The 114625-nt window shown below is 56.5% G+C and carries 101 protein-coding genes, 1 tRNA gene and 1 riboswitch; of the genes, 63 read left to right on the plus strand and 39 right to left on the minus strand.

Annotation, left to right across the window (positions count from 1 at the left end; translation table 11 throughout):
- The first annotated feature begins 107 nt into the window (after nt 1–107).
- Nucleotides 108–183 (plus strand) — tRNA-Lys (locus QMZ65_RS21020).
- A gap of 448 nt (nt 184–631) precedes the next feature.
- On the opposite strand, the gene QMZ65_RS21025 is transcribed toward QMZ65_RS21020, so the two are convergent.
- Nucleotides 632–2113, minus strand: a complete 1482-nt coding sequence (locus tag QMZ65_RS21025; protein WP_283216653.1) for an AlkA N-terminal domain-containing protein — start codon at nt 2111–2113, stop codon at nt 632–634.
- A 344-nt stretch (nt 2114–2457) separates the two neighbouring features.
- Between QMZ65_RS21025 and QMZ65_RS21030 the strand changes: the two genes are divergently transcribed.
- The 3 genes from QMZ65_RS21030 to pnuC all read left to right on the plus strand — a co-directional run bounded on the left by QMZ65_RS21030 (nt 2458) and on the right by pnuC (nt 4900).
- Complete coding sequence (locus QMZ65_RS21030) at nt 2458–2955, plus strand: methylated-DNA--[protein]-cysteine S-methyltransferase (RefSeq protein ID WP_034829173.1); 498 nt, start codon at nt 2458–2460, stop codon at nt 2953–2955.
- 135 nt (nt 2956–3090) lie between these two features.
- Nucleotides 3091–4152, plus strand: coding sequence for a quinolinate synthase NadA (gene nadA, locus QMZ65_RS21035; protein WP_097117408.1), 1062 nt, complete (start codon nt 3091–3093; stop codon nt 4150–4152).
- A 25-nt stretch (nt 4153–4177) separates the two neighbouring features.
- A complete protein-coding gene (gene pnuC / locus QMZ65_RS21040; protein WP_283216623.1) occupies nt 4178–4900 on the plus strand; it encodes a nicotinamide riboside transporter PnuC in 723 nt (240 codons plus the stop codon).
- Here pnuC and zitB read toward each other — a convergent pair.
- The 4 genes from zitB to QMZ65_RS21060 form a co-directional block, all read right to left on the minus strand.
- A complete protein-coding gene (zitB, locus tag QMZ65_RS21045; RefSeq protein ID WP_283216624.1) occupies nt 4894–5859 on the minus strand; it encodes a CDF family zinc transporter ZitB in 966 nt (321 codons plus the stop codon). The genes pnuC and zitB overlap by 7 nt on opposite strands.
- Nucleotides 5828–8914: an ATP-binding protein gene (locus tag QMZ65_RS21050; protein WP_283216625.1), complete on the minus strand. Its 3087-nt coding sequence runs from the start codon at nt 8912–8914 to the stop codon at nt 5828–5830. Before QMZ65_RS21050 ends, zitB begins: the two co-directional genes overlap by 32 nt.
- The gene (locus QMZ65_RS21055) at nt 8896–9480 is read right to left on the minus strand and encodes a response regulator transcription factor (RefSeq protein ID WP_160832588.1); all 585 of its coding nucleotides are present in this window, start codon (nt 9478–9480) and stop codon (nt 8896–8898) included. Before QMZ65_RS21055 ends, QMZ65_RS21050 begins: the two co-directional genes overlap by 19 nt.
- Nucleotides 9481–9582: 102 nt before the next feature.
- Nucleotides 9583–9942 carry a YbgS-like family protein gene (locus QMZ65_RS21060; protein ID WP_160832587.1) on the minus strand — a complete coding sequence of 120 codons (360 nt, stop codon included), beginning with the start codon at nt 9940–9942 and terminating at the stop codon, nt 9583–9585.
- Between the two features lie 294 nt (nt 9943–10236).
- Here QMZ65_RS21060 and aroG point away from each other — a divergent pair, with 294 nt between their 5' ends.
- Nucleotides 10237–11289: a 3-deoxy-7-phosphoheptulonate synthase AroG gene (aroG, locus tag QMZ65_RS21065; protein WP_034821187.1), complete on the plus strand. Its 1053-nt coding sequence runs from the start codon at nt 10237–10239 to the stop codon at nt 11287–11289.
- Nucleotides 11290–11352: 63 nt separating this feature from the next.
- Here the strand turns inward: aroG and gpmA are convergent, their stop codons facing one another.
- The 6 genes from gpmA to modE all read right to left on the minus strand — a co-directional run bounded on the left by gpmA (nt 11353) and on the right by modE (nt 18114).
- The gene (gene gpmA / locus QMZ65_RS21070; protein ID WP_160832586.1) at nt 11353–12105 is read right to left on the minus strand and encodes a 2,3-diphosphoglycerate-dependent phosphoglycerate mutase; all 753 of its coding nucleotides are present in this window, start codon (nt 12103–12105) and stop codon (nt 11353–11355) included.
- Nucleotides 12106–12257: 152 nt separating this feature from the next.
- Complete coding sequence (gene galM / locus QMZ65_RS21075; protein ID WP_283216626.1) at nt 12258–13292, minus strand: galactose-1-epimerase; 1035 nt, start codon at nt 13290–13292, stop codon at nt 12258–12260.
- On the minus strand, nt 13286–14434 hold the full coding sequence (gene galK / locus QMZ65_RS21080) for a galactokinase (protein ID WP_160832584.1): 1149 nt from the start codon (nt 14432–14434) through the stop codon (nt 13286–13288). Before galK ends, galM begins: the two co-directional genes overlap by 7 nt.
- On the minus strand, nt 14435–15478 hold the full coding sequence (galT, locus tag QMZ65_RS21085; protein WP_283216627.1) for a galactose-1-phosphate uridylyltransferase: 1044 nt from the start codon (nt 15476–15478) through the stop codon (nt 14435–14437).
- A gap of 304 nt (nt 15479–15782) precedes the next feature.
- The gene (modF, locus tag QMZ65_RS21090; RefSeq protein WP_283003686.1) at nt 15783–17255 is read right to left on the minus strand and encodes a molybdate ABC transporter ATP-binding protein ModF; all 1473 of its coding nucleotides are present in this window, start codon (nt 17253–17255) and stop codon (nt 15783–15785) included.
- A gap of 76 nt (nt 17256–17331) precedes the next feature.
- A complete protein-coding gene (gene modE / locus QMZ65_RS21095; RefSeq protein WP_283216628.1) occupies nt 17332–18114 on the minus strand; it encodes a molybdenum-dependent transcriptional regulator in 783 nt (260 codons plus the stop codon).
- Nucleotides 18115–18231: 117 nt separating this feature from the next.
- Between modE and QMZ65_RS21100 the strand changes: the two genes are divergently transcribed.
- The 4 genes from QMZ65_RS21100 to modC all read left to right on the plus strand — a co-directional run bounded on the left by QMZ65_RS21100 (nt 18232) and on the right by modC (nt 21040).
- The gene (locus QMZ65_RS21100) at nt 18232–18390 is read left to right on the plus strand and encodes an AcrZ family multidrug efflux pump-associated protein (protein ID WP_013508338.1); all 159 of its coding nucleotides are present in this window, start codon (nt 18232–18234) and stop codon (nt 18388–18390) included.
- A 129-nt stretch (nt 18391–18519) separates the two neighbouring features.
- Nucleotides 18520–19293 (plus strand): molybdate ABC transporter substrate-binding protein, encoded by a 774-nt coding sequence (gene modA / locus QMZ65_RS21105; protein WP_211728112.1) that lies wholly within the window; start codon nt 18520–18522, stop codon nt 19291–19293.
- Complete coding sequence (gene modB, locus QMZ65_RS21110) at nt 19290–19982, plus strand: molybdate ABC transporter permease subunit (protein ID WP_097117397.1); 693 nt, start codon at nt 19290–19292, stop codon at nt 19980–19982. The genes modA and modB overlap by 4 nt, the downstream gene beginning before the upstream one ends.
- Nucleotides 19982–21040 carry a molybdenum ABC transporter ATP-binding protein ModC gene (gene modC / locus QMZ65_RS21115; protein WP_283216629.1) on the plus strand — a complete coding sequence of 353 codons (1059 nt, stop codon included), beginning with the start codon at nt 19982–19984 and terminating at the stop codon, nt 21038–21040. Before modB ends, modC begins: the two co-directional genes overlap by 1 nt.
- A gap of 154 nt (nt 21041–21194) precedes the next feature.
- Here modC and QMZ65_RS21120 read toward each other — a convergent pair whose 3' ends face one another.
- Nucleotides 21195–22013: a pyridoxal phosphatase gene (locus QMZ65_RS21120; RefSeq protein WP_160832577.1), complete on the minus strand. Its 819-nt coding sequence runs from the start codon at nt 22011–22013 to the stop codon at nt 21195–21197.
- Nucleotides 22014–22162: 149 nt separating this feature from the next.
- Between QMZ65_RS21120 and pgl the strand changes: the two genes are divergently transcribed.
- Nucleotides 22163–23158 carry a 6-phosphogluconolactonase gene (gene pgl, locus QMZ65_RS21125; protein WP_283216630.1) on the plus strand — a complete coding sequence of 332 codons (996 nt, stop codon included), beginning with the start codon at nt 22163–22165 and terminating at the stop codon, nt 23156–23158.
- A gap of 34 nt (nt 23159–23192) precedes the next feature.
- Here pgl and QMZ65_RS21130 read toward each other — a convergent pair whose 3' ends face one another.
- A complete protein-coding gene (locus tag QMZ65_RS21130) occupies nt 23193–23669 on the minus strand; it encodes a kinase inhibitor (protein WP_034821147.1) in 477 nt (158 codons plus the stop codon).
- A gap of 70 nt (nt 23670–23739) precedes the next feature.
- A complete protein-coding gene (gene bioA, locus QMZ65_RS21135; protein WP_097117394.1) occupies nt 23740–25032 on the minus strand; it encodes an adenosylmethionine--8-amino-7-oxononanoate transaminase in 1293 nt (430 codons plus the stop codon).
- An 88-nt stretch (nt 25033–25120) separates the two neighbouring features.
- On the opposite strand from bioA, the gene bioB reads away from it, so the two are divergent.
- From bioB to bioD, 4 genes are read left to right on the plus strand one after another with little or no spacing between them, the layout of a single operon-like run.
- A complete protein-coding gene (gene bioB / locus QMZ65_RS21140; RefSeq protein ID WP_034821141.1) occupies nt 25121–26152 on the plus strand; it encodes a biotin synthase BioB in 1032 nt (343 codons plus the stop codon).
- A complete protein-coding gene (gene bioF, locus QMZ65_RS21145) occupies nt 26152–27303 on the plus strand; it encodes an 8-amino-7-oxononanoate synthase (RefSeq protein WP_283216631.1) in 1152 nt (383 codons plus the stop codon). Before bioB ends, bioF begins: the two co-directional genes overlap by 1 nt.
- Nucleotides 27287–28042: a malonyl-ACP O-methyltransferase BioC gene (gene bioC / locus QMZ65_RS21150; RefSeq protein ID WP_283216632.1), complete on the plus strand. Its 756-nt coding sequence runs from the start codon at nt 27287–27289 to the stop codon at nt 28040–28042. Before bioF ends, bioC begins: the two co-directional genes overlap by 17 nt.
- Nucleotides 28039–28713, plus strand: coding sequence for a dethiobiotin synthase (gene bioD, locus QMZ65_RS21155; RefSeq protein ID WP_283216633.1), 675 nt, complete (start codon nt 28039–28041; stop codon nt 28711–28713). Before bioC ends, bioD begins: the two co-directional genes overlap by 4 nt.
- A gap of 197 nt (nt 28714–28910) precedes the next feature.
- On the opposite strand, the gene QMZ65_RS21160 is transcribed toward bioD, so the two are convergent.
- Complete coding sequence (locus QMZ65_RS21160) at nt 28911–29627, minus strand: ABC transporter ATP-binding protein (RefSeq protein WP_034821129.1); 717 nt, start codon at nt 29625–29627, stop codon at nt 28911–28913.
- A 908-nt stretch (nt 29628–30535) separates the two neighbouring features.
- Here QMZ65_RS21160 and uvrB point away from each other — a divergent pair.
- Nucleotides 30536–32557 carry an excinuclease ABC subunit UvrB gene (uvrB, locus tag QMZ65_RS21165; protein WP_034821123.1) on the plus strand — a complete coding sequence of 674 codons (2022 nt, stop codon included), beginning with the start codon at nt 30536–30538 and terminating at the stop codon, nt 32555–32557.
- Between the two features lie 169 nt (nt 32558–32726).
- Here uvrB and QMZ65_RS21170 read toward each other — a convergent pair whose 3' ends face one another.
- Entirely contained in the window at nt 32727–33626 is a 900-nt protein-coding gene (locus QMZ65_RS21170; protein WP_034821119.1) for a gluconeogenesis factor YvcK family protein, read from the minus strand.
- Nucleotides 33627–33821: 195 nt separating this feature from the next.
- A riboswitch (molybdenum cofactor riboswitch) is annotated at nt 33822–33956 on the plus strand.
- On the opposite strand from QMZ65_RS21170, the gene moaA reads away from it, so the two are divergent.
- From moaA to QMZ65_RS21205, 7 genes are all read left to right on the plus strand, one after another.
- Entirely contained in the window at nt 33945–34931 is a 987-nt protein-coding gene (moaA, locus tag QMZ65_RS21175; RefSeq protein WP_097117587.1) for a GTP 3',8-cyclase MoaA, read from the plus strand. Its footprint overlaps the riboswitch before it by 12 nt.
- A gap of 17 nt (nt 34932–34948) precedes the next feature.
- A complete protein-coding gene (gene moaB / locus QMZ65_RS21180) occupies nt 34949–35464 on the plus strand; it encodes a molybdenum cofactor biosynthesis protein B (RefSeq protein ID WP_283216634.1) in 516 nt (171 codons plus the stop codon).
- Between the two features lie 2 nt (nt 35465–35466).
- Nucleotides 35467–35952 (plus strand): cyclic pyranopterin monophosphate synthase MoaC, encoded by a 486-nt coding sequence (moaC, locus tag QMZ65_RS21185; protein WP_097117386.1) that lies wholly within the window; start codon nt 35467–35469, stop codon nt 35950–35952.
- Nucleotides 35945–36190, plus strand: a complete 246-nt coding sequence (moaD, locus tag QMZ65_RS21190) for a molybdopterin synthase sulfur carrier subunit (RefSeq protein WP_097117384.1) — start codon at nt 35945–35947, stop codon at nt 36188–36190. The genes moaC and moaD overlap by 8 nt, the downstream gene beginning before the upstream one ends.
- 2 nt (nt 36191–36192) lie before the next feature.
- Entirely contained in the window at nt 36193–36645 is a 453-nt protein-coding gene (gene moaE / locus QMZ65_RS21195; RefSeq protein WP_097117382.1) for a molybdopterin synthase catalytic subunit MoaE, read from the plus strand.
- A gap of 82 nt (nt 36646–36727) precedes the next feature.
- Nucleotides 36728–37822, plus strand: coding sequence for a DUF1615 domain-containing protein (locus tag QMZ65_RS21200; RefSeq protein WP_283216635.1), 1095 nt, complete (start codon nt 36728–36730; stop codon nt 37820–37822).
- Between the two features lie 57 nt (nt 37823–37879).
- On the plus strand, nt 37880–38587 hold the full coding sequence (locus QMZ65_RS21205; protein ID WP_034821101.1) for a Bax inhibitor-1/YccA family protein: 708 nt from the start codon (nt 37880–37882) through the stop codon (nt 38585–38587).
- A 171-nt stretch (nt 38588–38758) separates the two neighbouring features.
- Here QMZ65_RS21205 and QMZ65_RS21210 read toward each other — a convergent pair whose 3' ends face one another.
- Genes QMZ65_RS21210 through QMZ65_RS21220 form a run of 3 tightly spaced genes read right to left on the minus strand, consistent with a single transcriptional unit; the run spans nt 38759 to nt 41735 of the window.
- Nucleotides 38759–39733 carry a lysylphosphatidylglycerol synthase domain-containing protein gene (locus tag QMZ65_RS21210; protein WP_058961604.1) on the minus strand — a complete coding sequence of 325 codons (975 nt, stop codon included), beginning with the start codon at nt 39731–39733 and terminating at the stop codon, nt 38759–38761.
- Nucleotides 39733–40977: a cardiolipin synthase ClsB gene (gene clsB / locus QMZ65_RS21215; protein ID WP_160832569.1), complete on the minus strand. Its 1245-nt coding sequence runs from the start codon at nt 40975–40977 to the stop codon at nt 39733–39735. The genes QMZ65_RS21210 and clsB overlap by 1 nt, the downstream gene beginning before the upstream one ends.
- On the minus strand, nt 40974–41735 hold the full coding sequence (locus tag QMZ65_RS21220) for an endonuclease/exonuclease/phosphatase family protein (protein ID WP_058961602.1): 762 nt from the start codon (nt 41733–41735) through the stop codon (nt 40974–40976). Before QMZ65_RS21220 ends, clsB begins: the two co-directional genes overlap by 4 nt.
- A 176-nt stretch (nt 41736–41911) precedes the next feature.
- Between QMZ65_RS21220 and QMZ65_RS21225 the strand changes: the two genes are divergently transcribed.
- The 3 genes from QMZ65_RS21225 (at nt 41912) to dusC (ending at nt 44950) form a co-directional block, all read left to right on the plus strand.
- Nucleotides 41912–42304, plus strand: coding sequence for a YbhQ family protein (locus QMZ65_RS21225; RefSeq protein ID WP_034821088.1), 393 nt, complete (start codon nt 41912–41914; stop codon nt 42302–42304).
- Nucleotides 42305–42603: 299 nt separating this feature from the next.
- Nucleotides 42604–43989, plus strand: a complete 1386-nt coding sequence (gene rhlE / locus QMZ65_RS21230; protein ID WP_283216636.1) for an ATP-dependent RNA helicase RhlE — start codon at nt 42604–42606, stop codon at nt 43987–43989.
- Between the two features lie 4 nt (nt 43990–43993).
- Nucleotides 43994–44950 (plus strand): tRNA dihydrouridine(16) synthase DusC, encoded by a 957-nt coding sequence (gene dusC, locus QMZ65_RS21235; RefSeq protein ID WP_283216637.1) that lies wholly within the window; start codon nt 43994–43996, stop codon nt 44948–44950.
- Between the two features lie 7 nt (nt 44951–44957).
- On the opposite strand, the gene QMZ65_RS21240 is transcribed toward dusC, so the two are convergent.
- Nucleotides 44958–46136, minus strand: coding sequence for a glycosyltransferase family 4 protein (locus tag QMZ65_RS21240; RefSeq protein WP_097117372.1), 1179 nt, complete (start codon nt 46134–46136; stop codon nt 44958–44960).
- Between the two features lie 493 nt (nt 46137–46629).
- Between QMZ65_RS21240 and QMZ65_RS21245 the strand changes: the two genes are divergently transcribed.
- Complete coding sequence (locus tag QMZ65_RS21245) at nt 46630–47835, plus strand: MFS transporter (protein WP_211728118.1); 1206 nt, start codon at nt 46630–46632, stop codon at nt 47833–47835.
- On the opposite strand, the gene ppk2 is transcribed toward QMZ65_RS21245, so the two are convergent.
- Together ppk2 and QMZ65_RS21255 are read right to left on the minus strand one after the other, a co-directional pair.
- Nucleotides 47832–48752 (minus strand): polyphosphate kinase 2, encoded by a 921-nt coding sequence (ppk2, locus tag QMZ65_RS21250; RefSeq protein ID WP_045833553.1) that lies wholly within the window; start codon nt 48750–48752, stop codon nt 47832–47834. The two genes, QMZ65_RS21245 and ppk2, sit on opposite strands and share 4 nt — an antisense overlap.
- 12 nt (nt 48753–48764) lie before the next feature.
- Nucleotides 48765–50381 carry an inorganic phosphate transporter gene (locus QMZ65_RS21255; RefSeq protein ID WP_097117367.1) on the minus strand — a complete coding sequence of 539 codons (1617 nt, stop codon included), beginning with the start codon at nt 50379–50381 and terminating at the stop codon, nt 48765–48767.
- Nucleotides 50382–50546: 165 nt separating this feature from the next.
- Here QMZ65_RS21255 and QMZ65_RS21260 point away from each other — a divergent pair, with 165 nt between their 5' ends.
- On the plus strand, nt 50547–51572 hold the full coding sequence (locus QMZ65_RS21260) for a transporter (protein WP_283216638.1): 1026 nt from the start codon (nt 50547–50549) through the stop codon (nt 51570–51572).
- A 170-nt stretch (nt 51573–51742) separates the two neighbouring features.
- Here QMZ65_RS21260 and QMZ65_RS21265 read toward each other — a convergent pair whose 3' ends face one another.
- Together QMZ65_RS21265 and QMZ65_RS21270 are read right to left on the minus strand one after the other, a co-directional pair.
- Nucleotides 51743–52825: a L,D-transpeptidase family protein gene (locus tag QMZ65_RS21265; protein WP_058961597.1), complete on the minus strand. Its 1083-nt coding sequence runs from the start codon at nt 52823–52825 to the stop codon at nt 51743–51745.
- A 198-nt stretch (nt 52826–53023) separates the two neighbouring features.
- Nucleotides 53024–54838, minus strand: a complete 1815-nt coding sequence (locus QMZ65_RS21270; RefSeq protein ID WP_058961596.1) for a glycoside hydrolase family 15 protein — start codon at nt 54836–54838, stop codon at nt 53024–53026.
- A 119-nt stretch (nt 54839–54957) separates the two neighbouring features.
- Between QMZ65_RS21270 and QMZ65_RS21275 the strand changes: the two genes are divergently transcribed.
- Nucleotides 54958–55737 carry an SDR family oxidoreductase gene (locus tag QMZ65_RS21275; RefSeq protein ID WP_283216639.1) on the plus strand — a complete coding sequence of 260 codons (780 nt, stop codon included), beginning with the start codon at nt 54958–54960 and terminating at the stop codon, nt 55735–55737.
- Here the strand turns inward: QMZ65_RS21275 and QMZ65_RS21280 are convergent.
- The gene (locus QMZ65_RS21280) at nt 55734–56309 is read right to left on the minus strand and encodes a DedA family protein (protein WP_034821056.1); all 576 of its coding nucleotides are present in this window, start codon (nt 56307–56309) and stop codon (nt 55734–55736) included. The two genes, QMZ65_RS21275 and QMZ65_RS21280, sit on opposite strands and share 4 nt — an antisense overlap.
- Nucleotides 56310–56477: 168 nt before the next feature.
- On the opposite strand from QMZ65_RS21280, the gene QMZ65_RS21285 reads away from it, so the two are divergent.
- The 3 genes from QMZ65_RS21285 to QMZ65_RS21295 all read left to right on the plus strand — a co-directional run bounded on the left by QMZ65_RS21285 (nt 56478) and on the right by QMZ65_RS21295 (nt 60856).
- Nucleotides 56478–57065, plus strand: coding sequence for a Yip1 family protein (locus QMZ65_RS21285; RefSeq protein WP_038648059.1), 588 nt, complete (start codon nt 56478–56480; stop codon nt 57063–57065).
- A 190-nt stretch (nt 57066–57255) separates the two neighbouring features.
- The gene (pbpG, locus tag QMZ65_RS21290) at nt 57256–58185 is read left to right on the plus strand and encodes a D-alanyl-D-alanine endopeptidase (RefSeq protein ID WP_034821245.1); all 930 of its coding nucleotides are present in this window, start codon (nt 57256–57258) and stop codon (nt 58183–58185) included.
- A 226-nt stretch (nt 58186–58411) separates the two neighbouring features.
- On the plus strand, nt 58412–60856 hold the full coding sequence (locus tag QMZ65_RS21295) for a DUF3772 domain-containing protein (RefSeq protein WP_097117358.1): 2445 nt from the start codon (nt 58412–58414) through the stop codon (nt 60854–60856).
- 35 nt (nt 60857–60891) lie between these two features.
- Here the strand turns inward: QMZ65_RS21295 and dld are convergent, their stop codons facing one another.
- The gene (dld, locus tag QMZ65_RS21300; RefSeq protein WP_160832564.1) at nt 60892–62601 is read right to left on the minus strand and encodes a D-lactate dehydrogenase; all 1710 of its coding nucleotides are present in this window, start codon (nt 62599–62601) and stop codon (nt 60892–60894) included.
- A 155-nt stretch (nt 62602–62756) separates the two neighbouring features.
- Between dld and bglX the strand changes: the two genes are divergently transcribed.
- Nucleotides 62757–65054, plus strand: a complete 2298-nt coding sequence (gene bglX, locus QMZ65_RS21305; RefSeq protein ID WP_160832563.1) for a beta-glucosidase BglX — start codon at nt 62757–62759, stop codon at nt 65052–65054.
- A 122-nt stretch (nt 65055–65176) separates the two neighbouring features.
- Nucleotides 65177–66040: an oxygenase MpaB family protein gene (locus QMZ65_RS21310; RefSeq protein WP_160832562.1), complete on the plus strand. Its 864-nt coding sequence runs from the start codon at nt 65177–65179 to the stop codon at nt 66038–66040.
- Between the two features lie 2 nt (nt 66041–66042).
- Here QMZ65_RS21310 and QMZ65_RS21315 read toward each other — a convergent pair whose 3' ends face one another.
- Nucleotides 66043–66447 carry a hypothetical protein gene (locus QMZ65_RS21315; RefSeq protein WP_237448726.1) on the minus strand — a complete coding sequence of 135 codons (405 nt, stop codon included), beginning with the start codon at nt 66445–66447 and terminating at the stop codon, nt 66043–66045.
- Between the two features lie 114 nt (nt 66448–66561).
- On the opposite strand from QMZ65_RS21315, the gene QMZ65_RS21320 reads away from it, so the two are divergent.
- Together QMZ65_RS21320 and QMZ65_RS21325 are read left to right on the plus strand one after the other, a co-directional pair.
- Nucleotides 66562–67671, plus strand: coding sequence for a suppressor of fused domain protein (locus tag QMZ65_RS21320; RefSeq protein ID WP_160832561.1), 1110 nt, complete (start codon nt 66562–66564; stop codon nt 67669–67671).
- 175 nt (nt 67672–67846) lie between these two features.
- Nucleotides 67847–69742, plus strand: a complete 1896-nt coding sequence (locus QMZ65_RS21325) for a methyl-accepting chemotaxis protein (RefSeq protein WP_097117347.1) — start codon at nt 67847–67849, stop codon at nt 69740–69742.
- Between the two features lie 387 nt (nt 69743–70129).
- On the opposite strand, the gene QMZ65_RS21330 is transcribed toward QMZ65_RS21325, so the two are convergent.
- Nucleotides 70130–71197: a LacI family DNA-binding transcriptional regulator gene (locus tag QMZ65_RS21330; RefSeq protein ID WP_160832560.1), complete on the minus strand. Its 1068-nt coding sequence runs from the start codon at nt 71195–71197 to the stop codon at nt 70130–70132.
- A 196-nt stretch (nt 71198–71393) separates the two neighbouring features.
- On the opposite strand from QMZ65_RS21330, the gene QMZ65_RS21335 reads away from it, so the two are divergent.
- From QMZ65_RS21335 to idi, 4 genes are all read left to right on the plus strand, one after another.
- Entirely contained in the window at nt 71394–72563 is a 1170-nt protein-coding gene (locus tag QMZ65_RS21335) for a Gfo/Idh/MocA family protein (RefSeq protein WP_283216640.1), read from the plus strand.
- A 10-nt stretch (nt 72564–72573) separates the two neighbouring features.
- The gene (locus tag QMZ65_RS21340) at nt 72574–73638 is read left to right on the plus strand and encodes a Gfo/Idh/MocA family protein (protein ID WP_283216641.1); all 1065 of its coding nucleotides are present in this window, start codon (nt 72574–72576) and stop codon (nt 73636–73638) included.
- A gap of 104 nt (nt 73639–73742) precedes the next feature.
- On the plus strand, nt 73743–75305 hold the full coding sequence (locus QMZ65_RS21345) for an MFS transporter (RefSeq protein WP_166933113.1): 1563 nt from the start codon (nt 73743–73745) through the stop codon (nt 75303–75305).
- A gap of 344 nt (nt 75306–75649) precedes the next feature.
- Nucleotides 75650–76183 carry an isopentenyl-diphosphate Delta-isomerase gene (gene idi / locus QMZ65_RS21350; RefSeq protein ID WP_097117336.1) on the plus strand — a complete coding sequence of 178 codons (534 nt, stop codon included), beginning with the start codon at nt 75650–75652 and terminating at the stop codon, nt 76181–76183.
- 29 nt (nt 76184–76212) lie between these two features.
- Here the strand turns inward: idi and QMZ65_RS21355 are convergent, their stop codons facing one another.
- Complete coding sequence (locus QMZ65_RS21355) at nt 76213–77679, minus strand: MFS transporter (protein ID WP_283216642.1); 1467 nt, start codon at nt 77677–77679, stop codon at nt 76213–76215.
- Between the two features lie 218 nt (nt 77680–77897).
- Here QMZ65_RS21355 and osmF point away from each other — a divergent pair, with 218 nt between their 5' ends.
- Genes osmF through QMZ65_RS21375 form a run of 4 tightly spaced genes read left to right on the plus strand, consistent with a single transcriptional unit; the run spans nt 77898 to nt 81635 of the window.
- Complete coding sequence (osmF, locus tag QMZ65_RS21360; RefSeq protein ID WP_097117333.1) at nt 77898–78806, plus strand: glycine betaine ABC transporter substrate-binding protein OsmF; 909 nt, start codon at nt 77898–77900, stop codon at nt 78804–78806.
- 3 nt (nt 78807–78809) lie between these two features.
- Nucleotides 78810–79976: an ABC transporter permease gene (locus QMZ65_RS21365; RefSeq protein ID WP_160832556.1), complete on the plus strand. Its 1167-nt coding sequence runs from the start codon at nt 78810–78812 to the stop codon at nt 79974–79976.
- Nucleotides 79969–80904, plus strand: coding sequence for an ABC transporter ATP-binding protein (locus tag QMZ65_RS21370; protein ID WP_211728131.1), 936 nt, complete (start codon nt 79969–79971; stop codon nt 80902–80904). The genes QMZ65_RS21365 and QMZ65_RS21370 overlap by 8 nt, the downstream gene beginning before the upstream one ends.
- Nucleotides 80904–81635: an ABC transporter permease gene (locus QMZ65_RS21375; protein WP_283216643.1), complete on the plus strand. Its 732-nt coding sequence runs from the start codon at nt 80904–80906 to the stop codon at nt 81633–81635. The genes QMZ65_RS21370 and QMZ65_RS21375 overlap by 1 nt, the downstream gene beginning before the upstream one ends.
- Here QMZ65_RS21375 and QMZ65_RS21380 read toward each other — a convergent pair.
- A complete protein-coding gene (locus QMZ65_RS21380; RefSeq protein WP_230598998.1) occupies nt 81616–81723 on the minus strand; it encodes a YohO family small membrane protein in 108 nt (35 codons plus the stop codon). The genes QMZ65_RS21375 and QMZ65_RS21380 overlap by 20 nt on opposite strands.
- 83 nt (nt 81724–81806) lie before the next feature.
- The gene (locus QMZ65_RS21385; protein ID WP_058961622.1) at nt 81807–82541 is read right to left on the minus strand and encodes a MerR family transcriptional regulator; all 735 of its coding nucleotides are present in this window, start codon (nt 82539–82541) and stop codon (nt 81807–81809) included.
- A 151-nt stretch (nt 82542–82692) separates the two neighbouring features.
- Here QMZ65_RS21385 and QMZ65_RS21390 point away from each other — a divergent pair, with 151 nt between their 5' ends.
- On the plus strand, nt 82693–83256 hold the full coding sequence (locus QMZ65_RS21390) for a helix-turn-helix domain-containing protein (RefSeq protein WP_058961578.1): 564 nt from the start codon (nt 82693–82695) through the stop codon (nt 83254–83256).
- Nucleotides 83253–83771 carry a GNAT family N-acetyltransferase gene (locus QMZ65_RS21395; protein ID WP_283216644.1) on the plus strand — a complete coding sequence of 173 codons (519 nt, stop codon included), beginning with the start codon at nt 83253–83255 and terminating at the stop codon, nt 83769–83771. The genes QMZ65_RS21390 and QMZ65_RS21395 overlap by 4 nt, the downstream gene beginning before the upstream one ends.
- Nucleotides 83772–83781: 10 nt before the next feature.
- On the opposite strand, the gene QMZ65_RS21400 is transcribed toward QMZ65_RS21395, so the two are convergent.
- Complete coding sequence (locus tag QMZ65_RS21400) at nt 83782–84753, minus strand: LysR family transcriptional regulator (RefSeq protein ID WP_038648010.1); 972 nt, start codon at nt 84751–84753, stop codon at nt 83782–83784.
- A 157-nt stretch (nt 84754–84910) separates the two neighbouring features.
- Between QMZ65_RS21400 and argH the strand changes: the two genes are divergently transcribed.
- From argH to QMZ65_RS21435, 7 genes are read left to right on the plus strand one after another with little or no spacing between them, the layout of a single operon-like run.
- Nucleotides 84911–86338: an argininosuccinate lyase gene (argH, locus tag QMZ65_RS21405; protein WP_283216645.1), complete on the plus strand. Its 1428-nt coding sequence runs from the start codon at nt 84911–84913 to the stop codon at nt 86336–86338.
- Nucleotides 86339–86348: 10 nt separating this feature from the next.
- Nucleotides 86349–87227 (plus strand): amino acid ABC transporter permease, encoded by an 879-nt coding sequence (locus QMZ65_RS21410; protein ID WP_160832550.1) that lies wholly within the window; start codon nt 86349–86351, stop codon nt 87225–87227.
- Between the two features lie 13 nt (nt 87228–87240).
- The gene (locus QMZ65_RS21415) at nt 87241–88005 is read left to right on the plus strand and encodes an amino acid ABC transporter ATP-binding protein (protein WP_034820986.1); all 765 of its coding nucleotides are present in this window, start codon (nt 87241–87243) and stop codon (nt 88003–88005) included.
- Between the two features lie 19 nt (nt 88006–88024).
- Nucleotides 88025–88846, plus strand: coding sequence for an ABC transporter substrate-binding protein (locus QMZ65_RS21420; RefSeq protein WP_160832549.1), 822 nt, complete (start codon nt 88025–88027; stop codon nt 88844–88846).
- A 12-nt stretch (nt 88847–88858) separates the two neighbouring features.
- Entirely contained in the window at nt 88859–89704 is an 846-nt protein-coding gene (locus QMZ65_RS21425; RefSeq protein ID WP_283216646.1) for a polysaccharide deacetylase family protein, read from the plus strand.
- Nucleotides 89697–90584, plus strand: a complete 888-nt coding sequence (locus QMZ65_RS21430) for a polysaccharide deacetylase family protein (protein WP_283216647.1) — start codon at nt 89697–89699, stop codon at nt 90582–90584. Before QMZ65_RS21425 ends, QMZ65_RS21430 begins: the two co-directional genes overlap by 8 nt.
- Nucleotides 90568–91929, plus strand: coding sequence for an MmgE/PrpD family protein (locus QMZ65_RS21435; protein ID WP_097117316.1), 1362 nt, complete (start codon nt 90568–90570; stop codon nt 91927–91929). Before QMZ65_RS21430 ends, QMZ65_RS21435 begins: the two co-directional genes overlap by 17 nt.
- A gap of 753 nt (nt 91930–92682) precedes the next feature.
- Here QMZ65_RS21435 and QMZ65_RS21440 read toward each other — a convergent pair.
- Together QMZ65_RS21440 and speB are read right to left on the minus strand one after the other, a co-directional pair.
- Entirely contained in the window at nt 92683–93768 is a 1086-nt protein-coding gene (locus QMZ65_RS21440; protein WP_097117313.1) for an iron-containing alcohol dehydrogenase family protein, read from the minus strand.
- Nucleotides 93765–94724: an agmatinase gene (speB, locus tag QMZ65_RS21445; RefSeq protein ID WP_097117310.1), complete on the minus strand. Its 960-nt coding sequence runs from the start codon at nt 94722–94724 to the stop codon at nt 93765–93767. The genes QMZ65_RS21440 and speB overlap by 4 nt, the downstream gene beginning before the upstream one ends.
- A gap of 124 nt (nt 94725–94848) precedes the next feature.
- Here speB and QMZ65_RS21450 point away from each other — a divergent pair, with 124 nt between their 5' ends.
- The 3 genes from QMZ65_RS21450 (at nt 94849) to ybiB (ending at nt 99018) form a co-directional block, all read left to right on the plus strand.
- Nucleotides 94849–95745 (plus strand): LysR family transcriptional regulator, encoded by an 897-nt coding sequence (locus tag QMZ65_RS21450; protein WP_160834675.1) that lies wholly within the window; start codon nt 94849–94851, stop codon nt 95743–95745.
- Between the two features lie 54 nt (nt 95746–95799).
- On the plus strand, nt 95800–97977 hold the full coding sequence (gene dinG, locus QMZ65_RS21455) for an ATP-dependent DNA helicase DinG (RefSeq protein ID WP_097117306.1): 2178 nt from the start codon (nt 95800–95802) through the stop codon (nt 97975–97977).
- 72 nt (nt 97978–98049) lie between these two features.
- Nucleotides 98050–99018, plus strand: a complete 969-nt coding sequence (gene ybiB, locus QMZ65_RS21460; RefSeq protein WP_097117305.1) for a DNA-binding protein YbiB — start codon at nt 98050–98052, stop codon at nt 99016–99018.
- A gap of 321 nt (nt 99019–99339) precedes the next feature.
- Here ybiB and QMZ65_RS21465 read toward each other — a convergent pair whose 3' ends face one another.
- The 3 genes from QMZ65_RS21465 to hutH all read right to left on the minus strand — a co-directional run bounded on the left by QMZ65_RS21465 (nt 99340) and on the right by hutH (nt 104100).
- Entirely contained in the window at nt 99340–100497 is a 1158-nt protein-coding gene (locus QMZ65_RS21465; RefSeq protein ID WP_097117303.1) for a M20 aminoacylase family protein, read from the minus strand.
- Between the two features lie 353 nt (nt 100498–100850).
- On the minus strand, nt 100851–102536 hold the full coding sequence (gene hutU / locus QMZ65_RS21470; RefSeq protein WP_166933147.1) for a urocanate hydratase: 1686 nt from the start codon (nt 102534–102536) through the stop codon (nt 100851–100853).
- A 10-nt stretch (nt 102537–102546) separates the two neighbouring features.
- Entirely contained in the window at nt 102547–104100 is a 1554-nt protein-coding gene (hutH, locus tag QMZ65_RS21475; protein WP_283216648.1) for a histidine ammonia-lyase, read from the minus strand.
- Nucleotides 104101–104419: 319 nt separating this feature from the next.
- On the opposite strand from hutH, the gene hutC reads away from it, so the two are divergent.
- A complete protein-coding gene (gene hutC, locus QMZ65_RS21480) occupies nt 104420–105175 on the plus strand; it encodes a histidine utilization transcriptional repressor HutC (RefSeq protein ID WP_283216649.1) in 756 nt (251 codons plus the stop codon).
- Here the strand turns inward: hutC and QMZ65_RS21485 are convergent.
- Together QMZ65_RS21485 and QMZ65_RS21490 are read right to left on the minus strand one after the other, a co-directional pair.
- On the minus strand, nt 105159–105698 hold the full coding sequence (locus QMZ65_RS21485) for a HutD/Ves family protein (RefSeq protein WP_283216650.1): 540 nt from the start codon (nt 105696–105698) through the stop codon (nt 105159–105161). The two genes, hutC and QMZ65_RS21485, sit on opposite strands and share 17 nt — an antisense overlap.
- On the minus strand, nt 105695–107050 hold the full coding sequence (locus QMZ65_RS21490) for a formimidoylglutamate deiminase (protein ID WP_283216651.1): 1356 nt from the start codon (nt 107048–107050) through the stop codon (nt 105695–105697). The genes QMZ65_RS21485 and QMZ65_RS21490 overlap by 4 nt, the downstream gene beginning before the upstream one ends.
- Nucleotides 107051–107135: 85 nt before the next feature.
- Here QMZ65_RS21490 and hutI point away from each other — a divergent pair, with 85 nt between their 5' ends.
- From hutI to QMZ65_RS21525, 7 genes are all read left to right on the plus strand, one after another.
- A complete protein-coding gene (hutI, locus tag QMZ65_RS21495) occupies nt 107136–108353 on the plus strand; it encodes an imidazolonepropionase (RefSeq protein WP_211728141.1) in 1218 nt (405 codons plus the stop codon).
- Nucleotides 108350–109141 carry an N-formylglutamate deformylase gene (gene hutG / locus QMZ65_RS21500; RefSeq protein ID WP_097117296.1) on the plus strand — a complete coding sequence of 264 codons (792 nt, stop codon included), beginning with the start codon at nt 108350–108352 and terminating at the stop codon, nt 109139–109141. The genes hutI and hutG overlap by 4 nt, the downstream gene beginning before the upstream one ends.
- 422 nt (nt 109142–109563) lie before the next feature.
- Nucleotides 109564–110415 carry a transporter substrate-binding domain-containing protein gene (locus tag QMZ65_RS21505; RefSeq protein ID WP_034820928.1) on the plus strand — a complete coding sequence of 284 codons (852 nt, stop codon included), beginning with the start codon at nt 109564–109566 and terminating at the stop codon, nt 110413–110415.
- Between the two features lie 12 nt (nt 110416–110427).
- Nucleotides 110428–111147 carry an ABC transporter permease gene (locus QMZ65_RS21510; protein ID WP_034820926.1) on the plus strand — a complete coding sequence of 240 codons (720 nt, stop codon included), beginning with the start codon at nt 110428–110430 and terminating at the stop codon, nt 111145–111147.
- Between the two features lie 11 nt (nt 111148–111158).
- The gene (locus QMZ65_RS21515; protein WP_160834666.1) at nt 111159–111887 is read left to right on the plus strand and encodes an ABC transporter permease; all 729 of its coding nucleotides are present in this window, start codon (nt 111159–111161) and stop codon (nt 111885–111887) included.
- 1 nt (nt 111888) lies between these two features.
- Nucleotides 111889–112689 carry an ABC transporter ATP-binding protein gene (locus tag QMZ65_RS21520; RefSeq protein WP_034820922.1) on the plus strand — a complete coding sequence of 267 codons (801 nt, stop codon included), beginning with the start codon at nt 111889–111891 and terminating at the stop codon, nt 112687–112689.
- Nucleotides 112686–114170 (plus strand): HAL/PAL/TAL family ammonia-lyase, encoded by a 1485-nt coding sequence (locus QMZ65_RS21525; RefSeq protein ID WP_283216652.1) that lies wholly within the window; start codon nt 112686–112688, stop codon nt 114168–114170. Before QMZ65_RS21520 ends, QMZ65_RS21525 begins: the two co-directional genes overlap by 4 nt.
- Nucleotides 114171–114625: the final 455 nt, after the last annotated feature.

Genomic DNA, 114625 nt, shown 5'->3' on the forward strand with positions numbered 1-114625 from the left:
GGTCGTTAGCTCAGTTGGTAGAGCAGTTGACTTTTAATCAATTGGTCGCAGGTTCGAATCCTGCACGACCCACCATCAAGTTTAAAGTTGTAAGCCGCTCCTCGAGCGGGTCGTTAGCTCAGTTGGTAGAGCAGTTGACTTTTAATCAATTGGTCGCAGGTTCGAATCCTGCACGACCCACCACTATGTAGAAAGGCGCCCTAAAGGCGCCTTTTTGCTTTTCTGCGTTTCTCAAATCTTCAATTCTTCAATTCTCAAAGTTTTAGCTGAACTTGCTATGAGTCCGTGCGTCAGCCCGTCAAGGCGGGACGGATCGCGAAGGAGTCTCACATCCCTGTGGATCGGCCTCGCCATCCATGGCTCGGACGCTTTGCTCTTCCGTTCCCGCCTTGCCGGACTTATGTGGCTTTGGTTAATGCTTTTAAAAAACCGCAGAGATGTGCCATGAAGGCGGCAATAAGGGGCGGTGAAGTAAAGCTTGTGGCGCAGGGATGCGCCACCAGAGCCTACAGGGATTTATTCACGGCGTCTTTACGCAACCGCCCCTTATTGTCGACTGGAACGCTCTGTCGTTGTTTACTAGCAGCTAGAATGCACGACGGATGACCCCATTCCCAAAACGTACGCACAGTCATGCCTTTTTCTTTTTGTCAGCCGATTTATCAGGCGTCAAACTCTTCCAGATATGCAACACCGCATAGCTGCGCCACGGGCGCCAAACCTGCGATAACTGCTCTGCCACTTTGGCACTCACCCCACCAAGATTATTACGAATCGCAATATCCTCCTTAGGGAACGCATCCGGCCAGCGCAGGGCGCGCATGGCGATATAGCTCGCCGTCCACGGCCCTACGCCTTTTAATGCCAGCAGCTGCTGCTGAACTACGTCAGGATTCACCGCGCCATTAAAGCGCAGCGCACCGGAGGCACACGCCTGTGCCAGCGCCTGAATCGCCTGCGAGCGAGCGCTCACAATACCGAGGCTGGCAATATCATCAATGGTTGCGGTAGCGAGCGATTCCGCTGTCGGGGGCAGGCGAGAGAGTTCTGGCCAGGGCGTTGCTAAAGGCTCGCCGAAACGCTGCGCCACGCGACTGCTTAGCGTGGTGGCCGCTTTCACCGTTACCTGCTGACCAAGAATTGCGCGCACCCCCAACTCAAAGCCGTCAAACGCCCCAGGAACGCGTAACCCAGGATAACGTGCCAGACTCTCAGCTAACAACGGATCCTGGCTTAGCTGCTCGCTGATGCGCTGTGGTTGGGCATCGAGATCAAACAGGTCGCGCAGGCGACGCAGCAGGGCAGGCAAAACCGGGGTTAAGGTGGTAGTGAACTGCACCTTGAGTGCCTGCTTCTCCGGCAAATGGCTGACGCGTACCCAGCCCCGACAGTTTCCCAGCGCCACTGTACGGTGATAAGCACCTTCGCTAACCCACTCAACCTCTTTCATCACGCGCTGCTGAAGAAAATCCAGAATGGCATCCCAGTCGTAAGGGGGGCGATAACTCAGGCGCAGCTCTGCGCTCTCCTGCACCGTGGTCACGCTCTCTGGCTGACTCTGCTTGCGCAGACGCGAAGGCGTCATACGGTAGCGTGCCTGAAACACATCATTAAAGCGGCGCAAACTGCGAAAGCCGCTGGCGTAGGCGATTTCGGTGACGGGCAACGAAGTCTCAGTCAGAAGTTGCTTCGCCAGCAGCATGCGCCGCGTTTGGCGCAACTCCAGCGGTGACACGCCCAACTCCTGCTGGATCACGCGGCGAAGCTGGCGCTCACTCAGGTCAAACTCGCCGGCGATGTCGGCCAGGGTCTCTTGCTCTTCCAGCAGGCCCTCTTCGATGCGACGAATCAACCGGTCGGCGATGCGGTGATGACTATCGACCGGTGCGAAGCCCGGCGCTAACTCAGGACGGCAGCGCAGGCAGGGCCTGAAATGCGCTTTTTCGGCGGCTTCAGCGCTGCCAAAAAACAGGCAGTTCTTCTGCATCGGCGCTTTAACCGGACAAATGGGCCGACAGTAAATGCCGGTCGAGGTCACGCCAACAAAGAACACGCCGTCGAAACGACTGTCGCGCGAGGTCAGCGCCTGGTATGCAATCTCGGGATCAAACATCATCGTCTCCAGCTAATAAACCGGCTATACCTTTCCTAATTTAAAGCGCAGAAGCGCTGGCTGCTCTCGATCATCCGAATCACGTACTTGATAAAGTCATCGGGATGATGGACGTTCTAAAGGAGGTTCCCCAGCGGGCCAGCGCGGTTCAAATCGACTGTTCGATGAGTCTCTCGTTTGCCGCCTTCTTGCGCCTTGCACTATTTTGGGTATCGTCGCGCAAGTGGCTGAGCAAAACTCGCTGCTTTCGGACAGCTAACCAGTTTATGCTCATGACCGAAAACAGCCAGTTTATCGCGGCAGAAGTGCGATAATGACACACTGATTTATGCCGGAGTTGCCTTATGTATCATGCCAAAATCATTCCCACGCCAGTTGGTGAGCTGACGTTGATTGCGACCGATAACGGGTTATCAGCGATTCTGTGGGAAAACGAAGGCTCGCAACGCGTGCCGCTGAAACCCATCAGCCGTAACGATCAGCATCCGATCCTGTGTGAGGCCGAACGCCAGCTGCGCGAATATTTTGCCGGAGAGCGCCAGCAGTTCGACATGCCTTACGACACGGTCGGCACTGAATTCCAGAAAAAAGTCTGGCAAGCGCTGCTCACCATTCCGTTTGGTGAAACCCGTAGCTATCAGCAAATTGCGGAACAGATCGGCAACCCGAAAGCCATGCGCGCGGTGGGGGCGGCCAACGGTAAAAATCCTCTGTCGATCATGGCGCCCTGCCATCGGGTGATTGGCAGCAACGGTAAGCTCACTGGTTTCGCGGGCGGTCTGGCGGTCAAAGCGTTCTTGCTGGAACTGGAAAACCCGCAGAAATCGTTAGGTGGCTTGTAAACCGCATAAAAAAGAGACGACACTCTCGCGCAATTCCGCTATCGTGTTTAGCATATAAAACACGATAGCGGTTTTGATGCCGCATCATCGCTGTAACAGGCGATTTTGTTAAATTGAGAAAACGAGAGCCGTGTCATGAGTCTGATGTTCGATCCTGAAAGCGCGATTTATCCCTTTCCGCCGAAACCGGCGCGTCTCAGCCAGGATGAAAAATCCCACTACATCTCTGAAATCAAACGCTTATTAAAAGAGCGCGATGCGGTGCTGGTCGCGCATTACTACACCGATCCTGAAATTCAGGCGCTGGCGGAAGAGACCGGCGGCTGCGTCTCGGACTCACTGGAAATGGCGCGCTTCGGCAGCACCCATCCGGCAAAAACGCTGCTGGTGGCGGGCGTGCGTTTTATGGGCGAAACCGCCAAAATTCTCAGCCCGGAAAAAACCGTGTTGATGCCGACGCTGCATGCAGAGTGTTCACTCGATCTTGGCTGCCCCATTGAGGAGTTCAATCGCTTCTGTGATGAACATCCGGACCGCACGGTGGTGGTGTACGCCAACACCTCGGCCGCCGTCAAAGCGCGCGCGGATTGGGTTGTCACCTCCAGTATTGCGGTTGAGCTGATTGAACATCTCGACAGCCTTGGTGAGAAAATTATCTGGGCACCGGATCGCCATCTGGGCCGTTACGTCACCCAACAGACCAAAGCGGATGTGCTGTGCTGGCAGGGCGCGTGCATCGTGCATGACGAGTTCAAAACTCAGGCCCTGCAGCGCATGAAAACGCTCTATCCGGAGGCAGCGATCCTCGTGCATCCGGAATCCCCGCAGGCGATCGTCGATCTGGCGGATGCTGTGGGCTCCACCAGCCAGCTGATTCAGGCGGCGAAAAACCTGCCGCATCCGCAAATGATCGTCGCCACCGATCGCGGCATCTTCTATAAAATGCAACAGGCGGTGCCGGATAAAGAGCTGCTGGAAGCGCCGACGGCGGGTGAGGGCGCGACCTGTCGCAGCTGCGCGCACTGTCCGTGGATGGCGATGAATGGCCTGAAAGCCATTGCCGAAGGGCTGGAGCACGGCGGCAGCGAGCATGAAATCCATGTCGATGATGCGCTGCGCGAAGCCGCATTGATACCGCTTAACCGCATGCTAGACTTTGCAGCACAACTCAAACTCAAGGTGAAAGGGAACGCGTAAGGCGGCTTTCATACAGGTGCAGATCATGGACTTCTTCAGCACACAAAATATTTTGGTTCACATTCCTATTGGCGTGGGTGGCTACGACCTGTCATGGATCGAGGCGGTGGGCACCCTTGCGGGTCTGCTGTGTATCTGGCTCGCTAGCCAGGAGAAGATCATCAACTACTTCTTCGGGCTGATTAACGTCACCTTGTTTGCGGTGATCTTCTTCCAGATTCAGCTGTATGCCAGCTTACTGCTGCAACTGTTCTTCTTCGTCGCCAATGTTTACGGCTGGTACGCGTGGAGTCGTCAGAACACCGCCAATGAAGCCGCACTGAAGATTCGCTGGTTGCCGTTGCCGAAGGCGCTTGGCTGGGGCGCGGCGTGCGTCATCGCCATTGCGCTGATGACGCTGTATATCGATCCGGTGTTCGCGTTTCTGACCAAAATCGCCGTCGGTATCATGCAGAGTTTCGGCCTGAACGTGGTGATGCCGCAACTGCAGCCGGATGCCTTCCCGTTCTGGGATTCCTGCATGATGGTGCTGTCGATTGTGGCGATGATTCTGATGACGCGGAAATACGTCGAGAACTGGCTACTGTGGGTGGTGATCAACGTGATTAGTGTGATGATTTTTGCCCGTCAGGGCGTGTATGCGATGTCGCTGGAATACGCGATTCTGACGTTGATCGCGCTTAACGGTTCCCGCTTGTGGATGCAAAGTGCGCGCGAACACGGGTCGCGCGCGCTGTCGAATCAGTGATGGTGATGGGCGTGACCATCCAGCGTGAGATGTTCATGTGAGTGCTGATGCGAGCTCTGCTCCGCGCAGAGTTCGCAATCATGACCGGTACAAGGCTGGTACTCCATCTGCACAGTGGCATGCGCAATCTGATAGTGTTCATGCAAATATTGATGAATACGTATCAGCAGCCCGTCATGATCGTAAGGTGGGATCACCTGCACATGTAATGTCAGCACCGGCTTCTCTCCCACCTGCCACACATGCACATGATGCACATTGCGCACTTCCGCGATGTTGCGTGTCAGCTCGCGTGCCAGTTTATCCACGTTAATCCCGCTCGGCGCGCCCTCCAGCAGCTCATGCAGACTTTCCCGCAGCAACGACCACGCACTGCGTACCACCAATAGCGAAACCAGCAGTGAGAGAATCGGATCGATCGGTGTCCAGCCGGTCAGCATGATAATGATAGCGGCAACAATCGCGCCAACGGAGCCGAGCAGATCGCCCAGCACATGCAGCGCCGCCGCACGTACGTTGAGATTTTTTTCTTCACTGCCACGATGTAACAGCCAGAAAGAGAGCAGATTAGCCAGCAAACCGGCAATCGCAATCCCCAACATTAATCCGCCAGCAACCGGCTGAGGTTGATAGAAACGGCGCAGCGCTTCCCAGACAATCAGTGCCGTAATCACCAGCAGCGCGATGGCATTCACAAAGGCGGCAAGTGTGGTGAGGCGCAGTAAGCCAAAGGTGTGGCGGGCGCTGGGTTTGCGCTGAGCAAACTGCACGGCCAGCAGCGCCATCAACAGCGCGGCGGCGTCAGTGAGCATATGTCCGGCATCCGCCAGCAGCGCCAGCGAACCCGATACCACGCCACCAATCACTTCGGCAATCATAAACAGCGCGGTGACGCCAAACGCCGCCGCCAGACGCGTACGATTGCCGTTATGCGCGCCGTGAGAATGAGTGTGTGCCATAACTTTCCAGTTGTTCCAGTAACCTGTTCGTTAATGATATCAGTAAATTGAGCGCATCATCGTCCAGACGCTGCTGTTTTGCCTGATCGGTGAGCTGCTGACAACGTTCGGCCATCTCATCCATGCCGAGCAACAGCCAGCTGCCTTTCATGCGATGGGCGGCACGCTCGACAGCGGGCCAGTCATGCTCGACGCTGGCCGCCAGTAGCGCATCGCGATCCTGCTGCAGCGTGCGTTGCAGTGTCTGGCAAATGCGCGGGATAAAGGCCTCATTGTGCTGGGCCAGAATCAATAAACTGTCGGGCAGTTGTCGGAGAGGATCGCGCACCGTGCGTGTCAGCAGAGCCGCGAGATCATCCAGCTCAATCGGTTTCAACAACAGCGCTTCGTCTTCTTGCAACGCTACCTTGAGCAGTTGCACGTCGGCGGAGCAGAGTACGCGCAGTGCTGGTTTGCTGCGTCGCTGCTGGCGGCGGCGTAAGATGCGCAGCAGTGTTAATCCATCCGGGCGTGGCATCATCTGGTCAATCAACAGCACATCAAACGGCTGAAGCGCATCGGCGCGCAACAGGCTACGCCCCTCTTCGAACACCTGCGCCGTGATAGCGAATCGAGCCAGCTGCTGCTGCAAGACCAACAGATTGGTGGGATGGTCATCAACAATCGCCACCCGCAGATGCGGATAGCGCGGCCAGGCAGCATGGCGTTCGGTGGGCGCATCCTCACAGAGGTCGAGCGGCAATATCACCTTCACTGTGGTGCCTTGTTCCGGCGCAGAAGTCAGCGTTAACTGGCCGCCCATACGTTGCACGATCTCGCGGCAGATAAATAAACCCAGGCCGCTGCCCTGCACGGCGTGGCTTTTGCCCGACGGTGCCTGATACCAGGGTTCAAACAGCTGCGCTTGTTCGCTGAGTGGAATACCGCTGCCGCTGTCGGCGACCGTTAACTGAATCTGATCGGTGACGGCGAGCGACAGCCTGACTTCACCCTGGCGCGTGAACTTCAGCGCGTTGGCCACCAGATTGTTCACCACCTGCTGCAGGCGATCGCCATCCAGCATCACGCGCGTCGGCAAGGGCGTGAGCGCCTCAACCAACAATATCGGACCGGATTCGCGCATCAAAGGGTGATAGAACTGCAGCTGTTGCTGCAGCCAATCTGCCAGATGGAGCGGATGCGGTGCCAGGCGAAAACTCTGATTCTCAATGCGTGCATGGTCTTGCAGATCGTTCAGTAGCGCCATCAGCGAGCGCGCACTGCTGTGCATCAGTGTCAAACGCTCGCTAGGATGCTGCTGCTGTTCGAGTTCCAGCAGGCCGAGAATCGCCTGCATTGGCGTGCGCAATTCGTGGCTGGCGGTGGCCAGAAACTGACTTTTGGCGGCGTTAGCGCGCTCTGCTTGTTCACGCTGCAGGCGATCGCGCCGCTGTTGCAGGTAGCGGCGCAGCAGCAGCACTAACAGCAGCAAAATGATCATCCCGGCCGCCATCAAAATCATCAGCGGCACATTGCGCATCGCCATAGTGGTGCCTGGCTGGGGCGGCTGCGACCAGTTAATGCGCATCTGATTGAGCGTATCCGCTGGGATTTGCTGCAGTGCATGATCCAGCAACCCCTGGAGTTGCGGCTGATCCTGGCTTACCTGAGGTGCCAGCGGCCAGGCAACATCGCTGGCGGCAAAGGCTAAATGGACACGATTATCCGCGTGGCTGGCCATGCGCCAGCGTGCAGACAGGACATTATCTACCAGTGCATCAATCTGACCGCTGTTCAGGGCTTGCCAGAGCTGGGCACGGTCATCGAACAGTTGGGGCGTGATGTTCTCAGGCAGAAGCCGTTGCGCCAGGTCGGCGCGCAGTACGCCCACTCGCTGATGTTGCAGGGATTGCCAGCTCATCGGCTGCTGCGTATTAAGCGTGTAAATCCCCCAAATCGCGCGCCACACTGGCAATGTGTTGCTGCTGGTATCGTCGCCGTTCAGGGGTTGTAGCAAATTCAGCATCACCTGATGTTGCTGCATCAACGTCTGCGCCTGTTGGGGATTGCTCACCCAGCGCGGTGTGAAACGCAGCCCGGTGCTTTGGCTTAACGCATTAAGCAGATCAATACCAAAGCCGCGAGCATTGCCGTTGCCATCGCGATAGCTCCAGGGGGCATTATCCACTTCTGCGGCATAAGGAATCTCGCTCTGTGCGGACAGCCATTGCTTCTCAGCAGCCGACAGCATCAGCGTTTGCGTATCCTGATAACGCAGCAAAGGCGGGCTCCAGCGCTGTTGCACGCGATTACTGAACTCCGCGGGCAGCAGGCGCAGCTGGGTATTGAGCCAGTGGATCAGCGTGGGATCGCGCGCCAGTGCGCGTAGCGACAGTTCACCGGCGCCGGGATCGGCGGTGATCTGGTAAATCTGCCCCTGTTGCAGCTGATTAAGCAGAAAGCCGGCGCTGGTTTCATCCGCCACCAGATAGTCACTCTGCTGATTGAGCAGCGCATACAGCGCCTGTAAATCGCCTGGCAGGCTGTGCCAGCGATGGTTTTGCACAAAGGCATCAGGCAGTTGTGCCAGTGTGGCTTCCGCGATGGTGAGCTGGGCATTTTCACTGTTGAACATCACCGCGCGTTGATTATCACGATTGCGGTAAATGCGGATCGGACTGTTAACCCAGCTGTCGCTGACCAGGATGTTTTCCGGCAGCTGTGCATGTTCGTTGCTCAATACGAAATCGACCTCACCGCGCTCCAGTGCCGCCAGCTGCTGGGAACGATCGGCGTAACTTTGCAGGCTAAAGCGCGTGCCGGTGAGTTGGCTCAGCGCGCTAAGGTAATCGGCATCAATCCCCCAGATACGATCGCCAATGCGCATCGCCCAGGGCGCGCTGTTTTGCGCCGGGACGGCAACGCGTAAGGTGGGTTGCGGCCATGGCTCGACATGCGGTGCGGGCATCATGGCGGGGAGCATCACGCTGCTGGCGGGCTGTAAGTCGGCGCGAGCCGTTAAGCTGATCAACAGCAGACACAGCCACAAGATGACTTTCACTGTTGGGCTTTCCACAGTTCGGCCAGCTCCACCACCGACTGCACGCCGGTTTTCTCCAGAATGTTTTTCTTGTGGGTGCTGACGGTTTTATTGCTGATATGCAGTTGCTCGCCAATCTGCAAATTAGACAGCCCGCGCACTAGCAGTGCGACGATTTGCTGTTCTTTCTCGGTGAGCGGCAGCTCGATACGCTCGGGCAGCGGCGGAAAAGCTTGCTGCCCGCCGAGCACCGCCAGAATCGCACTCAGCAATTGCGCCATGCTCTGGCTTTTTACCACATAGCCCGCCGCACCAAGCGACACGGCACTCAGCAAGGTGTGGCGACTCTGCTGTGCGGAATAGATTAACACCGGGCAATTTGGATCGCGGGCGCGCAGACGGCGCAATAATTCGAGGCCATCGCTGTCCGGCAAGCCAATATCGAGCACGATGAGATCAAATTGATGGTGCTGTAAAAGCTGGCGCGCTTCAGCTTCAGTCGCGGCGGCGTGCAGTTTTACCGGGATAGGGGAGTGAACACAGGCCGCTTCCAGAGCGACTTCAACTAACGGATGGTCATCAATAAGCAGCAGTGAAGCCATGAAACAGTTCCTCTGAATTTCATGGTTTTAGCATAGCGGAAAAGCAGGTGCGGAAATACAAAGGGAGAGCCGAAGCTCTCCCTTTGTGTAACTAAAAAAAGATTACTGTGAAGTGCCGTCAGTTTTCTTGTTGACGTCTCCACCACCTTCCTTCGTTTCAACTTTTTTATTTACATCCGGGCATTTACCATCTTTACACATGGTATTTTTGTGAACTTCTTCAGCGGACATATTGCTGGAATCAGTGCCGGAAGTCGCCGCACTGTTAGCATTGGTGCTACCGTTATTGATTTTGCTGTTATCAACATTATTCGGTGGCAGATTCTGTTTAGCGCCACCTGCAGCCGCGCCAGCTTCCGCTGAGGCATTCGCTTCACCATTATTATTCGCTGCAGCCATTGCTGCACCGCTGCCCAGGGTCATCGCTGCCGTCAGAAAGATAATTGCAAACTTATTCATCATTATGCTCCTTTAATCGATGGAGAGTTGCCGTCAAACACCACGGGTGCTGAGTGACGAAAATAACGTACCGTGACGGAATATAATTCCATCGTTAACGCTTCGCTTAAAAATTAAATAGCGCAAGAACCTCATTCCTCAGTGCTTACGTTTAAAAAGCTTAGTTCATGAGCGTATAAATGCAAATTTCACAGAAGCATTTACGCGAGCGTGGAATTTACACTCGCAGCCTGAAGGGATACATTTAACGGGTTGCGCCCGGCGAACGCGGGGCCAGAAATTTGAATGGAATTATGTATGGATTATCAGAACGACGATTTACGCATCAGAGAAATCAAAGAATTATTACCGCCTGTTGCTTTGCTCGAAAAATTCCCCGCTACCGATAAAGCCGCTGAAACCGTTGCTCAGGCACGTCAGGCGATTCACCGCATTCTGCACGGTCAGGACGATCGTCTGCTGGTGGTGATCGGTCCTTGCTCAATCCACGATACCGAAGCCGCTAAAGAGTATGCGAGCCGTCTGCTGACGCTGCGTGACGAGCTGAAAGGTGAGCTGGAAGTGGTCATGCGTGTTTATTTCGAAAAACCGCGTACCACTGTGGGGTGGAAAGGGCTGATCAACGATCCGTTTATGGATGGCAGCTTCCAGATCAACGATGGCCTGCGTCTGGCGCGTAAGCTGTTGGTGGATATCAACGACATCGGTCTGCCAGCGGCAGGCGAGTTCCTTGATATGATCACCCCACAATATATGGCGGATCTGATGAGCTGGGGCGCGATTGGTGCGCGTACCACCGAATCCCAGGTGCATCGTGAACTCTCTTCCGGTTTATCTTGCCCGGTCGGCTTCAAAAACGGCACCGATGGCACCATTAAAGTGGCTATCGACGCGATTGGTGCCGCCAGCGCGCCGCATTGCTTCCTCTCCGTCACCAAATTCGGTCATTCGGCGATTGTCGAAACCAGCGGTAACGAAGATTGCCATATCATTCTGCGCGGCGGCAAAGAGCCGAACTACAGCGCAGAACACGTGGCAGCGGTGAAAACCGGTCTGGAGAAAGCGGGCTTGCGTCCGCAGGTGATGATCGACTTTAGCCATGCCAACAGCAGCAAGCAGTTCCAGCGTCAGATGGTGGTCGCTGATGATGTGGCGCAGCAGATCGCGGGCGGTGAGCAGGCGATTACTGGCGTGATGATCGAGAGCCATCTGGTGGAAGGGAATCAGAGCCTCGACAGCGGTAAAGAGCTGGTTTACGGCCAGAGCGTCACCGATGCCTGCATCGGCTGGGAAGACACCGAGAAAGCCTTGCGTCAACTGGCGCAGGCAATCAAACAACGCCGCGGCTAATTGCTTAACGCGCAATAAAAAAGGCCAGACTCGCGTCTGGCCTTTTTGTTTTTAAGCCGGGAATTACCTGGCTTTACCCTGGTTAGCCACGGCTGCAGCTTTCGCGGCAATCTCGTCGGCATCACCCAGGTAGTAACGCTTCAGCGGTTTGAAGTTCTCATCGAACTCATACACCAACGGCACGCCAGTTGGGATGTTCAGTTCGAGGATTTCATCTTCGCTAAGGTTATCGAGGTATTTTACCAACGCACGCAGTGAGTTACCGTGTGCTGCAATGATCACTTTCTCACCGCTTTTGATGCGCGGCAGAATGCTTTCATTCCAGTAAGGAATAACACGTTCGATGGTCAGTGCCAGGCTCTCGGTGGTTGGCAGCTGTGCGTCGGTCAGTGATGCGTAACGTGGGTCGTGGCCCGGGAAACGCTCATCCGCACGATCCAGTTCTGGTGGGGTGATGGCAAAGCCACGACGCCACTGTTTTACCTGATCGTCGCCGTATTTGGCGGCGGTTTCAGCTTTATCCAGACCCTGCAGCGCACCGTAGTGACGCTCGTTCAGACGCCAGGTTTTCTCAACCGGCAGCCACGCCTGATCCAGCTCATCCAGCACGTTCCACAGGGTGTGGATGGCGCGTTTCAGCACGGAGGTATAAGCGAAATCAAACACGAAACCTTCTTTCTTCAGCAGCTGACCGGCTGCTTTGGCTTCGGTGCGACCTTTGTCTGACAGATCCACGTCATACCATCCGGTGAAGCGGTTTTCCTGGTTCCACTGGCTTTCGCCGTGTCGCACCAGAACCAGCTTAGTTACGGCCATAGCTTAACTCCTTAATGCTTGATGTTTCGATGATTATAGAAACCGGCTGCGGCCACCTGAAAAGCGGCACACTGATAGCGCCATACCATAGCGGAAAACAACGCACGGCGTAAGCCTGTCGCTAACGCAGTGCGCGTTTTTCATCCGCTGGCTTACTGCGGTGTGAAGCGATAACGCGTCACAGACTGCCAGCGATCGCCGGGTTGAAGCCAGCAATCAGGCTGCGGCCACTCGGTATGGTTGGGCGAATCCGGTAAAAATTCACTCTCCAACGCGATGCCCTGGAAAGCAGTATAGCTGCCCTGTTCACGGGCGCGTGTTCCATCCAGATAGTTGCCGGAGTAGAACTGCAGCGCCGGTGCGGCGGTAAACACGGTCAGCGCCAGTTTGCCATCGGCCGACCACAGTTCGGCGGCGGGCTGAGTGCTGTCGCCAGCGGTGCTGAGCAGAAACGCGTGGTCATAGCCTTTCACCGCTTTTTGATCGTCATCGGCGAGGAAGTCATCCATCACACACTTCGGTTGATTGAAATCGAAGCTGGTGCCGGCCACGGCTTTCAGTGGCGCGTTAGGGATGCCTTCGCTATCGACCGGTAAGTAACGATCCGCGTGCAGTTGTAAGCGATGCTGGCGTGCATCGCCATGATGCGCGTCAAGATTGAAGTAAGCATGGTTGGTGAGGTTCACCGGGCAGGGCTTGTCGGTCTGCGCGTCATAGGTGATCGACAGGCAGTTATCATCGCCAAGATGGTAAATCACTTCGGCAATCAGGTTGCCAGGGAAACCCTGATCGCCATCGGGTGAATCGATACGATAGTGCACTTCGGTCTCGCTCTGGCTGACAATTTGCCAGCGGCGCTTATCGAAGCCTTCCGGTCCGCCGTGCAGTTGATGCGCACCCTGATTAGCGGCCAGCAGCAGATTTAGCGGCTTAAGCTCAGCCGAAGCGATGCGGTTGGCGTAGCGGCCCACCGTCGCGCCAAGGTAAGCATCCTGATGCAGATAGTCCGATGGTGTGGCGCAGCCGAGCAGCGCTTCACGCACGCTGCCATCCTGCATCGGCACGCGCGCGGAGAGCCAGGTCGCGCCCCAATCCATAAAAGTGACCACCATGCCGTTGCGATTGCGCAGCACGGTGATGCGCCACGGTTGCCCGTCTGGCGCATGAGAGTTGACGTCGCTTACCATTGGCCCGCTCCTGCTGACGCTTTGCACACGTAGAAGGTTTCTTTGATGCCGGTCTGCGCTTCGTATTTTTCGGCAACCGCGGCTTTCACCTGATCCACCAGTTCGGTTGGCATCAGTGCCACGATGCAGCCGCCAAAGCCGCCGCCGGTCATACGCACGCCGCCACGCGGACCGAGCTCTGCCTTGACGATCTCCACCAGCTGATCGATAGGCGGTACGGTGATTTCGAAATCATCACGCATTGAGGCGTGGGATTCGGCCATCAGTTCACCCATGCGCTTCAGATCGCCACTGCTCAGCGCATCGGCGGCTTCCAGCGTACGGGCATTTTCGGTGATGACATGGCGCACACGTTTTGCCACCAGCGCATCCAGCTGCGATTCCGACGCGGCAAACTCTTCCAGCGTGACATCGCGCAGCGCCGGTTTGTTGAAGAAGCGTGCACCGGTTTCGCACTGCTCACGGCGGGTGTTGTACTCGCTGCCCACCAGGCTGCGGCGGAAGTTGGAGTTGATGATCACCACCGCGACATCCTCCGGCATCGAGACGGCGCGTGTGCCGAGTGTGCGGCAGTCCAGTAGCATGGCGTGATCGGGCTGACCCAGCGCAGAAATCAGCTGGTCCATGATGCCGCAGTTGCAACCAACGAACTGGTTTTCCGCTTCCTGACCGTTAACCGCAATCGCAGCGCCGTCCAGCTTCAGCTGATAGAGCTGCTGGAACACGGTGCCGACCGCCACTTCCAGTGACGCCGATGAACTCAGGCCCGCACCCTGTGGCACGTTGCCACTGATCACCAGATCCGCACCGCCAAAGCTGGCATCACGCTTCTGCAGATGTTTCACCACACCGCGCACGTAGTTGGCCCACATCGGCTCTTTTAACGCTTCAATCGGCGCATCCAGTGAGAAGCTGTCCTGCTGATTGTCATAATCAACCGCGACCACGCGCACCTGGCGGTCGTCACGTTTGGCGCAGGCAATCACCGTCTGGTAATCAATGGCGCACGGCAGCACAAAGCCGTCGTTGTAATCGGTGTGCTCACCAATCAGATTCACGCGGCCTGGCGCCTGAATGCTGTGCGTCGGTTGATAGCCAAAAGTGTCAGCGAAAACCTGTTGAGTAGTGGACTTTAATGACATTTATTGCGCCTCGCGGAAATGGATATCGCTGACAGAACGCAGACTTTCTGCTGCCTGTTCCGCCGTTAAATCACGTTGGGTTTCGGCCAGCATTTCATAGCCAACCATAAATTTGCGCACCGTGGCTGAACGCAGCAGCGGTGGATAGAAGTGGGCATGCAGCTGCCAGTGATCGTTGGCTTCGCCGTTAAAGGGCGCGCCGTGCCAGCCCATCGAGTAGGGGAAGGAGCACTGGAACAGGTTGTCATAGCGGCTGGTGAGCTGCTTGAGCGCCAGCGCCAAATCGCTGCGCTGAGCAGCGGTCAAATCTGTGATGCGTTTGATGTGGGCTTTTGGCAGCAGCAGGGTTTCAAACGGCCACGCGGCCCACCATGGCACCACGGCCAGCCAGTGTTCGGTCTCCACCACGGTACGACTACCGTCTTTCAGCTCGCGTGCGGCGTAATCCACCAGCATCGGCGAACCTTTTTCGTCAAAGTAGCGGCGCTGATTATCATCTTCTTTTTGCGCTTCATTAGGCAGAAAACTGTTAGCCCAGATCTGGCCGTGCGGATGGGGATTTGAGCAGCCCATCGCTGCGCCTTTGTTCTCAAACACCTGCACCCATGGATAGTGCTGACCGAGATCGGCGGTCTGCTCTTGCCAGGTGCGCACAATATCTTCCAGTCCACTGAGCGGCAGTTCCGGCAGCGTTTTACTGTGGTCAGGTGAGAAGCAAATTACCCGGCTGGTGCCGCGTGCGCTCTCACAGCGCATCAGCATGTCGTCGCTTTGCGGCGCATCGGGTGTATCGGTCATCAGCGCGGCAAAGTCGTTGGTGAAAACATAGGTGGTTTTATAATCGGGGTTTTTATCCCCGGTGATACGGGTGTTGCCGGCACACAGGAAGCAATCAGGATCGTGCGCAGGCAGTTGTTCCAGCGCAGGCGTTTCCTGCGCACCCTGCCATGGACGCTTGGCACGATGCGGTGAGACCAACACCCACTGATCGATCAATGGGTTATAACGGCGATGCGGATGATCAACCGGATTAAATTTTTCCATAACGAGTCCTGGTAAACGGCAAACGGATCAAAATCACTGCGATCAAGGTAGCACAAAGGCGGGCCCCAAAGCGTGATCCAGTCTGGATAAATGGTATCGTTTACACAAGGTGACGATTCTCATTTTGTGGGGTTATAACGCGCGTTTGCTGAAATACCAGGCGGGTAAATGGTAGCGGTTACATCGGCTATTCAATGAGGTGAATATTAATGCGCACGCGACAATGTAAAAGGGTTTAGCAGAAGACCGGATTGAAGCATAAATATGCCCCTACGATGCAGGGGCGGGGTTGATGACGACGAGGTTATCGCAAATCATCCTGCTGGAATCCGTATCCTTCATCCTGCTTCACAAAGCTCAGGCGATGAGTAATACACTGCGGCGCATCTTCGGCGTGGTGTGAGACAAACAGCAACTGCGTTCGTCCTTCACCAATTAGCACATCAACAAAGCGGCGCACCAGCTGGCGGTTAATTGGATCGAGCCCCTGCAGCGGCTCATCCAGAATGAGCAGGGTAGGATGTTTGACCAGCGCACGCGCAATCAGCACCAGGCGCTGCTGGCCCCATGACAAACCGTGGAACGGCGCATCGGCCAGATGATTGTCCATGCCCAGTAAGGCCAGCCACTGGCGCGCCAGCGCTTTCTGCCGATCCGAAGCGGGTTGATACAAGCCAATTGAATCGAAAAAGCCCGAGAGCACCACGGTGCGCACGTTGCAGCTGACGCGATAATCGAGATGCAAACTGCTGCTGACGTAACCAATGTGCTGTTTGATGTCCCAAATGGTTTCACCGCTGCCGCGACGGATACCAAACAGGGTTAAGTCGTTGCTGTAGCCTTGCGGATGATCGCCGGTCACCAGACTCAACAGAGTGGATTTACCCGCGCCGTTGGGCCCCACAATTTGCCAGTGCTCGCCGGGATTCACCTGCCAGCTCAGCCCATCGATCACCGCTTTATCGTTATACGACACCACGCCATTACGCAGAACAACACGCGGCGCATCTTCCGCCAGTTGTGGTAACTGATCCGGTGCATCCGCTTCTGGCAACGCCATGCCGTCGAGTTTCTCACTGTGTGCCAGTTGCGCAACCAGTGCTTCTGCCAGTATCGCCTGGCGTTCGCCCACGTGGGTCAGGGTGCACTCGGCCAGCACACCGACCTGTTGCACAAAGTCAGGAATATCGTCAAAGCGGTTGAGCACCAGCACCACGGTAAAGCCATGCAGGTGCAGATCGCTCAGCGTCTCCGCCAGGCTGGCGCGTGAGGCAACATCTAATCCATCGAAAGGTTCATCGAGAATCAATAAATCGGGCTGCGCCATCAGCGCCTGGCACAGCAGGGTTTTGCGGGTTTCGCCGGTGGAGAGGTATTTGAAGCGGCGATCGAGCAGATAGGTGATGCCAAACTGCTGGGCCAGCGCCTGACACCTCGCCTCATCCTTCACTTCATCCTGAATGATCTGTGCGGCGGTGCGGCCAGTATCGTCTTCGCCTTCACTCAGCAGATCGGTGTTGTTGCGTTCCCACTCCTGCGCCACCAGCTTTTGCAGCTGCTCCAGCGAGAGGCGCGTGCGACGCTGAAAGTCCTGGGTAACCGCGCCTTTACCCGGCAAGAGTTCACCAGAAAGTGCGCGCGCCAGGGCGGATTTACCGCTGCCGTTGGCGCCGACAAAGGCCCAGCTTTCGCCGCTTTTGAGAGTCAGATCGTTGAGGGACAGTGCTCGGGTGTCGCTAAGGTGAAATATGCCTTGCGAAATTTGCAATGAAGCCATGATTCATTCCGTTTTATGCATCGTGTTACTCAGTTGTAGCGAGCGACGCAGACGAAGTCAAATCATGGCCTGGTTTTCAGAGCAGTGTGGCGATGATGGCGTGTTCCGCATTAAAACTGGCGGTTACTCTGTCGCCCGGCTGCAGATTCTGCTGTTGCACCTGCGCGTTGTTCACCGTTGCACACAGGGTTTCACCACTCGGCAATGTCATCAACACTTCGCTGACCTGTTCACCTGGCTCGATGGCGCTGATCGTTACCTGCAATTGATTATCGCTGTTTACCACATCCCGGCTCACCTGAATCCACGGTGCTTTGATCAGCACCAGCACCTCTTTGCCACTGTCGAGCTGCAGACGTTCGGCACTGCGTTCGGTGATTGCCACCTGCAAACGCGTGACGCCGTCGGCCAGCTGAACCTCAATGTGCTGCTGCACCTGATGGTGATCGCGCGCCATCACCGTGCCAAATAGCTGATTGCGCGCACTGGTTTGCAGGGAGAAACGCGCAATCGCCGCCAGTAAACTGTCGAGCGGCAGGCTGTCGTTTTGCAGCGCATCAAAAGCTTTCTGCTGGATCTGCTCCATCAGGTGAAACAGCTGAATCAGACGCTCGCCATAGCGCGTCAGCTGCGCGCCGCCGCCGCCTTTGCCTCCGGTGGCACGGTCGACTAAGGTTTGATCAGCCATCTGATTCATGTCGTTGATGGCATCCCAGGCACTTTTGTAGCTGATGCCCGCTAATTTAGCGCCCTGGCTGATGGAGCCGGTTTCCTGCACGCGTTTCAGCAGTTCGATGCGACGAGGGTCGGCAAACAGCTTCTGCTGAAGACGAATGTGAAGAGAAAGTTCTGCCTGCATGTCAGCTCCTTAAGTGAGTACGACAAGTGTAAGGCCAAAAGTAAAAGCACGAAAAGGGCAGTGCGTTTTTTTCCCTAACCGTTACAATCACTTTTTTATTTTCTGCGTGAGGTTTCCATGCTGGAACTGCTTAAAAGCCTGGCTGTGGCTGTCATCATGGTGCCAATTGTGATGGCCATTATGCTCGGTCTGATTTACGGCCTGGGTGAAGTGTTCAACGTCATCTCCAAATTTGGCCGCCGCGACGATCGTCCTGCCAACAGCTCGCAACACTGATTTTACAAGCGCCCGCACTCAGCGGGCGTTTTTTCTTTAACTTCCCCTCAATCCTGCCGATATTAAGTTCATGACAGCATTTGTTCCCACGTTGTATTATCGAATATATAACGTAACAAGGAGTAAAAAATGCTGAAAATCAATTACCGCTGGGCTGCTATTACCGTACTGACTGTTTCCATGGCCGGTCACGCTGTGGCGGCAGAGAAGATCACCGTGTTTGCTGCGGCATCGTTAACCAATGCGATGCAGGATATTGCCACGCAATATCAGAAAAAGAGCGGCGTTGAAGTGGTATCGTCCTTCGCTTCATCCTCGACGCTGGCGCGCCAGATCGAACAGGGGGCACCGGCCGATCTGTTTATCTCTGCTGATCAGCAGTGGATGGACTATGCGGTGGATAAAAAGAGTGTGGTGGAGAACACCCGCTACACCTTGCTGGGCAATGATTTAGTGTTGGTGGCACCGAAAAGCGACAGCGCAAAAGCGGTGACTATCAATGCAAAAACTGACTGGAAAAGTTTGTTGAAAGGCGAACGTCTGGCGGTGGGCGATCCGGATCATGTCCCGGCCGGGATTTATGCCAAAGAAGCGCTGCAAAAGCTGGGCGCGTGGGATACGGTGTCGCCGCAGCTTGCACCGGCTAACAACGTCCGTGCCGCATTGGCGCTGGTCGAACGCAATGAATCACCGTATGGCATCGTGTACGGTTCTGATGCGGTTGCCAGTGACAAAGTGCAGGTAGTAGGACGCTTCCCGGACGATAGCCACAAGCCAGTGGAATATCCGATGGCGGTGGTAAAAGATCATCAGAACGCAACGGTTGAAGCCTTCTACAAATATTTGCAGGGGCCGGACGCCGCTGCTGTGTTTAAACAGTATGGATTTGCGCCGAAGAAATGATACTCAGTGATCCCGAATGGCAGGCCGTGTTTCTCAGCTTAAAAGTTTCCAGCGTAGCGGTGCTGTTTAGCTTGCCGTTTGGCATCATGATGGCCTGGATTCTGGCACGTTGCCGGTTTCCAGGTAAAACCTTACTCGACAGTCTTATCCATTTGCCGCTGGTATTGCCACCGGTGGTGGTGGGATATCTGTTGCTGATTGCACTGGGCCGACGTGGATTCATCGGCGAGTGGCTTTACGACTGGTTCGGTTTCACCCTGGCCTTTAGCTGGCGTGGGGCGGTACTGGCTTCGGCCGTGATGGCTTTTCCGCTGATGGTGCGGGCGATTCGTCTGGCACTGGAAGCGGTGGATACCAAACTGGAACAGGCAGCACGCACGCTCGGTGCCGGTCGCTGGCGCGTGTTCTTCACTATCACCTTGCCGCTTACGCTACCGGGCATCATTGTCGGTACCGTTCTCGCTTTCGCCCGTTCACTGGGTGAGTTTGGCGCCACCATCACCTTCGTTTCGAATATCCCCGGCGAGACGCGCACCATTCCCTCGGCGATGTTCACCCTGATTGAAACCCCCGGCGCAGAAGGCACTGCCGCACGCTTGTGTGCGGTGGCCATTGCGCTGGCGTTGTTATCGCTGGTGGCCTCTGAGCTGTTGGCACGTTGGGGCCGTAAGCGGCTGGGGGCAGCCTGATGCTTAATCTCAATATTTCCCAGTTGCTGGGCGATCACCAACTGAACGTCAACGTGCAGGTTCCCGGCAGCGGCATTACGGCTGTTTTTGGTGTATCCGGTGCGGGCAAAACGTCGCTGATCAACGCGATTGGCGGTTTGACACAGCCGCAAAGCGGCCAGATTCAGCTCAACGATCGTCTGCTGTTTGATTCGGCGACGCAGGTCAATCTGCCGCCGGAAAAACGCCGCGTTGGCTATGTGTTCCAGGACGCTCGGCTGTTTCCGCACTATCGGGTGCGCGGCAATTTGCAATATGGCATGGCTGCTGCCATGAAGCCGCAGTTTAACGCGCTGGTGGCATTACTGGGCCTTGAGCCTCTGCTGAGCCGTTTTCCAGCCTCGTTGTCAGGCGGCGAGAAACAGCGCGTGGCGATTGGCCGTGCACTGCTTACCGCGCCCGACATCTTATTGATGGATGAGCCGCTGGCGTCACTGGATCTGCCACGCAAACGCGAACTGATGCCGTATCTGCAAAAGCTGGCGAAACAGGTCGATATTCCGATTCTTTATGTCTCGCACAGCATGGATGAAATTCTGCAACTGGCGGACAACGTGCTGGTGCTCGACAACGGCAAAGTCAAAGCCTTTGGTTCGCTGGAGAAGGTGTGGAGCAGTGCAGCCATGCGCCCGTGGCTGCCGATAGCCGATCGCAGCAGCGTGCTCAGAGTGCAGGTTCTGGAACAGCATCCCGATTACCCGATGACGGCACTCTCTTTAGGGGATCAGCATATCTGGGTAAGCCGCGTCAACCAGCCGCTGAAAACCGCACTGCGCATTCGTATCGCTTCTGGTGATGTGTCGCTGGCCTTGCAGCCGCCGCAAAACACCTCGGTGCGCAATATCCTGCCGGCTCAGGTGGTCGAGTTATTGGAGATTGACGATCAGGTGGAAGTGAAGTTGCGCATTGGCATTAGCGAACTGTGGGCGCGAATTTCGCCGTGGGCGCGAGATGAGCTGGGGATCCGGCCCGATCAATGGCTGTATGCGCAAATTAAGAGTGTGGCGATCACGGCTTGACCTTAGGGTCATCAAGGGCGATCAGACAAAATGTGTGCGATGTGCGGATGAAAGCACCCGGTGTGACCCTCATTATTAACGATAAGGTGCAGCAGCGGCCGCACCTTAAGCATTCGCAAGGTGCGCCGTGGTGCGCACCGCGAACATCCTGTGCTTACAGGACTTCCTGATAAATCACTTCGGCAATACCTGGCTCCAGATTGGTGCCAATCACCTTTTTGCTGCGCGCTTTAATCGCCTCATCAGCATTGCCCATCGCCACGCCTAAACCGACCTGCTCCAGCATACTGAGATCGTTGTAGTTATCGCCGAACGCCAGCACATCCTGCATGCTGAAGCCCTGGCTCTCTACCCACTGTGCCAGACGCTTGCCTTTGCTGTTGCCCGCCTGAGCGATATCCACCTGATCGTGCCATGACCACTCACACGCCAGGCCGAGTTCGGCTTCAGTGCGTTCAGCAAACTGCTGCAATGCACGGGTGTCAGGGTGGGAAAGAGCGAACTTCCAGATGGATTGCGCATCCAGCGCCGCCTGCGCCAGGCTTGGCACCTGCAGGAACAGAGGACGCTGCGCTTCCGGTAGGGATTGTGCCCAGTTCAGGGTGCGGGTCACATGGCCTGTCGGCTCCTGATACAGCATCGCATCATCGACATACAGCAGGCCGTGAATGTTCTCCTGATCGAGCATCTCAATCACGCGGGTCGCCTGGCTTTTTTCCAGCGGATCGGAAGCCAATACTTTTTTCGCCTGATAATCGTACAAGTAGGTGCCGTTACAGCAGATTGCGGGTGTATCCAGCTGCAGCGCCTGATAAAAAGGATGAATGGCGCAGTGGTGGCGACCGGTCACAATCAGCACTTTGACCCCCGCCTGTTGTGCGCGGGCTAAAGCTTCGATCGATTCAGGCAAAATGGTTTTAGTAGGGGTCAGCAGGGTGCCGTCGAGGTCAAGGGCGATTACGCGGTAGCTCATTACACTTTCCGTCCGGGAGTTAGCAAAGCATTGAGTCTACACCCGGCAGCGGCCCTGAGACAAAAAACAGGGCACAAATGAATCCAGCGCGGCAAAATGAAACGCGCTACAGTTATCCCTTTCATCAGGCAGCGAATAAGGAAAAACGCATGAAACAAGTCGTGTATACCGCCAGTCCCGAGAGCCAGCAGATCCATGCGTGGCAGTTGCAGGAAGATGGCGCACTGACGTTATTGCAGGTCACGGATGTGGCCGGTCAGGTGCAGCCGATGGTGGTGAGCCCGAAGAAAGATTTCCTCTATGTCGGTGTTCGTCCGAATTTTCGCGTATTAGCGTATCGCATTGCGGCCGACGGTTCTCTGAGTCTGGCGGGTGAAGCGCCACTGCCGGGCAGCCCAACGCATATTTCGACCGATCGCCAGGGTAAATTCCTGTTCTGCGGTTCTTACAATGATGCATGCGTCAGCATCAGCCCGATCGACAGCGATGGTTTGCCGCAAGCCCCAAGCCAGGTGATTGGCGGCATGGATGGCTGCCATTCAGCCAATATCGATCTCAGCAACCAAACGCTGTTTGTGCCAGCACTGAAGCAGGATCGTATTTGCCTGTTCCAGCTTAACGCCGATGGCACTCTGGCACCGCGCGAGCAAGCACAGGTCACCACAGTTGAAGGTGCGGGTCCGCGCCATATGGCATTCCATCCAAATGGCGCGTACGGCTATGTGGTGAATGAACTTGATAGCACCGTGGATGTGTGGGCACTGAACAACGTGCATGGTCAGGTTGAGCGTGTGCAGAGTCTGGATATGATGCCAAAAGATTTCAGCGACACGCGCTGGGCGGCTGATATCCATATCACGCCAGACGGCCGTTTCCTCTATGCCTGTGACCGCACCAGCAGCACCCTTACTGCATTTAGCATCAGCGAAGATGGTTCAGTGCTGGCGATTGAAGGTTATCAGCCAACCGAAACCCAGCCGCGCGGCTTCAATATTGATAACAGCGGTCAGTATCTGGTGGCGGCAGGACAGAAGTCGCACCATATCGAAGTCTACAAGATTGCCGATCGCGGTCTGTTGCAACCGCTGGCGCGTTACGCGGTGGGACAAGGCCCGATGTGGGTGGTGATTCACGCACTGGATTGATGATAAAACGGCGCCATTCGGCGCCGTTCTCATTTTAAGAATACAGAACTGTGATCGACGCGCTTGCCAGTGCATGGAAGTGCACATTAAAGCCGACCATGGCGCCGCTCGCGCCGGCGTCGACATCAATCTTATCGGTGTCCATCGCGTGCACAGTAAAGATATAGCGATGCGGATCACCCTGTGGTGGTGCTGCGCCACCGTAACCGGTTTGACCGAAGTCGGTACGGGTTTGAATCGCACCCTGCGGCAGCTCGACCACGCCTGAACCGGAACCTTGTGGCAGCTCGGTGACGTCAGCCGGAATATTTGCCACTACCCAGTGCCACCAGCCAGAACCGGTGGGGGCATCCGGATCGAAGCAGGTCACGACAAAGCTCTTTGTCCCTGCAGGCACCTCATCCCACGCCAAATGGGGAGACAGATTGTCACCCTGACGTCCCATCCCATTGAAAACGTGACGTTCGGGCATTTTATCGCCGTCTTTAAAATCCTGGCTAACTACGCGCATGACTTCTCCTTTTTCCGTTGTGCAGTGTGCTCTCCATCATGGTGGAAAACGCGCTCCACTTCCAGTTCGCTTAGGCCAGGAAATGTGCCTCAACGTCCAATGCCGCGCGCACCGCCTGGGTTAACTGCGCCAACTCTGCGGCAGAAATCAGATAAGGTGGCATCAGATAGATCAGCTTGCCGAACGGACGGATCCACACGCCACGTTCGACAAAGAACTGCTGCAGCGCCGCCATATTGACCGGTGAACGCGTTTCAATCACACCAATCGCGCCCAGCACACGCGCATCGGCCACCGCATGATGTTCACGCAACGGCAGCAGCTCACGACGCAGTTGCTGTTCAATCGCCGCCACCTGCGCAGGCCAAAGTCCCTCGTTGATCATCGTCAGGCTTTCAACGGCCACCGCAGAAGCCAGCGGATTGCCCATAAAGGTCGGGCCATGCATAAAGCAACCTGCCGCACTGCGGCTAATGGTGTCGGCCACTTCGCGCGTGGTCAACGTGGCGGAGAGCGTCATGGTGCCGCCGGTCAGCGCTTTACCGAGGCAGAGAATATCTGGCGTAATCCCGGCGTGTTCACAGGCAAACAGCTTGCCGCTGCGGCCAAAGCCGGTGGCGATTTCATCGGCAATCAGCAGGATACCGTAGCGGTCGCACAGCTCACGCACCTGTTGCAGGTAGCGCGGGTGATAGAAACGCATACCGCCTGCGCCTTGCACAATCGGTTCAAGGATCACCGCGGCAATGTCGCGATGGTGCGTCTCGGCTAACCGGGCGAAATCAGCGAAGTCCGCATCGTTCCACTCATCATCAAAACCGCACTGCGGCGCAGCGGCAAACAGATGCTCGGGCAGATAGCCGCGCCACAGACTGTGCATCGAATTTTCCGGATCGCACACCGACATCGCGGCAAAAGTATCGCCGTGATAGCCACGTTTTAACGTCAGGAATTTCTGTCGCGTTTCACCGCGCCCCAGCCAGTACTGCAACGCCATTTTCATCGATACTTCAACGGCAATCGACCCCGAATCGGCGAGGAACACGCACTCCAGCGCTTCAGGGGTCATCTCGACCAGTTGACGGCTCAATGCCACTGCCGACGGATGGGTAATGCCGCCAAACATCACGTGCGACATCTGTGCCATTTGTTGCTGCATCGCCTGATTGAGGCGCGGATGGTTATAGCCATGAATCGCTGCCCACCATGACGACATACCGTCGACCAGTTCACGTCCATCGGCCAATTGAAGCTGGCAACCGTGCGCTGCCACCACCGGATAACAGGGCAGGGGATCGCGCATTGACGTGTAAGGATGCCAGATATGCTGGCGGTCAAAGTTGAGGTCGTCTTGGGTGAACATCAATCTTGTAAACCATTTTGAAAAGATTTAGTTTACAAGTATAACCACGTTAATCGTCGGGATGAACCCCTTTTTTTTGGAGTAAGCAATGGCAAACCGCTGGACACTGACACAAGCCCAGGCTCTGTTCGATAAACCTTTCCTTGAGCTGATGTTCGAAGCGCAGCAAGTTCACCGTCAGCATTTTGACCCGCGTCAGGTGCAGGTCAGTACGCTGCTGTCGATCAAAACCGGTGCCTGCCCGGAAGATTGTAAATACTGCCCGCAGAGTGCGCGCTACAAAACCGGGCTGGAGTCCGAGCGGCTGATGGAAGTGGAAGCGGTGCTGGAGTCGGCGCGTAAAGCCAAAGCGGCAGGATCGAGCCGCTTCTGCATGGGCGCTGCGTGGAAAAACCCGCACGAACGCGACATGCCGTATCTGGAGCAGATGGTGCAGGGCGTTAAAGCCATGGGCATGGAAACCTGCATGACGCTGGGCACGCTGGATAACACCCAGGCGGAGCGTTTGGCCAGCGCCGGGCTGGATTTCTACAACCACAACCTCGATACCTCGCCGGAATTCTACGGCAGCATCATCACCACGCGCAGCTATCAGGAACGCCTGGATACGCTGGATAAAGTGCGCGGCGCAGGCATCAAAGTCTGTTCTGGCGGCATCGTCGGCCTGGGTGAAACCGTGAAAGATCGTGCTGGCTTGCTGGTGCAGCTGGCGAACCTGCCGACACCGCCAGAAAGCGTGCCAATCAACATGCTGGTGAAAGTCAAAGGCACGCCACTGGCCGATAACGATGACGTTGAGCCGTTCGACTTTATCCGCACTATCGCCGTGGCGCGTATCATGATGCCATCGTCACACGTCCGCCTGTCCGCGGGTCGTGAGCAGATGAGCGAACAGACACAGGCGATGTGCTTTATGGCCGGTGCTAACTCGATTTTCTACGGCTGCAAGCTGCTGACCACGCCAAACCCGGAAGAGGACAAAGATCTGATTCTGTTCCGCAAGCTGGGCCTGAATCCAGAACATACCGCCACTACCGCCGGTGATAACGAACAGCAGTATCAGCTCAGTGAGCAGCTGGTGCACGCTGATACCGAGCAGTTCTACAACGCGGCGGTGTGATGGGCTGGTCATCTCGCATCGAACAGGCGCTGGCGGCGCGACGTGATGCCGATGGCTGGCGTCTGCGACGCCGGGTTGAACACAACAGCGTGCGTGAGATAACGCTGGAGGGGCGTTCATACCGTCACTTCTCCAGCAATGATTATCTCGGGCTGAGCCAGCATCCAGCGGTGATTGCGGCCTGGCAACAGGGCGCGGCAGAGGCGGGTGCGGGAGCGGGCGCATCGGGTCATGTGACGGGCTATAGCCGTCATCATGCACAGTTAGAAGAGCAACTGGCTGACTGGCTGGGTTACAAGCGTGCGCTGCTGTTTATCTCTGGCTTTGCCGCCAACCAGGCGGTGATCCACCTGCTGGCGGAAAAGCAGGATCGCATTCTTGCTGATAAGCTGGCGCATGCTTCATTACTGGATGCTGCCAGCCACAGTCCCGCGACATTACGCCGCTTTGCGCACAACCAGCCGGAGAGTCTGGCAAAACTGCTGGCTAGCCCGTCGGAAGGCGGTACGCTGGTGGTGACGGAAGGCGTATTCAGCATGGATGGTGACAGCGCACCGCTCGCCGCTCTTGCTGAAGAGACGCGCCGTGCTAACGGCTGGCTGCTGGTGGATGATGCGCACGGTATCGGCGTGCACGGTGAGCAGGGGCGCGGCAGTTGCTGGCAGCAGGGCGTGAAACCGGAATTGCTGATTGTCACCTTTGGTAAGGGCTTCGGCGTCAGCGGTGCTGCGCTGCTGTGTGACGATGCTACGGCGGATTACGTCGAGCAGTTTTCACGCCATCTGATCTACTCCACCGCGATGCCACCGGCACAGTGTTGTGCGCTGCTGGCGGCATTGCAGCAAATTCAGCAGGGCGATGAACTGCGCGAGCGGCTGAATAGCCATATCGCGCGATTCCGGGCGGGTGCCGCTGATTTGCCCTGGCAACTGATGCCATCAGCCAGTGCTATTCAGCCGTTGATCGTCGGGGAAAACAGCGCGGCGCTGGCGTTGTCACAACGACTGGCACAAGCGGGATGCTGGGTTAGCGCCATTCGGCCGCCAACGGTGCCGCCGGGCACGGCGCGGCTGCGCATTACGCTCACTGCTGCCCATCATAACGACGATATTGATCGTCTGCTGGAGGCGCTGTATGACGCTGCAGGTTAACAAGCAGGCGGTCGCCAAAGCGTTTGGCCGTGCCGCACAGCATTACGAGCAGCATGCCGAGCTGCAACGGCAGAGCGGCGATGCGCTACTGGCGCTGGCACCCGCGGGCTTCGGGCCGCATCTGCTGGATGCGGGCTGTGGCACCGGTTGGTACAGCCGCTACTGGCGCGATCGTGGGCGCGAACTGACGGCGCTGGATCTCTCCAGTGCGATGCTGGACGCCGCGCGTGAGCAGCGCTCGGCGCAGCACTATCTGCAAGGCGATATCGATCATCTGCCGCTGCCGGATGCGTGCGTCGATGGCGTGTGGAGCAATCTGGCGGTGCAGTGGAGCAGCGATCTGCGCCTGGCGTTGCAGCAGTTTTTGCGCGTCACACGGCCGGGTGGCAGCGTGCTGTTCTCAACCTTGCTCGATGGCTCCCTGCATGAAGTGCATGAAGCCTGGGCTCGGTTAGATGGCCGTCAGCACGCCAATCGTTTTCTCAGCGCAGCGCAGTTCTCTGCCGCTCTCACAGGCTTACCGGCGCAGTGCCAGCCGCAGACTATCACGTTGCATTTCCCCAGCGCGCTGAGTGCCATGCGTTCTTTGAAAGGCATTGGTGCTACGCATCTGCACGACGGCCGTGGCGCACAGCCGCTCACACGCTCGCAGCTCACGCAACTGGAGCAGCACTGGCCGCAGGATACGCAGGGTTATCGTCTTAGTTATCACTTGATGTACGGAGTTTTGAGCAAATGACACGCTGGTTTATTACCGGAACGGATACCGAAGTGGGCAAAACGGTCGCCAGTGGCGCACTGTTGCAGGCGGCAAGCGCAGCAGGTTTACGCACCGCAGGATACAAGCCCGTGGCCTCGGGCTGCGAGATCACCCCAGAGGGCGTGCGTAACAGTGATGCGCTGGCGTTGCAGCGCTACAGCAGCCTGGCGCTCAGCTATGAGCAGGTGAATCCACTGGCATTTGTCGAGCCGACGTCACCGCATATTGTCAGCGCGGAAGAGGGCAGGCCGATTGAGTTTTCTGCGCTGTCAGCCGGATTGCGTGCGCTGGAGCAGCAGGCCGAATGGGTATTGGTTGAAGGTGCGGGCGGCTGGTTTACGCCATTATCCGAGACGCAGACCTATGCTGACTGGGTCGAAGCGCAACAACTGCCGGTGATTCTGGTGGTGGGGGTGAAGCTAGGTTGTATTAACCACGCGATGCTGACAGCGGAAGCGGTGAAGGCGCGAGGGTTGCGGTTAGCCGGTTGGATTGCCAATGATATTCAGCCGCCAGGTAAACGACATGCCGAGTACATGGCCACGCTGCGTCAACGTATTGATGCACCGTTCCTCGGTGAAATTCCCTATCTGGACAGCGAAGCACAACAGGCCGAGTGCGGTCAGTATTTAACGTTGCCGCAGTCATGAGCCTGTTTCAGATGCGCATTCATGCGCACTCTACTTCATATCGCCCGTAGGATCGTTATGGATGGCGATTCGATGTCAGGTACGCAACAGTGCGCACCTGACATCATTTCGTCCGTAGGGCCGCCATAGACCAGCACCTTCAATGTCAGAATGTGATGCAACATTTTGGCTGCAGTTCATCGATGGCGACCACATCATCATGTCGCTGTCAGCCACTTATTCACCGTCACATCATCCAGCAAAGCGACTTTACCCTGCGCCACATTGCGACCACGGTGAAGCAGCAGGAAATAGTCTGCCACGCGGCGGATGAAGGAGACATGCTGCTCCAGCAGTAAAATGGTCAGGCCGTAATCGCGATTAAGACGGCGTATCAGGTTGCCCATCTCCTCTTCCAGCCACGGCGACATTCCTTCGGTCGGCTCATCCAGAATCAGCAGTTTAGGTTGCAGCACCAATGCTCGCGCCAGTGCCAGCTGCTGCTGTTGATCCATCGGCAATTCGCCACTGCGCTGATGACGCAAGGAATAGAGTGCCGGGAACAGGTCAAACACCATTTCAGGAATGGCACGGCTGCGATCGTCCTGAGCGGCCATCAGCGCGATCATTAAATTATCTTCCACGCTCATCTGCGAAAAGATATGGCGACCTTGCGGCACATAGCCAATTCCCATGCGCGCACGCTGTTCGGCGGGCTGCAGCAACAAATTCTCGGGTGGCGAGCCATCTTCCTGCCAGATCATTGAGCCACTGTTAATGGGCAAGCGACCCATAATGCAGTTCACCAGCGTGGTTTTGCCCATGCCTGGACTGCCCAGCACACCCGTACAGGTGCCGGGCGGCAGATCGAGATCCACATCCCACAGGATATGGTTGTGACCGTAAAACTGATTCACCGAACGTAAACTCAGCATCTGACATACTCCTTCCAGATTATTTGCCTGAATGCTTCCGCTCTGTGTCGTCTGGCATACAGTCGTGCACGATTAAGGTGGACACTGCTGTTGATGGCCTGCAAGGCAAGCCGTATGGACTCGTTACTCCATCGTTAAACTACTGCAATTACCAGGCCAGGTTAATGGAACGGGATATTCTGAGTCAGAATCCAGCGAAAGCGGGCTTAAAAGGTGAGAAATACTTAATAATCCCGCTGAGTAATAACCTGACTGCACTTTGACGGTGCTGAATGCTTAACGTTTCTGGTGCATCTGTTCATTGATAAGGCAATCACTGAAGATATAAGTGGTCTTAAGGCACGGTATTTACGAGAACAATGGTGCTTGACTTGCCAAAAGGATAGTTAAAGCGGTTTAAGGCAGGCGGAAAAAAAACGAAAAAAAAAATATTTCGCACGCCAGGATAAGAGCGGGGAAAATTATACACAGCTGATGGGCTCGGGGCTGGATTCAGTTATCCACTATTCCTGTGGATAACCTTGTGCATTAGCGACTGAAAACCGCGTGAAAGCGAGGAAATACGCGGCCTGCATACATTATGCTGCGAAACTGGACTTTGAACTCATTACCAATAAAATCAGCAGGTTAATTAAAAGCAAGCCTGAGATTTTTCTGCCTTGTCATCGGACTGCAATTTAATGACGCTCTCTTGACAAATGTTAAAAGCGTCACGGCTCTGGGGATAACCTTGCGCAACAAGCTTTTGCCTTTTGCCGCTTAAATTGCACTGAAGCGAGACAGCTGCTTTCCCCGTTATCGTGCAAGATATCTGTAAATATATCCAGTATTTTTTTCTGGCAAATTCGTCATAGCAGAGTAGAATTATCAGCCTGCTCGCTGACATCTTCTGCAGGAACCGCAAAACCATGAGTAAAGCCTTCAAACTCAACTCTGATTTCAAACCTTCAGGCGACCAGCCCGAGGCCATTCGTCGTCTTGAAGAGGGGCTGGAGGATGGTCTCGCACATCAAACCCTACTGGGGGTAACCGGATCGGGTAAAACCTTTACCATCGCCAACGTGATTGCCGATCTCAATCGCCCGACGATGGTGATGGCACCAAACAAAACGCTGGCGGCGCAGTTATACGGTGAAATGAAAGAGTTCTTCCCGGATAACGCCGTGGAGTTTTTTGTCTCTTATTACGATTACTACCAGCCTGAAGCCTATGTGCCGAGTTCTGACACCTTCATTGAGAAGGATGCGGCGGTGAACGAGCACATTGAACAGATGCGTCTCTCAGCCACCAAAGCGATGCTGGAGCGCCGTGATGTGATTGTGGTGGCCTCGGTCTCGGCGATTTACGGCCTGGGCGATCCCGATCTCTATCTGAAAATGATGCTGCACCTTACGCGCGGCATGATTATCGACCAGCGCAGCATTCTGCGCCGTCTGGCGGAACTGCAGTATACCCGCAACGATCAGGTGTTCCAGCGTGGCACCTTCCGCGTGCGTGGCGAAGTGATCGACATCTTTCCGGCTGAATCCGACGACATCGGCTTGCGTGTCGAACTGTTTGACGAAGAAGTTGAGCGTCTGTCGCTGTTCGATCCGTTGACCGGGCAGATTGAGTCCGTGATCCCGCGTTTCACTATCTATCCGAAAACGCACTACGTGACGCCACGCGAACGAATTCTGCAGGCGATGGAAGAGATCAAAGTCGAGCTGGTGGATCGTCGCAAGGTGCTGCTGGAGAACAATAAACTGCTGGAAGAGCAGCGCATCAGCCAGCGTACCCAGTTCGATCTCGAAATGATGAACGAACTCGGCTACTGCTCTGGCATTGAAAACTACTCGCGCTATCTCTCGGGTCGCGGTCCGGGCGAGCCACCGCCGACCTTATTTGACTACCTGCCCGCCGATGGATTGCTGGTGGTGGACGAATCGCACGTTACCATCCCCCAGATTGGCGGCATGTATCGCGGCGACCGCGCACGTAAAGAGACGCTGGTAGAATATGGCTTCCGCTTGCCTTCGGCGCTGGATAACCGTCCGATGCGTTTTGAAGAGTTTGAAGCGCTGGCACCGCAAACCATCTATGTTTCGGCCACGCCAGGTAACTATGAGCTGGAAAAATCCGGTGACGAAGTGATTGATCAGGTGGTACGTCCCACCGGGCTACTGGATCCGATTCTGGAAGTGCGTCCGGTCGCCACTCAGGTGGATGACTTACTATCAGAAATTCGCAAACGCGTGGCGATCAATGAACGTGTGCTGGTCACTACGCTGACCAAACGCATGGCGGAAGATCTTACCGAATATCTGGTGGAGCACGGCGAGAAGGTGCGCTATCTGCACTCCGATATCGATACGGTTGAACGTATGGAGATCATTCGTGATTTGCGTCTCGGTGAGTTCGATGTGCTGGTGGGCATCAACTTACTGCGCGAAGGTCTCGACATGCCGGAAGTGTCGCTGGTGGCGATCCTCGATGCGGATAAAGAGGGCTTCCTGCGTTCCGAACGCTCACTGATTCAGACTATTGGCCGTGCGGCGCGTAACATCAACGGTAAGGCGATTCTGTACGCTGATAAGATCACCCCTTCGATGGAACGCGCGATGGGCGAAACCGAACGTCGTCGAGAGAAGCAGCAGCGTTACAACGAAGAGAATGGCATTGTGCCGCAGGGCCTCAACAAGAAAATCACCGATATTCTTGAGCTGGGCAAAAACGTGGTGAAAACGCGCGGTAAGGGCAAAACCGCCTCACGTGTGGCGGCAGAAGAAGAGGCCAATTATCTGGCGCTGACGCCACAAGCCATGCAGAAGAAAATTCACGAGCTGGAAGTGCAGATGCAGCAGCACGCGCAGAATCTGGAGTTCGAAGAGGCCGCCAGTGTGCGCGACCAGTTGCACCAGCTGCGCGAGTTGTTTATCGCCGCCTCCTGACGGTGCAGAAAGACGTATCATTCGGATCGACTGAGCACATACGTGTTAACTATGTGCCCGGTCTGATCTGCTACCCATGTGCCAGGTCGTACCTGAATTGCGACCCTACGTAAGATCCTTAAAATTCGCCCTCGTAGGGTGCGCATTTATGCGTACTGCCTGCGCGAGGTTAAACTGCCTGAATCGCGTGTTCTAGCGCAATTCGCAGCAGCTGGCGATCGTGACGATACTTGATATCGGCGGCCTCCAGCGGTTCGCGTACAATCAGGCGATCTTCCACGCCGCTGACGTCCGCTGACGGGCTGACCACCACGGCATCTATCACTCGCCTGCCGATGGCTTTTTCCATCATCGCCAGTTTATCCGCCACCGTCAGGCTGGCGGCCGGGCTTAACTCACGTCCAAGATTGCCAATAAACACCATGGTGGCGGGCGTACGGCGCAGCGCGCGTGCCATCTCCTCCATCAGCAGAATTGGCATCAGGCTGGTGTAAAAACTGCCTGGGCCAATCAGGATCAAATCCGCTTCCGCAATCGCATCCAGTGCTTCTTTAGTGGGAGTGACATTGGGATGCAGCATCAACTCTTGCGGCGGTAGCTTCATTTCATCAATTGCCGTTTCGCCATACACCATATTGCCTTCGCAATCCTGCGCCACCAGGTCTACCGGTTGCTCCGACATCGGAATCAAGAAGGCATCGACTTTGAGCAGATTGCGAATGATGTTGATGGCTTCCAGCGGCCGCACGCTAAGGTGATCGAGCGCTTTGAGCATCAGATTACCGAGGTTGTGACCGGCCAGTTCGCCGTTACCGGCAAAACGGTATTCAAACATTGCCGAGGCTACGCTCGGTTCCATGATCAACTGGTTCAGGCAATTACGCATATCTCCCCAGGCAATACCGCCTTCCGAACGACGAATGCGTCCGGTGGATCCGCCGTTATCGGTGGTGGTCACGATGCCGGTCAGGCGTGAGCCCAGCGGTGCCAGCGCCGACATCACACGACCCAGGCCGTGCCCGCCGCCCAGTGCTACCACGCGATCCAAATCTGCCAGGGTACGATTCATGCTGTTCCTTTTAACGGACAACTGCAGGTTGTCATGCAGTTGAAGTGATGTGTATCAATATCTGTCGCGCATTTTACCGTATCCTGCGGCGAAAATGCGGTGAAAAAAACGTTATGTATCAATATATATAGCGAAATTCACTGATGGATGCGAGAGAGAAATCGCGCTACCATTCGAATTAACCGTGTTGTCCATAATGACAACAGACTCCCAAGCCTTGCATGCCTAAGTCATAACGATATGGATGCCTGGCCGCAGCATCGCTGCCAGGGTGCAGAAAGAAATGACTGCATCTCCCGTATTTGGAAAGGTGTTCAGGTGCCACAATTTACAGATGCCTATGCGCGCAGCTTCTACTATCTGCGCCTGTCGGTCACGGATGTCTGCAACTTCCGTTGTACCTACTGTTTACCCGATGGTTATAAACCGAACGGTAATCACAACAAAAGTTTCCTCTCGCTGGACGAGATTCGCCGCGTGACGCGTGCCTTTGCGGCCGCGGGCACGGAAAAAGTGCGTCTCACCGGCGGCGAACCCTCTATGCGCCGCGACTTCACCGATATCATCGCAGCAGTGCGTGAAAACGCCGCCATTCGCCAGATCGCCATGACCACCAACGGTTACCGAATGGCGCGAGACGTGCGCGCGTGGCGTGATGCCGGGCTCACTCACATTAACGTTAGTGTCGATAGCCTTGATGCGCGCCAGTTTCACGCCATCACCGGCCAGGACAAATTCGCGGAAGTGATGGCCGGAATTGATGCCGCGTTTGACGCCGGGTTCGAGAAGGTCAAAGTCAACAGCGTGCTGATGCGCGATCTCAACAGCCACAGCCTGGCGACCTTCCTCGACTGGATCCGCATCCGTCCAATTCAGCTGCGCTTTATCGAACTGATGGAAACCGGCGAGGGCGGTGATCTGTTCCGTCGTCATCACATCTCGGGTGAGGTGATTCGCGATCAGCTGATCATGCAGGGTTGGCAGCTTCAGCCGCGTGGACGCAGTGACGGTCCGGCGCAGGTGTTCCGCCATCCTGACTATCAGGGCGAAGTCGGTTTGATCATGCCCTACGAAAAAGATTTCTGCGCCAGTTGCAACCGTCTGCGCGTGTCAGCCATGGGCAATCTTCATCTGTGCCTGTTCGGCGACGGCGGCGTTTCGCTGCGCGATTTACTGGCATCCGACGATCAGCAGGGCGAGCTACAGGCCCGCATCGCCCACAGTCTCGGGCAGAAAAAGCAGACGCATTTCCTGCATCAGGGCAACACCGGCATCACACAAAACCTCTCATTCATTGGCGGCTAAACACAGGAGTTACAGCCATGGGTAAACCTACCGGCGAGTTTGTCGCCTTGAATGTGGCGGTGATGACCGTCTCGGACAGCCGTGATGCCAGCAATGATAGCTCGGGCGACTACTTGCGTGAGGCACTGACAGAAGCCGGGCACCAGGTGGTGGATCGCGCGATTGTGCCTGATAACCGTTACCGCATTCGCGCCACCGTGTCGCGCTGGATTGCCAGTGATGATGTGCAGGTGGTGATCGTCAATGGCGGCACCGGATTTAACAGCAAAAACAGTACGCCGGAAGCGCTGCTGCCGCTGTTCGACCGTGAAATTGACGGCTTTGGCGAACTGTTCCGGATGATCTCATACGAAGAGATTAGCAGTTCCACGCTGCAATCACGCGCGGTGGCCGGGCTGGCGAACCAGACGCTGATTTTCGCCGTGCCGGGATCAACCAATGCCTGCCGTAGCGGTTGGGAACGCATTATTGAAGAACAGTTGGATGCGCGCACGCGTCCCTGTAATTTTGTCTCTCATTTGAAGAAGTTGTAAGCATGTCATCATTAACTCATATCAATGCCGCTGGTGAAGCCCATATGGTGGATGTCTCCGGCAAAACTGAAACGGTGCGTGAAGCCCAGGCTGAAGCACTGGTGCTGATGAGCGCGGAAACGCTGCAGATGATCATCGACGGCAGCCATCATAAAGGCGATGTGTTCGCCACGGCACGCATCGCCGGTATCCAGGCCGCGAAACGCACCTGGGAGTTGATCCCGCTGTGCCATCCGCTGATGTTGAGCAAGGTGGAAGTGACGCTGGTGGCCGAGCCTGAGCACAACCGCGTGCGCGTCACCTCTCGTTGCCGTCTGACCGGAAAAACCGGCGTGGAAATGGAAGCGCTGACCGCCGCATCGGTGGCCGCGCTGACCATTTACGACATGTGCAAAGCGGTGCAGAAAGATATCGTGATCGATCAGTTGCGTTTGCTCAGCAAAAGCGGCGGCAAATCCGGCGATTTTCAGGCGGTGGCACATGATTAAGGTGCTGTTTTTTGCCCAGGTGCGTGAATTGACCGGCATCAGCGCGTTAGAGCTGAAACCGGAATATCAGGATGTAGCAACCTTGCGTGCAGCGCTGGCGGAGAGGAACGATCGCTGGGCGCTGGCGCTGGAGTCCGGCAAATTGCTGGCAGCGGTCAATCAGACGCTGGTGCCGATGAGCCATCCGCTGCGTGCGGGTGATGAAGTGGCGTTCTTCCCGCCGGTCACCGGAGGATGAGCATGGCCACTCGTATTCGCGTTGGCGTTGAGCCTTTTGATGTCGGCGAGGAGTATCGCCAACTCGCCGCGCATGACAGTGATGGCGCGGTGGCCACCTTTACCGGCAAAGTGCGCAATCACAATCTCGGTGACAGCGTGGCCGCTTTAACCCTGGAACACTATCCGGGTATGACGGAAAAAGCGCTGGCGGAAATAGTCGAAGAGGCGCGTCAGCGCTGGGCGTTGCAGCAGGTGACGGTGATCCATCGCGTGGGCGAACTTTTCCCTGGTGATGAAATTGTGTTTGTTGGCGTCAGCAGCGCCCATCGCAGTAGCGCATTTGCTGCTACCGAGTTCATCATGGATTACCTGAAAACCCGTGCGCCGTTCTGGAAGCGTGAAGCCACCGAACAGGGCGATCGTTGGGTCGATGCGCGCGACAGCGACCATCAAGCCGCCGAACGCTGGAAGTAGCGCGTAAAACCGACCTGCTCTGATAGCCGTAGCGAGTTGAAAACGTTAAGGTACGGGTTTTGCTGGCCTGTCAGGGAACAAGATGAATACCACTAAAATGCTCAAAGGCGCGGCGCTGCTCACCGCGCTGGTACTGGCCGGATGTAGTACCAAAAAAGAACCGCAGGCCCCCGCGCGGCAACCTGCCGACGTCAAATCTCAGATTCAAAAGTTACTGCCGAGCGATGTCAGCCAAAAAAGCGCCTGGGCGGACGACATCTACACCGCGTTTCGCGTCCAGCAGATCGATCCCAGCGCCAGTAACGTCTGTGCGGTGATCGCGGTCACCGATCAGGAGTCCAATTTCAGTGCCGATGCGCCTGTGCCCGGTTTACCCAAAATCGCCTGGGGTGAAATTGACCGCCGCGCCGCCAAAGTGCACGTTCCCGCGTTCTTAGTGCGCACCGCCTTACTGATTAAATCGCCCACCGGGGAAAGCTACGCCGCGCGACTGGATAAGGTGCGCAGTGAGAAAGAGCTGAGCGCAATTTTCGATGATTTCATCGATATGGTGCCGATGGGGCAGAAGCTGTTTGGCAATCTCAATCCGATTCACACCGGCGGCCCGATGCAGGTCAGCATTGAATTTGCCGAAGCGCATGCCAAAGGTTATCCGTATTCAATTGATGGCTCGATTCGCCGTGAAGTCTTCACGCGTCGCGGCGGCATCTACTTTGGCACAATGCATCTGCTCGGCTATCCGGCGGATTACAGCCAGATGCTGTACCGTTTTGCCGATTTCAATGCCGGTTGGTACGCCAGCCGTAACGCCGCTTTTCAGGCAGCCGTAGCGCGCGCCAGCGGCATTAAACTGGCGCTGGATGGTGATCTGATTATGTACGGCAGCGAGCAAGCGGGTTCCACCGAATTAGCGGTGCGCACGTTGAGCAAGCAACTGGATATGAGCAATCGGGAAATCCGTCGCGACCTGGAGAAGGGCGATACGGAAAGCTTCAGCAGCAGCACGCTCTGGAAGCAGACGTTTATTCTGGCTGATAAAATGGCCGGTAAACGCCTGCCGCGCGAGATGCTGCCGGGCATTAAACTGGAGAGCCCGAAAATCACCCGCAATCTGACCACCGCCTGGTTTGCCCAGCGCGTAAATGGCCGATATCAGCAGTGCTTGACGCGCCGTTGACGCAATGCGGTGTAGACTCCACACTTAGAGCGTTTGTCTAACTTAAAGAGGTGCATCATGGACCGATATCCACGTAATGATTCAATCGTGCAGCAGGCGTCAACCGGGCTGCAGACATATATGGCGCAGGTCTATGGCTGGATGACCTGCGGCTTGCTGCTGACCGCGTTTGTCTCCTGGTTTGCAGCGCGCACGCCGGCGGTGATGGAGCTGGTGTTTGCAAATCGCATCACCTTCTTCGGGCTGATCATTGTGCAGCTGGCGGTAGTCTTTGTGCTGTCGGGCATGGTGCATCGTCTGAGCAGTACCTTAGCCACCGGGCTGTTTATGCTCTATTCAGCGCTAACGGGCCTGACGCTGGCGAGTATTTTCCTCGTTTACACCTATTCCTCTATCGCCAGCACCTTCTTCGTGACGGCGGGCATGTTCGGTGCCATGAGCTTCTACGGTTACACCACCAAGCGCGATCTCAGCCGCTTTGGCAGCCTGCTGTTTATGGCGCTGATTGGTATTGTGCTGGCGTCACTGGTGAACTTCTGGCTGAAAAGCCCGGCGCTGATGTGGGCGATCACCTATATCGGCGTAGTGGTGTTTGTCGGTCTGACCGCTTATGACACCCAGAAACTGAAATCGATTGGCGAAACCATCAACGTTAATGACAAAGAGAATCTGCGTCGCTACTCAATCATGGGTGCATTGACGCTGTATCTCGACTTCATCAACCTGTTCCTGATGCTGCTGCGTATTTTCGGCAACCGCCGTTAACTCTGCAGCACCGCTTCTGGCTGGTATCAATGCGCCTCCTGCAACATCCGAACAGGATGCTTGTAGGGGGCGCAATTCATGACAGGCAACGTGCATCAATGTAAATCTGCACAGAATTTTGTCGGGTGCGCTATTGATGGCGCCCACCGCGCGTGAGTGATTTCTCCCCGCTTATCCCGCGTCCGATTTGGCCATCTTCTGTTCATTCTTCTGCCGCAGATGTTTTGCGCGACTCTCCAGCATCAGATACAACACCAGCGCCAGCAGCAGCGGCAAAATAAAGTACAGCACGCGATAGGCCAGCAGGGCGGCAATGATGGTGCCGTGCGAAACATGCTCGCCAGCCAGCAGCGCCAGAAATACCGCTTCAAGCACCCCGATGCCCGCCGGAATATGAATGATCACCCCCGCAATACTGCTGATCAGTAACACCCCCAGTACCTGCGGATAATCCACCTGACGCGCCAGCAGCAGCCAGATAATGGTGCCCATCACCAGCCAGTTCGCGCTGGAGACGGCAAACTGAATCAGCGCCATGCGCAGCGACGGCAGCTGTAGATGTTGCCCCTTTATCGTCCAGCGACGTTTTTTCGCAAAGGCGCAGGCCCACAAATAAATCGCCACCAGCACTAACAGCACGGCACCAATAATGCGCAAAGTGTTTTCGCCAATAAACCAGCGCGGCGGAATCGGCACCATGCCGGCGACAAACACCACGCCCGCCAGCAGGAGATAGCCCAGCCAGTTGGTGGCGATGCTCATGGAAAAGATGCGTGTAATGGTGCCACCGGGCAGGCCGAGGCGGGAATAGAGGCGATAGCGCATCGCCACGCCGCCGACCCAGGTGCTGAGCGTCAGGTTAAAGGCGTAGCAGATAAACGACACCAGCATCACCTGACGCTTCGCCAGTTTGTGTCCACAGTAGGCGCGACCGATTAAGTCATACACGCCATAGGTGAGATAGCTGACCACCACCAGCGCCGCTGCGCCCAGCACCACATAGCGGTTGTAGCCGACGATCACCTGATACACGTCCTGCCAGTTCACTTTGCGCGCGTAGATCACCAGCAGTACGATCACCGCAATAAAGAACAGCCAGGTGAGGATTTTCTTTGTCCATTGCCAGCGAGAATGTTTTTTGCTCATCAGTGTTTCGCTCCTTCGTTGCCGGTTTCGACCCGATCCTGGGTTTCCATTTCCGGTTGCACGGGGGGATCAACCTGCGCCAGTAAAGGCGTATGCGCGGGCAACCAACCGGCAATGGCCGGGAAGTGACGCAGGAAATGGAACACAATCACGCTTTTAGTGAGATGCCACCAGGTGCGCGGCGGCAATTTGTCATCCTGCACGCGCACACAATCGTGCTGAAGCAAGGCTTCCAGATTGTCACGCAGCGTCTGATTGAAAGTGCGATCGTGCACGATGAGATTGGCTTCCAGATTGAGCGATAAGCTCAACGGATCAAGATTGCTGGAGCCCACGGTGGCCCAGTGCTGATCCTGCACCGCAATTTTGCCGTGCAGTGGACGGCGGCAATATTCATAAACCTCAACCCCGGCATCCACCAGATAGTTATAGAGCATCTCGGCGCCCACTTTAACAATCGGCATATCCGGTTCACCCTGCACGATCAGCCGTACACGCACGCCACGCTGTGCGGCACTGCGCATTTCACGTAACAGGCGATAGCCAGGGAAGAAATAGGCATTAGCGATGATGACGTCCTGTTTGGCCTTGCGCAGCATATCGAGATAGTGCTGCTCAATGTCGTCGCGATGGTCGTCATTGTCGCGGTAAACAAACAACACCTGCGCCTCACCGGGCATCGCATTAACCGCCAGCCGCTGTGAACGTCCCCCCCACCAGCGTCGTGTGGTCTGCTTGCTACCGATGGCCTGCTGTACATAGCGAGCAATATCCAGCACCACCGGCCCCGTCACCTCGACCGCATAATCCTGCTTCGCCTCCGGGCCGTAATCGGTATTGTGCTCTGCAGAGAAGTTGATGCCGCCCACAAAGGCGAGGGCATCATCGACCACCACGATTTTACGATGCAGACGACGGAACACGTTGGTGCGCATGCCCAGCACCAGCGGGCGCGGATCGTAATAGAGAAAACGCACCCCGGCTTCCGTCAGCGTGTTCACAAAGGCGTCGGAGAGATCGTGTGAACCATAGCCATCCACCATCACTTCGACTTTCACGCCACGCTGCGCTGCTGCAAGCAGATCGCTATGCAGCGCGTTGCCGACGTCGTCTTCAAACAGAATAAACGTCTCCAGCAGCAGCGAACGCTCGGCACGCTGAATGGCTGCTGAAACGCAGGGGAAGAACTGCTCGCCGTTCTCCAGCAACCGCAACTGATTGCCCTCACGCCAGCTGAAATTCATAGGAAGATCTCCACGGCCAGGGGGGCGTGATCGGAAAGGTGTGACCAGGGTTTGACCGGCAGCGCCCAGGGCTGGCTCACGGTGGCGTTGCGGATATAAATACGATCCAGTCGCAGTAGCGGAAAACGTGCCGGGAAGGTACGTGCCGGGCGGCCGTTTTTCATGCTAAACACTTCCTGCAATCCCGCGCTGCGCTTCAGGAAGCGATTGGCGTGCACTTGCCAGTCGTTGAAATCTCCCGCCACCACCAGCGGCGCATCATGCGGCAGGGCATTGATGCGATCGCTCATCATCTTCATCTGCGCCTGGCGATGCTGTGCTTTAAGCCCTAAATGCACACAGATGACATGCAGCGGATCGGGGCGATCCGGCAGGCGAATCTGGCAGTGCAACATGCCGCGCTTTTCGCTTCCCGCCACAGAAATATCGAGATTTTCATATTCAATAATGGGGAAACGTGACAATATCGCGTTCCCGTGATGTCCCTCGGGATAAACTGCGTTACGGCCATAGGCAAAATCATGCCACATGGTATCGGCCAGATACTCGTAATGAGAGTTTTCCGGCCAGTTCTCAATGTGCAGTGAATGGATAGCGTGGGTGCCCATCACCTCTTGCAGGAAGACAATATCCGCCGAGGTGGCGCGGACTGCGTCACGCAATTCCGGCAGGATAAAGCGACGGTTAAAGCTGGTGAACCCCTTGTGGGTATTGATCGTCAGGACTTTAAATGAAAATCCTTGCGTGTTTTGTGGCATACTTCGACGCGCTCCTTTTCATCATCAACAGCACAAAGTGTAGTCTTTGTCACAAATGGATGGTGATGGACGCAGAAAATTAGGGCGTTATCCGAAATTTGCTTTACATTGAGGAAATCCGTCTGGCCGCAGCCAGATACACTTGGGCGACCTGTTGGGTCTGCCAGGAGAAGAGAATGAAATGGTCTAATCGTGTTCAGATCGTTACCGGTCAAACCTGTTTGCATATTGCGATGCACCTGTTGGTGATCGCCGCGCTGGTTTGGGGCTGGAAGCACAAGGCGCTGGTTGAAGTGAGCAGTACCCTGGTAGCAGCTTATGCGGTGGTGTTTATCGCCATGCTGGCTCTGCAGCGTAGTGCCCGTTTGCGTCGCATGGGTGACGCGCTGGAAGAAGTCACGACAACGTACTACTTCGGCGCAGCGATGCTGACGCTGTTCCTGATCTCCCGTTTCATCCACAACAACCTGTTGATCGGTTGCCTGGGCGTGGTGATGTTGGTGGGTCCGGCGCTGGTATCCTTGCTGGCGAAAGAACCCGCGCATCGCGTGGAGAAAAAGCGCAGCTAAGCGAAAGCTCAGTTGCGAACCGAAAGGAGCCCCATGCGGCTCCTTTTGTTATGAGCAGCGCAATAACGGTCACAGAGAGCAACGGCGCAACTCGTGCCACGACGGGAAGACTACCAGCATCATGTTACAGCGCCGTGACTATTGTCAGTCGCGGTGGCAGCGGAAACCTGCTAAACTCCCGCCCTTACGCATGGTAGTTTGTGCCCTTTTCACACGTGAGCCCACCAGGCTTGCGTCATATACCCCCTGAAAACTACATCGCTGACGGCGAACAGGGCGGTTCGGAGTAATACACCTGCATGTCATTTGACTCTCTCGGCTTAAGTGCCGATATTTTGCGTGCGGTAGCGGAACAAGGCTACCAGGAACCGACGCCGATTCAGCGTCAGGCTATTCCCGTGGTGCTGGCAGGTCGTGACCTGTTGGCAAGCGCCCAAACCGGTACCGGTAAAACCGCCGGTTTCACGCTGCCACTGTTGCAGCGTCTCACTGCGAATCCCTCTAACGCGCGCGGCCGTCGTCCGGTGCGTGCGTTGATCCTCACCCCAACCCGTGAACTGGCGGCGCAGGTGGGCGAGAACGTTCGTGAATACAGTCAGTATCTTAATATCCGCTCACTGGTGGTCTTCGGTGGCGTGAGCATCAACCCGCAGATGATGAAACTGCGCGGGGGTGTGGATGTGCTGGTGGCGACGCCAGGCCGTCTGCTGGATCTGGCGCATCAAAATGCGGTCGATCTGTCACAGGTTGAAATTCTGGTGCTGGATGAAGCGGATCGCATGCTCGATATGGGCTTCATCCACGACATTCGCCGTGTACTGGCGCGTCTGCCGGCAAAACGTCAGAACCTGCTGTTCTCTGCCACCTTCTCTGATGAGATCAAAACCCTGGCGGAAAAACTGCTGACCAACCCAGAGCAGGTTGAAGTGGCGCGTCGTAACACCGCCTCTGAGCAAGTTTCACAGCAAGTACACTTCGTTGATAAGAAGCGTAAGCGGGAACTGCTGTCGCTGATGATTGGTCGCGACAACTGGCAGCAAGTGCTGGTGTTCACCCGTACCAAACACGGCGCCAACCATCTGGCTGAACAGCTGAACAAAGATGGCATCACCGCAGCGGCAATCCACGGTAACAAAAGCCAGGGCGCGCGTACCCGCGCGTTAGCTGACTTCAAATCCGGTGGCATTCGTGTGCTGGTGGCAACGGATATCGCCGCGCGTGGTCTGGATATCGAAGAATTACCACACGTGGTGAACTACGAGCTGCCAAACGTGGCGGAAGATTACGTCCACCGTATTGGTCGTACCGGCCGTGCTGCGGCAACCGGCGCTGCGCTGTCACTGGTGTGTGTCGATGAGCACAAACTGCTGCGTGATATCGAACGCCTGCTGAAGCGTGAAATTCCGCGCATTGAGCTGGAAGGTTTCGAAGTGGACCCTAGCATCAAAGCGGAACCGATCCAGAACGGTCGCCAGCAGCAGGGTCGCGGCCAGGGCCGTGGGCAGGGCGGTAACGTCTCTCGTCCGCACAGTGGCAACGGTCAGCGTCCACAGGGTGGCAATGGTGCACGTCCACAGGGCGAAGCGCGTCCTGCACGTCGTCAGGGCAGCAGTGCCGCTCAAAACGCGCCAGCCGCCAACAGCGGTCGTCGTCGTCCGGCAGCAAAAAAGAGCGGGAACATCTAACGCGATGAGGGTATTACTGGCGCCGATGGAGGGCGTGCTGGATTCGCTGGTACGCGAACTGCTCTCCGGGGTAAATGATTATGATCTGTGCGTTACTGAGTTTTTACGCGTGGTCGATCAGCTGCTGCCAGTAAAATCCTTCTACTGTTTGTGTCCCGAGCTGCACAACAGCAGCCGAACGGCTTCCGGTACGCGTGTGCGTATGCAGCTACTCGGGCAATATCCTGAGTGGCTGGCAGAAAACGCCGCGCGTGCGGTAGAACTCGGCTCCTGGGGCGTCGATCTCAACTGCGGCTGTCCATCAAAACTGGTGAACGGCAGCGGCGGCGGCGCCACCTTACTCAAGGATCCTGAGCTGATTTATCGCGGCGCGAAAGCGATGCGCGAAGCCGTGCCCGATCATCTTCCCGTCACGGTGAAAGTGCGTCTGGGATGGGATTCGGGAGAGCGCCGCTTTGAAATTGCCGACGCGGTGCAGCAGGCCGGGGCCAGCGAACTGGTGGTGCACGGCCGCACCAAAGAAGATGGCTACCGCGCTGAGAGCATCAACTGGCAGGCGATTGGTGAAATTCGCCAGCGTCTGTCGATTCCGGTGATCGCCAACGGTGAGATCTGGAGCTGGCAGGATGCGCAAGACTGTCTGCGCATCACCGGTTGCGACGCGGTGATGCTGGGGCGCGGTGCGCTCAACATCCCGAACCTCGGCCGTGTGGTGAAATACAACGAAGCGCCGATGCCGTGGCCGGATGTGGTCGAACTGCTGCTGAAGTACACGCAGTTGGAGAAGCAGGGCGATACCGGCATGTATCACGTCGCCCGCATCAAACAGTGGCTCGGTTATCTGCGTAAAGCCTATAACGAAGCCGATGGGCTGTTCAGTGAGATCCGCACTCTGCGCGTATCTGCTGAGATTGCCGCGGCAATTGAACGCCACGCCCTTCAGTTAACCGCACCGGTTTAACCCTTTTTCATTTAAACGCCGTGGTGTAGTGCATCTGCTTGCTGGCTGAATAGAAGTGGGCAAGTTGCTCGCTGAATTTCCCCGGATCGTGCTGCTCAGCAATTCTCTTCAGTGATTGCGCAGAGTATTGCGTGATCACGCCCGGATTACGCAAAATATCAATGATATGCGCCTTAAGCTGCTGCACGATTTGCTGGCGTATTTGCAGTTTGCTCTCCTCAGAATCCACCACATACTCATATTCGTCATTGACCGGCTGCTGGATAAGCCATCCCGCACCGGGTGGATTGATCTCTGGCAAAGCGCGGATGTTGGTGGTGATCACTGGACAGCCACTGCCTTGCATCTCCAGCACCGAGAAGCCGTAAGTATCCTGCCAGCTGGGCAGCAATCCCACGTGAGAATGCTGCAGCAAGGTCAACACCTGATTGTTGGGCAGAGAGGTAAAATGCTGAATATGGGGCGAGGTTTTGACTAAGTGCTCAATACGTGTGTAAAACGCCTCATCATCCTGAAATTGCCGATGCGCGATATTATGCCGCTGCGTGATGTCACCGATCAGCGTGACCTGAATCTGGCTGCGGTTAAATACATCCTCTTCAGATAACTGGGAGAGGGCCAGTACCACTTCCGCGCCGCCTTTGCGATAGAACTCATTGCCGATAAAGATGAAACGTATTTCTCCGGGCGAGACGAGGCGCGGTTCAGCGCACAGCAGCGGTTGCGGCGGATGCAGGACGTGTAGCTTGTGTCTGACGGCGGCTTTGATCGCGGGAAACGCATCGAGCAGCTTGCATTGGATGTCGAGGGTCGCTTGCGAGATGGCAATCAACGCCAGGCATTCCGCTTTCGCTATTAATTGCAGCTGCGACTTTAATTCTGGATTGTCGTATTTCGCTACACCAGGCACCGGTAGCACGCGTGGGATCTCGGTTTCAAAAGTGGCGATCCAGTTCCTTTTGGTGTCGGCCACTTCATTGAAAAGGTGAATGACATCCGCATCCTGTGGCAGTAAGCCGGGGATCGGGAGAAAAATAAATTGTTTATTTTTATGTAAGATTTTTGCTTTGACGGCATTTAAATAGAAATAGATATTCTTTTTTCGGCAATTAATATATTTGTTATGAGGGTTAGTGATAATATTTCTTTTTTCAGGATATCCGCTTCCACTGGTGATAATCTTCATGGTTTCTCCTGGTCGTTAAGAAACAGAATTAACAAAGGTTTGAAATTTGCTTGAGTCGGTGCGCTGGGCCAGCATTGCCATTACATTAGTTACGCACCAAAAGTAATGATTAATGTTTGATTTAACCATCTGTAAGCTAAAGCAAGCAAGGGCGGATCTATGTCTTAATGTGAATGATTGGAGGAGTTCTTCTCAGCATACGCGCGACCTGAACTGATTAATAAAGGGTTTTGTTACTATTTTTAGAGGATTTTATGGATTAATTTTTTTACTAAAAGGTTTCTTTTCGGAATTTTCAGGCCAATATATAAATGAAGATTAATTAAGAGCTGTTATTAATGTAAAACGAAATAACCGAGGCGACGTTTGATTGTTGACATGACCAGCATTATTCAGAATTAAGCTATGACACCGTTCCACGTAAAGTCAGGTTCAAGCTCAACACTGTTTGCGCTATAGTAGCGTTTCACATTCATTTGTAATGCCATCACTTATGTCTGACGCCGCTGTACTGAGTCATGCTCAGTTAAATAAACGCATCATTTCCGTTATTGTCTTCACCTTCTTCTGCTATCTCTCAGTAGGGCTGCCGCTCGCGGTGCTGCCGGGATTTGTGCATAACCAGCTGGGTTTCAGCTCGTTCATCGCCGGGCTGATCATCAGCCTGCAGTACTTCGCCACGCTGCTCAGTCGTCCGCATTCGGGCCGCCTGGCCGATCGCTATGGCCCGAAACGCGTGGTGATGATGGGATTGGTGTGCTGCGGCATGAGCGGCGTGCTCTCTCTTCTCGCCGCGTTGTTTACCGCAACACCCATGCTGAGTCTGGCGCTTTTAGCGGTGGGTAGGCTGTTTTTGGGCGTGGGAGAAAGCTTTAGCAGCACGGGTTCGACACTGTGGGGGATGAACCTTGTCGGACCGCTGCAGACGGCGCGTGTGATCTCCTGGAATGGCGTTGCCACCTACTTTGCGATGGCGATAGGCGCACCGCTCGGAGTGCTGCTCAATCAAATGTTCGGCATCAGCGGGTTTGCCGGACTCGTGGCGTTGATGGGCGTGATCGGTTTCTGCATGGCGAGTCGTAAGGCGGCGGTCAGCGTCACAGCGGGCGTGCGTATTCCTTTTCATCGCGTGGTCAGCCGCGTCTGGCTGTTCGGGCTGGCACTGGGCTTCGGCACCATCGGCTTCGGCGTCATCTCGACGTTTATCACGCTCTATTTTGCCAGCCGCGACTGGAGCGGCGCCGCCTTTGCCCTGACCTTGTTCAGCCTGGGCTTTGTGCTGGTGCGACTGGCCGGTGGCCGCTATATCACCCGTTTCGGCGGGTTGAAAGTGTCGCTGGTGTCGTTTGTGCTGGAGTGTGCCGGTCTGCTGTTAATCTGGCAGGCCGACAGCAGCTGGCTGGTGGATATCGGCGCGTTCCTGACCGGCGGTGGTTTCTCGCTGGTGTTCCCGGCGCTGGGTGTGGAAGCCGTTAAACGCGTGCAGCAACAGGATCAGGGATCGGCGTTAGGGACGTATTCGGCGTTTCTCGATTTAGGGCTGGGATTGACGGGGCCGGTGGCGGGGTTACTGATTGGTCATTGGGGGATGCAGTCGGTGTATCTGGCGGCGGCCCTGATGGTGCTAGGCGCATTTGCCATTACATTGCGTCTGCAACAGCAGCACGGCCGCCAGGCAGCCGTGCAAACTGTTCATTAATATTTCTCTGGTACCACCATGTTTTCTGGCACTGGCGCGCGGCGATAATCTTCATGACGTTCGCGCGTCGGTAACATAATGGTTTTGCTCTCGCTCTCTTCGTAGGGCACCTGTTGCAGCAGATGGCTGATGCAGTTCAGGCGCGCACGTTTCTTATCCACACCTTGCACTACCCACCATGGCGCTTCAGGAATATGGGTGCGCTCCAGCATCTCTTCTTTCGCTTCGGTGTAATCTTCCCAGCGGCGACGACTTTCGAGGTCCATCGGGCTCAATTTCCACTGTTTCAGCGGATCGTGGATGCGGCTCAGGAAGCGCAGCTCCTGCTCTTCATCGGTAATCGAGAACCAGTATTTGATGATCTGAATGCCGCTGCGGGTCAGCATTTTTTCGAATTCCGGCACGCTGCGGTAAAACTCTTCCACTTCGGCTTCGTTACAGAAGCCCATCACGCGCTCAACGCCTGCGCGGTTGTACCAGCTGCGGTCAAACATCACAATTTCACCGGCTGCAGGCAAGTGAGCGATGTAGCGCTGGAAATACCACTGTGTTTTCTCACGATCGTTCGGTGCGGGCAGGGCGGCGACGCGACAGGTGCGCGGGTTTAAACGCTGGGTGATACGCTTGATCACCCCGCCTTTCCCGGCGGCATCACGGCCTTCAAACAAAATCACCACGCGATGTCCGGTACGCATCACCCAATCCTGCAACTTCACCAGCTCGCCCTGCAGATGCAGCAGCTCACGGAAGTAGCGGCGGCGAAAGGCCTTATCGCCTTCCTGCTGTGGCTCACCATTATCATTGAAGCGTAGATCGTCCAGCTCCATTTCCAGCTCTTCGTCGTAGCTGTCGTAAAACTCCTGCAGCAGACGCGCATTAAAGGTCTCGCTGTGGAAGCTATTGTCGTGTGTCGCCATGACTTTTCCCCGTTACAGATGAATAAACAGAGCGTAAAGCAGCCCTGAAAGTAAGACTGAGACCGGCAGCGTCAGTACCCACGCCAGCGCGAGGTTACGAATCGTTGAGAGCTGCAGACCAGATTTGTTGGCGGCCATCGAACCGGCCACGCCTGATGACAGCACGTGGGTAGTGGAGACCGGCAAGCCGAAGACATCCGCTGCGCCGATGGTCGCCATCGCCACCAGTTCAGCACTGGCACCTTGTGCGTAGGTCAGATGAGTTTTACCGATGCGCTCACCGACGGTGACCACAATGCGGCGCCAGCCCACCATGGTGCCGAGGCCAAGGGCAATTGCCACCACCACTTTCACCCACATCGGGATAAAGCGCGTGGCGGCATCCAGCTCCTTCTTCACCGCAGTAAGATTGCTGGCAATCTCTTCCGGCAGCGCGACTTTGGCCGATTGCAGATGTTTGATGGTTTCGGAGGCAAGATACATATCGTTACGGGTGTTGGTCACCGCCTGCGCCGGGATATTCTCCACCGCACCATAACGACGGATCTGGTCGCCGATATCGCCCAGCATCATGCCAAGGGCAGGGAGTACCTGAGGGCGATTCTGGCTGGTGCGCACAAACTCGGTCAGTACTTCACGCGGTGCGGGCATTGCAGCCGGTGCCGGTTGCAGCGTTAGCAGTTGTTGTTCAGTGACCTGAGTTAACGCGGCCACGCGCGGGATTTGATCCGGCGGCAGCGAACGGTTCAGGGCGTAGGCAATCGGCATGGTGCCGACCAGAATCAGCATGATGAGGCCCATGCCTTTCTGACCGTCGTTTGAGCCGTGAGCGAAAGAGACGCCGGTACAGGTCAGAATCAGCAGGCCGCGAATCCACGCCGGTGGGGGCTGATTGCCTTTTGGTGCTTCATAAAGCTGACGGTTGCGTATAAAGGCTTTCATCGCCAGCAACAGCAGCGCAGCACAGATAAAGCCGACAATCGGTGACAGCAGCAGGGCGTAACCCACTTTGATCGCCTGATCCCAATCCACACCGCTGGTGCCGCTGCGACCATGCAGCAGGGCATTCGCCACGCCCACGCCGATGATCGAACCGATCAGCGTATGCGAAGAGGACGCAGGCAGGCCGAAATACCAGGTGCCGAGGTTCCAGATGATCGCCGAGAACAACAGCGCATACACCATGGCAAAGCCGTTGCCGCTGCCTGCCTGCAGAATCAGCTCCACCGGCAGCAGCGAGATAATGCCAAACGCCACCACGCCGCTGGAGAGCAATACGCCGAGGAAGTTGCAGAAGCCCGACCACACCACGGCCACACCCGGAGACAGCGAATGGGTATAAATCACAGTGGCGACAGCATTAGCGGTATCGTGGAAGCCGTTAACAAACTCAAAGCCGAGCGCAATCACTAAAGCCACGCCCAGCAGCAGGAACGGCGTATAGCTGGTGACCGGCGCGCCGGTCTCTTCCACGTCGTTGAACAGATTGATGGCGGTGAACAGCAGGCCGCCGCACAGCAGGATCAGAAAGATGATGCGTGAGATTTTTCCGTTGCCCTGGTTAAGATTCGGGCGTCCGTTGTGGGACGATGATGTTGATGTAGATGCAGGTAAACTGTTTTCAGCCATAACACACCCCGGTGTGGATTGACGGTGCTCGAATGGCACCCGTTACCCGCAGTGTGATACGTGGTTTGTATGACAGAATGATGATCGCGATCACGCTCTGTCATCTTGCTGTAACACGGCTGTCGCAGTATGTGGATCTGACCGCTTCGGGATCATCACGCTGCCATGCTCCAGCCTGTCTTGCCGTTTGCCTCATTGCCGGACTTCAATAATGAAGTGGCCGGACTCATCCATGGGTATCTGTTCACGCCGGAAGCACCGCCACAGCGGCTCAACGCGCGTGAAGCTTCGCAGCTCGCGCAGCAAAATTTGCCGGAATCCTATTTTCTTTGGCTACACATCAACCTGAATCATGCCCGTGCCGAGCGCTGGGTTCAGGACCACTTTAGTGTCGACGATGATTTTTTCGATGAGATCCATTCTGCTTCACCGCGCACACGTCTGGCCCATCAAAACGATGCGCTGCTGGCGGTGCTCAATGATGTGACGTTCAGCAAAGAAGAGCGCAGCACACAGAACGCGACGTTGTGGATTTGGTGCTGTGCGCACACCATTGTCACCGCGCGTTATCGCCCGGTGGGAATGATTGAACGCATGCATCAGCAAATTGATCGTCTCCCGTTCGCCGAGCCGGATGCGATGCTGTTGTGGTTGCTGGGTGAGCAGGAAGCGCAATTGGAGCAAGTGGTGCGTCGCTCCAGTCAGGCGGTGGATGCCATTGAAGAGCGTTTGCTCAGTGCAGCGATTAAAACCAACCGCAGTGAGTTGGGCCATTTACGCCGTATGCTACTGCGTGTGCAGCGTTTGCTGGCACCGGAACCCGCCGCGCTATTTCGTTTGTTAAATCGGCCACCAAAGTGGCTTAAGCGCGAACCGCTCAGTGAATTGCGCATCTTTACGGAAGAGTTCAGCGTGGCATTGAATGACCTGGCGGGACTGATGGAACGCATTCGCTTGTTGCAGGAAGAGATTGCCGCCAGTTTGATGGAGCAGAGTAACCGCACGCTGTTTTTACTGACGGTGATCACCGTGCTGGCGCTGCCGATTAACATCATTGCCGGCTTTTTCGGTATGAACGTGGGCGGGATTCCGCTGGCAAATAATCCGCACGGTTTCTTACTGTTGGTGATTGTGGTGCTGGTGTTTACCCTGGTGGCGGGCTGGCTGGCGCTGAGACGGCGGCGGGAATGATGCCCAGGCATCCAGGCGCGCATCAAGGGACTACCGGGCACACAGGTAACAGATCAGAACGACCACATAAGTCACAATCTTGTGGCCAGTCGAGTCGGGTAATACGTTTTTGCGCCCATAAAAAAACCAGCCGCAATGGACTGGTTTTTTACTGCATGGCGAGTCAGCGATTACAGGCTGTTGCCGGTCGCTGGAGCAGGCTGAGCAGCCGGAGCCACATCACTCTGCGGTGCAACGCCGCTGGCACCTTGCGGAGTCATCGGCTCTTCTTTCGGCGTGGCGTCAGAAGATTCCTGTACCGGCACCGGCGCAGGCATCACTTCACCCTGCGGGCCATTGATCTTAACTGGCATACCGTTACGCGCCTGGATAGCGTTGTTCACTGCATCCTGGTTAGTGCTGCCATCGGCAATCACTTTGGTCACAGCAGCGGTCAGCGTAATCGGCACCACTTCACGTGAGTTGAACTGCTCTTCGGTAGTAGAGAGTGGGTTGTGCACTTCTACATAGCGAGAACCATCTGGCTCAACGGTGGCTTTCACCGGCTGATCGATAAACTGTACGCGAGTACCAACCGGCACGTTGTCGAACAGCCATTTGATGTCGTCAGCACGCAGACGCACACAGCCGTGGCTCACGCGTAAACCGATACCGAAGTTGGCGTTAGTACCGTGAACTGCGTACAGGCGGCCGATATACAGCGCATACAGGCCCATCGGGTTATCCGGACCTGCCGGGAATACCGCTGGAATGCTTTCGCCACGTGATGCGTATTCTGCGTGCATCGCTTTGGTCGGCGTCCAGGTTGGACCGGCTTTTTTACGCTGAACCGTCGTAGTCCAGTTCACTGGCGTGTCTTTGCCCAGTTCGCCGATACCGATTGGCAGCACAACCACGGTCTTGGTGCCTTTCGGGTAGTAGTAAAGACGCATTTCCGCGCTGTTGATCACGATGCCTTCACGCGGGGCGTCAGGCAGAATCAGCTGCTGAGGGATCACCATTTTGGTGCCCGCTTTTGGCAGATAAACATCAACGCCCGGATTGGCTTCCAGCATGTTGCTGAGGCCCATCTGGTACTGAGCAGCGAAGGCTTCCAGCGGAAGTCGGCTGTCATCAGGCACGGTGATTTCAAGGTTTTCGCCGATCAAACGGCTGTTAGCCGCTGGCAGCGGATACACTACTGCGAATGCCGACTGGCTGAACGCCGCCAGTACTAAAGCAAGTGAAGCGAACGCGCGAATGCTCTTTTTCATGTTTTTCAAGTCGTTATAGCCGTGTTTCAGGCTTGTCAGTGTGTCGAATCCATCTTGGTCTCAATGACCCGGTGCGCATTATATGTGCATAGGCGCAGTGATGGGAATCAGGATTTTCAATGGCTGATGATACTTTACTTAATTAGTGGGCATTTCCCGACCCATCTCGTTGCCGTACCGCCCAAAATGTGAATTCTCTTAAGGCTGCCACAGCGTCACTTCATTACTCAATTTACGATTGAGGAAAAAAGCGGCACTGATTAACGCCAAATGCGACAGCGCCTGCGGCATATTCCCCAGCGCTTCGCCATGCGTAGTAAATTCCTCGGCGTACAATCCCAGGGGATTGGCATAGCTCAGCAGCTTTTCAAACTCAAAATGCGCCTCATGCACGCGCCCGGCCCGCGCCAGACACTCCACATACCAGAAGGAACAGGCGGCAAAGGAACCTTCACCCCCGGTTAAGGCATCGGCAGGCGTTTCGCTAATGTTATAGCGGCGCACTAAACCGTCGCTCACCAGGTGGGTTTTAATCGCGTCAAGGGTGGCGATCCAGTCAGGATCGGTGGAGCTGACAAAGCGCACCAGCGGCATCAACAGCATGGATGCGTCCAGGAACTTGCCGCCGCGTGTGGCGGTGAAATGGCCCAGTTCCGGGTTCCAGAAGTTTTGCCAGATGTCGTCGCGAATTTCACTGCGCACACGATCCCAGCGCTCATACGGCATTGGCAACGAACGCTTCAGACCGAGACGCAGGGCGCGATCCAACGCCACCCAGCACATCAGGCGCGAATGCAGAAAGTGCTCCGGCTCACCGCGCATCTCCCAGATACCGGCATCGGGCTGGTTCCAGTTGCCGCAGACATAATCAATCATGTCGGACACATGCCGCCAGCCACGTTGTGAAATGGCTTCACCGTATTTATTGGCAAGGTAAATGGCATCCATCAGTTCGCCGTAAATATCCAGCTGGGTCTGCCGCCACGCATCATTGCCGATGCGTACCGGGCGCGAGTTGGCATAGCCGGAAAGATTGAGCAACTCGGTTTCATGCAGTTCGGTGCCGCTGTCCAGGCGATACATCACCTGCAGGTGCGGCGTGTCGTCATGGCTGTGCTCGACGCAACGCCCCACCCAATGGGTAAAGTCTCGCGCTTCTTCCACATAACCCAGCCGCATCAGCGCATACATGCTGAAGGAGGCATCCCGAATCCACGAGGCGCGATAATCCCAGTTGCGCTCGCCGCCTAACTCTTCCGGCAAACCAAAGGTCGCTGCAGCCGCAATCGAACCGTGCTGTTTCGAGGTAAGTAGTTTGAGTGCCAGTGCGGATCGCGTCACCATTTCCTGCCAGCGTCCGCGATACGTACTGTGGCTGCTCCAGCGCCGCCAGTAGGCCAGTGTGTCACTGAAGCACTGTTCAGTGGCAATCTCCGCCACGAAGGGATCGTCATCGCTGCCAAATACAAACTCAGCAGATTCCCCGGCTTTGAGGGTAAATTCGGCAACTGCACTGTGGTTTTCACGGGTCATCACCACCGTAGCACTCAGCCGTAACGCGGGCTGGCCTTCAGCAAGAAAGGCCACGCCACCGGGGCGCAGTTCGGTATGGGTTTCAGCACGGGCATAATCATGGCGCGGGGCGCACAGCAAATTGAAGGTGGCCGAGCCGCGCACCATTTTGACCCGACGTACCAGTCGCGGCACTTTATTGGGCTGGTCGCAGATCGGCATGTAATCGGTGATCTCCGCCACGCCCGCATCGCCTAACCAGCGCGTCTGTAAAATATTGGTGTCCGGCAGATAGAGCTGCTGCTGGCGCGCATTTTTCCAGTCGGGTGCCAGTGAGAACAGACCGGCATCATCGCCATCCAGCAACGCAGCAAACACGGATGGGCTGTCTAACTCGGGCCAGCAGAGATAATCAATGGTGCCCTCATTGGCGATCAATGCACAGGTCCGTAAATCCCCAATCACGCCGTGATCATCAATTCTGCGTTTAATTTTGCTCATCCTGCCTCCTTGACTGCATCTGATTGTTAACTATAGACGAAAGGGTTTTTTCGGCTGATCCGAGGCACAGATCGATAACTTCTATACTGTGAGGACACCCCATCACGCAGGAGAATGTTATGGCACTGGGCAAACAGAAAGTGGCCGTGGTTACCGCATCCGATTCCGGCATTGGCCGCAGCTGTGCCGTCATGCTGGCCGAAGCGGGCTACACGTTAGGGATCACCTGGCGCTCAGATGAAGCGGGGGCGCAGGAAACAGCGCGACTGGTCGAAAGCAAAGGGCAAACCGCACAGGTGCGGCAGCTGGATCTTTCCGACCCGCAAGAAGGGGGCAAGCAACTGGCGCAGCTCATCAATTCACTGGGTCGCATTGACGTATTGGTCAACAATGCGGGCGTGATGATGAAAGCCGATTTTCTCGACGTCACCTTTGAAGATTGGCGGAAAACGTTCAGCGTCGATGTGGATGGTTCATTTATCTGCGGACAGATCGCCGCCCGCCATATGGTCGATCAGGGCGATGGCGGGCGCATCATTAACATCACTTCAGTGCATGAACACACTCCGTTGCCGGATGCCACCGCTTACATTGCGGCGAAACATGCGCTCGGCGGTCTGACTAAATCGATGGCGTTGAGTTTGTTGCCGCATCACATTCTGGTGAATGCGGTTGCACCGGGCGCGATTGCCACTGCAATGAACCATCTGACTGACGATCAGGCGCACAGCACACGTATGCCGGAAATTCCGATTGGACGGCCCGGCGATACGCGTGAAGTGGCAAGTTTAGTCGCGTGGTTGTGTTCGGAATGGGCGACCTATACCACCGGACAATCGTTTATTGTTGACGGTGGCTTTATGCTGGCCAACCCGCAGTTTAAAGGTTATCACCACTAATCCGCCCGGCGGCGGTTCCAGCGGCGAATCACGTAACGCAGCGCGATGCCGAACACAATCGCCGCCACCAGCCACAGCAAATGTTTAAGATGCTGGTCGAGTTTATGCAGCCACGGAGTAATGATCTCCCCGGCGAAGTAACCCAGGGTGACAAAGATCAGCGACCAGAGCGCGGCGCCTATCACGTTGAGCACAAAGAAGCGCAGCGGTTTTAACCGGCTGGTACCGATGATGATCGGGCCAATAATGCGGAAGCCATACATAAAGCGCACGCCAATCACAAACAGACTCGGGCGCTTCTGAATCAGGCGATTGGCTTTACGAATGGTATCTTCATGTTTACGGAAACGGCGCAGAATGCGCGTACCGTAGCGACGGCCCAGCCAGAACAGCAGCTGATCGCCGATAATTCCTCCCACCATCGCGGCCAGCACTACGCCGGTGAAGTGCAGCAGGCCTTCATGCGCCGCCACGCCGCCCAGCAGGGTAAAAGTTTCCCCTTCCGCGATACAGCCAATCAGCAACGCCAGATAGCCGTACTGCGTAATTAATCCATTGATATCGAGATGCAAATTTTCCTCCCTGTCGCGAGTGATTCAGGTAACAGTTTATACGCTAGCGGCTTTTTTTGTGCCGCTGTCCGCAAAAACAGCCGCGCCGATTATACTTGAAGGGAAGCTGCCTGAGTGAGACAGCCTGATCGCTGAAGTGGCAGCCCGTCGCATCAGAGGAGTGATTTTATGAATCATGTCTGGGGTCTTCTGGCGCATCCTAACCAGGAAATGCGCGATATCAAGCAAGAAAACGAGAGCGTTTCGCACCACTACACCCACCATGTTTTGATGATGGCAGCGATCCCGGTGATCTGTGCCTTTATCGGTACCACACAATTGGGCTGGAATCTGGGCGAAGGGCAGTTCGTACAACTCAACCTGCTGACCGGCATCGGTCTCGGCATTCTTTTCTATCTGATTATCTTAGGCGGCGTGGCGGTGATGGGCCGCGTCATTCATTGGATGGCGCGCGATTATCCGCAGCGTCCCAGCGTTCAGCGCTGTACCGTGTTTGCTGGCTATGTCGCTACCCCGTTATTTATTAGTGGGCTGGTGGCACTTTATCCGCTGGTGTGGCTGTGCGTGTTGGTCGGCGCAGTGGCGTTACTCTATACCGGTTATCTGCTTTACGTCGGCATTCCGGTGTTCCTCAATATTGATCGTGAAGAGAGCATGCGCTTCTCAGGATCGACACTGGCGATTGGTGTGCTGGTGTTTGAAGTGCTGCTGGCACTGACCGTTGTGTTGTGGGGTTACGGACCACGATTGTTCTAACCTGCAATGATACCGTGAACGGGAGGCCATTAGGTCTCCCGTTTTTTTAACGCTCAGAAACAATCTACCTAAGAAATTTCGCAGATAAGCGCGTATTATGCTGCTGCCAGCCCGCATCCCGTCTGGTTTGATGCGCGCGGCCTGTGTCTTAAACACGGCGCAAAACTCCTTACCGGATTTTTTTGACACGATGTCTGTAAAAATGCGTATTTCCTTGCTGTCGCTGGCGCTGTTTGTCGCCGCACCGGCAGCTGTCACTCCGGCACTGGCCGCGCCTGCTGCACTGTCTAATCTGGCGCCGATTGCCCAACCGCAAATCGCCTCCGGCAGTGCCATGATTGTCGATCTTGAAACCAATAAAGTGCTGTTCTCCAGCCATCCGGATCGTGTGCGGCCTATCGCGTCACTCACCAAGCTGATGACTGCAATGGTGGTGCTGGATGCGAAACTGCCGATGGACGAGATGCTGTCGGTGGATATCAGCCACACGCCAGAGATGCGCGGTGTGTTCTCGCGCGTCAAATTGAACAGTGAAATCAGCCGCCGTAATATGCTGCTGCTGGCGCTGATGTCATCGGAAAACCGTGCTGCCGCTAGCCTGGCGCATCACTATCCAGGTGGCTATGACGCCTTTATCCGCGCAATGAATGCCAAAGCGCGTGCGCTGGGCATGACGCATACCCACTATGTTGAACCGACAGGTTTGTCGATTCACAACGTCTCCAATGCGGAAGACTTGATCAAGCTGGCAAAAGCCACGCGTCAATATCCGTTGATTGGTGAACTGAGCACCACCAAAGAAGATACGGCGGTGTTTAAGCATCCGAACTATGCGCTGCCGTTCCGTAATACCAATCACCTGGTGTACAAAAACGACTGGCGTATCGCATTGACTAAAACCGGTTATACCGATGAAGCCGGCCACTGCCTGGTGATGCGCACGGTGATTAATAACCGTCCGGTGGCGCTGGTGGTGCTGGATGCGTTTGGCAAGTACACCCACTTTGCCGATGCCAACCGTCTGCGCGACTGGCTGGAAACCGGCAAAGCGGCGCCGGTTCCGGCAGCGGCGCTGGCCTACAAGAAGCAGAAATCGTCGCAAACGGCCAGCAACGAGTAATCACGACGTCTGTTTCCCTTCACTGATGCACAATGGATTGTGCGTCTGTGAGTGCTTCCGATTGGCGGGATAAGTCCTCCCGAATGACCAAAAAAATCCCTAATCGTCAGCACCAATGTTTTCGCGCTTCATTCCTATAGTTTCCGCTTCGGCTACGCTCTACACTGGCCGCCATCTAAAGTTAACTGGCATTTATCGGCTGTCATTGCGCTGGAATCTTACTCATATGTACAAGCTTCGTTCGCTATTTACCCCATTTATACTGCTGCTGGTGCTGTTAAGCCCGGCACTGAGCTACGCGGATGACAATACTGCCGCCGCAGCTCAGCAAGAGGACGCCGCACCCAAGGTCAATCCTGTGGTTGAGCTGCCGAAAATGCAGAAAATCCTCGACAAGATTAAAGGCCAGGTGTCAGGCGATACCAATGAGAGCCAGCTCAACCAGCTCAATGAGATGGCGCTGGAGCTTTCGGGTAATGCAGAAACCCTCAGCCAGTCGCTGATCCCGCAGGGGCAGCAGCTGGATGCACAGTTAGCGGTGCTCGGTCCGGCACCGAAGCCGGACAGCGGTGTGAAAGAGACGCCGGAAGTGACGCGTAAACGCGCTTCGCTGGAGAGCCAGAAAAGCAAGCTGGATGACCAAATCAAGCAGGCCGACGGCATTAAAAATGGCGCGCTGGTGCTCTCCTCACAGATCGTCAACCTGCGCCGTGATCAGTTGAAAAGCCAGCTGGCGCTCAACTCAGGCAGCATTTTGGGGCCGCGTTTTTGGGCGCCAATGGTCAGCCGTCAGGATCTGGACGGTGAGAAGATCAGCGACTTTATCGCTGAACTGCAGAACACCGCTGCGCTCTCCTGGGAACCCGGTTGGCGTTTCGGCACCATGGGTTGGTTGATTGCGGCAATGCTGGTGATGACCCTGGGCCGTCGCTACTGCGAAGAGTTTTTGGCCTGGGTGAGCATCAATAAACTGCCAGAGGGGCGCTTGCGTCGCAGCTTCCTGGCCGCGGCAATTGCCTTGACCACCCTGGCGGCCGTGGTGCTGACCTTCAACTTTATCGCGCTGGCGTTTACCCGCCGTGATGAAGTCTCGACTGACGTGCAGGATTTTGTTGAGCGTCTGGTACAACTCAGTGTCTATTGCGGTTTGATCGCCGGATTAGGGCGAGCCTTCCTGTCCACGCGTCGTCCGAGCTGGCGATTGCCCGGCATCTCCAATGAAGTCGCACAGGCGCTGAAGCCGTTCCCGCCGATTACGGCTGGATTGGTGTTTATTTTCCAGACAGCGGAAGCCTTTAACTACAGCGTTGGCACCAGCCTGAACACCACTATTTTCGCGAACGGTCTGACGGCGCTGCTGATTGGCACCACCGGTATGGCGATCAGCATGCGTACCAATCGCGTACGCCGCCGTATGGTGCAAGAGGGCAATGCGCCAGAAGCGCGCCCGACCATTGTTGGACTGGTTCAGCTGGCGCTGACGCTCACCGCGCTCGCGATATTGATTTCACTGATCATCGGTTATGTCACGCTGGCCCGCTTCCTCGGTTATGAGGTGATTTGGTGCGGCATTCTGTTTGGCTCGTTCTACTTCCTCAGCCATTTGATCAATGACGGCTGTGAAAGCCTATTCTCCACCAACAATGCCACCGGCAAACGTCTGCAGACCTCATTAAACATTGATGAGCGTTATCTGCAGCAGGCGGCTACGCTGCTGGGCGCAGTTGGTAAAACCGCACTGATCGGTATTGTGGTGCTGGCGCTGCTAAACGGCACCTTCGCCTCTTCAACGCCGATCGAGCTGATTCAGAAAGTGATTGAGTTCTGGGGCGGCAAAGGGCTGGAGTCGTTGAACATCGTGCCGGCGCATATGGTGAATGCCATTCTGTGTCTGGTGGTGGGCATCTACGTGCTACGTTCGGTGCGTCGCTGGCTGGATAAAGATTTCCTGCCCAAAACCACCATGGACGTGGGCATGCGCGTGTCGCTGGTGACGCTGTTCAGCAATATCGGCTATGTGCTGATCATTCTGCTGACGCTGTCGATCATGGGCCTGCAGTGGAACAAACTGGCGTGGATCGTCAGTGCCTTGTCGGTCGGTATCGGTTTCGGCTTACAAGAGATCGTGAAGAACTTTATCTCCGGTTTGATTCTGTTAACCGAGCGGCCGGTAAAAGTGGGCGATCTGGTGAGTATTAGCGGCATTGAAGGGGATATTCGCCGTATCAATGTGCGTGCCACCGAGATTCAGCTCAGTGATAAATCCACGGTGATTGTGCCGAACTCACAGTTCATCTCACAGAACGTGCGTAACGCCACCATGGGCAATGCACAGGGTGTTGTGACCATTATGTTGACCTTCCCGCTGGATATTGATCCGGTGCGCGTGCGTGAGATTCTGCTGGAGGTTTACCAGGAGAACGAGCGCATTCTGGAAACGCCTGAGCCATCCGTCTCATTCAAGGATTTGACCTCTGCGGGCATCGTGTTGAGCGTCACCGGCAACGTGGCGGGCCAGCGTCAGATCTCCAGCGCTAAGAGTGACCTGCTGTTCGATATTCTGACGCGCCTGCGCAAAGAGGGCATTGTGCTGTCCACACCGCAGACGATGATCATTGAACGTCGAGCCGTGCCAGCGGCCACGCAGGAAGAGGGCGAGCAACTGCCATAATCCATTGGGCGGCTCTCGGGCCGCCCATTAATTTATCAAGCCTTAACCGCCCAACCTTTCTGTTTGCTGGTTTTGCCGATCCCCGGATTAAAGGTATTGGTCGGATCCAGCTGACGATAAAACGCCTGCAACTGCGGTTTTGCCTGATACAGATGCCCGACGTTATGCTCAGCCGGATACTCGGCACCGCGTTCGCTGAGGATCGCCAGCATCTTCTCCTTCAACGCATGCGCATCCACGCCTTTCTTCACGATGTAATCCTGGTGGAAGACATGACAGAAGAAGTGGCCGTAATAAAGGCGATGACTAAGATCGTTATCAAACTCCGCCGGTAAGCGCTCAAACCAATCCTGATCGTTACGACGCAGCGCGATATCCAGCGCCAGAATATCTTCCACTTCATCCGCATGCACCGCGTGGTAGCGCACTGCGGCACCGGCAGCGGCGAAGCGATGCAGGAAAGCATGTGCGCCTTCCTTGCCGTCACAGGCAAAGAACTCGCCACCGCCTTCGCGGAAGTATTCGTGCAAATACTCCTGCGCTTCCGCTACGCCTTCACCGGACATTTTCAGCATCAGGTGATGCTCAAACTTATCGCGATACTGCTTCATACGTTTCGGCAGATGGGCAGGCAACCAACCGCTGATGCGCTGCAATACGCGATCGGTGAAGTGCGGTTTAACAAAACTCAGCTTACCCAGCCAGGCATCCACCCGACCTTTCAGCGTGAAGAACAGTGGCATTTTGTCGGTGCCGAGCTTATCAATCATCACAAAAGTGTCTTTGCCGTACACTTCGGCGATGTCGAAAATGTCGCGGTGCATGTATTCGCCCGCTACCGGTAAGTTTTTAAACTCGGCCAGGATATGGCGGCGCAGATCGCCCAATACCGCTGGATCGTTAGTACCGATATAAAACACCTGCTGCTTCGGTTCGCTGGGGAAGGTATCAAGACGCACGGCGAATACCGCCAGTTTGCCCGCGCAACCCGAAGCCTCGAACAGGCGGCGCTCATCGGCGTTGAAGCGAGCGGGTGTATCCGCATGGATATCGCGCACGCGTTCTGCATATTCATGATCTGAAGCATGACGTTCATCCCAGCGCACATCGCTCTGCTGCCAGCGATCGTCATCCAGTCGACCGAGCATCTCTTCCGGCGAGTGGCCGAGATCCATGCCGAGATGATTGACCAGCTTCAGTTTGCCGTCGGCATCAATCTGCGCATAAAGCGCCATTTCGCTGTAGGCCGGGCCGCGTTTGATCAGTGAACCGCCGGAGTTATTACAAATCCCGCCCATCACTGATGCGCCGATACAAGAGGAGCCGATCACCGAGTGTGGTTCACGTCCCAGCGGCTTAAGGGCTTTTTCCAGCTGATAAAGGGTGCTGCCAGGGAAGGCCAGAATCTGATTGCCGCCATCAATCAGCTGCAATTTATCGAGGCGCAAAGTACTGATGATCACCACCGGGCGATCATAATCATTGCCGTTAGGCGTGGAGCCTTCGGTCAGGCCGGTGTTGGCGGCCTGCATCAAAATCACCGCATCGGCCTGCACCAGCGCCTGCAATATCCGCCACAGTTCCAGCAAGGAGCCGGGGAACACCACCGCCAGCGCATCGCCTTCACCGGAGCGGAAACCCTTACGATAGCGTGCGGTTTGTTCCGCCTCAGTTAACAGGTGTGAAGGGCCGACGAGGCGGCGCAGTTCAGCCAGCAGTGTAGGGTGTGAGGTGTTGTTATTCATGAACCTGTCCTTGTCGTTAACGTTGCGCATCTACTTTAGCACGCGTCAACGGCATGGTCGCGGTGTGACATCGGTGGCTACCTGCTATCCTGAACTTGTGGCACACTGGCCCGGTTATTTCGATATTGCGCAGTCACTTAAGAGAACCCGACCTGATGAAATGGATTTGCTCTGTTAGCCTCGCTGTTTCCCTTGCCATGCAGCCTGCCTTCGCAGATGACCTGTTTGGCCCCCATCCGATGACTGAACAGGCGCGTGACGCCTTTGTTAACCAGCTGCTCGGCAAAATGACCCTTGATGAAAAAATCGGGCAGATGCGCTTGATCAGCGTGGGGCCAGACACGCCGAAGGAGGCAGTGCGCGACATGATCCAGCACGGTCAGGTTGGCGCAATCTTCAATACCGTCACGCGTCCGGATATTCGCGCGATGCAGGATCAGGTGATGCAACTGAGCCGCCTGAAAATTCCGCTGTTCTTCGCCTATGACGTGGTACACGGCCAGCGCACGATTTTCCCGATTCCGCTCGGCCTCGCGGCCAGCTGGGATCTGGATGCGATCGGTGAAGTCGGCCGCATCTCCGCTTATGAAGCCGCCGACGATGGTCTCAATATGACCTGGGCGCCGATGGTGGATGTTACGCGCGAGCCGCGCTGGGGACGCGTGTCTGAAGGCTTCGGAGAAGACACTTTCCTGTCCTCGCAAATGGGCAGCGCGATGGTGAAATCCATGCAGGGCAAAAGCGCCGCCGACCGTTATTCGATCATGACCAGCGTGAAGCACTTCGCTGCCTATGGCGCAGTGGAGGGCGGACGTGATTACAACACTGTGGATATGAGCCCACAGCGCCTGTTCCAGGATTATCTGCCACCGTACAAAGCTTCGCTGGATGCGGGGAGTGGCGGCGTGATGGTAGCGCTCAACTCCCTCAACGGCACGCCAGCGACGGCGGATGGCTGGTTGCTGAAAGACCTGCTGCGCGGTGAGTGGAAATTTAAAGGCATCACTATCAGCGATCATGGCGCGATCAAAGAGTTGCTGAAGCACGGCGTGGCTAGCGATCCGCAGGATGCGGTGCGTATTGCGCTGAAGTCCGGCATCGATATGAGTATGAGCGATGAGTACTACAGCAAATACTTGCCTGGGCTGGTAAAGAGTGGCGCCGTTACCATGGCGGAGATCGACGATGCCGCGCGTCACGTGCTGAACGTCAAATATGATATGGGCTTGTTTAACGATCCCTACAGCCATTTAGGGCCGAAAGGCAGCGATCCGCAGGACACCAATGCCGAGAGCCGTCTGCATCGTGCAGAAGCACGTGAAGTGGCGCGTAAGAGCATCGTGCTGCTGAAAAACTGGCATGAAACCTTACCGCTGAAAAAAGACGCCACCGTGGCGCTGGTGGGGCCATTGGCTGACAGCCAGCGTGACATTATGGGCAGCTGGTCAGCCGCGGGCGTGGCGAAACAGTCGATTCCGCTGCTGCAGGGTGTACGCAATGCGATGGCGGGCAAAGGCACCGTGCTGTATGCCAAAGGGGCCAACATCACCGATAACAAAGGTATTCAGGACTTCCTCAACCTTTACGAACAGGCGGTTAGCGTGGATAAACGCTCGCCGCAGGAATTGATTGATGAAGCCGTTGCCCAGGCGAAGAAAGCGGATGTCGTGGTCGCCGCTGTGGGTGAAGCGCAGGGGATGGCGCATGAGGCCTCCAGTCGCAGTGACCTGGTGATTCCGCCAAGCCAGCAAAAACTGCTGGCGGCGCTGAAAGCGACCGGTAAGCCGTTGGTGATTGTGTTGATGAACGGTCGTCCGCTGACAGTCGTCAACGAAGATCATATGGCTGATGCGATGCTCGAAACCTGGTTCAGCGGCACCGAAGGGGGGAATGCGATTGCGGACGTGTTGTTTGGCGACTACAACCCATCGGGCAAGCTGCCGATGTCCTTCCCGCGTTCCGTAGGACAGCTGCCGATTTACTACAATCACTTGCCAACCGGGCGTCCGTATAACTTCGCCAAGCCGAACAAGTACACCTCGCACTACTACGATGCGGTGAACGGTCCACTCTATCCGTTTGGTTACGGCCTGAGCTACACCACCTTTACGGTGTCACCAGTGAAGATGTCTGCGAAAACCATGCCGCGCACCGGCACAGTTGACGCGAGCGTTACCGTCACCAACACCGGCAAACGTGATGGTGCCACGGTGGTACAGATGTATCTCAACGATCCGGTGGCCAGCATCAGCCGCCCAGTGCAGGAGCTTCGTGGCTTCAAACGCATCATGCTGAAAGCGGGCGAGTCACAGACCGTAAGCTTTAAGATTGATGTGGATGCACTGAAATTCTGGAATCAAAAAATGCAGCATGTCGCCGAGCCGGGCAAATTCAACGTGATGATTGGCCTCGATTCGGTACGCACCCAAGACGGGCAGTTTGATTATCTGTAAGCGTTAGTTGTCGCCACTTTGTGGAACGGTGCGGTTTGTCGCAGGATGAATCGCACCGTTACCCCTGGCAGTATATGATAGGCCCGAGCTTATTCTGCCAACGGGCATAACCGACAAACGTCATGAACCTCCGCAATCGTATCCAGCAGCAAGTCTTTCGTCTTAACGGCCTCGCACTCAACGAATTCGATATTTCGCAGCCGCTGGGCGATCCGGGTTTGTTTGGTCCTGACCATGTGATCTGGCGCGTGCACGGCGACTTTCCTTCGATGTTATGTGGTGGCATCAGCGCCTTGATGTTGCAAATGCTGCATCCGGCCGCGCTGGCGGGGGTGTGGGATCACTCTAACTTTCGTCAGGACATGCTGGGCCGTCTGCGGCGCACCAGCCAGTTTATCGCCGTCACCACTTTTGGTAACACGGTGGACGCCAATATCCTGATCGAGCGCGTTAAACGCATCCATCTGCGCGTCACCGGTATTGATAACGCCGGGCAACCCTATGCTGCCAGCGATCCGCATCTGCTCACCTGGGTACACGTCGCCGAAACCAGCCGCTTCCTCGCCGCGCATCTGCGCTACAAAAATCCGCAGCTCTCACTGGCCGAGCAGGATCGCTATTACGATGAAGCGGCGCTCATCGCCGAAGCCTTAGGGGCGGAAAAGGTGCCGAAATCGGTACAGGCGGTGGACGCTTATCTGCAGGCGATGCGCCCGGAACTGATTTGCGATGAACGCACGCTGGAAGTGATGCAGCTATTAATTAATGCACCGGCCCCAAGCTGGCAGGCGAAACCGGCGATGCGGGTGATGCTAAAAGCCGGGATGGGGTTGTTACCGGACTGGGCGCAACAGCAAATTCAGCAGCCGATTAGCCCGTTGACACAGTGGCGCGTGGATAAAGAGATCGCGGTGATTGCCGGTTTGCTGCGCTGGTCGATTCAGCGCGGGGCTTATTCCCGCGCCATGCAACGTATGGGACGCTAACGCTACAAATGCAGCTCGTCCTGCTTTTTGGTGTAGGTGCGCGGTGTGCGGGCTTCACGTTTAAGGGTGAGCTGGCGCTGCTGATAATGATGAAACAGCATCCCTAATCCCACTCCCATCAGCGCTAATGGCAGCAAGCTGTAGTAAATGTCGATGGGTAACAACACCAATAGCACCGCACCACCGAGCATAAACGTGAGCGCTGACATCACCCATGTATAGCGAAGAAACAGCCACACTAAAATCGCGAAAATCACGACATCGCGCAGGTTCAAATCGAGGTTTTGCAGCACCATGCTGAGCAGCTCCGCAAGGAGGAATGTGCAGACAATAGCATGCGAGGCGGCAAATGAATCGCGAATTAATTTGAAGTTTGTCAGGGCGTTGTGCTGGCATTCATCAGTCATTCTCACGCTTCCTGACTGCACTTTGAGAGTTTTACCCTTGTGTCACATGGTGCGAGTGCCGATCCTGCTCTATTCTCAGGGAAAATGGATCCCTCAAGGCTTTGTCGAGGCGTTATGACACACCAACCTCTGATTGCTGAGGTGCCAAATCAGCAAAACACACTGACCGCCATCGTCGAACAGGATGCGCGCACGGCCTACTTTTACATCTGGCCCAACGATCTGTTTCGCAGTCAGTATGCGGTGCGCGGCTGCTGGCTGCGCAATCTGTTGCCTGCACCGGCGCGTGAAGATCGTGAAGCGATGGAGCAGGGCATTGCGCCTCTGCTCAGCGCAGAGTATTGCCGCACCTTAGAAGCCGAGCCGATGCTCGACCCTGCCGGTCTACAGATTTTGTGGGAACCGAGTGATGACGGTGCAGCCCTGTGGTATTACGGCCAACTGCTGGCGGTGATCCCCGGCTGGAGTCTGTATCAGGATAAGCAGGTGAGTTTCTCTGCTGGCTGCATCAAAGAGAATCGCCTGACCGCACCGCTCGGATCCGCTTCCACCAATGATTACTATGCACGCGCCGAGCAGCAGCGCCACTTCTGGCGTGACTGGCATGACGGCCATTTATGGGATGTTGTGCAGCATGAGCTGATGCAGTGCTACCAGGCGCAGTTTGGTGAGTCGGTAAAGTATTACGCTATCGATCAAGGGAGCTGGCCGCCAATGGCCATCTCTCAGCACTGGCACAATGGCGTGTGGGTTTTTCTCACGCTGGGTATGGGGATTCGGCCCATGCCGCAGGTGGATTACCTGTTTGATGAGCTGGCCCCGCAGTACCGCCGTGTTGAGCTGGCGATGGCAGTAGACGGTGAAGTGATGACCGAAGCCAATGCGGTGCAGATGGCCAGCGCGCTGGCGGAATTCGCGCACTTGCCGTGGGCGCGGCTGACGTGGATTGGCGAAGGGCACACGCTGGCATCGGAAGTGGCGCCGGTGGGCTTCGAGAGTTTCCTGCTGGCCAATGGCTTAGCACCGGAAGTTGCCCAGTTCCGACTGCCCAAGCGCGATGGCGATCGTCCGAATCTGCTGTGGGCGACACCGATCACCGAAGCGGAACGTCAGTTTGCTCAGGCCGACGATCGCGGTGGACAACAGCTGCTGCAGCGTTTGCAGGCAGAAGGTAATGACCATGTATTTCGGCCACGTCAGGAAGTGGTGGATCCGCCGCAATAGCCCTCTCTGCGGGCGGTTGCCCGCACCCTGATGAGTAAGCGCAACGTTAGTCACCCTCCTAATGATCACCTAAATCAACTATTTGCATTTTTGTGATCTTGCTCACCTCAAGTTCCTCTGTAACACGCCGTTAACCTCGATCAGGCAACTCGCCAACCAGGGTAAGGGCACACTGATGTTAAAAACTACACAATCTCGTTTTACCGCGACGTTGGTCGCATTTTTCGTGGTGCTGATGCTGGTTACCGTGGTGGTGATCAATCAGTTTGTGGCACCGCAGTTGAGTCAAAACGAAAGCCGATTAGTGCGCTATGAGGTGGATGGCCTGGCGGGACGTATTGTCGAACAGATGAACCGCGTGCAGGCGCAGCAACGTGCCATTACCGAAGCCGCAGGCGTGATGGATAGCGCGGCCATCGACAACTTGCTGCCTGCGCTGGTGAACCAGTATCAGGACAGCAACGTGTTTGGCGGCGGTATCTGGCCGCTGCCTAATCGCCGCGATCCGGCGAAGGAAAAAGACAGTTCGTTCTTCGCCCGTAACGCCAGCAACCAGTTACAGGTCAACACTTACTGGAACTCGGATGCGGCCGACAAATACTGGGAGCAGCCGTGGTACAAAGACGGTATGGCCGCGGCCAAAGGGCAATGTGCCTGGGCTAAAGCCTATCAGGATGCGGCCAGCCCGCAGCCGCGTACCAACTGTGCGATGGCGATTTATCGTGATGGCACGGTGTGGGGGGTATCAACCATCGATGTAACGCTCGGTTTCTTCAACCAACTGGCGAAACAGATGGGCGACGCCATTCACGGACGTGTGTTGATCGTTGAAGCGGATGGCAAAGTGGTGGGCAACGCCGCACTGCTGGAAGGTGCACCGAAGCTGGAAAATCTCGCGGATACGCAGCTGCCGATGGCGGGCGCGCTGAAAGGTCTGCTGAGCCAGGCAGGTCATCAGCCTACGCAAACCACCTTTAAAGGCGAAGATGGCGAGCACACGCTGTTTCTGCAGGCGATCGCCGGTAGCCCGTGGTATCTCGCCAGCGATGTGCCGTCCAGTTTGCTGGATGCGCAAACCCACAGCATGCTGACTCGCCTGGGCCTGGTGCAGATCCCGCTGGCGGTGATCCTGCTGCTGGTGCTGCTCGGCTTCGTGCGCGCCATGATGAAACGTCTTAGCCTGCTGAACCGCAATATCGAAGCGCTGTCGACTGGCGGCGCGGATTTAACTCAGCGTCTGCCTGCCAGCAACAGCCCGGAATTTAACGCGGTGGCGCAAAGTTTTAACCAGTTTATTGAGTATCTGCAGGGGCTGATGCGTCAGGTGGGCGACAGCGCACTGGCGATTACCTCTGCCTCGCGTGAAATTGCCAGCGGCAATGCCGATCTGTCTGCGCGTACTGAATCGCAGGCCAGTTCGATTGTCGAAACCGCCGCGTCAATGGAAGAGCTGACCGGCACGGTACGTCAGAACGCCGACAATGCTACCCACGCCAATCAATTGGCGGACGGTGCCTCGCAGGTGGCGGCGCGCGGAACGGACGTGGTGCGTCAGGTGGTCACCACCATGGGTGCGATTAATCACTCATCCCGTAAAGTGGTGGATATCATCAGCGTGATTGACAGCATCGCCTTCCAGACCAATATCCTCGCACTTAACGCGGCGGTGGAAGCGGCCCGAGCGGGTGAGCAGGGGCGTGGATTTGCTGTGGTGGCGTCAGAAGTGCGTAATCTGGCGCAGCGCTCCGCTAACTCGGCGCGTGAGATCAAGAAGCTGATTGAGGAGTCGGTGGCCAATATCGATACCGGCAGCCAGCTGGTGGAACAAGCCGGTCAAACCATGGATGAGCTGATGCAGGGCGTGAGCAGCGTGACCACCCTGATGAGTGAAATCATGTCTGCCAGTCGCGAGCAAAGCATGGGCATCGAGCAGGTTAATCTGGCAATCACGCAGCTGGATGGCAGCACCCAGCAGAATGCCGCGCTGGTCGAGCAGGTGTCGGCTGCCGCACGCGCCATGGAAGAGCAGAGCGTGCAGCTGGAGCTGGTGGTGCAGAGCTTTAAGTTGTAAGGCTGGCCGATTTACCACAAGTGATAACGCAGGCTGGTGCCGCTCAGGGGCTGGCGGTCCTCGCGCCGCTGACGCGGTACCCTCACGTCATTCGTCCGCCTTACGGACCGGCTGGGATGGAACATCCCTGTTCCAGCCCAGCCTTTCGACCGCATCCATGCGGTCTCTCCTGGCAGACTCACTCTGTTCGGCGCTGCGGATTGCCTGCCCCTGAGCGGCACCAGCCTGCTTCTGATCTTAGGTGTGGTTTGTTAGAAAAGGCTCCGTGCTTCAGGCTTGAACGGATTGGTAATTCAAAAGGTTTAGCATCAGCGCTGAGGTTTTGATGTTGGGCTTGGGTGCACAGGCACGATGCGCTGATGACGTGCGTTTCTGCTTTAGGGCATCTCACGGAAACGCGTTGCGGATCTCTTCACGCGCGGCATGGCGAGTGGCATTCGCCACCGTGCCGCGATCCACCAGTTTCCCCTGCAACAACAGATTGTAAATCGACGACTGTGGACGATTGAGGCGGTTCTGGATCAGTTGGATCGCTTCATAACCCAGCTCGCGACAGGGCACCGCAAAGCCGGTGATGGGCATCTCTGGCGATCCTTCCAGCCGGCTGGCTAGATCCGTGGTCATCAGCGAAATGTCTTCGGGAATGCGCAAGCCGCGTGACAGCAGTGCATTCTGCACGCCGTTAATAATGCCTTTGCCGCCTGGCAAAATCACATCAGGCCACTGATCGCGTGGGTGCGTATCCAGCCAGTGATTCAGTGCGATCTCGGTGTCATGCGAGGAGTAGGCTTCGATGACAATCAAATCCTGCTGGGCATTAAACGGCATATGAAAATGGCGGTAGGCGTCTTTGATCCCTTCCAGACGCAAAAACAGCGTCTCACGTCGCAGACAGGTGACGGTCAACACCCGGCGGTGGCCTTGCTCAAACAGATGCTGCATAGCGCTGAAACCAATCGCCCGATGATCGGGTGACACCGCATCCAGCCGCATATCTTTATCACGAGAGTTAATCAGCACACAGGGTTTACCGAGTGACGCCGCCAGACTGAAGATCGCTTGATCGTCGGTGCCGATAATGATGATGGCGCTGATGTTTTTTGCTGCGGCTTTTTCCAGAAACAGCTTCACATCGGCGCGCTGTTCCTCCAGTGGGCAATAGCTGATATGCACATCATGCGACGCGCAGGCCTCAGCAATCCCGCGTGTCACTTCATGGTAAAAGTGATCGCCGCGTGGGGTGAAAGTGCGCCCTGGGGCAAACACCACAATGTCATTGATCAGCAGGCGACCACTCACCATTTCCTGCAATACACCTAGCCTGCGCGCGCAGTCGACAATCGCCTCACGCGCTTTTTCGCTGGTGTAGGATTTCCCGCTCAACACGCGTGAAACCGTACTCACTGAGTAGCCGGTGATTGCTGAAATTTCGTCCATTCTGAGCTTGCCAGCCATAGTGTGATCCCCATCCCAATCAATTTTTGCAAATTTTTGCAGACGCAGTGGACTGATATTAAGACGGTTTTACATTTGGTTCACAAACTCCTTTATCGCTCTGCGAGCATTCTCACAAAAACAGATTGTCCGACCCGCAGCGCTTTTTTATGTTCCTCGCAGACACCTCAACAGCGGTTATCGGCGGAGAATCTCCATGTTAAAAATTGCGATAGTGGGCATGGGCAATATTGCCAATTCACATATCCAGGCGTTTCTGCAGTTTCCTGAGCGCGGCAGAATTGTCGCGGTAGCGGACGTGTATCCCGAAAAAGCGCGGGAGAAATTGCAGCGCTACGGCCTGCTCGATGTGCGGGTTTACCAGGATCACCGCGAGATGCTGGCCGAGGGCGCAGATATCGACGTGGTCGACGTCTGTACGCCGCCTTATGTGCATGCGGAAAACACCATTGCGGCCCTGCAGGCGGGCAAGCATGTGCTGTGCGAAAAGCCTATGGCGGCCTCGCTGGAAGAGTGCGATGCGATGATTGCTGCGCAAAAAGCCAGTGGCAAAATTCTGTCAGTGGTGGCGCAGAACCGCTTCACCGACGCGTTCTGGCAGTTGAAAGCGGCAGTGGATTCGGGCCTGGCGGGCAAAATTTGCCACGCGCAAATCGATTCATTCTGGTGGCGTGGCCATTCGTACTACGACCTGTGGTGGCGCGGCACCTGGGAAAAAGAGGGCGGCGGCTGCACGCTTAACCATGCGGTCCACCACATCGATGCCATGCAATGGATGCTCGGTGCGCCCAGTGAAGTGGTGGCGATGATCGGCAACGTGGCGCACGACAATGCCGAAGTGGAAGATCTCAGCGCCGCGATTTTCCGCTATCCCAACGGCACGCTGGCGCAGTTGACCGCTTCTGTGGTGCATCACGGTGAAGATCAGAAAATCGTGCTGCAGGGTGAGAAAGCACGTCTCTCAGCGCCGTGGAAAGCGGTCGCCATGCAGGCGGCAGAGAATGGCTTCCCGGAAAAAGAGAACAATCTGGCGCTGGAGCAGGAGCTGGATCGCCTGCATGCCAGCACCGCAGCGCTCACCTGGACACTGCACGCCGGACAGGTCGATGACTTCTTCTCAGCGATCGAACAGCAGCGTGCACCGCTGATTGATGGTGAGCAGGGCAAACGCTCGCTGGAACTGATTACCGCCATCTACAAGTCGGCCATCACCAAAAGCACCGTCTCGTTACCGATCCCCAAAGAGGATGCTTTTTATCGCACTGGCGGGCTGATCGCTCATGCGCCGCACTTCTATGAAAAACAGGCTTCGGTAGACAACTTCGCCGATGTTGATGACATCCCATTGGGTAAAAACTTTGCGTGAGGAAACAACCATGAACAAACAGGATGGCATGAACTACGCGCCGAAAGGCAAACCACAACCGGTGGTGCAGCCGGGGGAATTTATCATTGCGGCGGCAGGACTGGATCACGGCCACATTTACGGCATGTGCAATGGCCTGACCGAGGCCGGAGCCACGCTGAAGTGGGTATACGATCCCGATGCCGCCAAAGTCGATAAGTTTGTGCAGCAGTTCCCGCAGGTGCAGATCGCCGATTCGCTGGAGACCATTCTGGCCGATACGCAGGTACAACTGGTGGCAGGTGCGGCGATTCCGTCGGAACGCTGTGCGCTGGGGCTGAAAGTGATGGCAGCGGGCAAGGATTACTTCACGGATAAAGCCCCGCTCACCAGCCTGGAACAGCTGGAAGACGCCAAAGCGATGTGCGCTAAAACCGGGCGCAAATATGCGGTGTATTACAGCGAACGTCTGCACGTGGAGAGCGCGGTGTTTGCCGGACAGCTGGTAGAGAAAGGGGCTATCGGCCAGGTGGTGCAAACTTTGGGTACCGGCCCACATCGTGAAGGCACCGGACGGCCCGACTGGTTCTATCAGCGTCGCTATTTCGGCGGCATCCTGTGTGACATCGGCAGCCATCAAATTGAGCAATTCCTCTACTACACCGGCAACAGCGACGCCACGGTGGTGGCGAGCCAGGTGCGGAATTTCCGCCATCCACAGCACCCGCAATTTGAGGACTTTGGCGATGCGATGCTGGCTGGCGAGAACGGCGCCACCGGCTACTTCCGCTGCGACTGGTTTACGCCGGATGGCTTATCCACCTGGGGTGATGGGCGCATGACGTTGCTCGGCACGGACGGTTATATCGAGATCCGCAAATACACCGATCTCACACGCGGTGAGCAGGACGTGGTGTATCTGGTGAACAAAGAAGGAGAGTTCCGCTATGCCGTTTCCGGTGAAGTGGGCTTCCCGTTCTTTGGACAGCTGATTAACGACTGCCTCCATCGTTCAGAGCACGCCATGACGCAAGCCCATGCCTTTAAGGCGGCGGAACTCTGTGTCAAAGCGCAGATGCTAGCCAATGCGGGATAGCATCCCGGCCCTATAAGTTGATTTCCAATTCTGTTGATAACAACGGCGGCAGGGCATAGCACCTTGCCGCTATTACATACCCTACCAGAACAGGAATCGGATCGATGGTTAAACCTACAGAACGTCGCGTCGGTTATGGCGTCGCGATCGGCTACGGCCTGACGGATCTCTTTGGCGGCGGTGCCTTTGCGGTGATTGGCACCTGGTTGCTGTTTTTCTATACCACCTACTGCGGATTATCGGTGTTTGAAGCGGGCTCGATATTTGCCATCGCCCGCGTCATCGATGCGATATTAAGTCCGATCATGGGCTACATTACTGACAACTTCGGCAATACCTGGCTGGGGCGAAAATTTGGCCGCCGCCGTTTCTTCCTGCTGATCTCCTCTCCCTTAATGCTGCTGTATGGCGCGCTGTGGGTGACGGATATGGGCTACTGGTACTATCTCGGCACTTATCTCACCATCGAACTGCTGTCGGCAATGGTGCTGGTGCCGTGGGAAACCTTGTCCTCGGAGATGACCAATCGCTTTAGCGAGCGCACGCGTCTTTCGGGCGTGCGCCTGATGTTCTCAGCGCTTGGCAGTTTCCTTGCCGTCTCAGTGCCGGGCATCATCATGACCTATACCGGCAAAGACAACGCCATTACCTATACGCTGACCGGCGTCATCTTCTCGGTGATTTACTGCGTGGCGGTGTTTATTACCTGGTTGACCACCTGGGAGGCCAAAGATATTCAGCCGGAAGAGGATGTGGCGCAACATTCGGCGCGCCAGGGGAGCCTGAAGGCCCACCTAAAGTATCTGTTTGTCGATTTGGCATCGTCATTCAAAATCAAAGCCTTTCGTCAGCATCTGCTGATTTATATCTGCTCCTTCACCGCGATGGATGCCTTTCTGGCGGTGTTCACCTATTTCGTGATCTACGGCCTGAAGCAGGATGCCTCACTGGCTTCACTGCTGCTAAGTAACATGATGTTTATGTCGATTCCCGGCACTTTCATTTTCATGATGCTGCTTGGCCGCTTTAATATGACGCCCTCCAACGCGCTGCGTATGTCCTACCTGAGTATCGTCGCTATCTTCCTGTTCCTGTTTGCGGTTTATCTGTGGCAATGGCAGGTGCCCACGCTGCTGTTCAGCGCAGTCTTTCTGTTTTTGGGCATCGTGCGCGCCGGGCTGTTTTACATTCCGTGGAACATCTACAGCTTTATTCCCGATATTGATGAGATGGTGACCTGTAAGCGGCGTGAAGGGATATTTGCTGGTGTCATGGTGTTGACGCGTAAAAGTTCGGTGGCCATCGCCATTTTCATGATTGGCATCGTGCTGCAGGAGAGTGGTTTTGTGAAAGGCAACGGTGCGCAACCGGAGAGCGCCATCCATGCGATTGTCGGGTTGATGGTGTTTGTCACCACGGCACTGCTGGCGGCGAGCTTCTGGCTGACCTTTAAATTCAAACTGACGCAGCGTAGCCATAAGTTGCTAATCAAAGAGGTGGCGCGCCGCAAACTGGGTGGCACGGCAAGAGGTTGCGATGCTGAAACGCGTGTGGTGATTAAAGATCTCACTGGCTATGAATATGATGAAGTGTGGGGCGCAAGCCGGCATACAACTGCCCGCGATACGACAATCGAATCCGAGCTAAAACTGAAGGGGCGGCTTTAAGCGCGAATGCCTGTCAGGTAATCACTCAGTCAAATCAGGCTGCCCTTTAAGAGGGGGCCGCCTTATCTGTGCGCATAGGCGGAATTGAGCGGTCAGAGCGTGGCGACGACAGACTCAAGGCGGCCCGGGACTGTGCACGCCTCCGCATCCTGGCTGATAACGATGACGACTTTATAGCGCCCATGGTTGGCCGATTTGAATTCTACATCCTGAGTCGTTACCGCTTTGTCTGATGACTGCTAAGCTTAAATTTCTCTACTTAAGCGCACGGAATGTGCGCGATTTCCTCAGTTTCAGTCTTTGAGGTTGTGTACAATAGCTGAGAATTATCTGAAGGAGTTGTCATGCCCGCCATTGAAGTTATTCTCGTCGACCACCTCGATCGTCCCACCGGCAAGATGGAAAAGCTGGAAGTACATGAGAAAGGATTGCTGCATCGTGCGGTGACGGTCTACGTGTTCAATTCGCGCCATGAACTGCTGCTGCAACGTCGTGCAAACGGTAAATATCATTGTGGCGGCTTGTGGAGCAACACCTGCTGCGGCCACCCTTATCCGCAGGAATCGACCCGGGATGCCGCTGAACGTCGCTTGCGTGAAGAGATGGGGATGCAAGTAGCGCTGACGCCAGTGTTCGAACTGAGCTACAACCTGCCATTAAGCAACGGTCTGACCGAGCACGAGTATGGTCATGTATTCTTCGCCACCAGTGATATTGAACCCAACCTGAATCCGGAAGAAGCGGATGCCTGGTGTTATCGCTCGATTGAGCAGATTCAGCAGGAGATGCTGGATCAACCCGAACAATTTACGCCCTGGTTCCTGCACACCTTCCCGCGCATTCCCCATACGTTTGGCGATTTCCGCCTGACCGCATAAAAAACGCCCCTTAAGGGGGCGTTGTTGTCTCAAGTGAAGTCTTCCGCATCCACATCGTAGCCTGAGGGCTCCCAGCGGATCGCCAGCAGCGCCAGCAAGCCAATCAGCGGGGCGAGGAAAATCACCCAGAACACGCCGGTGCCGAATGCCGCCACCAGTAGTGGGAACAGGAACAGCGACACGGTTGAACTGCCGCGCATCAGCGTCTGGTTAAAACCAACCCCCACGCCGCGCAGTGAAGCAGGGTAGCTCAGCGAGGCAAAGGTCATGGTGTGTGAGCCCGGACCGAACCCCTGACCAAACAGGAACAGCGCCAGCATCGCAATCGCCAGTGCCGCTTGTTCACCGCCTTCCGGGCGACCAATCAGCGCTAACCCCAGAAGGGCAATGCACTGACAGCTGTAACCCGCCACCGACATCTTCCACGCGCCGAGACGCGGCACCAGACGCACGGCCAGCAAGCCACCCACGAAAGCGAACAGCAGATTCAACGCCAGCGACACCAAAATAGTGGTCAGCATCGATTGCGCAAAGAAGCTGGAGATGATCACCGGCAGGCCAAAGGCCACCGCGTTATAAGCAAATGATGAGGCGATGGACGTCACGGTTGCCAGTATGGTTCGACGACGATAAACCCCCTGCAGCAGCGCGCCATAGTTACGCCAGCTGGCTTTGCGCACCGGCTTGGCCTGCGTCAGTTCGGCATCTTCCGCGACATGGGCATTGATGTTGTAGGAGCGCTGCAGGATCTGCGCGGCGCCGTGCAGGTTGCCCTGATTGGCCGCCCACACTGGAGACTCACTCATATAACGGCTGCGAATGGCAATAATCAGCAGCGCAGGTACCGCGCCGAAGCCGAGGATCAGTCGCCACAACCAGTCGGTGTGACTTTCCGGCAGCACCGCATACAGCAGCAGCACCAGCAGATAGGAAATACTGATTGCCGCATACCAGGTGGGACACCACATTGCCACGCTGGCGGCCTTATTCCCTTGCCCGCGCAGTTTAGAAAACTCGGCAAGAAACGCCATGGCGACAGGAAGATCGATGCCCACGCCCAATCCCATCACAAAGCGTGCACCGCCCAACACGTATTCGTTCGGGGCAAAGGCGCAGGCCAGCGCTGCAACCACAAAGAAGAACATATCCGCCATAAACACGCGGTAGCGGCCAATTTTATCGGTGGGATAACCGCCAATCAGCGCACCCACAATCGCGCCGAAGGTAATCGCGGAGGCCACCATCCCGGTGCCGGTCGGCGTCAGGTTAAATTCGCGCGTGACATCTTTGATACCAAAGGCCAGTGCGCCAAGGTCGTAGGCATCGAGGAACACACCGCCGAGGGCGATGGCCACCACGATGCGCGCATTGCTGCGAGACTCGTTGCTGTTGTTCACGAGATTCGATACGTCAGCCGCGCTGCGAATCCATTTGGTTTCGCCAGTCGGCGTATTCCCTGCCAGCGCCACGTGCGCCGGAGAAGCTAAGTCGGACATGATGTTATGTATTTTATTGTAAAGAGTGGGACTATGAGAATAAGCCTGTACCTACGCATTAAAAATTCCATTTGGTTATATGTCCTGCGAATGGGTTATAAGCAATGCGCATTAAATAGCAGAAAAAGCTCGAACTGAGGCGCTTGACCGCCCCCATCCTGTTTCGCCAGGCTACGCTTGATAGTCACAGACTGAAAACATAAGCAGAGGACAGCGGCATGATTAAGCAGGGTTTATTGGGGATGATCGCATTAGCGATGAGTGTGGGCGCTGCAAATGCGGCCGATCCGGTTAAGGTCGGTTCAAAGATAGATACGGAAGGCTCGCTGTTAGGCAACATTATTCTGCAGGTGCTGGATAAACATGGGGTGAAAACCGTTAACAAGATCCAGCTCGGCACCACGCAGGTCGTGCGCGGAGCCATCACCGCAGGTGAACTGGATATCTACCCGGAATACACCGGCAACGGCGCTTTCTTCTTCAGTGATGAGAAAGATGCTGCCTGGAAAAATGCGCAGCAGGGCTATGAGAAGGTGAAAAAGCTCGATGCGGATAAAAATCATCTGGTGTGGTTAACCCCTGCGCCCGCCAACAATACCTGGACCATCGCGGTGCGCGGCGATGTGGCACAGAAAAATAGTCTCAACTCCCTCGACGATCTCAGCGCCTACCTGAAAAAAGGCGGCACCTTTAAACTGGCGGCGTCGGCGGAATTTATCGAACGCAGCGATGCGCTACCCGCTTTTGAAAAAGCCTACAACTTCAAGCTGGATCAGTCACAGCTACTGTCGCTGGCGGGCGGTGATACGGCGGTAACCATCAAAGCGGCGGCACAGCAAACCTCTGGCGTCAACGCAGCCATGGCCTATGGCACCGATGGCCCGGTGGCGGCGCTCGGTTTGCAAACGCTGACCGATCCCAAAGGCGTGCAGCCAATTTATGCCCCTGCGCCAGTGATTCGGGAAAGCGTGCTGAAACAGTATCCGGAGATCGGTAACTGGTTGCAGCCGGTGTTCAGTAAGCTGGATGAGAAAACCCTGCAACAACTCAATGCACAGATTGCGGTTGATGGTCAGGATGCCAGCCAGGTGGCGAAACAGTGGCTACAGCAGAATAAGTTGCTGTAAGCGGTGCCGTTACTGTTATCAAGACCGCGCCAGCAGCCGGTGCTGCTGGTGTTAACGCTGCTGATCACGCTGGCTCTGGCTACCTTGCCGTTACTCAGTTTCGCCGCCAACCGCCTGGTGTCCGGCCAGCCGCTAATGCTGTGGCAGGTCACGCAATCCTGGCTGTTGCTGCTGCCGTTACTGTGGCTATGGCAAGGGTTGTGGTGGAAGCCACGGCGTCGCAATCTGGTGATGGCATTGCTGGACGCTGAGATTCTGTTTGCGCTGCTGATCTTTATTGGCGGGCAGACGGCGGCGCAGCTGGCTAACAGCGGCAGCCCGCTGGCACGCACGGCCTTTGGCAGCGGTTTATGGTGTGCGGCGGCGCTGGCTTTATTGCTGGCCGCTGAGGCTATCCGCCAGCTCACGGCCAGCACGCCGTGGCGAATTCTGCTGAATCTGCAAATCTGGATTGTTCCGCTGCTGTTATTGCTCAGCGGTCACCTCGACCATCTCTCCCTGATGAAAGAGTATGCCAACCGTACGGCGGTGTTTGATGCGGCCTTTAGCCAGCATCTGCTGTTGCTGGGCGGCACATTACTCCCCACGTTGTTGATAGGTTTACCGCTGGGATTAGCGATTGCCCGACGACCGCGCTGGCAAAGTGCCGCTTTCAGCGTACTCAACCTGATCCAGACTGTGCCTTCCGTGGCGCTGTTTGGCCTGCTGATTGCGCCGCTGGCGGGGCTGGTGGCTCACTTCCCGGTGCTGGCGAGTTGGGGCATCAGCGGCATTGGTCTGGCGCCCGCGCTAATCGCGCTGGTGTTGTATGCGCTGCTGCCGCTAGTGCGCAGCGTGGTGGCCGGATTGCAGCAGGTGCCGCAGGAGGTGCGCGAAACCGCACGCGGTATGGGCATGAGTGCACTGCAACAGTTCTGGCACGCCGAACTCCCGCTGGCGCTGCCGGTGTGGCTTTCGGGCTTGCGTGTGGTGGTGGTGCAAACCATTGGACTGGCGGTGGTCGCGGCGCTGATTGGTGCCGGTGGCTTTGGCGCCATTGTATTTCAGGGATTACTCAGCAGCGCACTGGATTTGGTGTTGCTGGGCGTGATTCCGGTGGTGGCGCTGGCGGTGGTGTTTGATGCCGCATTGCGTTTACTGTCGGCACTGCTGGAGAGAACCGATGATTGAGTTTCACCAGGTAAGCAAAATGTTTGCGGGCAAAGCAGCGGTGCGCGATCTCACTTTGCATATTGAGAAGGGCAGTTTCACCGTGCTGATCGGCACCTCCGGCTCGGGCAAATCCACCACGCTGAAAATGATCAACCGGCTGGTGGAGCATGACAGCGGCGAAATCCGCTTTGCCGGTGAACCGATTGAACGCATGGATGCACGTGCGCTGCGGCGGCGTATTGGCTATGCCATCCAGTCGATTGGCCTGTTCCCGCACTGGAACGTGGCAAAGAATATCGCTACCGTGCCGTCACTGCTCGGCTGGCCGCAGGCAAAAATTCAACAGCGCGTAGAGGAGCTGCTGACGCTGCTCAATCTGGATACGCATCTGGCGACGCGTTTTCCCCATCAACTTTCCGGCGGACAACAGCAGCGGGTTGGCGTGGCGCGCGCGCTGGCCGCCGATCCCGAATTGTTGCTGATGGATGAGCCCTTTGGCGCGCTCGATCCGGTGAACCGCCAGGCACTGCAACAGGAGATGCTGCGTATTCAGAAGCTGTCAGGACGCACGGTGGTGCTGGTGACGCACGACATCGACGAAGCGCTGACGTTGGCGGATCAACTGGTGCTGATGGACGGCGGTGAAATCGTGCAACAGGGCAAGCCGATTGAGTTGCTGACGCAGCCTGCCACGGATTTCGCCCGCGAATTCTTTGGCCGCAGCGAGCTTGGCGTGCGACTGCTGGCATTGGGACGTGCTGGCAGCGCCGCGCGGCGCGGCGAGTGGCTGGACGGTGAGCCAATAGCCGCGCACCTGACGCTGCGCGAGGCGCTGTCACAGTTTATCGCTCGGCGCACCGACAAACTGCCGGTGATCGATCAACATCAACAGCCGTTGGGTGTCCTGCACTTCAGCGATCTGCTGCGCCAGCGGGAGGGGATCTGATGCGTGTCTGGCGCGATCCACTGTACTGGCTGCTGGCGGTGTTTCTGCTGCTGCTGTGGGGGTTGCCGCATAGTGCACCGCTGTTTGCCCACTGGTTCCCGCAGCTGGAACGTCCGTTGTATCAGCAAGAGAGCTTCTGGCGGCTGGCCCTCGCACATCTGTCATTGGTGATCAGCGGCAGCGCACTGGCGATTTTTTTTGGCGTAGGCAGTGGTGTTTTTGCGACGCGACGCGCCGGGCGGGCGTTCAGGCCGTTACTGGAGACGCTGGCGGCAGCGGGGCAGACCTTTCCGCCGGTAGCGGTGCTGGCGATAGCCGTGCCGGTGATGGGCTTTGGCGCGACACCGGCCATCATGGCGCTGTTTCTTTACGGGTTGTTGCCTATTTTGCAGGGAACGCTGGCAGGTTTAGACAGCGTGCCGGACAGCAACCGGGAAATTGCCGTGGGGCTGGGCATGGGGCCATGGCGGCGCTTATGGCAGATTGAGCTGGCGTTGGCCGCACCGGTGATCATGGCAGGCGTGCGTACCTCTGTGATGATCAGCATCGGCACCGCGACCATCGCGTCGACAGTGGGCGCAGAAAGCCTGGGCTCGCCGGTGATTATCGGACTGAGCGGCTTTAACACCGCTTATGTGATTCAGGGGGCGCTGCTGGTCGCCCTGTTAGCACTGATTTGCGACCGCATGTTAGAACGCGTGCAACGTCAACTCAGTGGCTGGGAAGGATAAGGCTGTAGCCCACCAGCATCATGCCACCCATGCCACCAATGGCCATCACGGCAAACAGGGAGCCAATGAGAATTTTATTCCAGTTCATAAGAGAAACCTGAGAAGAGTCATGGAGTGCGGCATGATAACGCGCACACCCGGCGAGGCAAAGGCCGTGTGTGCGATTTTTTGTCAGGCGGGATCGTGAATGTGAGTGGCAAACCCTTGTGCCTGCCAGTGTTCAAACTGCTCCAGTTGCCGACGCGTCGGTTTTTTACCGGTCCAGATAAACAGATTCTGACCAGGGAACAGCTCAGGACGCGGCATATCCAGCGGCTCGGCTAAGACATCCATACGCCAGCCCTGCTGCGACAAGCGCCAAGCTTCAAGCCACAGGCGGGTGCGATCTTCCACGCCCCAGCCAATCATCAATGCATCTTTGCCGGCTTTTTTACGGCCGCCCGCCAGACAAAACGCCACGTAATCTATTAGCGCGCCATCCAGCAGGCTGCACATGGTACGGGCGGTGTGTTGATCCAGTCCCAGGCGCTGGCGCACGGGAACAAACACGTGATCGATCAGCGCATCCACCGGATGTTCGCGACCAATGGTGGCAATTTTGGTGCGCAATTTAGCCGGACGAACGTGACGCAGCACGCTCATCAGTTCTTCCTGCAGCGCGGTCCAGCCATCGTGCACATTAACGGTTTGGCCTTCCAGCAGGGCTTTCACCTTGCCAACAGGCACACCGCTTTCTATCCAGCGCTTGATCTCCTCAATGCGCTGAACATCTTCATCATCAAACTGGCGATGACCGCCTTCTGTACGCTGGGGTTTTAATAAACCGTAACGGCGCTGCCAGGCGCGTAGTGTTACCGGGTTGATTCCACAGCGTTCGGCAACATCACCGATACTGTATAAGGCCATGGCGTCCTCGAAAATTCTGACCTGCATTACAACACCTTAACCGCCTCGTTTGGGTTGTACAACTCTTTTATATTTGTACAACTTGACGTTTTAAGCAAATTGAGGCTTTATTTCATATGTGAGAATTATTTCCCAAATATGAGAGGTGGAGATGTCTGTACCGGATACCGAAGATCGACTGGCCGCACGATTAGCCGAATTGCGTGTGCAACGTGGCTGGTCACTGGACGAACTGGCGATGGCTACCGGCATCAGCCGGGCTTCATTGTCGCGCATTGAACGGGCGGAGACCAGCCCCACAGCCGCTTTGCTTAACCGACTATGTGTCGCCTACGGCTTGACCATGTCGCGCCTGTTGAGTGAAGTGGAAGAGGAGGCCGCGCTGCTGCTGAAAGCGAGCGATCAGAGCGTTTGGCGCGACGATGCCAGCGGTTATCTGCGTCGCAGTGTCTCGCCGCCCGCCAGCCATTTCAAGGCCGAACTGGTTGAGAGCGTGTTGCAACCCGGTGCGCGTATCGATTATGACGCACCGCCGGTACAGGGGCTGGAGCAGCATATCTGGCTGCAATCTGGCGAGCTGACGTTCACCATGGACGATCAACGCTGGACATTGCAGGCGGGGGATTGCCTGCGTTTTCATCTCACCGGCAAATCATCATTCCAGGCGCATCCTGAAGGCGGCGCGCGTTACATTCTGGTGGTGTGCAAACCATGATTGAAATTGAACAGTTAAGTGCCACTCAGGCACAGCCCCTGCTAGCCGCGTTGACCGAGGTGCTGCAGGGGTGCGTGGCTGACGGGGCCAGCGTCGGTTTTATTGATGCCGACGACCGCGCAGCGATGGAACGCTTCTGGCAGGATAAAATCTACAGCCTGGCAAGCGGCGATAATCAGCTGCTGGTGGCGCGGCAGCAGGGTGTGATTGTTGCGACGGTAATGGTCGGGTTTAGCGCCATGCCGAATGGGCGTCATCGCGCGGAGATCAGTAAATTGCTGGTACATCCCGCTGCTCGTCGCCAGGGAATTGCACGTCGTATGATGCAGCAGGCTGAGCAATTAGCGGTTGAGCAGGGCAAAACGCTGCTGGTGTTGGATACGCGCAGCGGCGATGTGGCTACGCAGCTTTACTTATCGATGGACTGGCAAATTGCGGGTTCCATTCCGTTGTACGCCGAATCGACGGAAGGGGCGTTAGATGCCACCACGGTGATGTATAAAGTGGTGGGGTGATCGCACCAACTTAGTGCGCCTCTTCGGCCTCGGCCAGGCCCAGTGATTGCATGAACAGCCGGATAATCGGATTAATTTTCCGGCCTTTTTTCATCATCAGGCAGAACGGATTTTCCCGACGTACCGATTCATCACCCAATTCACACAGCTGCCCCCGCGCAATAAAGGGCGCGGCATAGTGCTCGGGTAAATAACCAATAAAGTGCCCGGTTAAAATCAGCATGGCGACGGATTCCACTTGCACCGCCTGCGCACCGCTGTCCTGTAATGGAATGAGGCGGCGGTCATCGCGCGGCGTCACATATAAATGATTAATGATTTTCTGCTCACGTAATATTTCCACCGATATATTCTTATCACAAGATCCAGAATATAAAGGATGTGACATGGAGCAATATAATTTCGAATATTCTTTATAAAGTGGGAAGTAATCAAAATCACTTTTCATTTCATAAACCGGCGCAATACCACAATGAAAACGGCCTTCACTCATCCCGCGTTCAATATCATCTAATTGCGCAGTCTGTAAGCGAATCTGCACCTTTGGTGCTTTCTGGTGCAACTGTTGCACCGCCGCGGTGACCGGGGAGTGCGGATCAGAAATGGTGTTATCTACCACGCAAATCGCGATGTCGCCCAGCAGTTCATTACGGCTGTTGTGCAGACGTTCGCGGAACAGATTCAGGGAGACGAACAGCTCCAGTGTGGCCTGATAGACATTAATGCCGTACTGCGTCAGTTCAAAGCCTTCGCGCCCCCGGCTGCATAACGTCATGCCGAGACGAATCTCCAGATCGGAAACCTGCTTACTGATGGCGGCTAAACCAATATTCAGTTCGTTGCTGGCAGCGGTTAATCCCCCGGCTTCCACCACGCATTTAAATACGCGAAGCAATTTTAAATCGATATTACTCAGTGCCAGAACCGCATTATCGCCGCGATTATTTGCATTGTTTCCAGACTGGGAAACTTTACTTTCCATCTTTGCTATTCAACTCCGGAATAATTGCGGTGAAAGTACAGTGAACCTGAAATATGACGTATTTACCAGCGTGAGTGTGAAATAAGTTTTTATTATCACCTCTGGTTCATTCATATCTTTTTCATATCGCTGACGAGTATCTGCAAGGGGAAATAGCATGTCTGATAATGCCGAACTGTTATGGGGTGCGCGCTTTAAAGCGGCACCGGCGGCCAGTTTAACCGCGCTGTCGCGCAGCCCGGATTATTACTTTGCCCTGGCACCTTACGATTTAGCAGGCTGCCGGGCACATGCCCGTGAGCTGGCTCGCGGCGATCTGCTGAGCAGCGAAGAACTCCATACCATGCTGGCGGCGATTGATGCGCTGGATGCCGATTATCGTGCGGGTAATCTGCATCCGATTGCGGCTGACGAAGATGTTCATACCTTTATTGAACGCGCACTGACCGAGCGCTTAGGACCATTGGGCGGCAAACTGCGCGCCGGCCGTTCGCGTAACGATCAGACCGTCAACGATTTGCGTCTCTACCTGCGTGATAACGGCCGCAAAGTAGTCAGTGCTTTACTGGCTCTGCAGCAATCTCTGGTCGAGCAAGCCGCACAGCACACCGAAAGCGTGGCGCCAGGCTTTACCCATTTACAGCAGGCACAGCCGATTGTGTTCGGTCATCAACTGCTGGCTCATGCGCAATCTTTTGCCCGCGACATTGAGCGCATGCAGGACTGGGATCGCCGCAGCGCGCGCTGCCCACTCGGTGCCGCAGCGATGGCCGGATCGGCGATTGCGCGCCAGCCGGAAAAAGCCGCTGAAGACCTGGCTTACCTCGCACCGTGCGAAAACTCGATTGATGCGGTGGCCAGCCGCGATTACGCCGCTGAATTCCTGTTCGTCACCAGCATGATCGGTATCAACCTTTCGCGCCTGTGCGAGGAGGTGTGCATGTGGGCTTCGCGCCAGTTCCGTTGGGTGGAGCTGCATGACAGCTATGCCACCGGCAGCTCAATCATGCCGCAGAAGAAAAACCCGGACATTGCCGAACTGACACGTGGTCGTTCTGGTCGTCTGGTCGGCAACCTGATGGCACTGCTCACCACCATGAAAGCCATGCCGCTCTCCTACAACCGCGACCTGAGCGATGACAAACGCAACGTGATTGATGCCGTGGACACGCTGCTGCTGGTGCTGCCTGCCATGGCCGGCATGATGTCGACGCTGAAATTCAACACCGACGTCATGCGCGAACAGGCACCGGACGGTTTCACTCTGGCCACCGAAGTGGCCGACTGGCTGGCGATGCGCGGCGTGCCGTTCCGTGAAGCCCATGAAATCACCGGTCAGCTGGTGCAACTGTGTGAACGCGAAAATTACGGCCTGTCCGACCTGAGCGATGCGCAGTTGCAAGCTGTCGATGCACGCTTAACGCCAGAAGTGCGCAGTGCCCTGACGCTGGAAGCGGCACTGGCGGCACGTAGCGGCTATGGCGGCACCGCACCGGCCCGCGTGCGCGAACAGCTCGCGCGTTTGCAAATCCTGATGCAGGACCAGCAGCGCTGGACTGAAGATTACGCTGGCCCGCGCGCCTGAGGAGACGTCTATGTCCCAATCCACCCCGGTTGAACCCAGCTTGAAAAATAGCCGCGAGCAGATGCATTACGATCTGGATCGCTATCAGGTGGTGCCACGTCGCTATTACGGCCGCATCACGGCTTCAGCGGTGATCCTGGTGCTGCTGGCGTTGCTGGTGAATGCCTTCGCCCACGGCAACATTGAATGGTCGTTTGTCGGCCAGTTCTTTACTGCTCAGGCGATCCTCAACGGCGTGGTGAACACGCTGATTATGTCGGTGCTGGCAATGGGACTCGGCATCCTGTTCGGCGTGATCACCGCGATTATGTATATGTCGCCCAATCCGGTGCTGCACTACATCGCCGTGGGTTACGCCTGGATCTTCCGTGGCACGCCGTTGATTCTGCAACTGCTGCTGTGGTTCAACCTCGCGCTGGTGTTTCCCACCATCAGTATTCCGGGCGTGTTCAGCGTGCAAACCGTCACCATCATGACGCCGTTCCTCGCGGCACTGCTGGGTCTGAGCATCAACCAGGGGGCTTATACCTCCGAAGTGGTGCGCGCCGGTTTGCTGTCCGTGGATACCGGACAGTACGAAGCGGCGAAGGCGATTGGCATGCCGCGTCTGCAAGCGCTGCAGCGCATCATTTTGCCGCAGGCGATGCGCGTGATTTTGCCGCCGGTGGGTAACGAATTCATCAGCATGATCAAAACCACCAGTCTGGCCAGCATGATTCAGTACTCCGAACTGCTCTACAACACGCAAACCATCTACTTCGCCAATGCGCGCGTGATGGAACTGCTGTTCGTGGCGGGCATCTGGTACCTGATCATCGTCACCGTGCTGTCGTTTGGTCAGAGTCGCCTTGAGCGCTTCTTCTCACGCGGCCACCGCCAGCGTCAGTAATTGGGAGAGAGAGATGAGAAACATCGTGCGCGCCGTCAAGGTGAACAAATATTTCGACCAGTTCCATGCGCTGAAGGATGTCAGCCTCGAAGTGAATTACGGCGAGGTGATGTGCATTCTCGGGCCATCCGGCTCCGGTAAAAGTACCTTCCTGCGCTGCATTAATCAGCTGGAGAAGGTCGATCAGGGTGGCATTTGGGTCGACAACGAATTAGCGGGCTATCGCATTGCGGGCAACAAACTGCATGCGCTGAGCGATAAGCAGATTGCTCGCCAGCGTCTGCAAACTGGCATGGTTTTCCAGCGCTTTAACTTGTTCCCGCACAAAACCGCGCTGGAGAACATTATCGAAGGGCCGTGCCGCGTCCTGCTGCGTCCAAAACGCGAAGCCAGTGAAGAGGCGATGGCGCTGCTGGATCGCGTCGGTCTGGCGCACAAAGCGCACGACTATCCGCAGTCACTGTCTGGCGGGCAGCAGCAGCGTGTGGCGATTGCCCGTGCGCTGGCGATGAAACCGAAACTGATGCTGTTTGACGAACCCACTTCGGCGCTGGATCCGGAGATGGTCGGCGAAGTGCTGGCGGTGATGCGCCAGTTAGCAAAAGAGGGCACCACCATGCTGGTGGTCACTCACGAGATGGGCTTTGCCCGTGAAGTGGCGAACCAGGTGGTGTTTATGGACGAGGGACGCATTATCGAGCAGGGCGCACCAGAAGACATTCTGCTGAACCCGCAAAACCCACGGATGAAAAACTTTATTAACGCGATTCTTCTTTAACGTGACCGGGGTGAAAAACATGAAAAAACTGTTATTGAGTGCCATCAGTGCTGCGCTGTTACTGCAATCTTCTGCCTGGGCGGATATCGCCGTGCCAGCCGCCATCAAAGAGAAAGGCCTGACTGTGGCAATCATGCCGAACTATCCGCCAATGGATTTTAAAGATCCGGCCACCAACCAACTCACCGGCGTGGATTACGATCTCGGTCAGGCGATCGGTGAGAAACTGGGCGTGAAGATCAACTGGCAGGAGATCGCCTTTGAGCAGATGGTGAACGCGGTGGTGACCAAGCGTGTTGATTTGGTGATGTCCGGCATGACCGACACCAAAGAGCGCCAGAAGGTGGTTAACTTCATCGACTACTTCAAAACCGGTCCGCAGTTCTACACCCAGGCCGCTCGCAGCGACATCAACAGCGCCATGGATCTGTGTGGTAAGAAGGTTGGCACCAGCCGTCGTACCACTTTCCCGGTAGAGATTGCCAACTGGTCTAAAGCGCACTGTGAAGCCGCCGGTAAGCCAGCCATCATCGTCGTTGGCGCCGAAGGGACGGCGGATGCGCGTACCCAGCTGCGTCAGAACCGTCTGGATGGTGTAGTGCAGGGGAGCGAAACGCTGCCGTACATCATGGATCTTGAGAAAGGAAAGTATAAGCCGCTCGATAAAGCCTTCTCCTTCCAGTACACCGGCATGGCGATTGGTAAAGATGCCAGCGAGCTGACCACTGCGGTACAAGCGGCGATTGACGCGATGATTGCTGATGGCAGCTACCAGAAGATCCTCGCGAAATGGGGTCTGGCCGACAATGGCGTGACTCAGGCGACCGTGAACCAGGGCTAAAGGAGCGTAGCGATGCAACAACCGGGCGCAGTGCGCTGGCCGCAGGGGAAACGCGGCTGTATGGCGCTGGCGTTTGACCTTGATGGTCCCACTGGCGATGCCATGTTGAATGGCAGCCTGTGGTCAACGCCAGAATATTTCACCTTTGGTGCGTATGGGCCGTACCGTGCGCTCGGGCGATTGCTCGACCTGCTGCGCGCTTTCCAGATCCCCGCCACGTTTTTTGTACCAGCGTGGGTCGTGGAACAGTGGCCGCAGCAGTGTCAGGCGATTATCGAACAGGGCCACGAAGTGGCCTATCACGGCTATCGTCACGAATCCTTCTGGGCGATTCCGCCAGATGAACAGCGTGCCGTGATGGCGAAATCCGCTGAAATCTTTAAACAGCATTTGGGCATCATCGCCTGCGGTTTCCGTACGCCGTCAGGTGACTGGCATGCCGAAACGCCACAAATTCTGCGTGATGCTGGGGTGATTTATTCCAGCAGCATGCGCGGCGACGATCGTCCTTACAGCATCCCGGTGGCGGGTCACACGCCGCTGGTCGAGATCCCCGGTAAGTGGGAGATGGATGATTACGCCTCGCTGGCCTATACGCGCCAGCCTGACTTCCCGAAAGGCGGCGATCGTATTGCCAGCTATGCGCATACCCGTGATAACTGGCAGCGCGAATTCGACGGCGCAATGGATGAAGGCCTGTGCCTGACCACGCTGTTCCACCCGAAAATTTCCGGTCAGCCGGGCCGCATCCTGCTGCTGGAGCAGCTGTTTGAACATATGACGGCGCGTGATGACGTGTGGTTTGCGCGCTGTGATGCGGTGGCGCAGTGGTATCTGCAGGAGCAACAGCATGACTGAATCTTCCCGCTGGCCGCTGGGCTTCCAGTCCGCCGCCATCCTGACCATCGATTTCAATGATATCCACGGTATTTTGACCCAGGCACCTGCCGTCGCCGGACGCGATAAAACCCTGTCGGTATGGCGTTATGGCACCCTGCGCGGTGTGGATCGCTTGCTGGCGTTACTGGCAGAAAAACAGCTGCAAGCCAGCTGGTGCTTACCGGCAATTGTGGCGACAGAGCAACCGGAGCTGATTAAACGCATCGTGGCCAACGGCCATGAAATTGCCTGCAGCGGCGAGCGCCATGAAGACTTCTCGGCGTTGTCGCTGGAGCAGCAGCTCGCCAGCGTGACGCGCGGCTGCGACCAGCTGGCACAGTTTACTGGCAAACCGATTCAGGGTTTCCGCACCCCAGCAGGACAGTGGAAACCGGGCCTGGCGGAAGCGCTGGTGGAGCAGGGTATTCGCTGGTCATCAAGCTGGCGTGGCGACGATCTGCCCTACTTCCATCCCGGCACGCGGCTGGTGGAACTGCCGATGCACTACACCCTGGAAGATGAACCCTATTTTGCCTTTAACCTGAGCCCGGCCATCCCACCGGGGCAGTCGCGGATTGCACCTTATGCCGAAACGCTGGCGAACATGACACAAGACTTCCACGGCTTCCACCGCTTTGGCCTGTGTTATCTGCTGCGCCTGCATCCGGAAATTATCGGCACTGCCGGGCGCATCGGCTTGCTGCGTGAACTGATCGAGACGCTGCAACAGCACAATGTGTGGATCGCCGCGGCGGAGCAGGTGGCGGCGCATTGGCAAACGCAGCCGGACAATGATTTTTCCCATCCGGCAGAAGTGTTTACCCGCATCACGGGAGGGGCGCATGGCCTCGACGCTTGAACAACTGGCGGCATTTATCGCCGACACCCGTTTTGAACAGCTGCCTGACGCGCTGGTCGAACAGGCGAAGCGCCATCTGCTGGATACGCTCGGGGCGTCACTGGCGGGCAGCGACAGTCCTATCTGGCGCGAATGTTTGTCATTGGCGTTCGCAGAAGGTGGGCATCAGCAGGCACAAGTGTGGGGAAGTGCAAAGCAGGTGAGTCCACGCCAGGCGGCATGGCTCAACGGCGTGGCCGCACATATGTATGAGTTGGATGATACCGGCGGCTGCGATCACTCTGGCGCGGTGGTTATTCCCGCCATTCTGGCGGCACTGCCTTTGGCGACGCAGCCGGTTGACGGTCAGGCGCTGCTGGTGGCCATGGTGATCGGTTATGACGTCGGACGCCGGGTGCTGGAAGCTTGCGGCGGCTACTCTGCGCATAACGGCGCAGGCTGGCACTCCACCGCCAGCTGTGGCGTGTTTGGTGCCGCAGCGGCGGTGTGTTCACTGCTGCTGCTGGATCGCGATCAGTGCGCGTCGGCCATGGGCATTGCCGCCAGCTTTAGCGGTGGGCTGTGGGGCTTTATTCACGACGGCTCGCACACCAAAAAGCTGCATGCCGCACGTGCAGCTGAAGGTGGCGTGCAGGCGGCCTTGTTGGCGCAGCGCGGTATCAACGGACCCTCGGCGGTATTTGAAGCGAAGTGGGGTGGATTCCTGCAAACCCTGGCCGCTGAAACACAGCAACCCGCTGCATTAACCGCCGACCTTGGTGTGGTGTGGAAGCTGGCGCGCTGCTCGATCAAGCCGTATGCCGCTTGTCGTGGGACGCATTCGGCGATTGATGCGCTGGGGTTACTGCTAAAAGAACACCCGGTGCGTGTCGAGCAGATTGAACGTATCGTGGTAGGGCTGAATCCGTTCCTGCTGGAGATGTGTGGCGGACGTGAGTTGCAGAGCCTGGCAAGTGCGCAAATGAGCCTGCCGTATGCACTGGCGGCGCGTGCGCTGTATGGCTCCGCTGAATTGTCCAGTTACGATGATGCCAAACGTCTGCATCCTCAGGTTGAAGCCTTTATGGCGCGGATTGAGTTGATGATTGATGAGCAGCAGGGGCGTGACGACGAGCCGTGGGTGCGTGTTGAAACTCAACAGGGCGAGCAGTGGCAGCAGCATGTGCCGGTGCCGTCTGGTGCGCCCGCGAATCCGCTGAGCCTTGAAGCGCTGCTGGCTAAATACCGTAGCTTAGCGGGGCGTGTGTTGCCCGTTGACCAGGTTGAACAGCTGGAAGCGATTTGCATGGAGCTGGATGACGTCGCGGATGTGCAGGAAGTGGTGACGCTGCTGGCTCGTGCATAGGGTGTAGGTGTAAAAATTTGCACCTAACCTGTCGCAGTGCCTTGGGTATGCAGGTTAATTTTTATCTCCGCAATTTTATTTTCAGGCGCTACTGTTACTAATAGGCGGTGACGCAGGCTGGGGGCGCTTTGGCGCTGGCGTCCTCGCGCCGCTGACGCGGTCCCCTCACTTCGTTCGTCTGCCTCACGGAACGGCGGGGGATGGCACATCCCTGTGCCGCCCCGCCTTTCGCCCGCGTCCTGCGGGCTATCCTGGCAGACTCACTCTGCTCGGCGCTGTGGATTGCCTGCGCCAAAGCGCCCCCAGCCTGCTCATTAACCATCGTGCTTACTGTTAACGGCAGCCTGGTTTAGTCCATAGCGGGCATGTTGAACCAGATCTTACAGCCGGCTGATGAGCTTAAGTGAATGCTGTCGAAAAGGGCACAATATTTGAGGCCGTAGCACCTCTGATGCTGCAAGGGCTATCCGCAGCGCTGAGGCTTTTACGTTGGGCCAGGAGATCCACGCAGGGATGCGTGGATCAGTTCGGGGCCGACCAGGGATGGTCGATCCCCGAACGTTCCGTAGGCACGACGTGGAAGCCGAGGGCACCGCGTCAGCGGCGCGAGGACTGCCCGGCAGGAGCAGAGGTGTTACGGCCCGCACCCAGCACAGGACTCAGCCCCCAGCCCCCAAACTAAACACACCTATACTTTTCGTTCTCACTCCGCATAAGTACTCGTCTCATCCTGCTCAAGTACTTAGCTCAGATTTAAACCCGAACAGCCAACCCTTCAATCCGCTGCATCGCCGCCAGCAGACGGGCTTCAGTCACGGTGACTGACATATTCTCCATATCCGGCGCATGCACAGATTCACGCACAATCAGCGCCAGCTCGGCATCATCCAACTCGGCAATCTCACGCAGCGTCAATGGCACACCGCAATCGCGCGCCAGACGCATCTCATCCAGCACCTCTTCATCGCTGCGATCTTCCAGCGCCAGCAGGCACAAGTTGCCAAAGCCCACCAACAGGCCATGACCAAACTCACGCGTCTTATCGCAGAAGGTAAAACCTTCATAAATCGCATGTGAAGCCGCTGCGTGGGCGCCGTTGCTCATCAGCGAGGTCAATCCCGCCCAGGTAAAGATGGCATCCAGCACCTGATCCAAAGAGGCACTGCTCTCACCGCGCAGCACTGCTGCATAAGCTGCCGGGCCGTGTTCCGCGATCACGTCATAGCAAATCTGGCTATGTGCCAGCGATGACAATGCATTGCCTTCGCGCGCCGGATGGCGGACGCTCACCGCGCGGAACTCATACCATTTCGCCAGGGTATCGCCCAGACCAGCAGCCAGCCAGCGAGCGGGGGCTTTAGCCAGCAACTCACTGTCGATGATCACTGCCGCCGGTGCCTGTGGCAGCGGGAAAATATCGAAGAAATTGCCGTTATCGTCGTAGCGAATGGTCAATGGCGTCACTGCCGAACAGGTAGCGGCAATGGTCGGGATGGTGATAAACGGCAAGCCCAACTGCGCTCCCACGGCTTTTACGGTATCCAGCGATTTACCGCCGCCGACACCGATAATCACGTCAGCTTGCAGTTCGGTAGCGATCGCCGCCAGACGGTTAATCTGATTGATTGAAGTCTCACCACCAAACCACTCCTGCGCCAGCAGCGTCACGTTGGCTGCCAGCAGTTGAGCGCGCACCTGCGCTTCCACCGATTGCAATGCCTGATGGCCGCCGATCAGCAGGGCGCGTTTGCCCAGCCCCGCGCAAATCTCGCCCAGTTGATTGATCACACCCGCGCCGCGCAACACGCGCGCCGGAAACACCAAATTCTGTTGTGTCATGCTTTCTTCTCTGTGTAACGGACGCCGGGCAATACGCACAGCATCTCATAAAGGATATTGGCCGCAAGCTGGGAGGTCATGCCGCTGATATCGTACGGCGGTGACACCTCGACCAGATCGCCACCGACCAGATTGAGTCCGCGACAGCCGCGCACAATCTCCAGTCCCTGCATCGAGGTCAGGCCGCCGACTTCTGGCGTGCCGGTGCCGGGTGCCCAGGCGGGATCAAAACTGTCGATGTCATAGCTGAGATATACCGGACCGTCGCCGATGCGTGCACGCACCTCAGCCATTAATGGGGCCATGGAGCGATACCAGCACTGTTCGGCAGGCACCAGATGGAAGCCCTGATCGACGCCCCACTGGAAATCATCGGCGGCGTAGCCTTGAGCACGCTGACCAATCTGCACCACGCGCTGGCAGTCAAGCAGGCCTTCTTCCACCGCGCGGCGGAACGTGGTGCCGTGGGCAATCTTCTCGCCAAACATCTCATCGTTGGTATCGGTATGCGCGTCAATATGGATCAGGCCCATTGGCCCATGCTTCTTCGCCAGCGCGCGCAAAATCGGCAGTGTCAGCGTGTGATCGCCACCGAGCGTTAACGGAATAATCGGCCAATTGTTCAACTCGGTATAATAGTTTTCGATGATATCGACCGACTTCAGCAGACTGTAGGTATTGATCGGCACATCGCCGAGATCGCCGACGCGCAACGAATCAAAAGGGGCCGCGCCGGTCGCCATGTTATACGGGCGAATCATCACTGAATCGGCGCGAATGGCGCGTGGCCCATAGCGCGTACCGCTGCGTTGCGATGTTCCGATATCCAGCGGAATGCCTACAAACGCCACATCAAGATCGGCAGGGGATTCGGCAGCGGGCAAACGCATCATGGTGCCACGGCCAGCGAAACGGGGCATCTCGTTGCCACCCTGCGGCTGAGGAAAATCGGTCATCACGAACTCCTTCGGCTAAGTGAGTCTTATCATGGCCTGAGGGAGACGCGGGAAAAATCCTTGACAGTAAATAATCACTTCATAGATTGGTTAACTTTAGTCAGTAATCACTGAAGGAAATGCGGTGCAAACATTACCTAATCTCAAACTGCTGCAGGTGTTTGCCAGCGTGGTGGAAAATCAGGGCTACTCGCGTGCACAGCAGGCGCTGAATATGACCACCCCCGCCATCAGCGCTTACATGAGTGAGCTGGAAACGCAGCTGGGGTTTATTCTGTGCCAGCGCGGACGTGGCGGCTTTACCCTCACCAGCAAAGGCGAGCAGTTTCATCGCTACAGCCAGGAAATGCTGGCCACGCTGGCGGGTTGGCAGGAGCAGGTCGAGACGCTGAAAAGCGCGCAAGGTGGCACCTTTTCGTTGGGTGTGGTGGATGCGACAGTGACTGACAGCACGCTGGATCTGCCGGCGGCGATTGCGCGCTTTAATCAGCGTTTTCCGGCGGTATTTTTTAATCTCAGCGTGCGCGATCCCAATGAACTGCAGCAGCAGTTACTGGAAGACCGCCTTGATCTGGCAATCGGGCACTTTCCACTGCGTGCCAGCAATCTGGTCACCATTCCGCTTTATGAGGAGCAACACTGGTTGTATTGCAGTCCGCACCATCCACTGGCGCAGGGCGATCCGGATATGCGCACCGTGCAGCAAACCGGCATGGTGACGCGGCGTTACTGGAATCAGCAGGAGTTAAACAAGCGCGGCTTCCGCCAGACTAACGCCTCAGTGGAGAGTATAGAGGCGCAGTTGACGCTGATCCTCTCCGGGAGATATATCGGCTATTTGCCGGAGCATTACGCGCAAAGCGGAGAACAGCAGGGCACGCTATGCCGCTTGTTGCCACAGCATTTTCACTTCCGCGCACCGTTTTCGTTTGCCTTCCGCCGTGGACGCGCGCGCGAAACGCTGATCCGCGCGATGCGTGAAATTCTGAATCCAGCGCGAAAAAATAGCAGTGAAAGCTGACGCTGCGCCGATACTGTGTAAAAATACAGGCCAATTCAGCAAACAGTAATCAACATGGCCCTGACAGCAGCGATAAAAAGCCAGATTGCGCAATGGTATAAGGCGCTGCAGCAGCAGGTTCCTGACTTTATCCCCCGTGCGCCACAGCGTCAGATGATCGCTGAAGTGGCGAAAAGCCTGGCCGGTGATGAAGGCCGCCATCTGGCGATTGAGGCCCCCACCGGCGTGGGCAAAACCTTGTCTTATTTGATCCCCGGCATCGCGGTAAGCCGCGCCGAGGAGAAACGGTTAGTGATCAGCACCGCCAACGTCGCGCTGCAGGATCAAATCTTTAGCAAAGACCTGCCGCTGCTGAAAAAAATCATCCCCGATCTCACCTTCACTGCCGCATTCGGCCGTGGCCGCTATGTCTGTCCGCGCAATCTCGCGGCGCTGGCTGCGACGGAAGATCAGCAAGGCGATTTGCTGCTGTATCTCGATGAAGAAGCGGTAACCGGGTCGAAAGAAGAGCAGAAGTTCTGTGCCAAACTGGAAAAGCAACTCAGCAGCTACAAATGGGACGGCCTGCGCGATCACTCCGACGTCTCAATTGATGACAGCCTGTGGCAGCGCCTTTCCACCGATAAAGCCAACTGCCTGGGGCATCACTGTCGCTGGTATCGTGAATGCCCGTTCTTTGTTGCACGTCGTGAAATAGAACAGGCGGATGTGGTGGTGGCGAACCATGCGCTGGTAATGGCGGCGATGGAGAATGAATCCGTTTTACCGCCTGCCAAACACCTGATGCTGGTGCTGGACGAAGGTCATCATCTGCCGGAAGTGGCGCGTGACGCGCTGGAGATGAGTGCGGAAATCACTCCCGGCTGGAGCAGCTTGCAGCTCGATCTGTTTGTGCGGCTGGTGGAAACCATCATGGCACAGTTCCGCCCGAAATCGCCGCCACCGCTGACCAACCCAGAGCGGTTAAAAGGCCATTGCGATGAGATGCGTGAACTGCTGCAAATCCTGTGCGACGCGCTCAATCCGCTGTTACCCGCGCACAATCAGCCGGGCGAGTTTCGTTTTGTGCTGGGTGAGTTGCCGGAAGAGCTGATGACGATGTGCGCACGGTTATTCAAACTGAGCGATGCATTGCGCGGGTTGAGCGAGGGTTTACTCAATGAGTTGGGTGAGCAAACCGGCAAAGCCGACATCATGCGTCTGCATCGGGCAATCATTCAGCTTAACCGCCAGTTTGGTTGGTTCGAATCGATCAGCAAACTGTGGCGACTGGCGGCCATGGAGAAAGCCTCTAATGCGCCGGTATCGAAATGGATTACCCGTGAAATTCGGGACGGCCAGGCGCATCTGCTATTCCACTGCGCCGGGATTCGCGTCAGCGATCAGCTGGAGAAACTGCTGTGGCGCAAGATTCCGCATGTGGTGGTGACCTCGGCGACCTTGCGTTCACTGAACAGCTTCAATCGGCTGCAAGAGATGTCAGGGCTAAACGAGAAAGCGGGCGATCGCTTTGTGGCGCTGGATTCGCCATTTAATCATGTCGATCAGGGCAAGCTGGTGATCCCGCAAATGCGCTATGAACCGCTGATGGCTAATGAAGCGGAGCACATTGCCGAGATGGCAGGCTTTTTCCTGCAACAAATGGCAGAAGAGAAGCACAAAGGCGTGCTGGTGCTGTTTGCCAGCGGGCGCGCGATGCAGCAGTTTGTCAGCCATGTCAGCGCATTACGCTTATCGATGTTGGTGCAGGGCGATCAACCTCGTTCGCGCTTAGTGGAGCTGCATCGCCAGCGAGTCGAAGCGGGGCAAACCAGTATTCTGGTTGGACTGCAGTCTTTTGCTGAAGGCCTGGATTTAAAGGGCGATCTGCTGACGCAGGTGCACATCCATAAAATCGCTTTTCCCCCGGTAGACAGTCCGGTAATTTTGACCGAAGGGGAGTGGTTGAAGAGCCTTAAACGCTACCCGTTCGAAGTGCAGAGTCTACCGAGCGCTTCGTTTACGTTGATTCAGCAGGTCGGCCGTCTGATTCGTAGCCATCACTGCTTCGGGGAGATCGTGATATACGATCGGCGACTGCTTAATAAAGCTTATGGCAGTCGGCTGCTGGCCGCCTTACCGGTGTTTCCGATTGAACAACCGGCGGTGCCCGAAGCCAGCATAAAACCAGTGGTAAAAGTAGCGGTTAAAACCGCAGTCAAACCAGCGAAGCGTAAAAGTAAGAAATCTTAGGTGTGCCCAGACGCACATCAATGACCTTTTGGCAGCCGGTTATCGGCGCGCCCTGGAAGCAGGAATGCCCTGATGGAACTGAATAAAATTATCAAAGAGATTGGGCGCGGTAAGAACCACGCGCGCGATATCGATTTCGACACCGCCGTTGCCCTTTACAGCGCCATGCTGGCGGATGAAGTGCCAGAACTGGAGCTCGGCGGTGTGCTGATCGCCCTGCGTATCAAGGGCGAAGGCGAAGAGGAGATGCGCGGTTTTTACCACGCTATGCAGCAGCAAATGATGCAGTTGCAGCCGCCCGCCAATCGCCCGATGCCAATTGTGATCCCCAGCTACAACGGCGCACGTCGTCAGGGCAATCTCACGCCGCTGTTAGCTTTACTATTAAGCAAACTCGGGTTTCCGGTGTTGCTGCACGGTGTGAGTGACGATCCAACCCGCATCACCACCGAAGCGGTACTGGCAGCGCTGGATATTGCGCCGGCCACCACTGCGCAGCAGGCACAAGCGAAACTGGAGAGCGGTGAGCTGGCGTTTATCACCATCGATCACCTGTGTGCACCGATGGCAAAACAGCTGTCGCTGCGCTGGCGCATGGGCGTGCGTAATAGCGCACATACGCTGGCGAAGCTGGCGACACCGTTTACCGAACGTGCCGCGTTGCGTCTGGCGAGTGTTTCCCATCCGGAATATGTGCCGCGCGTCGGCAAGTTCTTCCAGGATATTGATGCACCCGCCATCCTGCTGAATGGCACCGAAGGTGAAGTGTATGCCAACCCACAACGCTGTCCGGCGATTAACTACATTGGCGGTGCGGGCGCAGAGGCGGAAGTGTGGGTTGAGCGCCAGCCAGAAATCAGCGTGGAACTGCCAGAAAGTAAAAATGCGCAAGACACCGCAGACTGGATCAAACAGGTACTGGCCGGCGAACGTGCCGTGCCGCAGGCGCTGCGTTTACAGCTGGCGTGCTGCTTAGTGGCCACCGGAGAGTCAGCGACGCTGGATGAGGCGGAAACGCGATTGCAGCAAGCTGGGATCTGACGGGTAAATCAATACCCGCAGCCTTGGGTTGCGGGTCAAACGCACAGTCGAGAGAGGATATAAAATCAATCGTGCAATCGTGCAATCGTGCAATCGTGCAATCGTGCAATCGTGCAATCGTGCAATCGTGCATCGAGGGGTTTTGCGGGGTGGATGCATAGCGGGCAGGTAACCGATTCCCTTCAGCTTGAGTCGCGCCGTCGAATCTATTGCTGCCTGATACAATGCCGCTTGAGATTGCTGGTTTTAGAAATCCGCCAGTCAGGCTTTAACCAACATGCCACCTCGATTGATATTCCTGGGTTCCGCGAATCCTGCCAGTCAGGCTTTGACCAGCACGTTCTCCACCAGTTGCTGCCAGAAGCGGATACCAATCGGTATCAGATCATCATTGAAATCATAATGCGCGTTGTGCAATGGGGCGGAGGGGGATGCGCCATCGGCACCGAGCCAGAAGTAAGCACCCGGGCAAGATTCCAGCATACAGGCGAAATCTTCCGAGGCCATGGAAGGATTCACCTGCCAGTGCACCTGCGATTCACCTAACACGCGCTGGGCAACCTCGCGCACCTGTTCCGCTGGACCGGCATGGTTGGCGGTGACGGGATAACCCGGATACCAGTGAATCTCGCCGCTGACGCCAAACGGGCGCGGCAGGGTAGTGACAAAATCTTCAATCAGACTGCGCACGCGGTCACGTACGTCAGTCTGCAAACATCGCACCGTACCACGCAGCACAATCTGCTCGGGAATCACATTGATCGCCTCACCACCGTGGATCTGCGTCACGCTCACCACCGCTGACGCCAGCGGTGACAAACGGCGTGACGGAATGGTTTGCAGCGCCATGATCAGCTCTGCTGCCACCACCATCGGGTCGGCACCGCTCTCCGGCATCGCCGCATGACAGCTTTTGCCGTTGAGGGTGATTTCAAAGGAATCGAGCGAGGCCATCATCGCACCTGGATTCACCGCCAGCGAACCCACCGGCAAACCTGGCCAGTTGTGCATGGCGTACACCGCATCCATTGGGAAACGGGTAAACAAACCTTCTTCCACCATTTTCCGCGCACCGCCAAGATTCTCTTCCGCGGGCTGAAACAGGAAGTGCACCGTGCCTTTGAAGTTGCGCGTCGCGGCCAGTTGGCAGGCCGCCGCGAGCAGAATGGCCGTGTGTCCGTCGTGACCGCAGGCGTGCATCACGCCTGAGCGGGTAGATTTCCACTCCGGCGCGCCTTTTTCGGTAATCGGCAATGCATCCATATCGGCGCGTAAACCAATCACCGGGCCTGGGCCGTTTTCCAGTGTGCCAATCACGCCAGTGCCTGCCAGGCTACGGAACACCTGTAACCCTGCTTCAGCGAGCACATTCGCAACCAGTTCACTGGTTTGTTGCTCCTGGTAACCGAGTTCAGGATGTTGGTGTAACTGACGACGCCAGTTCAGGGCGTTTTCCAGCAGGACGGCAGGCAGGCTCATAAAGTAAGGCTCTCCATCAGCAGCAGTTGCTGCGATTTCTCTGACACGTAACGTGATGTCTCCACTGTAGTGGTAAGCGCAGGGCGGCGTCTATCGTGGAAAGGAATAATTTGGCTATAGGGTATAGCGGAATGGAATATACCCGGCAGCATGCAGCATGCAGCATGCAGCATGCAGCATGTTGCATTTAAGGATTTAAGGATTTAAGGATTTAAGGATTTAAGGATTTGAGGATTTGAGGATTTGAGGATTTGAGGGTTGCGGGTTGAGAGTAGAGAGTAGAGAGTAACGAGGAAATTTGGCGGCTGAACTAAGGTCGCCCGGTTAAGGGCGACTTCAGTTATCACGACAAATTACTTTTGCATCGGCAGGTTCAAGCCATGTTCTTTCGCGCAGTTCTGCGCCAGTTCATAGCCCGCATCCGCGTGACGCATCACGCCGGTTGCCGGGTCATTCCACAGCACACGGCCAAGGCGTGCGTCGGCTTCGGCGGTGCCGTCACAGACAATCACCACGCCGGAGTGCTGCGAGAAGCCCATGCCAACGCCGCCGCCGTGATGCAGGCTAACCCAGGTCGCGCCGCCTGCGGTGTTTAGCAGGGCATTCAGCAGCGGCCAGTCGGAGACGGCATCCGAACCGTCTTTCATCGCTTCAGTTTCACGGTTTGGTGAGGCGACGGAACCACAGTCGAGATGATCGCGGCCGATGACGATAGGCGCTTTCAGTTCACCGTTGCGCACCATTTCGTTGAATGCCAGTGCGGCTTTATGGCGCTCGCCCAGTCCCAGCCAGCAGATGCGCGCTGGCAGTCCCTGGAAGGCAATACGTTCCTGCGCCATGTCGAGCCAGCGGTGCAGGTTCTTGTGCTCCGGGAACAGCTCCTTCAGCTTGGCATCGGTTTTGTAGATATCCTCTGGATCGCCTGACAGCGCCACCCAGCGGAACGGACCTTTGCCTTCGCAGAACAGCGGGCGAATATAGGCGGGTACGAAGCCTGGGAAATCAAAGGCGTTTTTCACGCCTTCATCCAACGCTACCTGACGGATGTTGTTACCGTAATCCACGGTCGGCACGCCCATATGATGGAAGTCGAGCATGGCCTGCACATGCACCGCCATTGACGCGCGGGCGGCTTTTTCGACCGCTTTAGGATTGCTGACGCGCTCGGCCTGCCAGCGATCCAGATCCCAACCCACTGGCAGATAGCCATTGATTGGATCGTGTGCAGAAGTCTGATCGGTGACGATATCCGGCTTCATGCCACCCGCTTTGGCGCGCTTCACCAGCTCCGGCACGATTTCAGCGGCGTTGCCCAGCAGGCCAACGGAAATTGCCTGCTTCGCTTTGGTGGCTTTCTCAATCAGATCCAGCGCTTCGTCTAAGGTATACGCTTTATGGTCAACGTAACGGGTGCGCAGACGGAAATCGATGCGGGATTCCTGGCATTCAATCGCCAGCACGCTGGCACCGGCCAGTACGCCCGCCAGCGGTTGTGCGCCGCCCATGCCGCCCAGGCCTGCTGTCAGGATCCAGCGACCGCTCAGATCGCTGTCATAATGCTGGCGACCGGCTTCGGCGAAGGTCTCAAAGGTGCCCTGCACGATGCCCTGTGCACCGATGTAGATCCAGGAACCGGCGGTCATCTGGCCGTACATCATCAGGCCGGCTTTATCCAGCTCGTGGAAATGATCCCAGTTAGCCCAGTGTGGCACCAGGTTAGAGTTAGCCAGCAGCACGCGAGGTGCATCGGCATGAGTACGGAACACGCCCACTGGTTTACCAGACTGGATCAGCAGGGTTTCTTCAGGCTGCAACGCACGCAGTGAACGCAGAATCTGCTCAAAGCACTCCCAGTTACGCGCGGCTTTACCGATGCCGCCGTATACCACCAGATCTTCAGGGCGCTCGGCCACATCAGGATCGAGGTTGTTCTGGATCATGCGGTAAGCCGCTTCAATCAACCAGTTCGCACAATGCAGTTCGTTACCGCGCGGCGCACGGATTTCACGGGCAACAGCCTGAGATAAAGTTTCGCTCATCATCAATTCCTTAAAGGGAAGGTGAACGCTGGCTTGGCAGCAGCGCAGTCAAAGATTCAGGCCAGGCGTGACTGCTGGCCCACAGACGCATGGATTCGATATCCGGCGCCATTAAACGGTCTTGATCAAGGAAGGCAACGTTCTCGCGGATGCGACTCATCTCTTGTTCCAGCGCAGTCGAGCTTTGCAGTGGACGATGGAAGTCGATGCCTTGCGCCGCAGCCATGGCTTCAATGCCGACCACGGCAGCGGTGTTAAAGCACATATCACCGAGGCGACGCGCGGCGTAGGTGGCCATCGACACGTGATCTTCCTGGTTCGCAGAGGTCGGCAGGCTATCCACGCTACCCGGATGCGCCAGCGATTTGTTTTCAGAAGCCAGTGCGGCAGCGGTGACCTGGGCAATCATAAAGCCAGAGTTGACTCCGCCATCGCGCACCAGGAATGGCGGCAAGCCAGAGAGACCAGTATCCAGCAGCAGCGCCATACGGCGCTCGGAAATGGCGCCGATTTCGGCAATCGCCAATGCGATGATATCGGCGGCAAATGCCACAGGTTCGGCGTGGAAGTTACCGCCCGAAATCACATCACCGCTTTCACTGAACACCAGCGGGTTATCAGAGGCCGCGTTGGCTTCGATTTGCAATACACGCGCCGCATGGCTGAGGTTGTCTAAACACGCGCCCATCACCTGCGGAACGCAGCGAATCGAGTAGGGATCCTGCACGCGACCACAATTGGTATGTGAGCTGAGGATTTCACTGCCTTCCAGTAAGGAAGAAACGGCAGCGGCCACCGCGATTTGCCCGTGCTGACCGCGCGCCTGATGAATACGTGCATCGAAAGGTTTTACCGAGCCTTTGATCGCTTCCAGTGACAGCGCGCCGGCCATCAGCCCTGCGGCGAACAGGTTCTCAGCTTCAAACAGGCCACGCAGTGCCAGGGCGTTGGAAACCTGGGTGCCATTCAGCAGTGCCAGACCCTCCTTCGGTCCCAGCACAATCGGCTGCAGGCCGACGCGTGCCAGCCCTTCGGTGGCAGGAATCAGTTCTCCGTCAACGCGTACCTGGCCTTCGCCCAGCAACATCAGTGACAGATGGGCCAGCGGGGCTAAATCGCCGGATGCGCCAACCGAACCTTTTTCCGGGATGCACGGCATCACACCGGCATTAAACAGCGCCAGCAGCGCTTCGATTAACTGGATACGTACGCCGGAGTGACCGCGTGCCAGGCTGATGATTTTGGTGGCGACCACTAAGCGCGTGACGTTATCGGGCAGTAAGTTGCCCAAACCCACGCTGTGCGACAGCACCAGATTGCGCTGCAACTCTGCCAGACGCTCAGCAGGAATCTGTGTCTGAGCCAGTTTGCCGAAGCCGGTATTGATGCCGTACACCACTTTGCCTGATGCCACGATGGCATCGACGGTTTCATTCGCGCGATCGATGGCCGCACGAGCGTCATCCGCTAACGTGAGCGTCACCTTGCTTTGATAAATCGCCCGCAAGGTCGCGAGGTCCACTTCACCGGGAACGAGGCGAATTTCCTGAACCGAACCTGACATAGTCTACTCCTGTCTATACAAGTGATCGGGTACTACCTGCAAGCCCTGGGTTTGCGATGTGGCATGGGGTAGCACCATTGAATGAGCTGAGTGAAGCATAAGTGTCTAATCTTGTCTATACAAGTAGCAAGGGCTGTGCCAGATTGATTGGATTCTGTGAAATGCGCCGCAATGCGGGATGTGTCATCCAGCCGCAGCCGCATTGCACCGAAACAGGGAGAACGCTGCACTGTTAACGGGCTGTCTGCACAATTGGATGTATATACATTTACGTGCTGAGACAGTAAACTTTGGGCATTATTCGGAAAAGGAACAGGATATGGCGGAGCAAACGGCAATAGCGCAGCTGGCCGCAGCGATGGGCGATGAGCCAGCACCGATTTATCAGCGCGTGAAACAGGCGATCGTCAGCCAGATCCGTGAAGGTCACTGGAAAGCGAATCAGCGCGTACCGTCCGAAAGTGAGCTGGTTAACGAGCTGGGCGTGAGCCGCATGACCATTAACCGCGCGCTGCGTGAACTCACCAGCGAAGGTTTTTTGGTACGCATGCAAGGCGTCGGCACCTTTGTCGCGGAGATGAAGGGTTACACCGCGATGCTGGAAGTGCATAACATCGCCGATGAAATTGCCCAGCGTGGTCATCGCCATAGCTGCAAAATTTTGTCGATTGGGCAGATGAAGGCCGATCCGGAGCAGGCCGCTGTGTTGGGCTTATCCACCGGGCAGACGCTGTATCATTCGTTGATTGTGCACTACGAAAACGATATGCCGGTGCAACTGGAAGATCGTCTGGTCAACCCGCTGGTGGCGCCGGATTACCTCCGTCAGGATTATCATCAACTGACGCCCTACACCTATTTGATGCGTGTGGCGCCGTTGACCGCCGGTGAGCATATTGTGGAAGCGGTCCTGCCCGATTTGCGCCAGCGTAAACATCTGGCGCTGGATGAGCACGAACCCTGCTTGTTGATTCGTCGTCAGACCTGGAGCGACAACAAGATTGTGACTTACGCGCGCCTGCTCTATCCAGGCTCGCGCTATAAGTTACTGGGGCGTTTCAGAGGACACGGCTAAGCACCACAAACAGCAGGCTGGCATCCGAGGTTCGCGGTGCCAGCTGCGTCTCTTCATCCAGCCACCACATTCCCTGATTAACCGTGACGCGTTTGCCGTCCGTACTCTGCCATTCGCCGGATAATACCCAAGCGACACCGTGTTGGCTGGTAGCGGCGTGTTGCACGATCTCCACCTGCGCCTGCCAGCTGTCGCGGCGCGTCATGATATTGAAATCCTGACAGCTGCCGCTGATCTGTGCCTCAATCGACCATTCCCCGGGAAATGCCCACGGCTGACGCGGCAACAACGCGTGTTCGACGTTCTCGCTGCGCAGCACCACGCTATCGCCATTCAGCAGCGTAATCACACGATCGATACCGGGGAACGGCGAGAAAGGTCCGTCAGCATCGATGGTGGCAATACTGGCGCGCCAGCCAAACTCTGCCTCACCGGGCGGAAAGCTGACGATTTCACGCGTTTCGCCGCCGCCGTTGCGCCAGCGGCTCACGGGCAGCTGGCTGTAGTCGAAATACGTTCTCATTGCAGTGCACTCATGGCCTGGGCGAAGCGCGCGGCTGCGGCCTCTTCGGCGGGATGATGGCCTTCGCTGATCACCTGATTACCGGCAACAAACACATCGCGGATCTGGCTCTGGCTACCGCCAAACAGCCAGCGGTTAAGAAGTGATGCTGAATTTACGCTGCTCAGGAAGGCATCGTTTTCCAGCACCAGCCAGTCGGCGCGTTTGCCCACCGCCAGTTCACCGGTGTTGATCGCGCACGCCTGCGCACCGCCTTGTGCCGCCTGCTGCCACAGCAGATCGCCCACAGAAGGCTGATGGGGCAGGGTGATTCGGTTGCGACGACGATCGCGCAGGCGCTGACCGTACTCCAGCCAGCGGAGCTCCTCCAGCGCGCTGAGCGATACATGGCTGTCCGAGCCAATGCCCCAGCGTCCACCCTGGGCAATATATTCTACCGCCGGGAAGATGCCGTCGCCGAGATTGGCTTCGGTGGTCGGACAGAGTCCGGCAATCGCACCGCTGGCCGCCATGCGGTGGATTTCGCTGTCGTCCAGATGGGTGGCATGAATCAGGCACCAGCGCTGATCTACTTCGAAGCGATTATACAGCCAGGCAACCGGACGCTCGCCGCTCCACGCCAGGCTGTCATTGACCTCTTTTTCCTGCTCGGCCACATGAATATGTACCGGCACATCAGCAGCGCCAGCGGCCAGCACTTCACGCATCTGAGCTTCACTCACCGCGCGCAGCGAGTGGAAACAGATGCCATGATTAAGCAGCGGCTTATTGGCGCTCCATTGCGCAACGCGTTGCTGTTGCTGCAGATAAGCCTCCGTTTGCTGGATAAAACGGCGCTGGCCGTCGCTGGCCGGTTGCGATCCAAATCCGCTGTAGCTATAGAGCACCGGCAGCAGCGTCTGACCGATCCCGGCCGTCTCGGCGGCGGCAATCAGGTTGAGCAGCATCGCGTCATCGGCATAGGGTTTGCCCTGCGCATCGTGGTGCAAGTAGTGGAATTCCGCCACCTGGCTATAGCCGCCTTTCAGCATATCGATATAGAGATGGGTGGCGATATCGCCGACCTGCTCCGGCGACAGGCGCTGCACCATGCGGTACATCAGATCGCGCCAGGTCCAGAAACTGTCTTGCGGATCGCCCGCCACTTCCGCCAGCCCGGCCATGGCACGCTGGAAGGCGTGCGAATGCAGGTTAGCGATAGCGGGGATCACCGGGCCAGCAAGGCGAGTGGCGCTGCCTGGTGTGCTGCTGGGGGTAAGTTCAGCAATCTGTCCGGATGCGTCAGTGGTAATCAATACGTCTTCATGCCAGCCGTCGGCCAGCAGCGCGCGTGGGGCAAAAAAAACGGCCATGGTTGATCCTTAAGGGCGGAAAGTTGTATATACATATACATACTTTGAGACGCACTGTAAATCGTCAGACGTGAAGGGGAGTGGGATGGCAGAAGCGAAGCAGATCGACAGCCTGTGGCTGGGGGCCGATATCGTCACCATGCGAGACGGGCACTATAACCTGATTGCCGACGGCGCACTGGCGGTGGATAACGGCGAGCTGATTTGGGTAGGACCGCGCAGTGAACTGCCGGATTTTGCCCCGCGTACGCAGCAGCAATTTGACGGTGGCATCATCACGCCAGGTTTAGTGGATTGCCATACGCATCTGGTGTTTGGCGGCGATCGCAGCCAGGAGTTCGAGCAGCGTCTGAACGGCGTCAGCTATGCCGAGATCGCGGCGCAAGGCGGCGGTATTCTCTCCACGGTGCGTGCTACGCGCGCGGCATCACAGCAGGAGTTGGTGGCAAGCGCGCGCTGGCGTCTGGATCGATTGCTGGCAGAAGGCGTCACTACAGTGGAGATTAAATCGGGTTATGGCCTCGATGAAACCAGCGAGCTAACCATGCTGCGCGCCATCCGCGAATTGGCGGAAACGGTGCCCGCCGATGTGCTCTCCACCTGCCTGGCCGCGCACGGCTTCCCCCCCGAGTTTAAAGAAAATCCACAAGGCTGGATCGATATCATCTGCAATCGCCTGTTACCACAGGTGAAGGCGGAAGGGCTGGCGGATGCCGTCGATGCCTTCTGCGAACATCTGGCCTTCTCCCCTGAGCAGGTTAGCGCGGTGTTTGATCAAGCCAAAGCGCTGGGGATGCCGGTTAAACTGCACGCTGAACAGCTTTCTGCACTGGGCGGTGCCACGCTGGCAGCTGAATACGGCGCCTTGTCAGCCGATCATCTTGAATACGCCACCGAAGCCGATGCGCAAGCGATGGCGCAGCACGGCACCGTTGCGGTGTTGCTGCCGGGCGCGTTCTATCTACTGCGCGAGACGCAACGCCCGCCGGTGGATCTGTTCCGCAAACACGGCGTGCCAATGGCGCTGGCCAGCGATGCCAATCCGGGGACTTCCCCGGCGCTGTCGCTGCGTCTGATGTTGAATATGGGCTGTACGCTGTTTGGCATGACGCCGGAAGAAGCGCTGGCGGGCGTGACCTTATGGGGCGCGAAAGCGCTGGGATTACAGCATTCGCACGGTTCGCTTGAGGCCGGCAAGGTGGCAAACTTTGTGCACTGGCCGCTGGCGCGTCCGGCAGAACTGGTTTACTGGTTGGGCGGCGAATTGCCGTGCCAGGTTATCTATCGTGGAGAAGCGCAATGACACCTTTTCATTTCACCGCCGGTAAGCTGCCGCTGCTGGTCAGCATCCCGCATGCGGGTACTCAGTTAACGCCTGAAGTGGATGCAGGATTGAGCGACGCGGCTCGCGGCCTGCCGGATACCGACTGGCACATTCCGCTGTTGTACGATTTTGTGCGCGATTTAGGGGCCAGCGTGCTGATTGGCCACTACTCACGTTTTGTCATCGACCTGAATCGTCCGCCGGATAACCAGCCGCTGTACACCACCGCTACCACCGGACTCTATCCTGAGACGCTGTTTGACGGCACGCCGACCTTCGCCGAGGGTAAAACCCCCAGCGCCGCCGCGCGACAGGGTTATCTCGATAATATCTGGCAGCCCTATCACCAGCAGATCCAGCAAGAGCTGGCGCGACTGAAAGCGGAACACGGTTATGCGTTGCTGTTTGACGCCCATTCAATTGCTTCGGTGATTCCACGCTTGTTCGACGGCCAGTTGCCGGATATCAACATTGGCACCAACAGCGGTGAGAGTTGCTCGGAGGCGGTGATCGAAGCGATCAAAGAGGTTTGTGCCGCACAAAGCGATTACAGCTGGGTGGTTAACGGCCGTTTCAAAGGTGGTTATATCACGCGTGCTTACGGTCAGCCGCAGCAGGGCGTACAGGCCGTACAGCTCGAGCTGGCACAGCTTAATTACATGGATGAAACCCCGCCGTTTGCCTGGCAACAGGATCGCGCGTCACAGCTGCAAAAAGTGTTAAAACCGATGATGCAGGCTTATTTACAGGCTGGAAAACCTCTCTAATCGCCCGAGTCGTCATGCCCGCCAGGGCAAATTTTTTACCAGGCAGTCACCTTTGAAAGGTGGCTGCCTTTTTTATTGGTAGGGAAGTGCGGGCTCAGACAACGCACCAGACCCATCTCGTTCCCTCTCAAACTCCGTTATCCCCATAAAAGTGCAATCGCGCCCCAAAAATGTGCATCAATACGTCCGTGCCGTGACCATTCCCTGATTCCACCGCCTCTGCCGATTTGGCACACTGCTTGCTAGGTTGTATGTACAAGTAAAGACCACGTGGTAATTATCACTTTTTATTCTGGCTGGCTCACAAAAAGCTTATGCCGACAATGATCTGCCGCAAGCTAACTTGTATATACATGAAATGTCATCTGCGCTGTATCAGCTAACAGAGACAGCCAATTCGATTAATGACCAGGAGAAGCCGCATGACGCACCGTGCCCCGATTCGCCGTTTTTGCCTCACGACCCTGTTTGCCAGCCTGATGATCAGCGGTGTTGCTGTACAGGCCAAAGAGTGGAAATCGATCACCATCGCTACCGAAGGCAGCTATGAACCCTGGAACCTGACGCTGCCGGGCGGCAAGTTAGGCGGCTTTGAACCTGAACTGATGGAAGACTTGTGTAAGCGCATGGGCATCCAGTGCAAGCTGGTGGTGCAAAACTGGGACGGCATGATCGCCGGACTGAATGCTGGCAAATATGACGTGATCATGGATGCGATCGTCATCACGCCGGATCGCAAAAAAGTGGTCAATTTCACCGTGCCTTACGCGTCGACTCCCGCCACCTTTATCACCACCAAAGACAGTCCGCTGATGCCGGCCGATCACAACATCATCAAGCTGCATGACGATGAGAAAGAGATCAACACCGCGATTGCGCCACTGAAAGCGGCGTTAAAAGGCAAAACGATTGGTATCGCGTCCGGCACGGTTTACACGCCCTTTATTGATAAGTACTTCAAAGATGTCGCCGACGTGCGCGAATACACTTCCTCAGCAGATGCGATTCTCGATCTTCAGGCGGGGCGTATTGATGCAGTATTCGACGATGTGACCTTCGCGCAATCGATGCTGGCGCGCAAAGAGAACAGCAACCTGACCTTCAGTGGCCCGCAGTTGGGTGGCCCGATTTGGGGTGAGGGCGAGGCGATGGGCGTGCGCATGGCTGACAACGATCTGAAAGCCAAACTCGACGAGGCTATCAAGGCCGCGCTGGCCGATGGCACCGTGAAAAAGCTGAGTGAGAAGTGGTTTAAAACTGACGTAACCCCGTAAGTGAGGTGAAAGATGATGAGCCTGCTGAGTTTTGGTGCTGATGGCTGGGGCCGCCTGATTTTGGGGGCTGCCTTCACCACGCTGCTGCTGTCACTGGCGGCGTTGATGATTGGCGCGGTGGTCGGTTCCGGCGTGGCGGCAGCGAAACTGTCGCCGCAGCGCTGGGTTCGCTGGTTGGGTGAAGCCTATTCCACGGTGTTTCGCGGCATCCCGGAACTGCTGGTGATCTACCTGTTCTATTTTGGCGGATCGGGCTTGATCACCCTCGTCGGACAGATGTTCGGTGCAGATGGTTTTATCGAAGCGCCGCCGTTCCTGATTGGTGCACTGGCTATCGGGCTCATCTCTGGATCCTATCAAGGTGAGGTGTATCGCGCGGCGCGTCTGGCGCTGGCGAAAGGTGAAGTGGAAGCGGCAGTCGCGATCGGCATGCCGCGCTGGCGTATTGCCCAGCGCATTTTGCTGCCGCAGATTGTGCGCTATGCGCTGCCGGGCATGTCGAATGTCTGGCAGATGAGCCTGAAAGATTCGGCGCTGGTGTCGGTGACCGGCATCGTCGAGCTGATGCGCGCCAGCCAGGTGGCGGCGGGATCCACGCGCGATTACTTCACTTTCTATCTGATTGGCGGTGGCTGCTATCTGGTGCTGACGCTGCTGTCTAATCATGCGTTCCGCCGGGCAGAGTCTCGCCTTGGACGCGCGTGGCAAAGTCGCACTGCGGCACAGCATTAAGGAGCAGCAGTATGATTGACTTCGCCTTTCTGACCGATACCTTTCTCAAGCTGAGCGCCGCGCTGCCGGTGACGCTCGGCCTGTTTATCAGTGCCTTTCTCTGCGGTGGCATTTTCGCTATCGGCATTCTGTCACTGCGCATGAGCCGCTGGCGGGTGCTGAGCGGCTTTGCGCGCGGCTACATTCTGGTGTTTCGCGGCTCACCGCTGCTGATCCAGCTGTTCCTGATCTATTACGGATTGGGGCAGTTTGGCGTGATCCGCCATAGTTTTGTCTGGCCGTTCCTGCGCGAGCCCTTTACCTGCGCGGTATTGGCATTGTCGCTGTGCACCGCGGCTTATACCGCTGAAATCCTGCGTGGTGCCCTACTGGCGGTGCCACCCGGACAGGTCGAAGCCGGGCTGGCTTGCGGCATGTCTCGCTGGCTGCTGCTGCGCCGCATCATCGCACCCATCATGTTGCGTTATGCACTGCCCGCGTATTCCACCGAAGCGATCCTGCTGGTGAAGTCCACGGCGCTGGCCAGTCTGGTCACCGTGTGGGATGTCACTGGTGTGGCGCAGCAGATCATTCAGCGTACCTATCGCACCATGGAAGTGTTTATCTGCGCCGCCGCCATTTATCTGATCCTCAACTTTATTATCGTCCAGCTTTACGCGTTGTTAGAACGCCGTTTAACCCCGGTGCATCGCGTTGAAAAAAAGCCGTTACCCGCCGTTAAACCGCTTGCCGGAGAGTGATATGCAATCCACATCCCCCGTAACCTTAAGCGCCACCGATATCCATAAATCCTTTGGCGCAATGGAAGTACTGAAAGGCATTTCGCTGCAGGCGCATCAAGGCGATGTTATCTCAATTCTCGGCGCCAGCGGCTCGGGTAAAAGTACCTTATTGCGCTGTATCAACCTGCTGGAAACGCCGGATGCTGGCGTGGTGAGCGTCGGTGGTGAAACCATTGAGATGAAGCGCCATGCGCGTGGTCATCAGCTGGCGGCCAATCCCAAACAGATTGAGCGCCTGCGTTCGCGTCTGGGCATGGTGTTCCAGAGTTTTAACCTGTGGTCGCATATGACGGTGCTGCAAAACGTGATTGAAGGGCCGCACTATGTTCTGAAGCGCGATAAGAAAAGCTGCATTGCCCAGGCGGAGCAGTTGCTGGATCGCGTTGGCCTGTTGAATCGCAAAGATTTTTATCCGGCACAGCTTTCCGGCGGCCAGCAGCAGCGTGTGGCGATTGCCCGCGCGCTGGCGATGGACCCGGAAGTGATGCTGTTTGATGAGCCAACCTCAGCACTTGATCCCGAGCTGGTGGGCGAAGTATTGAAAGTAATGCGCAGCCTGGCGGAAGAGGGGCGCACCATGTTGGTGGTGACGCACGAAATGGGCTTTGCGCGTAACGTTTCCAACCGGGTGGTGTTTATGCATCAGGGGACCATTGATTGTCAGGGGACGCCGGAAGAGATGTTTGGCGCACAAGGCTCGCAGCGCTTTAAGCAGTTTATCTCCAGCCATCAGAGCCATCACACGGAGCAACCAGCATGACATTAGTGTGGGGCGATGAAACGCTTTCCTGGCAGGATGTGGTGCAGGTGGCACGGCACAATGCCGAACTGACGTTAAGCGCCAGCGCCTGGCAGCGTATTGCTCAGGGGCGTGAGATTGTCGAGCAGATTGTGGCCAGCGGGCATATCGCTTATGGCATCAATACCGGTCTGGGGGCGCTGTGCAATATCACTTTGCCGGAAGAGCAGCTCAGCCAGTTGTCACGTAATACGCTATTGAGTCACGCTTGTGGCGTGGGCCCATTACTGGCGCGTGAACAGGTGCGTGCCATTCTGTGTGCGGCGATTGCGAACTATAGCCATGGCAAATCGGGCGTCTCCGTGGCACTGGTGCAGCATTTGCTGGCGCTGCTGAATCATCAGATTACGCCGCAGGTGCCGTCGCAAGGTTCAGTGGGCTATCTCAGCCATATGGCGCATATCGGACTCGCGCTAATTGGCATGGGCGATGTTGAGTATCAGCAACAGATCGTGTCTGCAGAGCAAGCGCTGGCGCAGGCTGGATTAACGCCTTATCGACCTGGCGCGAAAGAGGGTTTGAGCCTGGTGAACGGCACGCCGTGCATGACCGGGTTGTCGTGTCTGGCGCTGGATGATGCGGCGCGGCTGTTGGATTGGGCTGACGTGACTGGCGCGATGAGTTTTGAGGCGCTGCGCGGGCAGTTAGTGGCGTTTGATGCCGAAGTGATTGCGCTGAAAGCCAGTCCTGGCATGCAAGTGAGTGGCCTGCGTTTGCGTCAGTTGCTGAGCGACAGCCCGCTGCTGGCTAAAAGCGTGGGTGTGCGCACCCAGGATGCACTGAGTTTGCGTTCGATGCCACAGGTACACGGTGCCAGCCGCGATCAGTTTGATCACGCGGCGCGACAGGTGAATACCGAGTTGAATGCCTGTACCGATAATCCGTTGATACTCGGCAACGTGGATAACTGGCGTGTGGTGTCGCAGGCCAATCCGCACGGTGAATCGGTGGCGATGGCGGCTGATGTGTTGGCCATTGCCATGGCGGAGGTTGGCAGCATTGCGGAGCGACGTCTGGATCGTTTAGTGAATCCACAGGTCAGCGGTTTACCGGCGTTCCTGGTGGCGCAGCCGGGCGTGAATTCCGGCATGATGATTGCGCAGTACGTGGCGGCGTCGTTGTGTGCGGAGAACCGTCAGTTGGCGCAACCGGCGGTGCTGGATAATTACGTGACCTCGGGTTTGCAGGAGGATCATCTTAGCTTAGGTACGGGAGCTGCATTGAAACTGCTGAAGCTGGTGGGGAATGTGTGGCAGATTCTGGCGATTGAGTACCTGCTGGCGGCGCAGGCGCTGGATTTCCATGGCGAGGCGGAGTTGGCGGAAGGGACGAAACAGGCGTTGCGCCGTTTGCGGGCAGAGGTGGCGAACTGGCAGGAAGATCGCTGGCTGGCACCGGAAATTGCCCGGGCGGTTGAGGTGATGAAGAACGGTGTTTGCTGAGTGTTCATAAGTGATGCCGAACTGCTTAACTGCTTAACTGCTTAACTGCTTAACTGCTTAACTGCTTAACTGCTTAACTGCTTAACTGCTTAATGCGTGTGGGTGCGGGCCGTAGCACCTCTGCTGCTGCCGGGCAGTCCTCGCGCCGCTGGCGCGGTGCCCTCGGCTTCCACGTCGTGCCGACGGAACGTTCGGGGATCGACCATCCCTGGTCGGCCCCGAACTGATCCACGCATCCCTGCGTGGATCTCCTGGCCCAACGTAAAAGCCTCAGCGCTGCGGATGGCCCTTGCAGCATCAGAGGTGCTACGGCCTCAAATATTGTGCCGCTTTCAACAGCATTCACTTGAGCTCATCAGCAGATTGTAAAATTTGGGTCATCCCTGCGTGGATCTCCTGGCCCAACGTAAAAGCCTCAGCGCTGCGGATAGCCCTTGCAGCATCAGAGGTGCTAC

The sequence above is a fragment of the Pantoea sp. EABMAA-21 genome, from assembly GCF_030053335.1.
Lineage (GTDB): Bacteria > Pseudomonadota > Gammaproteobacteria > Enterobacterales > Enterobacteriaceae > Pantoea > Pantoea communis.

What these genes read in the sequence shown, in the direction of transcription:
- QMZ65_RS21355 (WP_283216642.1), bottom strand. Translation starts at nt 77,679, where the DNA reads ATGTCCGACTTAGCTTCTCCGGCGCACGTGGCGCTGGCAGGGAATACG.
- QMZ65_RS21100 (WP_013508338.1), top strand. Translation starts at nt 18,232, where the DNA reads ATGCTGGAACTGCTTAAAAGCCTGGCTGTGGCTGTCATCATGGTGCCA.
- QMZ65_RS21245 (WP_211728118.1), top strand. Translation starts at nt 46,630, where the DNA reads ATGTCTGACGCCGCTGTACTGAGTCATGCTCAGTTAAATAAACGCATC.
- QMZ65_RS21525 (WP_283216652.1), top strand. Translation starts at nt 112,686, where the DNA reads ATGACATTAGTGTGGGGCGATGAAACGCTTTCCTGGCAGGATGTGGTG.
- osmF (WP_097117333.1), top strand. Translation starts at nt 77,898, where the DNA reads ATGATTAAGCAGGGTTTATTGGGGATGATCGCATTAGCGATGAGTGTG.
- QMZ65_RS21255 (WP_097117367.1), bottom strand. Translation starts at nt 50,381, where the DNA reads ATGGCTGAAAACAGTTTACCTGCATCTACATCAACATCATCGTCCCAC.
- hutC (WP_283216649.1), top strand. Translation starts at nt 104,420, where the DNA reads ATGGCGGAGCAAACGGCAATAGCGCAGCTGGCCGCAGCGATGGGCGAT.
- QMZ65_RS21515 (WP_160834666.1), top strand. Translation starts at nt 111,159, where the DNA reads ATGATTGACTTCGCCTTTCTGACCGATACCTTTCTCAAGCTGAGCGCC.
- QMZ65_RS21485 (WP_283216650.1), bottom strand. Translation starts at nt 105,698, where the DNA reads ATGAGAACGTATTTCGACTACAGCCAGCTGCCCGTGAGCCGCTGGCGC.
- QMZ65_RS21275 (WP_283216639.1), top strand. Translation starts at nt 54,958, where the DNA reads ATGGCACTGGGCAAACAGAAAGTGGCCGTGGTTACCGCATCCGATTCC.
- QMZ65_RS21295 (WP_097117358.1), top strand. Translation starts at nt 58,412, where the DNA reads ATGTACAAGCTTCGTTCGCTATTTACCCCATTTATACTGCTGCTGGTG.
- QMZ65_RS21265 (WP_058961597.1), bottom strand. Translation starts at nt 52,825, where the DNA reads ATGAAAAAGAGCATTCGCGCGTTCGCTTCACTTGCTTTAGTACTGGCG.
- bioD (WP_283216633.1), top strand. Translation starts at nt 28,039, where the DNA reads ATGACACGCTGGTTTATTACCGGAACGGATACCGAAGTGGGCAAAACG.
- QMZ65_RS21430 (WP_283216647.1), top strand. Translation starts at nt 89,697, where the DNA reads ATGACTGAATCTTCCCGCTGGCCGCTGGGCTTCCAGTCCGCCGCCATC.
- QMZ65_RS21395 (WP_283216644.1), top strand. Translation starts at nt 83,253, where the DNA reads ATGATTGAAATTGAACAGTTAAGTGCCACTCAGGCACAGCCCCTGCTA.
- argH (WP_283216645.1), top strand. Translation starts at nt 84,911, where the DNA reads ATGTCTGATAATGCCGAACTGTTATGGGGTGCGCGCTTTAAAGCGGCA.
- pnuC (WP_283216623.1), top strand. Translation starts at nt 4,178, where the DNA reads ATGGACTTCTTCAGCACACAAAATATTTTGGTTCACATTCCTATTGGC.
- modF (WP_283003686.1), bottom strand. Translation starts at nt 17,255, where the DNA reads ATGGCTTCATTGCAAATTTCGCAAGGCATATTTCACCTTAGCGACACC.
- pgl (WP_283216630.1), top strand. Translation starts at nt 22,163, where the DNA reads ATGAAACAAGTCGTGTATACCGCCAGTCCCGAGAGCCAGCAGATCCAT.
- QMZ65_RS21400 (WP_038648010.1), bottom strand. Translation starts at nt 84,753, where the DNA reads ATGGAAAGTAAAGTTTCCCAGTCTGGAAACAATGCAAATAATCGCGGC.
- QMZ65_RS21170 (WP_034821119.1), bottom strand. Translation starts at nt 33,626, where the DNA reads ATGAATCGTACCCTGGCAGATTTGGATCGCGTGGTAGCACTGGGCGGC.
- hutI (WP_211728141.1), top strand. Translation starts at nt 107,136, where the DNA reads ATGGCAGAAGCGAAGCAGATCGACAGCCTGTGGCTGGGGGCCGATATC.
- hutH (WP_283216648.1), bottom strand. Translation starts at nt 104,100, where the DNA reads ATGTCAGGTTCGGTTCAGGAAATTCGCCTCGTTCCCGGTGAAGTGGAC.
- QMZ65_RS21315 (WP_237448726.1), bottom strand. Translation starts at nt 66,447, where the DNA reads ATGACTGATGAATGCCAGCACAACGCCCTGACAAACTTCAAATTAATT.
- QMZ65_RS21260 (WP_283216638.1), top strand. Translation starts at nt 50,547, where the DNA reads ATGCTCCAGCCTGTCTTGCCGTTTGCCTCATTGCCGGACTTCAATAAT.
- galM (WP_283216626.1), bottom strand. Translation starts at nt 13,292, where the DNA reads ATGGTAAGCGACGTCAACTCTCATGCGCCAGACGGGCAACCGTGGCGC.
- QMZ65_RS21415 (WP_034820986.1), top strand. Translation starts at nt 87,241, where the DNA reads ATGAGAAACATCGTGCGCGCCGTCAAGGTGAACAAATATTTCGACCAG.
- hutG (WP_097117296.1), top strand. Translation starts at nt 108,350, where the DNA reads ATGACACCTTTTCATTTCACCGCCGGTAAGCTGCCGCTGCTGGTCAGC.
- QMZ65_RS21160 (WP_034821129.1), bottom strand. Translation starts at nt 29,627, where the DNA reads ATGCTGAGTTTACGTTCGGTGAATCAGTTTTACGGTCACAACCATATC.
- moaE (WP_097117382.1), top strand. Translation starts at nt 36,193, where the DNA reads ATGGCCACTCGTATTCGCGTTGGCGTTGAGCCTTTTGATGTCGGCGAG.
- QMZ65_RS21505 (WP_034820928.1), top strand. Translation starts at nt 109,564, where the DNA reads ATGACGCACCGTGCCCCGATTCGCCGTTTTTGCCTCACGACCCTGTTT.
- QMZ65_RS21435 (WP_097117316.1), top strand. Translation starts at nt 90,568, where the DNA reads ATGGCCTCGACGCTTGAACAACTGGCGGCATTTATCGCCGACACCCGT.
- pbpG (WP_034821245.1), top strand. Translation starts at nt 57,256, where the DNA reads ATGTCTGTAAAAATGCGTATTTCCTTGCTGTCGCTGGCGCTGTTTGTC.
- QMZ65_RS21225 (WP_034821088.1), top strand. Translation starts at nt 41,912, where the DNA reads ATGAAATGGTCTAATCGTGTTCAGATCGTTACCGGTCAAACCTGTTTG.
- idi (WP_097117336.1), top strand. Translation starts at nt 75,650, where the DNA reads ATGCCCGCCATTGAAGTTATTCTCGTCGACCACCTCGATCGTCCCACC.
- moaC (WP_097117386.1), top strand. Translation starts at nt 35,467, where the DNA reads ATGTCATCATTAACTCATATCAATGCCGCTGGTGAAGCCCATATGGTG.
- ppk2 (WP_045833553.1), bottom strand. Translation starts at nt 48,752, where the DNA reads ATGGCGACACACGACAATAGCTTCCACAGCGAGACCTTTAATGCGCGT.
- QMZ65_RS21310 (WP_160832562.1), top strand. Translation starts at nt 65,177, where the DNA reads ATGAACCTCCGCAATCGTATCCAGCAGCAAGTCTTTCGTCTTAACGGC.
- hutU (WP_166933147.1), bottom strand. Translation starts at nt 102,536, where the DNA reads ATGAGCGAAACTTTATCTCAGGCTGTTGCCCGTGAAATCCGTGCGCCG.
- dusC (WP_283216637.1), top strand. Translation starts at nt 43,994, where the DNA reads ATGAGGGTATTACTGGCGCCGATGGAGGGCGTGCTGGATTCGCTGGTA.
- QMZ65_RS21465 (WP_097117303.1), bottom strand. Translation starts at nt 100,497, where the DNA reads ATGAGCCTGCCTGCCGTCCTGCTGGAAAACGCCCTGAACTGGCGTCGT.
- QMZ65_RS21370 (WP_211728131.1), top strand. Translation starts at nt 79,969, where the DNA reads ATGATTGAGTTTCACCAGGTAAGCAAAATGTTTGCGGGCAAAGCAGCG.
- speB (WP_097117310.1), bottom strand. Translation starts at nt 94,724, where the DNA reads ATGACCGATTTTCCTCAGCCGCAGGGTGGCAACGAGATGCCCCGTTTC.
- QMZ65_RS21380 (WP_230598998.1), bottom strand. Translation starts at nt 81,723, where the DNA reads ATGAACTGGAATAAAATTCTCATTGGCTCCCTGTTTGCCGTGATGGCC.
- gpmA (WP_160832586.1), bottom strand. Translation starts at nt 12,105, where the DNA reads ATGGCCGTAACTAAGCTGGTTCTGGTGCGACACGGCGAAAGCCAGTGG.
- dinG (WP_097117306.1), top strand. Translation starts at nt 95,800, where the DNA reads ATGGCCCTGACAGCAGCGATAAAAAGCCAGATTGCGCAATGGTATAAG.
- modC (WP_283216629.1), top strand. Translation starts at nt 19,982, where the DNA reads ATGCTTAATCTCAATATTTCCCAGTTGCTGGGCGATCACCAACTGAAC.
- QMZ65_RS21385 (WP_058961622.1), bottom strand. Translation starts at nt 82,541, where the DNA reads ATGGCCTTATACAGTATCGGTGATGTTGCCGAACGCTGTGGAATCAAC.
- galT (WP_283216627.1), bottom strand. Translation starts at nt 15,478, where the DNA reads ATGGAAAAATTTAATCCGGTTGATCATCCGCATCGCCGTTATAACCCA.
- QMZ65_RS21340 (WP_283216641.1), top strand. Translation starts at nt 72,574, where the DNA reads ATGAACAAACAGGATGGCATGAACTACGCGCCGAAAGGCAAACCACAA.
- modA (WP_211728112.1), top strand. Translation starts at nt 18,520, where the DNA reads ATGCTGAAAATCAATTACCGCTGGGCTGCTATTACCGTACTGACTGTT.
- zitB (WP_283216624.1), bottom strand. Translation starts at nt 5,859, where the DNA reads ATGGCACACACTCATTCTCACGGCGCGCATAACGGCAATCGTACGCGT.
- bioB (WP_034821141.1), top strand. Translation starts at nt 25,121, where the DNA reads ATGGCAAACCGCTGGACACTGACACAAGCCCAGGCTCTGTTCGATAAA.
- QMZ65_RS21270 (WP_058961596.1), bottom strand. Translation starts at nt 54,838, where the DNA reads ATGAGCAAAATTAAACGCAGAATTGATGATCACGGCGTGATTGGGGAT.
- QMZ65_RS21200 (WP_283216635.1), top strand. Translation starts at nt 36,728, where the DNA reads ATGAATACCACTAAAATGCTCAAAGGCGCGGCGCTGCTCACCGCGCTG.
- QMZ65_RS21055 (WP_160832588.1), bottom strand. Translation starts at nt 9,480, where the DNA reads ATGGCTTCACTGCTGCTTATTGATGACCATCCGTTAGTTGAAGTCGCT.
- QMZ65_RS21420 (WP_160832549.1), top strand. Translation starts at nt 88,025, where the DNA reads ATGAAAAAACTGTTATTGAGTGCCATCAGTGCTGCGCTGTTACTGCAA.
- QMZ65_RS21330 (WP_160832560.1), bottom strand. Translation starts at nt 71,197, where the DNA reads ATGGCTGGCAAGCTCAGAATGGACGAAATTTCAGCAATCACCGGCTAC.
- bglX (WP_160832563.1), top strand. Translation starts at nt 62,757, where the DNA reads ATGAAATGGATTTGCTCTGTTAGCCTCGCTGTTTCCCTTGCCATGCAG.
- QMZ65_RS21425 (WP_283216646.1), top strand. Translation starts at nt 88,859, where the DNA reads ATGCAACAACCGGGCGCAGTGCGCTGGCCGCAGGGGAAACGCGGCTGT.
- QMZ65_RS21440 (WP_097117313.1), bottom strand. Translation starts at nt 93,768, where the DNA reads ATGACACAACAGAATTTGGTGTTTCCGGCGCGCGTGTTGCGCGGCGCG.
- galK (WP_160832584.1), bottom strand. Translation starts at nt 14,434, where the DNA reads ATGTCATTAAAGTCCACTACTCAACAGGTTTTCGCTGACACTTTTGGC.
- QMZ65_RS21320 (WP_160832561.1), top strand. Translation starts at nt 66,562, where the DNA reads ATGACACACCAACCTCTGATTGCTGAGGTGCCAAATCAGCAAAACACA.
- QMZ65_RS21490 (WP_283216651.1), bottom strand. Translation starts at nt 107,050, where the DNA reads ATGGCCGTTTTTTTTGCCCCACGCGCGCTGCTGGCCGACGGCTGGCAT.
- rhlE (WP_283216636.1), top strand. Translation starts at nt 42,604, where the DNA reads ATGTCATTTGACTCTCTCGGCTTAAGTGCCGATATTTTGCGTGCGGTA.
- QMZ65_RS21390 (WP_058961578.1), top strand. Translation starts at nt 82,693, where the DNA reads ATGTCTGTACCGGATACCGAAGATCGACTGGCCGCACGATTAGCCGAA.
- bioF (WP_283216631.1), top strand. Translation starts at nt 26,152, where the DNA reads ATGGGCTGGTCATCTCGCATCGAACAGGCGCTGGCGGCGCGACGTGAT.
- QMZ65_RS21520 (WP_034820922.1), top strand. Translation starts at nt 111,889, where the DNA reads ATGCAATCCACATCCCCCGTAACCTTAAGCGCCACCGATATCCATAAA.
- QMZ65_RS21025 (WP_283216653.1), bottom strand. Translation starts at nt 2,113, where the DNA reads ATGTTTGATCCCGAGATTGCATACCAGGCGCTGACCTCGCGCGACAGT.
- QMZ65_RS21205 (WP_034821101.1), top strand. Translation starts at nt 37,880, where the DNA reads ATGGACCGATATCCACGTAATGATTCAATCGTGCAGCAGGCGTCAACC.
- QMZ65_RS21325 (WP_097117347.1), top strand. Translation starts at nt 67,847, where the DNA reads ATGTTAAAAACTACACAATCTCGTTTTACCGCGACGTTGGTCGCATTT.
- QMZ65_RS21410 (WP_160832550.1), top strand. Translation starts at nt 86,349, where the DNA reads ATGTCCCAATCCACCCCGGTTGAACCCAGCTTGAAAAATAGCCGCGAG.
- QMZ65_RS21240 (WP_097117372.1), bottom strand. Translation starts at nt 46,136, where the DNA reads ATGAAGATTATCACCAGTGGAAGCGGATATCCTGAAAAAAGAAATATT.
- moaB (WP_283216634.1), top strand. Translation starts at nt 34,949, where the DNA reads ATGGGTAAACCTACCGGCGAGTTTGTCGCCTTGAATGTGGCGGTGATG.
- uvrB (WP_034821123.1), top strand. Translation starts at nt 30,536, where the DNA reads ATGAGTAAAGCCTTCAAACTCAACTCTGATTTCAAACCTTCAGGCGAC.
- modE (WP_283216628.1), bottom strand. Translation starts at nt 18,114, where the DNA reads ATGCAGGCAGAACTTTCTCTTCACATTCGTCTTCAGCAGAAGCTGTTT.
- QMZ65_RS21060 (WP_160832587.1), bottom strand. Translation starts at nt 9,942, where the DNA reads ATGATGAATAAGTTTGCAATTATCTTTCTGACGGCAGCGATGACCCTG.
- QMZ65_RS21345 (WP_166933113.1), top strand. Translation starts at nt 73,743, where the DNA reads ATGGTTAAACCTACAGAACGTCGCGTCGGTTATGGCGTCGCGATCGGC.
- QMZ65_RS21120 (WP_160832577.1), bottom strand. Translation starts at nt 22,013, where the DNA reads ATGAGCTACCGCGTAATCGCCCTTGACCTCGACGGCACCCTGCTGACC.
- nadA (WP_097117408.1), top strand. Translation starts at nt 3,091, where the DNA reads ATGAGTCTGATGTTCGATCCTGAAAGCGCGATTTATCCCTTTCCGCCG.
- bioA (WP_097117394.1), bottom strand. Translation starts at nt 25,032, where the DNA reads ATGTTCACCCAAGACGACCTCAACTTTGACCGCCAGCATATCTGGCAT.
- QMZ65_RS21220 (WP_058961602.1), bottom strand. Translation starts at nt 41,735, where the DNA reads ATGCCACAAAACACGCAAGGATTTTCATTTAAAGTCCTGACGATCAAT.
- QMZ65_RS21375 (WP_283216643.1), top strand. Translation starts at nt 80,904, where the DNA reads ATGCGTGTCTGGCGCGATCCACTGTACTGGCTGCTGGCGGTGTTTCTG.
- modB (WP_097117397.1), top strand. Translation starts at nt 19,290, where the DNA reads ATGATACTCAGTGATCCCGAATGGCAGGCCGTGTTTCTCAGCTTAAAA.
- QMZ65_RS21335 (WP_283216640.1), top strand. Translation starts at nt 71,394, where the DNA reads ATGTTAAAAATTGCGATAGTGGGCATGGGCAATATTGCCAATTCACAT.
- aroG (WP_034821187.1), top strand. Translation starts at nt 10,237, where the DNA reads ATGGATTATCAGAACGACGATTTACGCATCAGAGAAATCAAAGAATTA.
- QMZ65_RS21030 (WP_034829173.1), top strand. Translation starts at nt 2,458, where the DNA reads ATGTATCATGCCAAAATCATTCCCACGCCAGTTGGTGAGCTGACGTTG.
- ybiB (WP_097117305.1), top strand. Translation starts at nt 98,050, where the DNA reads ATGGAACTGAATAAAATTATCAAAGAGATTGGGCGCGGTAAGAACCAC.
- bioC (WP_283216632.1), top strand. Translation starts at nt 27,287, where the DNA reads ATGACGCTGCAGGTTAACAAGCAGGCGGTCGCCAAAGCGTTTGGCCGT.
- QMZ65_RS21510 (WP_034820926.1), top strand. Translation starts at nt 110,428, where the DNA reads ATGATGAGCCTGCTGAGTTTTGGTGCTGATGGCTGGGGCCGCCTGATT.
- QMZ65_RS21130 (WP_034821147.1), bottom strand. Translation starts at nt 23,669, where the DNA reads ATGCGCGTAGTTAGCCAGGATTTTAAAGACGGCGATAAAATGCCCGAA.
- QMZ65_RS21210 (WP_058961604.1), bottom strand. Translation starts at nt 39,733, where the DNA reads ATGAGCAAAAAACATTCTCGCTGGCAATGGACAAAGAAAATCCTCACC.
- QMZ65_RS21285 (WP_038648059.1), top strand. Translation starts at nt 56,478, where the DNA reads ATGAATCATGTCTGGGGTCTTCTGGCGCATCCTAACCAGGAAATGCGC.
- moaD (WP_097117384.1), top strand. Translation starts at nt 35,945, where the DNA reads ATGATTAAGGTGCTGTTTTTTGCCCAGGTGCGTGAATTGACCGGCATC.
- clsB (WP_160832569.1), bottom strand. Translation starts at nt 40,977, where the DNA reads ATGAATTTCAGCTGGCGTGAGGGCAATCAGTTGCGGTTGCTGGAGAAC.
- dld (WP_160832564.1), bottom strand. Translation starts at nt 62,601, where the DNA reads ATGAATAACAACACCTCACACCCTACACTGCTGGCTGAACTGCGCCGC.